Below are 88,567 nucleotides of genomic sequence, written 5' to 3'. Positions count from 1 at the left end.
AAAAGTGACATTTTATATTGGGAATGGGGGGTGACATTTTATTTCTGTTTTAATATTTAAAACAACTTTTTTGTATTTTTTTCTTAATTTTCCTTTACAATTTATTTGAAAATATTTAAATTAATAAGGAGACAAAAATGTTTGTAAAAGATGTTACAAAAGAAACATTAGCACAAAGTATTGAAAATGGAAAAGGAGTGCAACTATTAAATTTCCATGCTACTTGATGTGGTCCATGTAAAATGTTGGCACCTGTTTTAAAAGAAGTTGCAGAAAAAATGAACATTGAAGTTTATAAAGTAGATGTAGATCAAGATAGAAACTTCGCAAGAGAAATGGGAGTTTCAGGAACTCCAACAACTTTTATTTATAAAGATGGAAAATTAGTTTCTCACATTGTTGGTTATGGTGCATATGAACAATTTTCAGAAGCACTAAAACAAATTATTTAAATTTAAAAAACTTAGTTTAAAAACTAAGTTATTTTATTTTTTATTTTCAAAAAAAGGAAAATATGCTACAATATATTTTGTTAGTAGAGGTGTAGTTCAATGGTAGAACAACGGGCTTCAACCCCGTGTGTTATGGGTTCGAGTCCTGTCACCTCTGCCATTTTTTTATTCCTTTTTTCAAGTAATAGAGTTTTTAGTAACACTTAAAATATTTATATTTTCTTTTGAAATATCTTTATTAATAATACTATTTGCAATTAATGTTTCTATATTTCTTTTAATAAATAATTTAATAGGGCGAGCACCAAAGTTTAACACATCTGTATTATTAACAATGTAATTTAATAATTCATTTTCATAAACAATAGAAAATCCTGTATTTTCTCTAATTCTAGTTAATAATTTATCTAATTCAAGTTTAGCAATATTTTTAAGAACATCTTTTGATAAAGGATTAAATTTAATAATTTCATCAATTCTATTTAAGAATTCTGGCTTAAAATGCTCAAGTAATTTTTCTTTAATTGTTTCCATTGAAATTTTAGGATTATCTAGAATTTCAAGAGCTGCAATATTGCTTGTCATAATAATGATAGTATTTTTAAAATTAACCTTTCTTCCTTTAGAGTCTGTTAAAGTTCCATGGTCCAAAATTTGTAATAATATATTAATAACATCAGGATGTGCTTTTTCTATTTCATCAAATAAAATTATAGAATAAGGATTTTGTCTAATTTTTTCAGTTAGTTGTCCTCCTGTTTCATAACCAATATAACCTGGAGGAGAACCAATTAATTTAGATACAGAGTGTTTTTCCATATATTCAGACATATCTAATCTAATCATTTGTTTTTCTGAGTTAAATAAAAGAAGGGCTAAAGCTCTTGCAAGTTCTGTTTTTCCAACTCCAGTTGAACCTACGAAAATAAAGGAACCTATTGGTTTATCTGGATCATTTATATTTGCTTTTGATCTTAAAATAGCTGCATTAACTAATTCAATTGCTTCGTCTTGTCCTTTGATTATATTTTTTAAATCAGTTTTTAAATTTAATACTTTAACTTTATCTTCTTCAATTAATTTAGCAACAGGAATTTTAGTTCATTTTGAAACAATTTTTGCAACATCTTCAGCTGTTACTTCGTCTTTTATAAAGGAATTAGTGCTATTTTCTATTTTTGTTTCTATTTCTTTAATTTGATTTTCCACTGCTGGAATTTTATTATAGATAATTTCAGATGCTTCTTTAAATTTCCCTTCATTTTGAAAAATTTTAAAATTATTTTTTAAATCATCAAGATAATTTTTTAATTCAGCAATTTTAGAAGTTTGGTTTTTTTCTTCATTAAAGATTTTTTCTTTTGATTTTATTTCTAATTCTAAATCTTTTATTTTTTCGTCTAATTCCTGTATTTTTTCTTTGTTTTCGTCATTTTTTGAACCTTTTAAAGAAATTTTTTCCATATTCAATTTTGCAAATTCTTGTTTTAATTTTTCAATTATTTCAGGTTGATAATTAGTTTCTACTTTTAAAGTAGCACTAGCTTCATCTACTAAGTCAATTGCTTTATCTGGTAGAAATCTATCACTAATATATCTTGAAGAAAGATTTGCAGCAGCTACTAATGACTCATCGGAAATTTTAATTTGATGGAAATTTTCCATTCTATTTTTAATTCCTCTTAAAATTGTTATAGTGCTTTCAATTGAAGGTTCACTTACATCTATTTTTTGCATTCTTCTTTCAAGTGCTGCATCCTTTTCGATATAAATTTTATATTCTTCAAGAGTGGTTGCACCAATTAATTTTATTCCACCTCTTGCCATAATTGGTTTAATAATGTTAGCAGCATCCATAGCGTTATTACCATTTCTTCCTGTTCCAATTAAAAGATGAATTTCATCTATAAAAACAATAATTTCACCGTTAGAATCTTCAATTTCTTTAATTAGTTTTTTTAATCTATCTTCAAATTGACCTTGGTAAGAAGCACCAGCAATTATAGAAGCTAAATCTATTTCTCATACTTCCTTATTTTTTAAACTTTCAGGTACATTACCTTCAACAATTTGTCTTGCCAAACCTTCAACAATAGCTGTTTTCCCTACTCCTGGTTCTCCAACAAGAACGGGATTATTTTTTGTTTTTCTTGAAAGAATTGTTATTATTCTTCTGATTTCTTCATCTCTTCCAATTACTGGATCTAATTTATTTTTTAGTGCCAAATCAGTTAAGTTTTTCCCAAATTCTTTTAAAGGGCTTTTGTTTTCTTTATATTCAAAATTCATATTATCACTCCTTTTTATTTTTTTCTAAACAAATTATAGCACATTTTTTGGCAGTCTAATAAAAAGAGTGCCAAATTTTTTGAAATAAAAAAATGAAGTTATTAATAACTTCAAATTAATGTCTTTTCTTTCTAGAAATTTCTTTAATTGATTTTATAAGTTCTTTTGCAATAATTTTACCAATTTCTTTTCCTGCGGACTTAGCAGCAGTTTTTGCTAGTGTTTTAGCAAAAGATCTAACTTCTTTGGAACGAATGAATTTATATCATTTTAATTTTAATTCTTTAGTTTTATCTGAAGTTACATTAACAAATTCATTTGCTTTTCTTTGTGCTTCTGCTTCATTATCCCCTTGTGATTTATAGAAAAAGACAAGAACTTTTTTATAAATTTCTTTTTGTTTTGAAAGTTCATTAGCTTTTATATCTTTTACTTTAGAATAATCAAAATCATTTTCATTTCCTTCAAATTCGCTATCAGAAGGTTGTTCTTCTGTTTCTTCGTTTGAACTTGTTGTTTTTGAAGGATTTGCAGGAGCAGGGTTTTCTGGATTGTTATTTACAGGGGTTGTTTGAATGTTTGAACCTGGTTCACTTGGATTTTCATTTGAAGGGGTTGTAGGAGTTGTAGGGGTTGTAGGAACAGGTTGTTCTGGGGTTGCAGGTTGTTTGGTTTCTGAATTATTATCACTTTTAGCTTGTTGGCAAGAAACAATAAATAAAGCAGAAACTGGTAAAACAGTTAGTGTACTTAATGTTAAAATTTTTGCTTTTTTCATATATTTTCCTTTTTTAAGTTTATGATAATACCATTTTACAAAAAAAAAAAAAAAAAGCAAGTTTTTGGCAAAAAAAGAAAAATCCCTTTAGAATTTTCCTTATTTTTAATATTTTTAGTGTTTCTTTCTTTTTATAACTTCTTTAAGTGAATAGAAAATCTCTTTTGCTAAAAGTTTTCCAATTTGTCTAATGGAACGTTGTTTAATTGCTGTTTTAACAAAATTTCTAACTTGTTGAGAACGAATGAATTTGTATCATAAAACTTTTAATTCTTTTGGATTTGTACTTTTATTTATAAATTCAGTTGCCTTTTTATTTGCTTCTTCTTCTGAATTTCCTTGTCATTTATAAAAAGGAACGAGAATTTTTTTAAAAATTGCTTTCTTTTTAGATACTTCGTTTTCTTTGTATGCTTTTACTTTAGAGTAATCAGAATCATTTTCATTATTGTCAAAATGTTCATCACTAATTTGATTTTCATAATCTTTGTCATCTTCATCATCTTTAGGATTAGAATCAGAAGGAGTAGTTGATTTTGGTGTTACAGGATTTGGATCAGTATTTACAGGTGCTGGTGAAGCAGGAGCAGGATTAGTTGGTTGGTTAGTTTGATTTCCTGATTCAGTTTTAGTTTGTTGGCAAGAAACAATAAATAGAGCAGAAACTGGTAAAACAGTTAGTGTACTTAAAGATAAAAATTTAATTTTTTTCATATTTTCCTTTTCTTTTTATTTTTATTAGTTTCATTTTACAAAAAAAAAAAAAAAGCAAGTTTTTGATAAAAAAATAAGAAAACAGGCATTTTTATCCTGCTTTCTTAAACTTTTAATTTTATGAAATAACTTTAGCAATAATTTGAGAATACAAAACATAACCAAAATTTTTGCTATCTATGGATGAAAGAACATTTTTACCTAAAACAAAATATTGATTTTCTTTTAGGTGAATTTCTAAATTATGCATTTGTATTTTGTTTTTATTATCAAAATAGTTTCTTTTTAGAAAATATTTTATCTTAAAAGATTAATTGCCCTTTTTTTGTATGTTAAAAATGAGATTAATAAATAAAATAAATAATAACCAACACTTATTATTAATCAAACAAGTAAACTAATACTTAAAAAATATGAATAGTTTATCTCTAAAAGTTTAAATCCAGGACTTATATTTATAACAAGATAAAATGAAGCAAAAAATGAAGGAATTAAAAATATTAAAACCGATAAACTTAAAATAAGATAAGAAAAGGAATGGTATAAAAATATATTTAAAACTTTTGTTTTTAAAAGTTTTAGAATTCCAATTACTCTATTTTTAGAATCTGTTAAAAATTTAGAAAAAAGAATAATTGTAATAAAACTAATTGCAGAAACAACAATAACTAAAAGTAATAATAAGTAGGCAATGAAATTATTACCAACTGCTAATTGTTTATAAACTTGGGAATTATTTGTTGTTAATTTTAAATAAGGATTAATTTCTTTTAATTCTTCTTTTAAAAGATTAGTATCGTAGTTGGGTTTTGTAAAAATTGTAAAAGTTGGTTGATATTCTGATGCAAAATATTTAAAGTTACTATCTGTTGTTTTGAGTTCAGGATTAGTGCTTTCAAAAAAACCAACAACTTTAACTAAAAAATCATTATATCCTGTATTTAATTCTAAAAACGAATTAAGTTGCACGTCATATTTTTCTTTAATTTCTTTACTTAAATTAATTTCTTCATATGATTTAGCTTTTTGACCTTCAATTATTTGGTCAGTATCATTTATAACAGAATAGGACTTGATATTTATTTCATTTTCATTAGCAACATTATATTTAGTTATTTGATTAGTTTTTCTTAGTGAAAAACCTTTAAAAAAATAATTTTCATTTGTTTTAATAAAGGAAGAAAGGGTTTTTGAAGAAAAGAAATTTAAGTTTTTGTTTTCAAAATTTAAAGAATTATTAATTGCACTAATAGTTAATTCCTTTTGTAAATTGCCAAAATTTACGTTAACCTTATCATTGATTTTTAAATTATATTTTTTTGCAATTTCTTCTGAAATTATAAATTCATTTTCATTTTCTGGAAAATTTCCTTCTATATTTAAATACTTCAACCTATCTTTAAAAAAGTTGTCATTTTCAATAGTTTGAAATTTTAATATTTCTTTTTCGTTGTTAATTACAAGTTTTACTACATAATTATCATATGTATCTAAACTATAATTAATTGATTCTAGTTGCTTTATTTTTTCTTTTTCTCCAGGATTAAGTTCATAAGATTGATTAATTTGTTTTGTTATAAACGCTTTATCAAAATCTGAAAATCTTGTATTTTCATTTTTAAGAGCTAAATTATTGCTTGAAAATAGCATAAAAATAGGGACTATTAAAATCGCTATTAACATAATAATAAAAGAAATAAAGAAAGAGTATTTCTTTTTAGTTATGTCAATTAAACTTAAATAAGGAGCAGGTAATAATTTATAGAATTTATTTCTTTTTTTACTTATTTTGTGATTAAAAATTTCTTCTTTTGGAGTAGGTGTTTTCTCTTCATTCTTTTTAAATTCCTTTGCATTTAAGTCATAATAGCTATCAGCATATTTTTTAACTAGATCAATATCGTGAGAAACAACAATAACAAGTTTATTTTGTGATATTTTATTAAATATATCAAAAATTTTATGGGAATTTTCTTCATCTAAGTTGCTTGTTGGTTCATCTGCAAGCAAAATATCAAAATCTCTTACTAGAGACCGAAGAATAGTTACTCTTTGTCTTTCTCCTTCAGATAATAGTTTAACCTTTTTCTTTAAAAGTGTTTCATCTAACTCTAAATCTTTTGCTAGCTCAATAATTTCTTTTTCATCAATAGTTTCAGAATTAACATTTAAAGAAATTTTTATATTTTGAAAAGCGTTTAAATCTTCAATTAAGTTAAAATCTTGAAAAACAAATTCAATTTTTGGGTTTTCTTTCTCAAAGGTAATAGTTCCAAAATCAGGATTGATTAAGTTACTAATTATGTTTAAAAAAGTACTTTTACCACTTCCTGATTTACCTAAAATACAGAAAATTTGTTTATTTTCTATATTTAGTTCCTTTATATCTAAAACTCTTTTGTTTTTAAAAGACTTTTTTAAATTTGAAATTTTAATCATTTTCTCCTCCTAATAAAAATAATAAAATAAAAGATCTTTTTTCAAGACCTTTTTCTATTTATAAATATTATTATAAGGTTTAAAAAAATCTTGATTTATAGACAAAAATAGTGTTAAAAATTTTAACAATAATTTTTTTATTTTTAATAATGTATTTAAAATTGTTATTCATTATTTTTATCTCTTTCTTTTATTTTATTAGTTTAATTGTAGCATATTTTTAAATTTGATTAAAAAAAGAAGCAAAGTATTTTGCTTCTTAGGTCATTTTTGATTGGCTGCCCCAGTTAGATTCGAACTAACGCATCGCGGCACCAAAAACCGCTGCCTTACCGCTTGGCCATGGGGCATTATGGTGGGGGGGGAGGGATTCGAACCCCCGAATCGTTAGAAAGTGGGTTACAGCCACCCGCGTTTGGCCGCTTCGCTACCCCCCCATAAAACAATATTATTATACACTATTTTTACAAAATAGGAAGAAATTATTATTGTTTTTTGTTTATTTAAAATATTTTGCTTTGAAAATTATATAAATTGATAATTAATTTAAGCCAACAACTATATAATTATCTGCTCAGATTTCAGGGAATGTTCCTTTTTTCATAATAATTGTGAAAAAATCTATAATAAAACTAAGTAAAAGACATGTTCACAATAATTTAAATAAGAATAATCTTAACATTCTTCCAGAACCATAACTATAAGTTATCCCTGTTACTTTCATACCGAAAGTAGGTTTTCCAGAACAGAATTGAATAATTTGTATTACAAACATTACTCCAACTGTAATAACTGCTAAAAAAGTATCAATTCAACTAGCAAAAAATCTTCTTCAATATCCAGCAATCTTCATTTTTATCCTTTCCAATTAAAATAATATAAAATTGTATCATTTTTTTTAATATTTCAAATTAATAATTAAGACATTTTATTATAAAAAAACCAGAATTTGCTGGTTAAAGTATCTTAAATTTTTATTAATGATTCTACTTCATAAGGTTTTAGCATATCACGACCTTTTAGTTCTTCTAATTCCATAAGAAGAACAATTTTTTCAACAGTAGCTCCTTGTGATTCAACTAAATTAATAATAGCTCTTGTTGTTCCACCGGTTGCAAGAACATCATCTATAATTATAGCTTTTTGCCCTGGTTTAATCATTCCTTTTTGCACTTCTAAAGCATTTGAACCATATTCTAAATCATAATTCATAGATACTACTTCACCTGGTAATTTATTTGGTTTTCTAACCATAATAAAAGGTTTTTTTAGCATAGCAGCAACTGGAGTTCCAAAAAGAAAACCTCTAGCATCAGGTCCAATTATTATATCTGCATCTTTGCTTAATTCACTCATTTTATCTATCACATATCTTAAAACTTCCCCATTAGCAAGTAATGGAGAAATGTCTTTAAATAAGATTCCTTTTTTTGGAAAATCTTGAACATCTCTTATATATTTAATTAAATCCATAACTTTAAAATTATATTACATATTTTTTATTTTATTAAGAGAAATAAAAAAATGCTTTTATTTTAATAAAAAAACTAATTTTTAATAACTAAAAAGCTTTTTAATTTCTTCTTTTTCTTTAGTTGTTAATTGATTTTCTATTTCTGTTGTGATTATTCTTTTTTGTTTTACAAATTCAATAAAAACAATTTCTATTGATTCAATTTCTACTTTTAAACCCTCAAAGAAAAAGATTTTATCTTTTTTTAAAACAAAATCCCTTCAAAGAATAACTGGATATTTTTTTTCATTTCATATTAAATAACAAAGGTAAATTCCAGCTGGAAAAATAGTTTGATTTTTAAGGAAGAAAACTTCATTTTTAAAATTTATTTTAGCTTTTATGAAAAAATTTTCTACTAAATTTTTATTAATTGCTTCAAAATTTCCACTAACTAGCAATTCTTTTAAAAAAGAAGTAGATATTTTTCTTTCATTTTCTTTATAAAGTTCTACTATTTCAGTATCTGCAAAATAATCTTTTATTTTTTGTGCATTTAATAAACCATTTTTTCCTAATTTAAAGTCTGAACCTATTATAAATTTAGTTGCTCCTTTTTTAATTAAAAGATTAATAAAATCATAACCGTCAGTATTTTTGATGTTTTCATCAAATTTTAAAAGTAAAATGTAGTTAATTTTTAAATTGGCAATAACTTGAATTCTGGAAAATAAATCTGAAAAAAACTTTTGATTATTTTTAGGTAAAATTTCAGGATTTTCAAAAAGTAAAATTGTTATTTTTTTATTAAATTCTTTTGCTTTTTCTAATAGTTTTAAATGCCCTTTATGAAAAGATTCAAAAGATCCTAAAATAAAGCAAGAATCTTGCAATTCTTGGTTATTGTCATCATTGAAAAGTATAACTTTTGTCATTAATAAATAATTCCTAATTCTTTTAGTTTTAAATATGTTCCTTTTTCTTCAGAAGAAAGTGCTGTATCTTTAGCAACTTTTATAACAAAATCCGGAGCACCATCCATAGCAATTCCATAACCAACTTCTTTTATCATTTCATAGTCATTTGAACCATCACCAAAAGCAATCATTTCTTGAAGTGAAATGTTTATAATTTTTCCTAATTCTTTTAGTCCTTTAGCTTTATTACTGTTTAATGTACTAATAAAAAAACCTTTTGATCATGTGGAATTTATTTCAAGATTTAAATCATTTTTCTTTAAAAAATCGGCTGTTTTAGAAATTAAATTAGGATCAGAACTTTTTACAGTTATGATATGCAAGTTATTTTGATCAAACTCTAAATCAGTTAATTTTTTAAATTTTGCGGTGTGATCTTTTAAAAATCAATTATTAAAATCATGACCTTCTGAAAAATAACCGTATTTATCTGTCATTACACTATAATCACAATTTTCCTTATCTAAAAAATTACTTAATGTAATAAAATCATTGTAATTTATTTTATCTTCATAAATAATTTTTTTCTTTTTGCAATCAAAAATAAATGCTCCATTAGCTCCTAAAAAGTAATCTACTTCTACTTCATCAAGAAGATTACCGATTGTAATCATTTCTCTACCTGTACAAAAAATAACCACTATTCCTTGTTTTTTTAAATCAACAAACATTTTTTTGATTTCTGGAAAAAAATCTTTTTGTGTGTATGGTAAAAGTGTTCCATCTATATCAAAAGAAATTAATTTATATTTTTTCATTTTTACTCCATTTTTAAAACTTTATTTATTATATTTCCAAAAAGTTTATTAGAAAACATTTTTTGTTTATAAATTCTACCAAATCCAACAATTTTATTATTAAAAATTAATACAATTTCTTGTTTATCATCTTCTTCTATTTCAAAATTAAGTCCTTTTACTAAAGTTTTAAGTTGCATATCATTTAAAACAAATTTAGGCAAATTATTATCGATTATACTCAAAGGATCTATTTGTTCCAAATGAAGATCATCTAAAGTTAAATTACTTAACTTTGTTCTTTCTAAAGAGGTCATAATGGCAGAAGTATTTAATTTATTAGCTATATCTCTTATTAAACTTCTTATATAAGTTCCTCTAGAAACTGTTGTTTCAAAAGTTAATTCTTGTTTTTCATAATTGAACTCTATGATTTTAATTTTTTCAATGCAAACTTTTGATTTGGATAAAACTACATTTTTATTTTCTCTTGCTAAATCATAAGCTCTTTTTCCATTGATTTTTTTAGCAGAAAAAATAGGTGGAGTTTGCATATAGCAACCAATAAAAGAATTTATTTTTTCTTTAATTTCTGCTAATTCTATTTTTTTTGTATAACTGATTTCAGTAATTTTTCCTTCTATATCTAAGGTATTTGAATCTAAGTGAAATTTCATTGTGGTTATATAAGTTTTTGTGCTTTTGTCTAAATAATTAATTAATTTTGTATCTTCATCTGTTGCAACTAACAACAAACCAGTAGCCATTGGATCTAAAGTACCTGTATGACCGATTTTTTTAATATTATTTTCTTTTGCAAATTTTTTTATTTTTTGAAATGAACTTATATTTTTTTCTTTGTATAAAAGTTTAATCATATAATAAATATTACTTTAAAAAAACAAAATAAAAAGCAAAATTTAATAATTTTGCTTTAATGATAATTAAAAATTATATGGTGCGCAAGAAGGGACTTGAACCCTTACGCCGTAAAGCACTAGAGCCTAAATCTAGCGTGTCTGCCAATTTCACCACTCGCGCATTTTAAGGTCATGTTAAAAGGAATCGAACCTTTTTTAAACCAATAACATGATGGTGCCGTCTATAGGAATCGAACCTACGACCTACTGATTACAAGTCAGTTGCTCTGCCTGCTGAGCTAAGACGGCATGGTGGAAGATGAGGGGCTCGAACCCACGACCTCCGCCTTGTAAGGGCGATGCTCTCCCAACTGAGCTAATCTTCCTAAAAATGGTGACCCATACGGGACTCGAACCCGTGAATGCATGGATGAAAACCATGTGTGTTGACCGCTTCACCAATGGGCCATGGCGCCGATTGCGGGGATCGAACCTGCGACCAACTGGTTAACAGCCAGCTGCTCTACCGCTGAGCTAAATCGGCATTTAGCATTGCAAATAATAATGCTTTATTATTATACTACTTTTTTCAAAAAAACAAAATAATTTTTTATTTTTTTTCTTCTTATTAAAAAAGCAATTTTATTTTATCATAATTTTGAAATTTATGCATTTTTTAATAAATAATTTTTTTAATTGTTCTTTCTAATTCTTTTTCTTTTTCAGAAATCCTTTTATCTATTTTATTTTTACCTTTAACTAAAGCTAATTCAACTTTAACTTTATTTTTATCATTTCAATAAAACATTAAAGGAACAAGAGTAAATCCTTGTTGTTTTTGTTTTAGTTCAATTCTCTTTAATTGATTTTTATGTAAAAGCAATTTTCTTTCTCTCTCTTCATCTCCTTTTACGGTCATATATAAGGAAATATGTAAGTTAGTTAAATATAATTCACCTTTTTTAAAAGTAGCATAACAATTTTTTAAGTTAAAATTGTTAGCTCTTATGGATTTAATTTCTCAACCAAGCAAAGAAATTCCACATTCATATTTTTCATAAATTTCATAGTTGAAATTTGCTATTTTATTTTTTTGAATTATTTTCATAACTTTTCCTTTCTTATATAATATTATTATAGATTAAAAATGATTTTAAATATAAATTTACAAAAATAAAAAGATTAAAAAATAAAAAAATGTGAATTTTTTGATAAAATTTTTTTATCTTTTATTTATAAAAATACAATAAGGAGGAAAAATGCCAAGAGAAGGTGTTACTTTAAGATGCAATGAATGTAAAATGGAAAATTACATAACAACAAAAAACAAAAAAACACAGACAGAAAAATTAGAAATGTCTAAACACTGTCATAAATGCAACAAACATACATCACATAAAGAAAAAAAATAATTTCCTTGTGTTTCCTTTATGAAAGAATAAATACTATATTTAAATTTTAGTTTCTACTCTGCTTTATTATAAATGCAGAGTTTTTTATTAAAATCTAATTTTAAAAATATTTTCTTCTTTTTGTTAAAATTAAATTAATTAAATTATTATTTTATATCAGGAGGAAAAATGCCAAGAGAAGGTGTTACTTTAAGATGCAATGAATGTAAAATGGAAAATTACATAACAACAAAAAACAAAAAAACACAGACAGAAAAATTAGAAATGTCTAAGCACTGTCATAAATGCAACAAACATACATCACATAAAGAAAAAAAATAAGAAAAGAGATAAGTTAAAAATGAATAGAAAATATTTAGATATAACATTAACAGAGAAAAAATTAGATGCAATAATTTCATTTGCTCCACAAACAAGACTTTGATTATCAACAATTCAATCAACAGATGGAATTACTGTGATGGAAAAAAATAAATCATATGTTTTTGTTGATGGACGTTACTATGAATATGCAAAAAAACAAGTAAAAAATGCTGAATTAGTTTTATTTAACAAAGAAAATTGAGATAATTTTTCTAAAAGCAAAGAATACAAAAGAATTGGAGTTGAAGCTGATTATATAACTCTTGTTGAGTTAAATAGAATAAAAAAATCATTTCCAAACAGTGAAATAGTTGAAATTTCAGGTCAAAAACTTAGAATACTAAAAGATGAAGAAGAAGTAAAATTAATTAAAAAAGCTATTGATATTTCACTAGAGGCTTATGATGAATTACTAAAAGAAATTAAAGAAGGACAAAGCGAACAAGAACTTGATAGAAAATTAAACTTTTTAATGAAAGAAAAAGGTGCACAAAAAGAATGTTTTGATTCTATCATTGCTGCGGGAGCTAATTCTGCAGTTCCACATCACCACCCAACTTCTGCAGTAGTTAAGTCAGGAGACTTATTAAAAATTGATTTTGGTGCTATTTATAAAGGTTATGGAGCAGATATAACAAGAACATTTATTTTTAATCCTAATAACTCAAAAGTAGATCCTAAAAAAGAAGAAATTTTACAAATTGTTAAAGAAGCTGCACAACTTGGAAGACAATTTGTAAAACCAGGTATAAAAGCTTCTGAAGTTGATAAAGTATGTAGAGATTATATTGAATCCAAAGGATATGGTGAATATTTTGTTCACTCTACAGGGCATGGTCTTGGAATTGATGTTCATGAATTACCAAATGTTTCATCATTAAGTGATTTTGTATTAGAAGAAGGAATGGTTATTACAGTTGAACCTGGTATTTATATAGAAGGTTTTGGTGGAGCAAGAATTGAAGATGATTTACTTGTTACAAAAGAAGGATCAATAACTTTATCTAGAAAAAATGAAATAAATGGTATTGGAAAATAATCTTATTAAAACGAATATAAAGAAAAAATGCGGAAATCCGCATTTTTATATTTCAATCATTTCAAATTTTGATGGTTCTAATTCTATTGATTTTAATAATTTATTTTTAAAGGAATTAGGGTTGCTAGAAGTTTCAAAACCGAAATAGTCAAATTCCAAGGAAGAAAGAAAACCGAAACCATAACCATCATCTCCTGTATTTTGCATAAAGATAGCAACCATTTCTCCACTTTCATCATAAACTATACTTCCTGATGCTCCAGAAATTAAATCATATTTATCGTTATTATTGTTGTTATCATATTGAATAAAAGTTTTAAAATAACCATATTTTGCAAATTCTTGTGCTTGATCATTTATAGTTACTTTTTCTATTCTATTAATAATATGTTCTCTATATCTTCTACCAGAAAAGTTTAGATGAGGATCTTGTGGGAAACTGCTAACAAAGAATTTTACATAATTATTTTGGGAAATATAATTAGTTTTTTTGCTTAATTTAAGTGGTTTTAATTTTTGTCATTCATTTAAGTAATTGATAATTTTGGTATTTTTTTCTAATTTTGCTTGTTTTAAAATTGGTTCAATATCAATTATAGATATTGATATATCAGCATTATTTCTATTTGAATTTTGTTCTTTTGTTTCATCTCTTTTGGTTTGATTTATTGCTTGTCAAAAATTAAAATTGAATCATTTTTTTTCTACATTTATTGAAATTTCACTATTAGCACTATTTACCTTGGAATCGTTGAAATCTGGAATTAAAAATTTTTTTAAAACTCTAGAATCATATCATCTTGTTTCTAAAATGTCACTAACGTGTCTATTTGTTATGAAAAAATATCTATAATCATTTGGATCGTTGGGTTTAACTTTTGCAAGCATAGTTGAAGTTCCACCACCAACAACAAAAACTCTTTTTCTAATTTCTTGAAAATTTGTGTCGGTTTCTTGTTCTAAAATTCTTTTACCATTACTAAATTTAAGTGGATTATTAATTTTGTTTGAATAATATTGTCCATTAGAACTTAATTTAGCATGTAAATCTGATTGATAAGTTTCAGGAACAAGTGAGAAATTTTCATCTTCTTCATCTTTTGTTAAATATGAAACATCAACTAAAGTATTATATTTAGAAATAAAAATATTGTTTTCAATTTTAGTTTCATCTTGAGTGAAACTAAAATCAGGAATATAATCACTATATTCATCGTTTGGTTTAATTTTTATAATTAAATTAGAATCATTATCGATATTATAATTAAATTTTACAAAAGGTTCTTCAAAAAACTCAGTTACTCATTCGTTATTTAAAACATTTTTATTATTTAATAATTCTTCTAAATTTATTAGTATTCTTTGAGAAATTTTTGTTTCAAAAGAATCATCTTTTTTTCTAAAATCAAAGGTAATTCCTATTTTTTTATCAGTAAATGGTTTATTTAAAAAGTTTTTTAAATTAAGTTTTAATGTTGCTTCTTTTTTGTTTCCTGATAATTTAATTTCTTGATATTGAATAAAAATAGGCATAAGTTTATTAACGTATTTATAAATATTATTTTCTTCTTTGAATCTTGCTTGTAAATCTGGTATTTTAGATAAAAGTTTTTCAGCAGGAATAGGATTATTAAAATCACTAAAGTTTGTTCATTTTGGAAACTCATCACTAAATTTAAAAGTCCCTTGAATATATTTTAATATTTTTGTCATTTCAATATTAAAATAATTTTTTACTAGATTTAAATTATTATCAGTTTTTTCTAGAAGGACACTATTTGGGAAAATATTTTTATCAAAAATAATTTTAGGGTTATTGATATTACCACTTTGAGTTAAAGTTTTATTTTCTAAAATATCAGGTTTTGGGAAGGAAAATAATTTATCTTTAATTAAAATTGATAAAGGTGGGAATGAAATTTCTTTTGATTCATAAAGAATTTTTATTAAGTTGTATTCAACACCTTTTTTTATTTGATTTTTTATATTAAAAAATACAAAAGAGTTGTCACTTGAAATTTCTTCATTAGTTAATTCTATAAGATTATTTTCTTCACTTGTTGGTGATAAAAACACGGAAAATACAGCATTATTAGGAATATAAAATTGGTTTTTATCATAACTAAGTTTTATTGAATAAAGATTTTTTGATTCATCAAATATTAATTCTGAACTTGAAAAGTTTTTTATTGTAGTTTTTGCAGTAGTTACTTCTTTTACAAGTTTTTCTATAGTTAAATTTTTATTATTTAAAGAAAAAGAATCAATATAGTATTGAGTATTGCTTTTTAATTCATTTACATTTATTTCAATAAAAGGAGAATTAACTTCGTAATTACTTACTATTATCTCTTTTTCTTCTTCATCAGAATTTTTAGATTTTAATACTAATTTAAAAGTTTTTAGATTTTCATTAGATAAATTAAATTCTGAAAAATGGAATATTACTAAAAAACTGTTTTCTGTAATGTTTTTAAAATTTATAAAATCTATAACAAAATTATCTTCTTTATTTTCTATTTCATTGCTAATTTTTTTAGTTGTAAATTTAGTATTTAAAATTTCATTTGATATTATTATTTTGTTTTTTAAATCTTTAAAATTTATTTTTGAAACTTTTAATGTTTTTGAACTTGAAGATAAGATTTTATTTAAATTTATATTTAAAATATTGTTTTGTAAAATATCTTCAAATAAATATGTATTTTGTTCTTCATCAATTAATTCAACAATAGTAATTGGGTTAGATTCTTCTAGATATTCAGTATTGTTAAGAATAAAATTGATATTAGAAACTTCTTCTCTTTGATTTAAAACTGAAGAATTATTAATTTCAATATTTGCTATTTCTAGTTGAAATTTAGTACTAAAATTATTAAAATTTACTTCTTGATTATTTATTATTATTTTATAAATAAAGTATTCATAATTGGCTGTCAAGTTATTTATTTCAAATACTAATAAATTCTTTTCTAAAGGAATTTCCTTTATAAAAGAATTATTAACTAATATTTCTTGATTATCAGAATTTTTATAATATATTTGTATATTTTCTTTTGTTGTACTAATATTGGAATTTAATTTTAATTCTATTTCTACTGAAGAATTTTTTGAATTTTTATATTTTATATCATCTATAATATAAAAATTTTTGTCTTCATTTTTATTTATTTCTTTATTTTGACAAGAAATTAAAGTTGTTAAAAATAAAGGGGTGCTTGTTAAAATTCAGATTTTCTTTTTCATAAATTATTTAAAAATTTTCTTACCTAATGTTTTATATAATTTAATTTTATTATTTAGTAAGTCAAAAGCTTTTTGTAAAGTGTTATTATCGAGTAAATCAATATTAGAATCTTTTAAAATGTTTAAAGGTCAATCTTTGGAACCAGAACTTAAAAATTTATTAATGTAATTTTCTAATTCTTGAACACCATTTTCTTTATATTTTTGGAAGAAAATATTTGCTACTATATAACCAATAGCATATTTATAAACATAGAAATTATAATAAAAATGAGGTACAATTACTGAATAAATATTGCTTTTATTTCCTACTTTTTCTTTATTTTTGATATTTGTATATTTGTTTAAAACATCAACATAAATTTTTTCAAAACTTTCAAAAGTTTTCATAGGAACAGAATTATCAATATTTTTATAAAGTTCATATTCATAATTAGCTCATTGACATTGTCTTACTACTGTTGAAAGAAAATCTTGAATAGATTTTTCAAGCAAATGAAATTTTAATTTTTCATTTTTTGCATTAGTAAACATATAATCAAAAAGCATTAGTTCGTTGAAAATTGATGCAATTTCAGCAAGAAAAATAGGATAGTCTGCGTGTTCATAAGGCTGATTTTGATCTGAATATCAAGAGTGCATTGAATGACCCATTTCATGTGCTAAAGTAGCAACTGAATTTAATGTTCCATTAAAATTCATAAGGATATATTTTTTTTCAAGTGAATAATGACTTCCGATTGAATATGCTCCACTTCTTTTGTTAGGAACTGTTAAATAATCAACTCATCTTTGATTTATTGCTTCTTTCACTTTATTTAAATAAGTTTCTCCCAACGGTTTAACTGCTTCAAAAAGTAAAGATTGTGCATCTTCTACTGAGTATTTTTCTTTAATATTTACAAGTGGAAGCATTGAATCTCATGGTTTATAATCTTTATTATATTTTTGTTTAAAAAATTGTTTTTTAGTTTTGTAAAAAAGATCATATAAATTTGAGTTTGATTGAACAATAGAAAATAGTTTATTTAAAAGTTCTAAAGGAACTTTGTCATTGGATATTTCTTTTTCAACCAAAGAATTATAGTTTCTATTTAGAGCATCTGTAGATTTATTTCTTATATGTTGTTCAAGTAAGGAACTAAAAGTTTGCTTATGATTTAAAAAACCATTTAAATAGTTAGTATATGCTTGCTTTCTTATATTTTCATCTTTTCTTTTTAAATATGAAAAGTAAGTAGATTGATTTAAGGTAAACTTTTTATTTTTACTTATAATTTCATCGAATTTAGTTTCAGAATCTCTTAAAATTGCAAAAGTTTGGTATAAAGAAACCTCTCCTTTTGATGTTTGTGTTATATAATTTTCCACTTCGTCTACATACTTATGTTCTTTTTTAGATAAAATCTCTTCAACATCTTTATTATATAATTGAAATCTTGGATCTGATTTTCATTCATTTATTTTGTGTGAATTTTTAAAATACTCATTTTCTTCAGAACCAAGTTCTTTAATAAAATCTGAGTATTTATTTAACAGCAAACCAAAATGAGTTGAAACCACTGGTTCAACTAAATTAGTATTTTTTTTGTTAGATAAATAGTTATAAATTTGTGAAAAATATAAATCAAATTCTTTTTGTTTTTCTTTATATTCAATAAATTTATCTATATTTTCAAATTTAGTTTTACTTGTTTTTATTACTGGAATAGAATATTTTTCAAAATCATTTAATCATTCTTGAATTGATTTATTTTTTAAAATAAATTCTAAATCAAATTTATATTTTTCTGGTATTTCATTATAATTTTTATAATTTTTCATTTTTTCTCCTTAAATTTTAATCTTTTCTATAACCTTCTTTGGATAATATTTTTTGAATTGAATTTCAATATTTTTTTAGTCAAGAATTTTCAGAAGTTCTTGTATTTAAATAAAATAAAATTGGGTTAATTTCTTTATTTTCAGGGTTTATTTCACTAAATAATATTCTTTCTTTACTATTTTCATTATCAATGGTTCCTGGTTTTTTAGCATTTGTTGCAAAAAGGGATCCAACAAGAATTTTATTACTATCAAATACTGCTGAACCTGAACTCCCAGTTCAAAACGAATTTAATATTCCAACACCGTTTAAATATCAAATATTTTCAAAATTGGCATTATTATAGTAAAACTTTCCTTCGCTCTCTAATTGTGAATTTTTAAAATTGATATTTTCTTTTAATATGGATGTTTCTTTTGTTACAAACTCATTATATTTTGGATCAACAATAAATGTATTTGTTGAATTGTTAAAAGAAATTAAAGATTCATTAAAATATCGTTTAGCTGTTGTTTCTCCAATAAAAGAATTTTTTTCAAATGCATTTTGTTGAGAATCTACAACTGTAGAATAACCAAAAACATTTAGATTCAATTTGGAATTATTTCCATCTTCACTTTGAATATTTCCAATTAAAGTTGGATTTAAATCATATTCTTTAAAAGCTTCTGGTTTTTCTATGTTATTTTTCAGTTTAATTTTAATTATTGAAAAATCAGTTCCTGAATTTGGATAATTAGTTATTGTTGGTTGATGCTGAGCATCTAGATTTCAATAGTTTTTAAAGTTATGATCATAAAGTAATGGTTCCATAATTTCATATGATTCTATAAAAGAGAAAGGTGATTGGAAGTTTGTATTTATTACTTGAGAGTCATAATTGAAACCAAAATTATCTCCATTGTCTTTTTGTGGATTGTAATAAGAAAAATGTTTTTTCAAAATGTCAGAAACTAATTTTGTATTAACTGGATTTTTATTAGTATCATTTCATTCTTGACTGTCATTTGGTTTTAAAAGAAATAACTCATTTTGAAATAAATTTGTAAAGGTTTTTTCAGGTATGGAACCATCATAATTTAGTGAAGCTTGAGCTTGAAAAACATTATTAAGCATTGATAATTTTTCTTCAGTTATTTGTTTATAATTGTTATTTTGACTAATAAGTTGCGAAGAATTTGTATAAACTTGTGGAAATTTTAATACTTTAGTAACATGAATATTTGTTGCTAAATAATAAGTTAAATTTTCTGAATCAGAAGGATCTTTATCAATAACTCAAGCTGTTCCATTTATTGAAGAAAACGGAAATAATACTGATCTTTTACCAGCCTTATCGCTATAAACATTTCATAATTCATCAAAGTAAGTAATTCTCATAGAACGTTTTTCTAAAAATTCACCCATTACTCTTTTATCATTTTGTAAATTTGAATAAATTTCTTTTATTTCAACATCTTGCTTATTTAAAATCTCTTTTGGAGTTGATATAATAAAATTATTTTCTAGATTAGCGACAAAAAAATCACTATCTTTTTCATTATTGTAAATTAATGCATATTTAACTAAATATTTTGTATTTTCCTTTAATTTTGGAATACTTATTCATTTTTTGCTAATAATTTCTTTATCAGTTGTGATTTTAGAATCTTCTTTTATTATATTATCATTATTTAATTCATAAATAATTAATGAAATGTATTTATTTAAATCATTAGAAGATAAGTCATAATTTAAATTGAAAGTATTACCAAAATCACTTGTTTCAATTTCCTTATTTTTTTCATTCGTTGTAAAAGAAATGTTTGAATTAGAAAATACAATTTCTTTGTTTATTTCTTCTTTTATGGAAAATTCCAAATTATCATTTTGTTGATTGGTTTGTTTAATTGATTTTAATAAATATGGCTTATTTGGAATAATATTATTTTTAAAGGAAAAAGTTGCAATTTTACCATTTACATAATTTTCGTTTTTTATAATTGAAACACTACTTAACTCTTTTTCTTCATTTTCATTTTTTAGTTGTAGTTCAATTTCTAAATGTGAATTTACATTTTTATCAAATTCAATATTTAATTCTCATTGCTCAGAAGAATTATTAAATTTAACTAAATTGTTAAAATTAATAACATTTACTTTATTGTTTGTTTCACTTGGATTTTCTTTATTTTCGTTCTTTTGAACAGAACAAGATAGAGAAACAGCACTTAAGAAAGTAGGAACTGCTATAAGACCTATAGAATATAAGTTTTTAAATATTTTTTTCTTTTTCATATGTTATCTTTCATTTTAATAATATAAAATAATACCAAAAAAAATTCTTTTTTAAAGCATTAAAAGCATAAAAAAAGAAATCATTTTAAATGATCTCTTTTTTGTTTTTTATTTTACTTCAAAGACAATTTCATCTTTAGAAGAGTTTTTCAATTGTTTATTAATAACTTCTGTTTTTGTTGAATCTGAAGTAACAATATAAACAATATCAGTTTTTTCAACAGCTGTTTTTAAGAATTCCATATCAACTTCAGCAATTAATTGTCCTTCTTTTACTTCACTTCCTTGTTCAATAAATGAAGTGAAACCTTTTCCAGATAAATTAACTGTGTCAATTCCTATATGAATTAAAATATTAATTCCTTCTTTTGTGGTTAAACCATAAGCGTGTTTTGTTGGGAATACAGTAGTTGCTACACCATTAAATGGTGAATAAATTTTAACTATTTTTTTAGTTGCATCTGGAGAAACAATAACACCATCACCAAGCATTTTTTCTGAAAAAACACCATCGTTTATTTCAGAAATATCTTTAATAGTACCTGAAGTAATATTTTTAAATTTAACAACTTCTTTGTTATCTAAATTCATATTATTATTTGTATCTTGTTGAATTTCGTTTTCTTGTTTTTCTTCGTTGTCTAAAACAAGTTTTTCACCTTTGTGAGAACTAATTTTTGAATTTAATTGTTCAGCAACTGGTCCAAAAATAACTTGAACGTGTTTATCACCGATAAATTTAACACCTTTTGCACCTGCTGCTTTTAATCTTTCTTCATTTACTTTTGTTTTATCAAGAATATCATATCTTAATCTTGAAGCACAGTTATTAAAACTTTCAATATTTTCTCAACCACCAAAAGCAAGAACTATTTCAGTTTCTTGTGCATTTAAAGAAGATTTGGTTGTTTGTTTTGAACTTTTTTGATTTTTGAAATCTGCTTTTGTAAATAATTTAGTATTGCTTCCTCTACCAGGAGTTTCTAAATTCATTTTTTTGATTACAAAGTAGAAAACAAAGTAGTAAATTGGAGCATAAGCAATACCAATCACTGCTCATCATCAGAAGTTTGTTCCTTTAAATACAGGAATTGCACCATAAATGATTAAGTCAAGAATTCCACCAGAGAAAGTTTGACCTATATGAGCACCTAAAATGTTCATAAACATAAATGCAAATCCAGCCATTATTGCGTGGAATCCTCAGAACATATAAGGAGCTAAGAATAGGAATGTAAATTCAATTGGTTCTGTAACTCCTGTTACAAATGAAGTAAGTGCTGAAGGAACAACACTACTTAATGCTATTTTTCTGTTTTCTTTTGGAGCTGCCATTACCATTGCTGCAGCTGCAGCAGGTAAAGCAAATTGCATAAATGGATATTTACCTTGTAAGTATCTACCTACTTTAATTCCAAGTTGTTTTTCAAAGAAAGTAAATACAGGAGCAATTTCAGTTTTTCCATTTACATTATAAACAACATTGTTAAATTCTAATGATAAAGCACTATTTGAAATTAGAGAGTCTCCAGCTCATTTAGTTGGGTTTTTAGCCATTAATTTATAAAGTTCTGTTGCTGTAATGTAACTTTTTCAGTTTTCTTGTAATGCATAGTTTGTAGAAGATAAAGGACCACCTTCTTTAAGAGCATCTCCTAAAGAAGAGTACACATCTCCACCAACATTTGTGTATCATAATGGAGCATAAAATGCATGATGCAATCCAAATGGAATTAAAGATCTTTCAATAATTCCAAACACAAGTGATTCAAGACCTACTGGAGCTTTATTTAAAAGTTTACCAAATGCTGTTAGTCCAGCACCTATTCATGGTCAAAAGATCAAGAATAAAAAGGTTAATGGAATCATAGCAACGATTGAAACAATTGGTACAAAACGTTTTCCTCCAAAGAAGGAAATCATTTGTGGTAATTGGATTTTGTAGAATTTATTATATAAATAAGAAATTAACATACCTACAATTATAGATCCGAAAATGGAAGTTTGTAAAGATAGAATTCCAAAACTACTTTTTACAATTTGTAATGAAGATTCTAAACTTCTACCAGCACCACCAAAAAGAACTACATAACCTTTTAATTCTTTATAAACAATTTCTCCTTGTTTATTAACTTCTACTACAATATTATTAACATTTCCAGCAGTTACTTGACTGCTATTAGATAATGTTTCATAAACTGGTGATATAAAAGGAACTTGTAAAGCTAAAAATACAAAGTATCCTACAATAGCTGAAAAGACAGCTGTTCCTGCATCATTTGTAAAGGAAACTACAAATGCAGCAGCAAATAATAAAGGTAAAGCGTCAAAAATTGGTTGACCTAATTGTTTAATAAAAATCCCAAATACTTTTCCACCACCTGATGATAAATTTTCAATGGTAGCACCTATACCAAGAAATAATCCAGCTATCGCCATAACAGCAATAGGTAGTAAAAAAGCACCTGAAATTTTTGATAAAATCAACTTAGCTTTTGCACTAAAGTTTTTGTCATTAACTACTACTTTATCTTTGCTTTTTGTTTTAAAGAAAAATTTCATTTTATCCTTTCTAAAATTACCTACTATAATAAAGTATAGTTAGGTGATAAAATTATATGTTATATTCTGTAAAATAAATTAAAAAAGATTCAAAAAATAGTTAATTTTTGGAAAATTGTTGATATTTGTTAATCTTTTGGCGTTTTTCTGTGTGTTTTTTATATTTAAAACAAATGGTTCACTCACCTTTAATAACTTCAGGTAAAGAATTTAAAACACTTTCTACAGTACCAAAATAGTGTTTTTCATGCATTTTAGTTATTTCTTTTGATAAAAAAACTTCAATTTCTTGATTAAAAATTGTTTGCAAATCTTTTAATGTAGCAACTAATTTATAAGGTGAAACATAAGCAATATAGTTTCCTTCTGTTAAGGATTTAAACTCTTTTTGTCTTTGATTGCTTTTATCAGCTAAAAAACCAAGAAAAGTAAAATTTCCTTCAAAAGGCGATAAAACAAAAGAAGAAACAAAAGAAGTTGGTCCAGGAATAACTTCTAAAGAAATGTTTAATTCATAGCATTTTTTTATTAAAAAATAACCAGGATCACTTATTTTAGGCATTCCAGCATCGCTAATTAAAGCTATTTTTTTGTTTTCCAAAAAATAATCCATTATTTTATTAGTAATTTCTTTTTCATTAAATTTATGATAAGAAATTAATTTTTTATTTTTTATATTGTAATGATTTAAAAGTTTTAAACTCACTCTTGTATCTTCACATAAAATAATATCAACCATTTCTAAAGTTTCTAAAGCCCTTAGTGTAATATCTTTTAAATTTCCAATAGGAGTACCTACAATAAAAAGTTTATTTTGATTCATTTTTTAAAAACCTTTCTTTTAAACGAACTATAAAATTCATTTTTTGAAGTTCAAAATTAATATAATAATGTTTTTTTTCATTGAAATCATTAATTAACAACATTATGAATTCATAATCTTTGTAACTTAAATTTAAAATTTTTTGTAAATTAATAATAGTTTGTTTTTGAATAAAAGAATGCTTATTTAAAATTAAATTTTTAATAAGTGCAAAAAAAAGAAATCAAAAAACGGAATGATTTTCTTCTTGCCAATTTAAAATTAAAAAACTAAAAAAATCTTTTGTAGTTTTTATTTTATGTAGTTCTGATTCAAAAGAATTAATAAATTTTTCAATTTTATCTTTTGAATTATTTGTTAAACTTAATAATTCATTAATAACATCGTTTTTTGTTAATAATTCATGTTTTGGATTTTTTAAATTTAAAACAAAAGACCTAGATACTATAGTTTTTAAAACAGCTTTAATGTTTTTAGTTGTAAAAATAATAAAAGTATTTTTATTAGGTTCTTCAATAAACTTAAGTAATGAATTTAATGTAGCAATATGTAAATTTTCAACATTTTCAATAACTAAAATATTATTTTCGTTTTTTTCTGCAGAAGTAGTCATTTTTTTAATTACTTCTTTTAAAATATCTTTATCTAAAGGATTTTCCTTTGTAAAATGAAAAAAGTTTTTGTTTATTTTTTCAATGGTTGTGTTTTGTATTTTAGAAATTAAAAATAACAGAATATTTTCTGCTAATTGTTTATTTTGAGAATTTATAATTCATGAATGAAAGGTTTTACCTGTAGAAAAAGAATTTTCAATTATAGTTTTTGCAATATTATCCATTTTTTGATAACTCCAAAATTTTATCTATTTTATTTTTTACTTGCTCAAAAACTGTTTCTACGGATTTTGAAGCATCAATGATTATATAACGTTTTGAATCACTTTTTGCCATTTGATGATATGAATCATAAACTCTTTGAAAAAATTCAAGAGCATTTTTTTCTATTCTATCGTCACAATGATTATTTTGTGAAATCAATCTTTTTCTTGATTCTTCAGGTGATAAATCAAATAAAAAAGTATAGTTTGGATATGTACCATTAATAACTATATCGTTTAATTCTTTAATTTTGTTTGTTCCGATTAATTGTCCAGCACCTTGATATGCAATTGAAGAATCTACATACCGATCGCAAATAACAATTTTATTTTCTTTTAAACTTGGTCAAATTATTTTTTCTAAATGTAATCTTCTGGAAGCAGCAAATAAAACTGCTTCAGACATTGCATCGATGGAGTTGGTTGGATCAAGAATAATCTCTCTTATTTTTTCTGCTTCTTTTAAATTATTTCCACCGGGTTCTCTTGTATAAACAAAAGATAAATTAGAATAATTTTCTTTAAAATATTTTTTTAATTTTTCTAAAATTGTAGATTTTCCACTACCATCTAATCCTTCAAAAGTTATAAACATAATTTTACTCTTTTCTATTGTTTATTGATTCTTTGATTGTTATTATATCCATATAATCTAATGAAGCACCCATTGGGATTCCAAAAGCTATTTGAGAAATAATAATTTTTTTAGTTTTTTCTTTAAGGTTTTTATGAATTAAATTTGTTAATTTTAATCCATCAATTGTTGGAGAAAGAGCAATTATTATTTCTTGAAATTGAGAAGAAAAACTCAATATTTTTTCAATTTCAAGTTGATAATTTTCTTTGTTTTTAATATCGAAAATAAAGTATTTTCCTTTATAAAAATCACTTTGTTCTATTTTTAATAATTCATTGTCACTTTCGATTATTAATAATTTTTTCTCCCTTTTTTCATCTAAACAAATATCGCATTGTTTGTTTTTGGAAATAAAATTGCATGAAATGCATTTATTTAAATTTTGGTTGAGTTGCTTAAAAGAATTTAGTAATTTTTCTAACTCTTCATAATTAAGATTTAGAGTATAGAAAGCTATTTTTTCAGCCTGTTTTTTTGTTATTCCAGGAATTTTTTTTAAATTCTCAACTAACTCATTAAATTCACTTCCTATCATTACATCATTCCGTTTGCTGGTGCAATTTCATCATGTTTTTTATTTATTTTTTCAACAAGTTCATTTATTGCTAAAATAATAACATCTTCAAGTGTTTCTTTATCTTCAGGATCAATTAATGCTTCATGCACATTAATTGATTTTAATGTTCTGTCCCCATACATTTCTAATTTTATTCCTTGTTTTTCTAATTCAAAAACTGTAGAGTTTACTTCATTAAGTTTTTTTGTATAACTTTCTTGCATTTTTTTTGCTTGTTTTATCATTTCTTGTATATTCATTTTTACCTCTTTTTTATTTTTTAAATTTATCTCCGAATATGGAAATCATTTTTTCTTCTTCGATTTCTTTTTGAGTTTTATAAACTATTTCTGGTAATTCATTAAAAACATCAGGAAGAGTTTTTAATTCTTGCATTCTTTTTCATTTTTGAGACGCTAAGTCAAATAATTCTTTAGATATTGCAAAGAAATGAATTTCTTCTTCAAAAATTAGTTTATTTAACTCTCTAAAATTAATTTGAGACTTTACACTATTTAAAGCTCAAATTGAATTTTCATTTTCTGGACTAGCAGAAACTAAAATAAATTTATCAGTTGCAGTAATAATTTTAACATCTAATAAGTAATTAATGTATTCTTCATATTGTTTATTGCCAAGAGAAATTAGTTCCAAATTCTTTAGTTGCTCTTTTCTTTTTTGAAGAAAATCTTTTGAATTTGCTTTGGTTTTAAATAAACCAAACAAATTAATTACTTCATCTACAGTTAAAATATCTTCCTCGATAATTCCGATATCTATACTTTCTGTTTTGAGACCTGGTATTGGTTCATCTTCATCGTCTAAAAGGGAAAATGCAGATTTTTTTTCTTTTGTTTCTATTTTTATATTTTCAGTATTTTCTAAAGATAAATCATCATAAACTTTAATTTCATGCTTTTCAGTTTGTATATTTTCTTCATCTTTTTTGTTGTCTAAATTAATTTGATTAGTTTGATATATGTTTTCTTTAGTTTGTGTTAAATAATCTTGACTATTTATGATATTTTCTGTTTCTTGGTATTTTTCATCAATAGTTTCATTATCAAGTAAAATAACTTCTGTACTTTTTTTTAATAAAGTTGTATCGGTTAAGTCTTTATTTAAGTCTTGAGAAAAAATTGAAGTAATTTCTTGAGTTGCTTTATTGTTATTATCTTTAGAAGGATTGTTATTTATTTGAAATATGGAAGTATTTTTATTTTCTATTTCTTCATTTTGTTCTTCTGAAATTTCATCTTGTAAAAAACTTTCTTTAAAAATATTTGAATTTAAATTTTCATTCTTTATTTCTGTTTTTTCTTTTATTAAAGAAGTTCTATTAATAGGATTTTCCTTTATTTCTTTTCCTTCTAAGAATAAATTATCTATTTTGTGTAAATTATTTGTTGTATTTTCTTTATTTATAATATTGACAGAATTGTCAATTTCTAAATTTTTTATTGCCTTTGCAACTTCAGAAATACTTTCAACTTTTATTGTTTCTTTTTGCTCGTTTTTTAAATTTTCATCAGAAGAATTATTATTTAAAAACAGGAGTTTTAATAATAAAATTTCAATAAAAGTTTTGTTATTTTCAATTACATATAAATTTTTTAAAGAATTATTTAATTCAGTAATAATATTAAAAGCATATTTTATATTTATATTAATATTTTCAACTTCTTGCTGTGATAATGTTTCTAAAATATTAACTTTTTTTGTTTTAGAAAAAATTATATAATCTCTCAATACGATTAAAAAATTGTTGATAAATGATGCAAAATCTATACCCTTTTCAAAAAGCGAGTCAGCAATTTCTATAATTTTTTCTACAGAATTACTATTTAAATAATTTAATATTTGAACATAATCACCATTAGAAATAAGAGAGAAAATTTCTTCCACTTTTGTTAAAGTTAAATCATTATTAGAGAACAAAATTGCTTGTTCTAACAATGACAGTGCATCTCTTAAACCGCCATCAGAAAGTTTTGCTATTTTTTCTAAAGCCTTTATTTCAAAAGAAATTTTTTCTTTATTTAAAATTTCTTCTAACTGATTTGTGATTATGTTTTGATTAATTTTAGAAAAATTAAATTTTTGTAATCTTGACAAAACAGTTAAAGGTATTTTTTGTGGGTCTGTTGTAGCTAGAATAAAAATTATATGCTTTGGTGGTTCTTCTAGAGTTTTTAATAGAGCATTAAATGCTGATTTAGAAAGCATATGAACTTCATCGATAATATAAATTTTAAATTTAGAATTAGTTGGCAAATTTTGAATATTTTCTTTCAACTCTCTAATTTCATCAACTCCGTTATTTGATGCTGCATCCATTTCGATAATATCAAAATTTTTGTTTATGTTGCTAATGCAAAAATCACAAGCATCAATGTTTTCTCTATGAGCACAATTAACCACAGTTGCAAAAATTTTTGCAACTGTGGTTTTTCCAGTTCCTCTTGGACCTGAAAAAAGATAAGCATGAGAGATTTTATTACTTATGATAATGTTTTCTAATGTTTTAATTATAAAATCTTGACCTTTTACATCACTGAATTTAGTTGGTCTATAAGTTCTATAAAGTGCTTGATAATCTTGTTTTTCCATATAACTATTATTTTAATATAAAATGGTTTAAAACCATAAAATATTATTACTCCTTTTTATTTTTTTATAATCATTCTTTAATTATAAATTTTAATAGAATATTTTAAATAGATTATTATATAATTTAATATATGAAAAAAAGATTAGTAACAGGCGTTCAAGCAACTGGTAAAATAACACTGGGTAATTATATTGGAGCAATTAAAAATACAGTAAAACTTCAAGAAGAATATGAATCTTTTATTTTTATCGCTGATTTGCATAGTTTAACGTTGCCAATAGAAAGAAAAGATTTAAAACAATTTAGAGAAGATGTTTTTGCTTTATATTTAGCTTGTGGTTTAGATCCAGAAAAAAGCACAATTTTTTATCAATCTGATGTTGATGCTCATTCGGTTTTAAATTGATTTATTTTAGTAAACACCACTATGGGTGAACTATCAAGAATGACACAATTTAAAGATAAAAGTAGTAAAATAAAAAATCAAAATGGAACATATTTAATTCCAACAGGGCTCTTTATTTATCCTACTTTAATGGCTTCAGACATCCTTCTTTATAATGCTGATATTGTGCCAGTAGGAATTGATCAAATTCAGCATTTAGAATTAACAAGAAACATTGCCGAAAGATTAAATAAAAGTTATAAAATGAATTTTAAATTACCAGAAGCTTATGTGCAAAAAACGGGTTCAAAAATTATGGGTTTACAAGATCCAACTAAGAAAATGTCCAAGTCTAATACTAATCAAAATGACTCCATTTTTTTATTGGATGATCCAGAAATTGCTTATAAAAAAATAATGAAAGCTGTTACTGATTCTGAAAACAAAGTTTATATTTCAAAAGACAAACCTGGGATATTGAATTTATTAACGATTTATAGTTCTTTGAAAGATATCACTTTAGAAGAAACTGAAACATTATTTAAAGAAAAAAATTATAAAGAATTTAAAGAATCAGTTGCTACTGTAGTTAAAGAATTTTTAACTAATTTACAGGAAAAATACAGAGATTGTAAAAAAGATATAAAAGAATTATCATTAAAAGGAAAAGAAAAAGCTAATTTAGTAGCTTTAAAAACAATTGAAAAATTTAAAGAAAGAATAGGATTATAAAATGAAATTTAATAAAGAATTAAACCATACAACAAGTCACTTATTAGCTGCTGCAGTTATTGAATTATATCCAAATGTTCAATTAGGATTTGGTCCTTCAACTGAAGAAGGTTTTTATTATGATTTTAAATTTGAAAAGCCAATAAGTGATGAAGATTTAAATAAAATTGAAAAGAAAATGAAAAGTTTAGCTTCTGGTGGTTACAAAATGGTAAAGACAAGTGGAGAAAATTATTCTTTTACAGATAAACCATTTAAAAAAGAATTATATGATGAAATAATTGCTAAAAATCAAGAAGCAACCTTTTATTCTTTAATAAATCCTTCTAATAACAAGATTCTTTTTGAAGACCTTTGTTCAGGTGGTCATGAAGATTCAACATCAAAAATTAAACATTTTAAATTACTATCAATAGCTGGTGCATATTGAAGAGGAAAATCAGAAAATGAACAGTTAACAAGAATTTATGGTACTTCTTGAGAAACTAAAGAAGAATTAGATCAATTTTTAGAAATTTTAAAAGAAAGAAAAGAAAGAGATCATAGAAAAATTGGGAAAGAATTAAATATTTTTACTTTTTCACACCTTTCAGGCCAAGGACTTCCTATTTGATTAGAAGATGGAATGAAAATTAGAAATGCAATTAGAAATAGAATTTTATTTTTTGACAAAAAATATGGATTTAAAGAAGTTTTAACTCCACATTTTGGTTCAGAAGAACTTTACAAAACTTCTGGTCATTTAGAACATTATAAAGATGATATGTTTAAACCTATAGAGGTAGAAAATGAAAGATTAATTGCACGTCCTATGACTTGTCCACATCATATTATTTTATTTGATAGACAAAAAAGAAGTTATAAAGAACTACCTATACGTTATTCTGAGCAGTCAAGACTATATAGATATGAAAAATCAGGAGCTTTAACAGGACTTGAAAGAGTAAGAGGTATGGATTTAACTGAAGGTCATATTTTTGCTAGAAAAAGTCAAATTGTAGATGAATTTAAACATTTATATAAAATGATTATTGAAACATTAAATATGTTTAATATTAAATTAGATTATGTTTCTTTTTCTAAAAGAGATCCTGAAAATAAAGAAAAGTTTTTCAATAATGATGAAATGTGAAACCAAGCAGAAAGTGATTTGGAAAAAGTTTTAAAAGAATTGAATATTGATTATGAAGAAAAAATAGGAGAAGCAGCATTTTACGGACCAAAAATTGATTTTCAAGTAAAAACAGTTTTAAATCATGAAATTACTATGTCTACATTACAGTTAGATTTTCTGCTTCCTGAAAAATTTAAAATAAGTTTCATAAATGAAAATAATGAAAAGGAAACTCCAGTTTTAATCCATAGAGGTTTAATAGGGACATATGAAAGATTTATTTCTATTGTTCTTGAACAAACAAAGGGGAATTTACCATTTTGAGCAAGTCCAAGACAATTTGTTGTAATTCCAATTCAAAATGATAAACACTTAGAATTTGCAAAAAAAATAAAAGAAAAATTACAATTATTAAACTTTAATGTTGATTTAGATGATAGAGACGAAAGAATTAATAAAAAAATAAGAGAAGCGCAATTAATGAAGACAAAATACCAAATTATTATTGGTGATAATGAAATTAAAAATAATTTGGTTACTTATAGAAAATACGGTGAAGAAAACTCAACCAGTGAAAATATTGATAATTTTATAATAAAAATGCTTCATAAATTACATTATAAAAAATAATGAGAATTACAAAAGCTCCAAGTTGATTATTTACTATTTTAATAGTTATAATTCCTATTTTAGTTATTTATTTTCTATTTTCTCCTGAAATTCAAAAAAAGGAAATCATAGAATATAAATATTTATGTTTAATAGGACTTTCTTATGTTATTTTATCTTTTATAATAATAACAATTTTTGTATATCTTAAAGTTTTAAAAATAAATTTTTTTAATTTTAATTTCCCATTAATTTTATCTTTATTTGTCATTTTAATTACTTATCAATTTACTGAATATTGAATTATTTTAAGAATATTTTTAATTATTTTGTGTTCTTTTTCTATAATTCCAATAATGTTAGTAACAGCAATTTTAAATAAAAAAAATACCCAAAAGGCAAATTTTTCTAAAAAATAATAAGGGTATTTTTTTATATTTTAATTTTTGATAATTTAGGTCAAATACCTAATGAAGAACAACCTACTCCAGTATGTATCATAACGGTAGCAGAAGCTATTTCGATATTTCCAAGTTCTAATTTTTCTTTATTAAATAAGTTAATAATTTCGTTTTTCATTTCTGAATCATTGGCATACATAAATTTAAATTCAAAATTTTCTAAATTATGTTTACCACCTATAAAATCGATTAATTTTTCTAAAACTTTTTCATAAGAACCTTTTAATGTTCTTTTTAATCCACCAAAATTAATTCCTTCTTCATCTACTTTGAGTAAAGGGATTAATTTAAGAGAATTAAGTAAGAGTTTTTTTACTCCCTTTAATCTTCCACCACGAATTAAAGAAGTTAGATCTTTAACAATTAAAAAATTCATACTTTTTTTAGCAACTCATTTTGATATTTCTAAAAGTTTATTTAGTTCAACGCCTTCATTAGATTTTTGAACTAAAAATTTACCCAGTTCTAGTGCTTCATCTGTAAAAAAGTGATTATCTATAATGTGAAATTTGTCTCCATATTGTTTAGATTCTACTAAAACTGTTTGATAAGTAGATGAAAGTTTTGAAGAAGTTAAAAAAACGATAACATTTTCATATTCGCTATTCATTTTTTTAAGTTTTTCTTGTATGGTTGCTAATGCAGGTAAAGAAGTGGAAGCACTGCTAGATTTTTTGACTAATTCTCAAATTTGTAAATTTGTTAATTCTTCTCCATTATCTATATAATCTTTTCCATCTATTGTAAATTGCAATGGAACCATTTCAAAACCATTATTTTCTATAGTTTGTTTAGAAATACCACCAAATGAGTCTAATAAAATACCTAATTTTTTCATAAGTATAATTATATAACTTTTTCCTTGATTTAAAAATATTTAGTTTTATTCCGTTAATTTTTAGGAGATTTGTTATTTAAATAATTTTCAAGTTGTTCAGGAGTTCCAAGTGAAATATAAACGTTTTCTTTTAAAGGCATTCATCCTATTTTTTCTTTATTTTCTAGCATTAAATTAAAAATATTAGACATATAAAATTCTTCTTTTATTTTTTTATTATAAATATGCATTTTTATGCAATAATCAATAAATTTTTTTCCATTTTTAAAAAAATAAAGACCAGAAATTGCTTGATTAGAAATAACTTCTTTTTCTTTTGTTTCTAAAACTAAATTATTTTTGTATTTTATGAAAGAAAAACTATTAGATGTAGAATAAAAAGTTGAAACAGCAGCATCAAATTTGTTTTGTAGAGAAAATTCTAAAAATTTTTGTGCTTCTTTTTCTAAATAAAAATTATCAACATCAGCAAAAATAACAGGTTTTTTATTATCTATAATTTTTCAAATAGAAAGAGCAGTGGAAGCAGCTCCAGTAGTTGTTTGATCTACAGTAAAAATTTTAATTTTATATTTTTTTTGTAAAGAACTAATTTCTTTTTTATAAATTGAAGTAAATTCTTTTTTCATTGCTAGAATAAATGTATTTTGCTTGTCAAAAGATTCAATTGCTAGTTCTAAGAATGTTTTATTTTCTACTGTAATAAAAGGTTTATCAGTTGTATAACCTTTCTCTTTAAATCTTTTTCCGTTTCCAGCCATTAATATTACAATCTGTGCTTTTTGTGTTTTTTTATCTTTCTTTTGCATATTTTTTTAAAAAATCTTCATTAATTTTATCTCATCCTTCAAAGTGGATGGAACGATCGCATATTGTAATATCACCATTAGGTTTTCCAAAAAAAATTTCATCATATTGAATATTATGATTCTTTAATCATTCTAAAGTTACTAATCCTATATTTTTCATAACTTTTCCTATATTATGATCTTGAGTTTGCATATTTCTTGCTGTATTAATAATAATTGTGTGACCTTTTTGTTTCATTTCATCTATAAATTCTTTTGCTCCGGGCAAAGGTTTTACTTCTGAATAAGATTGATTTTCTTTTTTTATTTCACAAATAGTGCCATCTAAATCTATAACTATTCTCATTTACCCTCCGATTTTAATAAATCATTGAAAATTTCAATAGATTTTAAATAAAAGATTTTTTGATGAATTTTAGATTCTTTATGTAACGGAATCATAGTTAAAAATAATAAACCTTCAATTAATTTAATTTCATCAAAAGAAATTTGAAATATTTCAATAATTTTTTTATTAAAATAAAGCAAAATTTCTTTATTTTCTTTGTCAGAAAAAGGAAAATTTTCTTTTAGAATAAAATTATTAGAATTTTCTTGGAAAGAAAAATTATTGTGTACAATTCAGTCGTATTTTCCAGAAATACTATGACTTAATTTTGCTAAATCGTATCTCAAATCTCCTATAACATCTCTGTAATAATCAAATCTACCTCTTGGATCTACTAATTTAATTTCTTTTGTTTTTTCATCAAATAAAATGTTACTAAAGAAAAAATCTCCATGAACAATTGAAAGTAACTCTCTATTTATTAATTTTTCTTCAATTAAATTAAAAACTTTTTCTTTAATTTGATTGAAAGGTTTTAATTCTTTATTATTGAAAATTATTTTTTTATTAATATCTACAAATTCTGATTCATTTATTTGATTTATTCTATTATTTGTTTTTTCGATATAAATAAAACGAGATAAAGAATCATCTTTATTTTCATAAGGGTTTAAAAAAGAAGTATCTTTAAATTGTTTTAACACATAAAATAATTTGTCAATTAATTCGTAAAAATTATTTATATAAACTTCTTTTTGTAAATAGTTATAAATATTAGGAAAATCTACAAAATCCATAACTATTGTACTAAAATCATTTAGTTCTTGATATAAATAAATGTTTGGGATGAATTTTTTCAAGTTTTGAGGTAATTTTATAAATCAATAGTATTCATCTAATATTTTGTTTTTATCGGCAGAACTTTTGTATATCAAGTTATTTTTCTTTTCTATTGAGTTAAAATATCTTGATAAAAATTCTTTATTTATTTTTTCTGTCATTTATAACTTTCTTTTAATAATGTTATTTTGTAATTTTTCTTTCTTTAATTTTAAAATATTTTTCTTAGAAAAGATAAAAAATATTTTAATTAAATGTTGTTTGAATAATTCTTTGATGCAAAATTTTATTGCTAACTTAAAAAAAGTAAATTGAATTTTAGAGTTTTTTGTAGGTATTTTGTAAGGTATGCTAGGAAGTTGTTCTTTTCTTTCAAGCTTATATTTATTTGCTATTTTTCAATTAGGTTCATATGTATCTATATAATATTTTAAAAAAGAAATATATTTTTTGTTAAAAGGTTGTAAAGAAAATTTACTAATTGTTTTATACCTGGGTTTTAAATTATAAAAACCTATTTGTTTAGATTCTAAAGTTATAAAATTTTCATTTATATATTTATCAAATTCTTCTTTTTTACTTAAATCATCACCAAAAACATTGTCTAAATTTAAATCTGTATTTTCTTTAAAAACAAACTGAGGAAAATAGTTTTCTGGATGCATTTTTACAGGAAGAAAGTCATTTTGCTTATTAAAATAAGCAAATTCATTTAAGTCTTTTATTAACTTAACTGGTTCTCAAAATTTTTTCACATCTGTTGCTAATCCAAAATTTAATCAGTCAGATATATGTAAATAAGCATAATTAATTTTTCCATAACCCAAAACATTGTAATCACAACTAAAAAAAGTAGAAGAAATTAATCTTTTTTCAAATATTTTATATTTTTCATCTCTTTTGTGGAAAAAACTTGCAAAATCATTTAGAATATTATCGTTTTTGAAATATAAATCATTTCTAATTCTTAAAACATATTTGGTTTTAACTTCTTTTAAACCATTTTGAGTTGCAACAATAATTCTATTAATATTAATACCATATTTAAATTTAGTTATATAAAAACCACCAGGATCCTTGTTTAAAATAAATTTACTAACTTTAGGATTTTCATCAATTTCATCATTTTCTCAACATGATACTAAAATTGGTGATTTAGGAAAACGTTTTTTTAATGAATTAATGCTTTTTTTAGTATATTTATCATATTTTCCGTTAATTAAAATTGTTACATCTTCTTGATTGATTTTTTGCATTTTAAATATTGAAATAATAGTTATAACCTATTTTTTCAAGAATCCTTTCGTTTTTAATTATATTATTTTTGTTTTCATAAATTATTGTTATTTTGTTGGTAGAACAAATTTTATTTAATGTTTCTAAAGAAATTAAAAAGGAATCATCTTCTATGTTATTTAATATTTCATAAGAAATTACTAAAAATTTAGGTTTTATTTCTTTTAAGATAGAAAACAACGATAAATTTATTTTTTGAACATAAATTCCTCATCTGTCAAAAGCTAATTCTTTATGTTTGGATGCTTCTTTAAATTTTTTTAAAAACATAGAATAACTTTTAATTCTGATAATTAAATTAGAAGTATTTTTATCTAATTTATTTCAATAATTTAAAAATACATCTGTATATGTATAAATAAAATTATGATTTTTTTCTTCACTTTTTAACTCAATATCTTTTTTGAGAATTTTTTCAGCTATTTTTATTTTTTCTCTAACAAAAAGAAATTTTTTAATTTCGGGGCGAATGTTATCTATTTCTATTTCACCAATTTTTCTTTTGCCTCTTCTTAATTCTAATTTGTTTGTTGTTATTACATCTCTTTTAAGAATTTCTTTAAATTCTTCAATAGCCTTATCGTATTTTTCTAATTCTTCTGTATATTCTAAAAAATAAGGATGTTCAAGTTCAATAGTTTTATTAACATTTTTAGATTTTCATAGTGAGAAGTTAATCATTTTTTTTATTTTTCCTGAACTTGAATTTTGTTGAGTTTTATTATCAATAATAACAACAGATTGTTCCGAAAAGAAAAAATTATTTTTTAATTTTGAAAATAATTTATATAGTTTATATTTTATTTTGTTTATTTTTCTTTTATTATTTGAATTAAAAGCTAGAATTAATATTCCTTCTTCTAAAAACAGTTGTTTTATTTTAAAATAAAGTAAAAAATTATTATACACAAGTTCTTCTAAAATGTTTTTGGAAATAGATTCATTTATAAATCATGTACTTAAAGAAAAATTGAAAAATAAGGAAAATCTTTTATTAGTTTTAAAATTTTTGATTTTCATAATTTTAATTTTTTTTACAATTTTTTGTAAAAATTTAATATTTATTTTGCTATATCTATTTCTATAAATAAATATATATTTTCCACCTTCATTTGAAAAAATAAATTTATATTTTTTATTTGTTTCTTTTTTGTTTTCTTTATCAATTATATTTAAATCTAACTCTTTATTAGATCAAGTTTTCATATTTTCAATAAATTTGCTACGATCTTTTGCATCAATTAAAAGTATAAAATCATTTAATTTAACTCAATTTCCTGTATAAATATTTAATTTATTTTTAAAAACTTCTAAAACACTGTCTTTAAATTTAGAATCTATTACTCTTATTCTTTCGTTTTCTTCATCAAAACTTAAAGGAATGATAATAGAACTATTTTTTAAAATATGTTTTTCATTTTTGGAATAAACAAAAAATAAAATTCCTGATGCCGTTATACATAACAAAATAATAATAACTACTAAAATAATACCTAAATGATCTAATTGAAAATTATTTTTAGTCATAATCTTAGATAGGTGTTATCCTTTCTAAAGATTTGTGCTGTTTCATTATTTTTTTGGTCGCATCTTTTTCAGGTAAGTTTTTGAACTTAACAATTATTGTATCACCTTCTTCAGCAAGAACTATTCCTTCTCCAAAAACAATGTGATTTACTAAATCACCAGCAACTAAATTGATTGTTTTATCATTTCTTTTATAGTTTAATTGCCCATCATTAGTTCTTTTTGTGAAATTTTGTAAAATTTCAGATTTTATTCCCATTTCTGAAATAAATCTCGAAGTTTGAGAATATGCTTGATTTTCAAAGTAGTTTCCACCAGAATCAGAAATAAATAATCTTTCTTTAGCTCTTGTGATAGCTACATAAGCAAGTCTTCTTTCTTCTTCTATATTTTCTTCATCTTTTAAAGTTCTTTTATTTGGACAAATACCCTCAGCCATTCCTACTAAAAATACATTTTGGAACTCCAAACCTTTGGAACTGTGTATTGTCATTAAAGTTACAGTATTTGGTTCATAGTTCGAGTCATCACTATCTGTTAATAAAGAAATTTCGTGTAAATAATCATTTAATGTTAAATTAGGATTTTTAGATTCTCAAGATTTAATCCCTTGCATTAAACTATGTAAATTATTTAGAGCATCTTGTTTATCTAAAATGTTTTTAATTGAACTTATGTATTTAATTTTTTCAATAAATTTTTCAAGAACAAAAGAGATGCTTTTTTCACTTTTTAGCAGTTTTCTTGCAAAGTTAATAGAATTTAAAAAATCAACCAGTTCTTTTTGGAGAGAATGATTTAAAGGTAATTCTTCAAATCCTTCTTCTTTCATATAAGTTTTTCTATTAGTGAAATAATCAATTAAACAATCAAAAAGTGGAATGTTTCTTTTGTTTGCATACTCAGTTAATTTTTGAATTGCTGAAGGACCAATTTTTCTAGAAGGGATGTTTATAATTCTTAGTAAACCAACAGTTGAACCGTCATTCATAACCTTTAGATAAGCAATTAAATCTTTTATAACTTTTTTTTCAAAAAATTTAGTTCCACCTAAAAGTTGATAAGGAATATTTTCTTTAATTAAAGCTTCTTCAAAAGCTCTTGAATAAAAACCGGAACGATATAAAATTGCTATATTTTTAAGTTGAACTTTTTTTCTTTTTAAATCATTTATTTCTTCTGCAACTCATCTGGCTTCAACTTCTACGTTGAAAGAATGGTGAAATACAATTTCTTCATTTGAAATATTATCGGTGAATAAGTTTTTTTCTAAACGATTTTTATTATTTTTAATCAAAGAGTTTGCTGCATTTAGTATTTGATTGGTAGAACGGTAATTTTGATCCAGGGTAATTGTTAAGGCACCTGGGAAAAATTTATCAAAATTTAAAATTAATTCTACATCAGCACCTCTTCAAGTATAAATTGTTTGATCAGGATCTCCAACAACTGTTAAAATATTTTTTTCTCCAGTTAAATGTTTAATAATTTCGAATTGCAATTCTGATGTATCTTGAAATTCATCAACAAGAATATGAGAAAATTTATTTCTTCATTTTTCCTTTATTTCTGGAAATTGTTGAAAGATTTTAACGGTAAAAATCATTAAATCATCAAAGTCTAATGCTTTTAATAATTTTAATTCTTTTGAGTATTCAGTATAAAGATCAACTATTATTTCATCATCTTCTTCTAATTTATCTATATCTATTTCTTCTGGCAAAATTTCTAAATTTTTTCATTTAGAAATTTTTTCTAAAACAGTTGAATAATTAATGTCTCTATTTGTTATTTTTAATTTTCTATATATGTTTTCTAAAATATTTTTTTGATCTGAAGAATCAAGAATATCGAAATTCGAATTATAATCTTTGAGATTGGTGATTTCTCTTCTTAAAATATAGTTACATAAAGAGTGGAAAGTACTTATAAAAACTTCATTTCCTTTTTCTTCAACTAAATTTATAACCCTTTCTTTCATTTCGTTTGAGGCTTTATTAGTAAAAGTAACTGCTAAAATTTTTTTAGCATCAGTAATTTTATTTTCAATTAAGTAAGCTATTTTTCTTGTCAATACTCCTGTTTTACCACTACCAGCTCCAGCAATTATTCGAAGATGACCTTGATTATAAACAACAGCACTTTTTTGTTTATCATTTAAATTTGAGAGAATTTTTACATTATTATCATTCTTCATAATAATCTCCTTTCGTGTCTCACTGCACTTTGGTTCAATTTAGGTTTTTGATTTCTAAAGGTTTTTGAGTTTCGATGAATTTATTTTTGTATACTAATTTGCTTTTGGAAAAAATATTTATGATGTTCTTTTTTGGATTAAATATGTTGAAAAAAAATAAAATTAAAAGCAAAATAAAGTTAAAGTTAGAAAAGGCGATAAAAATATTTATTAAAATTTTTTCTAATGAATTCAAATTACTAAATTGCTTATTTTTGTCTTTTAGTAAACTATTGCTAGAAACAATTTTCTGTGATAATTGAGGATTAATTAAAAGAATAAAAAGAAAAATTAATATAACTCAATTCAAAGAAAAAAATAAATTTCTTTTTAATAAGCAAGAAAGCAATTCTTTTTTGTTTACTTTTTTTTCTGTTTGTAATTCTAATTTACAAATTATTTTTCCAATACTCTTGCCTTGATTTAACAAAGGAATAAGTAATTGGAAAGCTAAAATAAATATAATTTGAAAAAAAAGTCAAAAATAATAAGCTAAGTTATAATCGTTTTTAAATATTAAAAAGAATAAAAAACCTAAAGAAGAAAAAGCAAAAGAGAAATATAATAAAATATCAATTAAAGAAGAGAGAAACTTTATTGAAAGACTCGCTTCTGCTTTAGTTAAATTTTTTTGGAAATTGAATGTCATTTTGATGGGGCTGTATTTTCTGTAATAAGTTTACTTTCGTTACTGTTTAATAGGATGTATTTATTTACTGATAAAAGTAAATTAAATTCATTTTTTCTTAATAATTTTAATTTTTCATAATATTTTAAAACAGTTATTGGAAATTCTTCTTGTCTTGTTAACAGTCTAGTCAATAGAGATTTTTTAGTTACTCCTAAAATTACAGGAATAAAAATTTGTAAAAAGTAAAGTTTGGCATATAAAATCTCTTCCATAAATTCAATTTTATTTTCTCTTGTGAAATTTTCAATATTTTTTCAGTCCCTAATAACTTGTGAAGGGTTAAAAATGCTTATTTCATTATTTCATTCATTAACGATGATTTCATCGATATAGACATAACTTTCTAAAAAGGGTAGTGTTTTGTATAGTATTTCAATCAAATATTTAGAACTAGCATCTTTGAAATTTGTGTTTGCTGTTATTTCTAAAAATTTATTTGTGTTAAAAAATTTGTTAAAAATAATTGGAAAAGTGTATGCAACTACCTTTTTGTCTTCTTGAATTTTAAAAATTTTATTGTCTTGAATTCTTTTTTTAGGTTCTAATTGAAAAAAACCTTTAAATTTAGGCTTAAATTCAATAATGTCAACCTTGTATTTTTTTTCAATTTCAATAAATCTTTTGACAAAAAAGTTTTTTAAATTAGTTTCAGGAAAAACAACAATAAAATATTCTCCAACTGCTTTTGTAAGCATATCAAAAATATCACGAATAACACCTTGTCTTTTTGTATTAATTAAAATTTTTAATTTATCTTTGAAAAGTTCTTTATATTCATAAACTAAATTCAATTCATCATTTGTAGGTTTGTTAATTGTTACAATCACTTCAAAATCTTCGTTTTTTTGTTGAACATAACAAGAGTCTAAAAGAGATTTAAGTTCATTTTTTTGTTTATATGATGGAATTAATATTGATAATTTCATTTTTACTCCTTTATTTACATTTTTAAGTTATTAACTGTTCTTGGGAAAGGAATAGTATCTCTAATATTGTCGATTCCTGTAACATACATAACAAGTCTTTCAAAACCAAGTCCAAATCCTGATGAACCAGCATCACCAAATCTTCTTAAATCTAAATATCATTTTAAATCGTCTTCTGGGATTGATAATTCACGAACTCTTTCTAGTAATTTTTCATAACGAACTTCTCTTTGGGAACCACCGATTAATTCACCAATACCTGGAACTAATAAATCAAAAGCAGCAACTGTTTTATTATCATCATTTTGATACATATAGAAAGCTTTGAATTCTTTTGGATAATTTATAACAGCAACAGGCCCGTTAAATAATTTTTCTGCTAAGTATTTTTCGTGTTCTGTAGCTAAATCTAAACCAAAATAAATATTTTTTTCTTCAAAAATATCTTTTACTTTTATTAATTCTGCTATAGCGTCTTTATAATCGATAATAGAAAGTGTTTTGTTTAAAAATAAATTTAGTTTTTCTCTCAAGTTTTTATCAACAACTTCTTCTAAAAAATCAAATTCTAATTTATGTTTTTCTAAAGTGTTTTTAATAACAGTTTTTAGCATATGGTCAGATAATTTAATCACATCTTGCAATTCGTAAAAAGCGATTTCAGGTTCAACCATTCAAAATTCTGCTGCATGCTTTTTAGTGTGAGAATTTTCAGCTCTAAATGTTGGAGCAAAAGTATAAACCTTTTTCATTCCAATTGCATAAGATTCAGCGTGTAATTGACCAGTAACACCTAAAGTTGCTTTTTTTCCAAAAAACATTTTTTCATTTTCTGAATCCACAACAAAAGTTTCTCCTGCTCCTTCTCCGTCGTTAGAAGTTATGATAGGTGCTGAAACATAAAGGAAATCATGATTAGAGAAAAATTTATGAATTTCTATCGCCAAAGTAGAACGAATTAGCATTATAGCTTTTATTAATTTTGTTCTGTGTCTTAAATGAGGTATTTCTCTTAAAAATTCCATTGAAATTTCTTTTTTCTGAATTGGAAAATCTTCATCTGTATTTTTTAATAACTTAAATTCATCAGCTTGAAGTTCGATAGGTTGTTTTGAATTTGGAGTGTAATTTAAAACACCTTTAACATAAATAGCTGCTCCATCCCTTGCCTTATCGACTTCTTGTAAATTGATTTTTTCGTTTTTTAAAACTACCTGCAAATTAACTATTGTAGAACCATCATTTATTTCTAAAAATTTAATTTTTGTATTTCCTCTTAAGTTTGTTAGTCATCCTTGAATACTAAAAATTTTTTTATCATTTTCTTTAGCATTTAATATTACATTTTTTATACTTTTCATTGTTGCCTGCTTTCTAACATTTATTATTATATTAATATTATTTAAATTTTACTATAAACTGAAGATTTTGTTATTGAAATTTATAATAAAATAATTAATTTTTTTATTAATTCAAGAGTTTTAGTATAATTTGAATAATGATTATTTTTTAAGGAGAAAAATGAAAAAATTAACAATTATTGGTAATTGAAAAATGAATAAAAATGCTCAAGAAACAAAAGCATTTTTAGATGAATTTAGTAGATTATACAGTGAAAACAAAACAAAAATTTCAGATGAAGTTACTTTCGGAATTGCTGCACCTTTTACTAATTTATTTTTATTTGAAAAATCAAATTTAAAAATAGTAGCACAAAACTTTTCAAATTTTGATTCTGGTGCATATACAGGGGAAATTTCTGCATCTATGTTAAAGGATTTATCTGTATCTTTTGTAATTTTAGGACACTCTGAAAGAAGACAATATTTTGGTGAAACAGATGAATTAGTTAACTTAAAAGTTCATCAAGCATTAAAAGAAGGATTAACTCCTGTTGTTTGTGTTGGAGAAACATTAGAAGAATACGAAAATAATAAAACAAAAGATGTTATTTTACATCAATTAAAAAATTCTTTAAAAAATGTAGAAGATTTTTCTAAAATTGTAATTGCTTATGAACCTGTTTGAGCAATTGGTACAGGAAAAACAGCAACTGCACAAATAGCACAAGAAGTTTGTGAATTTATAAGAGAAAACACACATAAAGATGTTGTTATTCAATATGGAGGTTCAGTAAGTCCAACAAATATTGAAGAATTAATGAATCAAAAAGATATTGATGGAGCACTTGTAGGTGGAGCTTCATTAAAAGCAGATTCTTTCATAAAATTATTAACATTAAACAAATAATGTGATAAAATTTAAATATTAATAAAATTAATATAAAATATTTTTTCTCGGTTTTAACATTCGTTCAAGTTTTTGCTGGGATTAAATCAAAGGAGAAAATATGGTTTCAAAAGAACGTAAAAGAGAATTAACAATTGAATTCGGTGGAAACGAAAAAAACACAGGTATGATTGAAGTTCAAGTTGCAATTTTAACTGAAGATATTGAATCATTAAAAAAACATTTTGAAGTTAATAAAAAAGATAAACATTCAAAACGTGGATTTATGGCAAAGGTTAATAAACGTAAAAAACTTTTATTATATTTAAAAGAAAACAATTTTGATTCTTACAAAAAAACTATTGAAAAACTTAATATTAGAAAATAGTTTTTTCAATTTATTTACAAAATACACAAGATTAAATTATTTAAGTTTAATTTTGTGTATTTTTTGTTAAAATTTAATTTATGAAAATAATTGTAAAAAATGTAAAAAATGGTGTTTTGGAAACTCAATTTGGTAATTCTAATTTAAAAGACAATTCTGTAAGTTTCCCAATAAAATGGTCAAAAGTAAAAAATGCTAAATCATATGCTATAACATTAATTGATAAGGAAGCTTCTAAATCTTTAGGAGTACCTTTTATTCATTGAATTGCTGCAAATATAAAGAAAAATAGGGTAGATTGGGATTTTTCATTTCAAAATAAAGATAAAATTATTCAATTTGAAAACTCTATGTCAGCCTTCGCTAAAAAACATTTACTGGAACAAATTGTTTCAATCGAAAATAATGGCGTTTATGTAGGACCATTCCCTGTAGAAAGTGACCATAATTATGAATTAAGAATTTATGCTTTAAATACAGAAGACATTTTAAAAAATTCAAATTTTAATAAAGAAGATAAATTATTTTTTGACGATTTTCAAAATTTGATAAAAGGAAAAGTTATCGATTCAGGATTTTATACTTTTTTATATAGAACAAAATATGTTTTTATCAATGATAGATTTGTAGAAAATAACAAAGAAAGTCAGGAATTAAACAAAGGACTTGAAAAAGATAAAATTTTCTTTTATAAAGGTAATAAAAAGACAAATATTGAAATTAAATCTAGTGCTTTTTATAGAGAAAACAATGAAATATTTTTAAATAAATTTTATGTAGCACAAAAACATAATAATTTGTTTCATTCAATATCTCTACCTTTAGAATTTTCCAAAATAAATGAAGCTAAAAGTTATGTTGTGACACTTTTAGGAAACGCTGAAGTAAAAAACTATGCTACACCTTTAATATTTTGAATTAGAACTGAGCTAGAAAATGAAAATGTGAATTTAGAAACTGATAACTTTATAAAAATTCCTTCAAGAATAATTAATCAATTTAACATTAATAAAGAACAAAAATATCATTATATTAATACTTTTGGTACTCACCTTGCACAAAGAATAGCTAGTGATTTTGGAGAAAGTGATGAGATATTTAGGTATATAGCAAACGATTATGGATTGGTAAAAATACCAAATATTTCAGATTCAAACGGAATTTATACATTAACAATTTATGCATTAGATGAAAAAATCAATTTTGTAAAAAGAGAAAATTTTGATGTTATTTCATTGGGAGATGTTTTAGAAAGTATAAAATCCCATGTTGTAGGAGAAGGAAATATTCAATTTAAAATAAAATAATGAATAACTTATTTGAAATTAAAAAATCTAAATTTTACTCCTTTTTATATGAAATTAAAGACAAAAACGAAGTAAAAACAATAATTGAAAATCTAAAAAAAGAACATAAAAAAGCTAGACACATTTGTTATGCTTTTTTATTCACTGATATTAATGGAATAACACATTATGGAATGAGCGATGATGGGGAACCGCAAGGAACTGCAGGAAAACCACTTTTAAATTTGCTTCAAATAAAAAAAATAGAAAATAGCCTCATTGTTGTTGTTAGATATTTTGGTGGAATCAAACTCGGAGCAGGAGGTTTGATTAGATCTTATATAAATTCTGCTAATTTATTATTAAATAATAATAAAAAAAGCAATAAATAGTATAATTAAAAATTATGATAAAACTTAAAAACGTATCTTTTAGTTACAGCGATGAAGAAAATGCAAAATTAGCATTAGATGATATAAATTTAGAATTCAAAGCAGGAAAATATATTGCCATTTTAGGGCACAATGGTTCGGGAAAATCAACTTTATCTAAAATTTTAACAGGAATTATAAAACCTAAAAAAGGTGAAGTGTGAATAAATGATATTTTATTATCCAAAAGCACTTTAAATGAAGCAAGAAAATATATTGGAATTATTTTTCAAAATCCAGATAATCAATTTGTTGGTGCAACAGTTGAAGATGATATTGCCTTTGGTTTGGAAAATAGATGTGTTAATCCAAAGGAAATGAAGGAAATAATTTTCAATTTAGCTCAAAAAGTTGATATGCTAGATCATCTTGAAAGAGAACCACAAAATTTATCTGGTGGTCAAAAACAAAGAGTTGCAATTGCTTCCATTTTAGCTTTAAGTCCTAAAATTATAATCTTTGATGAGGTTACATCAATGCTAGATCCTAAAGGAAAACACGATGTTTTAAACATAATTAGGGAAATTCAATCTACAAGAACAAAAACTTTAATTTCTATAACTCACGATATGGATGAAGCTGTTTTAGCAGATGAAGTGATAGTTTTAGCAAAAGGTAAGGTAATAGCACAAGGATCTCCAAAAAACATTTTAAATGATAAAAAAGTATTAGAAGAAGCAAAATTAGATTCACCATTTATTTATAAAATTTCTTCTTTAATAAATAAAATAAAACCAACATATGATGAAAATGAATTAATAGAGGAAATATGCAAATTAAAATAAAAAATATATTTAAAATTTATGATAAAGATTTACCTTCAAGATTTAATGCCTTAGATGATGTTTCAACTGAAATAAATAAAGGTGAATTCATTTCAATTATAGGACAAACAGGTAGTGGAAAAACCACATTTATCGAACATATGAATGGTTTAATTTATCCAGACGATGGTGAAGTGGAATTTATTTATGTTAATGAAAACAAAAATAAAGAAAATATACAGAAAAATGTTATTTTAAAAAAGAAAAAACTTTTTGCAAAAAGAGTTAAAGGTAAAGAGTTAAAACAAATAAGAAAAAGGGTTGGTGTTGTGTTTCAATTTGCAGAATACCAACTATTTGAGCAAACTATTGAAAAAGATATTATATTTGGTGCTGTTTCAATGGGAGAAGAAAAGAAAAAAGCTATTGAAAAAGCTAAAAATATAATTAAACTTGTTGGTTTAGATGAATCTTATTTACAAAAATCACCTTTTGATTTATCAGGTGGACAAAAAAGAAGGGTGGCAATTGCAGGAATTTTAGCAATGGATCCTGATATCATTTTTTTTGATGAACCAACAGCAGGTTTAGATCCGGTAGGGATTCAAGAAACTTTGGAAATTTTTGATAATTTACACAAAGCAGGAAAAACTATAGTAATTGTAACTCATGATTTAGATAATGCTTTAACTTGAACAAATAGAACAATTGTATTCAAGGAAGGTAAAATAATTAAAGATGGAGACACTTACGAAATACTTAGTGATACAGAGTTTTTAGAAGATAATAAAATGCAACCAACTAAATTGTTAAGTTTTGTTAATAAACTAAAACAAAAAGGAATAAATATTCCAAAAGTTAAAAATATTAATGAGTTAATTTCAGAAATAAATAAGTTAATAAAGGAGTAATATGAATATAGTAATTGGAAAATATGTACCTAAAAATACGTTTTTGCATAAGTTAGATCCAAGAATAAAGTTAATATTTAATATTATTTTTATTACTTTGTTTTTTGTAACAACACATCTATTAACTCTTTCTTTTTTAATAATTCCTATGATGATTTTGTTTGCTGTTACCACTAAAAAACCTTTTCACTTAATAAAAGTAGCTAAATTACCTATTTTTATATTTTTATTTATGTCTATAATTTATTCTTTTATATTAAATGATTTAAGTAATTTTAATAAACCAGAATTCATTATAAAAGGTTTAGATCACGATCAATCTTATAAATTTATAAGTCAAGAATGATTTTCATTGAACTTAAAATTTACAACTTTAAAATATACTAATTTATCTTTTATAAGGGCTTTTGTTCTTGGTTTAAGAATTTATTGTATGATTTTAATCACTACTCTTTTGATTTATACTACTAAACCTGTATTATTAACAAGAGCTATTGAAGATTTGATTTTCCCATTAAAACTTGTAAAAATTAACACCAATGTAATAGCGATGATTATTTCAATTGCAATTAGATTCATTCCTACTTTATTACTTGAAGCAAATAGAATTATTAAAGCACAAGCTTCAAGAGGAGTTGATTTTAAACACGGAAAAATTAATGATAAAGTTAAGGCAATGATTACCTTAACAATTCCACTATTTGTTTTATCATTTTCTAGAGCAGAAGATTTATCAAACGCAATGGAAGTAAGAGGTTATGATCCTTATGAAAAAAGAACAAAATATCGTCGTCTTTATTTAAAATGATTTGACTACTTATTTTTATTATTTTTAATTAGTTTTATAGTTTTTGTTATATTAGTAGAACAAAATGTAATAGGACCATTACCGCTATTTTGAATTTATACAGCTCAACAATTTTAATAAGGATGATTTATGAGAAAAAAAACAAAAGATAAAATAAAAGGAAAAACCGATTTAGAAATTAAAAAAATTATTGAAGATTTAAGACAAGAAATTTCATATCATGATAAATTGTATTTTGAAGAAAATACACAAGAAATTAGCGACTTAGAATATGAAGACAAAATGAAAGAGTTGAAAGAATTAGAAAATGTGTATTTTTCTTTATTTTCTTGAGAAGAAAATTTAAATTCACCAACTCAAAAAATTCATTCTATAAGTTCTACTCAATTTGAAAAAGTTAAGCACTCTTTTGCGATGTTATCTTTAAATAAAGCTTATTCATATGAAGAAATTCAAAAATTTTTGAATGATTCTCAAGAAGTTATAAAGGAAATTAAAGATTTTTATATTGAACCTAAAATCGATGGACTTTCTATTGCTCTTCATTATAAAAATGGTAAATTAATAAAAGCATTAACTCGTGGTAATGGTATTGAAGGTGAAAATATCATTAACAATATATTAAAAACAAGAGATGAATTTTTCCCTAAAACAATAAAATATGATAAACCCATTGAAATTAGAGGAGAAATATATATTGATAAAGATGATTTTATTGATTTAAATTCACAAATTCAAGCAAAAATTGATGAATATAACCAACAAAAAGTTGATGAAGAATACTCAAACTCTAAAATTAAATCTTTAGAAAGAAAAAATTTGTTTTTAAATCCAAGAAATGCAGCTGCAGGAATAGTAAGAAAATTGAAAAACGTTTCCACTGATGAAATGCATAAAATTAAAGCATTTTTTTATCAAGTTGTAGAACCTATTAACCATAATATTAATTCTGTTTCGCAAACTATCAACTTTTTAAAAACAAATCATTTTCCTGTAAATATAATAGGAAAAACTGTGCATAATTTATCTGAAATACAGGAAATTATAGAATATGTGGATAAAAATAGAGATGATTTGAAATATGAAATAGACGGAATGGTAATTAAGGTAAATGATGTTATTTTCTCCGAAGAATTAGGTTATACTTCTAAATTTCCTAAAGGAGCTATTGCATATAAATTTTATGATGAAATTGTAAAAACTAAATTACTTTCAGTTGATTACCAAATAGGAAGAACAGGAAAAATTGCTTATGTTGCTAATTTAGAACCAGTTTTTTTAAATGGAACTAAAGTTGAAAAAGCTTATTTACATAATTTTCAAAACATTTTAAATCTTAAAATTAGAATTGGAGAAGATGTTTATATTAAAAAATCTGGAGAAATTATTCCACAAGTAATTTCATCTGTAAAAAAATTCGAAAACACCAATATTGATATTTTAACTCACTGTCCAAGTTGTAATTTTCCTTTACATAATACAGAAAAAGAACAATTTTGTGAAAATGAAAATTGTTCAGACAAAATTGTTAGAAAAATTATCCACTTCTTTTCGAAAAATGCTTTCGATGTTTCAACACTTTCTAAAAAAACTATTAAACAATTTTATGACTTTGGTGTAATAAAAAATGTTATAGATGTATTTGAATTAGAAAAAAATATTGCTTTAATTAGTGCTAATAATAAAAAATGAACTAAGAATTTTAAGATGCGTTCCACAACTGTATTATTAAAAGCAATAAATGATTCTAAAACTATAGAATTTAGTAAATTTATTTACGCACTAGGAATTAAAAATATAGGTGTTGAAGCATCTATTGAAATTAGCAAAAAAATTAACAATATTGACGAACTTTTAAATTATGATTATGAAAAATTTTTAGAAGTAAATAAATTTGGTGAAACCATTGTTAAAGAATTAAAAAATTATTTTAGTATTCAAGCAAATAAAGAATTTTTATTAAAATTAAAAGAGCAAAATTTGAATTTTATAAAGGAAAACAACAAGATTGAAAGCAAAAATTTAGAAAATATTTCTTTTGTTGTTACTGGAACTTTATCCATAACAAGAAATGAATTTAAAAAATTAGTAGTATCTAATTCCGGGGTACTTTCTAATACAATTACTTCTAAAACGAACTATTTAGTTATTGGTGATTTACCAGGTGAATCTAAATTAAAATTGGCTGAAAAACACAAAACTCCAATAATTAATGAAAAGGAATTTTATAAACTTATTGAAAAATAAAAAAATTACTTATTAATTTAAGCAAATTATTATATAATTATATAGTAAAAACTTGGGGGGCAATACTCAAGAGGCTGAAGAGGACGCATTGCTAACGCGTTAGGGGCTTAACCGCCCGCGCAGGTTCAAATCCTGTTTGCCCCGCCATTTTTTTATTACTTTTATTACATTATAGGTATTTTAAAATGGGTTTTATTTGATTAACAATAACAGTTTTTTATATAATTGCTTTTTTATACGTTATTTTAAGTGAAAAAGAAAAAAATAAAATTTTTAAAGTAAAAAAATTTATTGAATTTTCAGATTTATCAGAAATAATAAAAATGAAAATAAAAAATAAATTTTTAAATCCTACCATTTATATAGAAATAGCAGTTCTAATATTAACTACTATTTTTTCATTCGTTAATGTTTTTCATTTAATATCTAACAATTTAATTGAGCAATTTCAAAATATTTTACAAGAAAAAAAACCAGATATTTTTATAAAAAACTGATTTTGAAATATTAAATTTTTTGAATTTATATCTTCATTAATAATTAATACTTTATTTAAATCAACTTTAATTTTCATCTATTATATAATTTGAAAAAAATTAAATGAATGATTATTCGATAGGAAAAAACCTATTGAATATAAAAAAAATAGACAAAAATTCAATAGTTTCTTTTACCATAAAGATATTATTATTTATATTGTAAAAAAAATAATAATAATTTTATTTTATGTATTAATTTTATTTTTATTTTCTTTATTTATTTTACTTTTTTCTTCCGGTTTAGAGTGGTTACTTATACTATTTTTAATGCTTTTAATTTTTATTCCTACTATTATAGGAATAATTATAATTTTCTATTCTAAATTTAATAGACACAAACATACTAAACATGAATATTTTAATTTTTTACAGGAAAATAAATCATTTTTAGAAGAAGAGTATCAATTTATCTTTGTATATAAATATGTTGAATCGATTAATGATTTTTTAATTTTTAAAAATGAAAATAAAAACCAGTGAAAAAAATTTAAACTTGAATATAAAAAAAGAAAAATTGATAAGAAAGACTTTTGAAAATTAAAATGAAGTTTAAAAATTTTTAATGAGTTTAATAAAAATGTAAATAGAATTATTGCAAAAAAAGAAATAATAAATGAATGAAAATATATTTTACCAAGTGAATTGCAATTGTGTCCAGAACATGGAAATACTATTATTTTTCATTCTAAATATAATTTATATTATTGTTCTTATGGTGAGTACTTTTCTTTAATTTATTTAGAAAATATGGGAAAATGTAAATATTTTATTTTAAAAGAGTAAATGTAAAAATAAAATTTGAAATTTTACTGTTTAAATGTAAAATTAATATAATATTATTTATATATGGAAAGGTAAAAAATGGGAAATAAAATAAAAGTAAGAATTATAGAACATGAACCAAGAATAAAATTTGAAATCTTGGAAGATGCAAAAAAAGGAGATTTTTTCTTTATAGATGAATATAAGGATGAAGGAGTAGAAAGTTATTTAAATGAAGTTCGTTCAAAGATTGACGAGGATTTATTTAATACAGCTAAAAATCAAGCACTTTTAGAGTATAAAACTAGTGAAGAATTCATTAATTTAAAAAATGATTTAAATGAAAAAAATAATATAATTAAAAATCATAAACAAACACTAGAAAATGCAATTTTAAAGGCTATTGAAGATTTTAAAACAAAAGACGAATTTACAGAAAAAATAAAGAGAATCGATGATTTAATTTCTGAAAAAGAAAATTTAATTAAAGAAAAAACAGAATTAGAAACTAAATTAAAAACATCTAAAAATGATATTATAAATGAGTATAAAACTAGTGAAGAATTTACTGATTTACAAAAAAAATTAACTGAAAAAGATAATATAATAAAAAATCATAAACAAGAATTAGAAAACGCTTCTTTAAAAGCTATAAAAGATTTTAGAAATAATGAAGAATTTACAGAAAAAATAAAGAGAATCGATAATTTAACTTCTGAAAAAGAAAACTTAATTAAAGAAAAAATGCAATTAGAAAATACATTAGCTAATGCTGAAATTAACATTATAAATGAATATAAAAAATCTCCAGAATATCTTGAATTATCTGATTCATTAAAAAATATAAGAAAAGAAAACGCAACTTTAGTAGAAAGAATGAATAATATTAAAGTTAATATGCAAAATGAATCACAAGTAGAAATGACTAAACAAGAAATTCAACATTCAAATGAAATACAAAAATGAATTAAGGAAAATACCGAGTTAAAAACTACTATAAATGATTTACAAAGGAAAAAAAATGTAAATATAAAACTTATTGGTGAAGATTTAGAAAACTGAATAATTTCTCAAGCTTCTGAAAATCTTTCATTTGATAACAACTGTTCTTTTTATAAAGATAATGAAGTTAAAGATCATACTAAAGCAGATTTTTTATATGATATTTATAGTAGAAATAATAATAAAAAATTATTAGGAAAAATAATAATAGAAGCAAAAAGTCAAGGTGAAACAGGTAATAAAAAGAATTCTGATTATTATGATAAATTAAAAAGAGACCAAACTAAAAAACAAGCTGATTTTGCTATTTTAGTTAGTGAATTAGAACCAGAAAAGGATTTTTTAATTTCTAAGGTATTTGATTATGAAAATATGTATGTTATAAGACCTGCCTATTTAATTCCTTTTTTATCACTACTTAAACACTTTATAATGGAAAGGGAAAAAATAGCAGATGCAGAAATAACTTTCCAAGAAAAAAAGGATATTTTAGAACAATTTGATAAAATGAAAAATGAAATTTTAGATAATTCTCTTAAACACATAAGAACACAAACTGAAAAAATATTAAAAAACGCAGAAACAATAGAAAAAAATGCAAAAGAAATAAAAGAATCTATTAGTTTAGTGGTTGATATTCACCTAAACACAGTAAAAAATAAAATAGAAAATTTTGCTATTCAAAAAATAACAAAAAAAATAGATAAAATTTATGAATAAGAAATTAGATTTCAAAAAATTTAAACCAGAAACACTGGATGAAATTATAGGTCAAGAGCATATTAAATTTCTTTTAAATAGAGTAATTGAATTAAAAAACAGAACATCTTTTATTTTTTATGGAGAAAGCGGAATTGGAAAAACATCAGTTGCAAATGTTTTAGCTTTAAATCTTAATTTAAAATACACTACATTTAATGCAACTATAGAAAATAAAGATTCGCTTTTAGAGAAAATTAAAAATAATGACATTTTGATTATTGATGAAATTCATCGTTTAAATAAAGATAAACAAGATTTACTTTTAAGTTATTTGGAAAAAGATGAAATTATAATTTATGCAACAACGACAGAAAATCCATATTTTAAAATTAATCCAGCAATTAGAAGTAGAATGCAAATTTTAAAATTCAACAAACCTTCTTTGGAAGAAATAATAAATTTTTTTCATTTAAAAAACTTAATTTTACCTAAAGAGATTATAGAAAAAATAATATTTTTATCAAATTTTGATATAAGAACTATTTTTAGAAATTTAGATTTTGTGTTAACTTTAAGCAAAAATGACCTTTTAAGCGAAGAAATTGTCGAAAAATTATTGCCAAATGTTAATTTTTACAGCGATAAAAATGCTGACTCACATTATAATAATTTAAGTGCTTTTCACAAATCATTAAGAGGGAGTGATCCTGATGCAGCTTTATATTATGGTATGTTAATTATTAAAAGCGGAGATTTTGATGGTTTATATAGAAGAATGCTTTGTGTTGCATATGAAGATATAGGTCTTGCTCATCCTAACATCTCTTTGAAAGTTATGGCAGCAATTAATTCAGCAGAAAGACTTGGAATGCCTGAAGCTAGATTGCCACTTTCTACTATCATTATTGAATTGGCATTAAGTCCAAAAAGCAACTCAACTTATCAAGCAATGCAAAAAGTTTCTAAATTAATTGATAATGGTAAAATATATGAAATTCCAGATCATTTAAAAGATTCTCATTATAAAAGTGCTAAAAAATTTAATCACGGGGTAAATTATTTATATCCACATGATTTTTTAAATAATTATGTTGATCAACAATATTTACCTTCAGAAATAAAAAACAATAAATTTTTTGAATTTGGTAATAATAAAAACGAACAAAAATTAAAAGAATATTTGAATAAAATAAAGGAAAAATAAAGAAAAATGACAATATTAGGTATAGAAACTTCGCACGACGACACATCTGTAGCTATTTTAAAAGACGGTAAAATACTTTCTAATATTACATTTAGTCAAATCAAAATTCATGCTAAATATGGAGGTACAATTCCGGAAATCGCTTCAAGAGAACATGTTAATAATATAGCTATTATTTTAGAAGAAATAAAAAAGATAATAGACTTAAATGAAATAGATTATATAGCATTTACAAAAGAACCTGGCTTAATTGGTTCTTTGCAAATAGGGAAATTATTTGCAGAAGCAATTTCATTAATTTTAAATAAACCTTTATTTCCGATAAATCATTTAAATGGTCATTTTTTTTCTGGTGCAATAGATAATAAAATAATTTATCCAGCTATTTCCCTTTTAGTCTCTGGGGGACATACTCAAATTTTATATGCTAAAAATCCTAAGCAAATAGAAATAATTGGCGAAACTTTAGATGATGCAGTCGGTGAGGCGTATGATAAAATAGCTAGAAAATTAAATTTATCCTTTCCTGGTGGACCAATTATTGATAAAATATATTTCGATAATATAGACAAACAAAGTCAATTTATTAATAATATAAAAATTTCAAAACCAAAAACAGAAGGAAAATACGATTTTTCTTTAAGTGGTATAAAAACACAAGTTATAAATATTATAAATAACTTTGAAAATAGAAAATTAAATATTCCTGTTGAAGAAATAGCTTATTCTTTTCAAAAAACTATTGTTGATTATTTAATAGAAAAGATAAAAATGGCAATTGAAGAATTTCAACCTAATTCTATAGTTCTTGCAGGTGGAGTTTCTGCTAATAAACATTTAAGAAATGAATTTGTTAAACTACATTCAAATTCTATAATTCCTAAATTGGAATATTGCACTGATAATGCTGCTATGATCTGTAAGGCAGCAGAAATTTTGATAAAAGAAAACTAGGGTAAAACCTAGTTATTTTTATTTTCTTTATCTAGCAGAAAAGCAATTTCTTTATCATAAATTGGTCCTTCTTCTTTTCAAGGAGTCTCTAATATAATAGGTATATTATCAAATAAAGGATCGTGTACAATTTTTTTAAGAATTTCTTTAGGAATAAAACCTTCTCCAATGTTTGCGTGTCTATCTTTGTGCGAATTTAAAGGATTTTTCGAATCATTGAGATGAATAACTTTTAAATGTTTTAAAATATTTTTTTGTTTTAATTCATTTATAAATTCGTCATAATTTTCCAAATTATAACCTGCATCTCAAATATGACAGGTATCAATGCAAATTCCTGTTCTGGGATTATTCACTTCATTCAAAACAAAAAGTAATTCTTCAAAGTTAATTCCTACTTCAGAACCTTTTCCAGACATAGTTTCAAGTATAATTTCTACATTTTTTGTATTATTTAAAATAAAAGTTAGGGATTTAATTAACTGTTTAAGTGATTCTTCTCTAGAAAATGTAGTATGGGAACCAGGGTGTAAAACTAAATATTTAGCACCTATATAATTCATTCTTTCTATTTCTTCTATTAAAAATTTATTAGCAAAATCAGCTTTTTCAGGATTTGCTGGATTAGTTATATATGGTGCATGTACCACTATGTCTTCTGGTTTTATTATTTCTTTATAGTCTTTTAAATATTCAAATAGTTTGTAGTTAGAAACATTTGTTCTTAAAGTTGTTTGTGGTGCTCCTAAATAAATCATTGTGCAATTTGCACCATTTTTTATAGATTCTTCAATTGCTCCATATAAGTAATTGGGTTTTTTGAATGAAACGTGTGATCCTAATTTAATCATATTTTTCCTTTTAATTTTTAAATTATTATATATTTATTATAAATTCATTTTCCAAATATTTTTCTACTTTTAAATTGGTTAAAGATTTTTTTATTATTTTATACATAAAATCAATATTTGCTTTTTCAATTGAGTGCGGAACTACCAATAAATCAATTTTTAGATTATTGATTGTTAACAATTCATTTCATTTTAAGTCTGAAGTGATGTAAAGAGCTTTATTTTTAATTACTTTATAAGTTTCTAATATATTTTCAATACCAGCAGCTCCTGGCAAAATTACAATTTTTTTAATTTTTTTATTTTTTTGCAAATTTGTTTGCAAATTATTTAAATTTAGCATATTTTTAATTTTGTTTATCAATTCAAAAAAAGAGATTTCGCTTTTTAAATTAACAATAGAATTAAATTTATTTACAGGAGTTAAATCACCTTCTAAATTGATTTTTTCAAGTATAGATTTAACACCGCTATTTGGTAAAAAATCCAAATTGGTATGAATTGAAAAAACATTAATTTTATATTTCTTTATTAATTTATGCATTGATTTTTTGTAAGGTTCTTTTTCAAAAGTGTTTTTTAAATATCCTTTATAAAAAAGAAAAGTGTGATAAGTTAAAATAAAATTAAAATTGTTTTTTATCGCATAATCTAATGCTTTTTTAGTTAAATCTAAACAAATGAGAACTTTAGAAATTTCATTATCAAAAAAGTATGAAAACCCTACCTTATCTCAATCTTCTTTAGAATTTTGAGGGAAAATTGAATCAAGAAATAAAGAAAATTCTTTTGAATTATTCACCTTGGTAATAATCTTTTAATTTTCTTTTTTTCTGAGTTATTTTTAATTTTCTTAAAATTTTTGATTCAATTTGTCTTATTCTTTCTTTTGAAACACCTTTTTCATTAGCTAATTCTTCTAAACTATGTATTCTATATCTTTCTCCGTGTTCGTTTTCACCAACACCAAATCTTTTCATTATTAAGATTCTTTCATCTTCATCTAGATTTTTATGAAGCATTTCTTTTAAAATTTGTTCCAATTCTTTTCCTGAAGCAAAATCAACAGGAGAAATTACAGTTTCATCTTTTATGAAGTCAGAAAAGAATGAATCATCTTCCTTACCAATTGGTTTATCTAATGAAATTGGATCAATATTAATTTTTCTAATATATTGAACTTTTTCAGCTGTAAAATCATCTTCCATTTTTTCAGCAATCTCTTCATCTGTTGGTATTCTTCCTAAATTTTGATGTAATTCTCTTTCAATTTTAGTCAATTTATTAATTGTTTCTACCATATGAACAGGAACTCTTATGATTCTTGCTTGATCAGCAACTGCCCTTGTTATTGCTTGTCTAATTCATCAAGTTGCATAGGTTGAGAATTTATATCCTTTTTCAAATTCATATTTTTGAACGGCTTTTAAAATCCCTGAATTACCTTCAGAAATTAAATCTATAAAGGATAAACCCCTATTTTTGTATTTTTTGGCATTATTTATAACCAGTCTTAAATTTCTATTAATTAATGTGTGACGAGCTTTTCTACCTTTTCTACCACCTTCTTTAATTTGCTTAGCAAGAGCAATTTCTTCATCTTGGCTTAATAATTTTCCATATTTACCAATTCAACGCATATATCATTTTATAATATCATTAGTTTCGGTTAGTTTATTTCTGTATTGAGAATCGTTTAAGTTAAAATCTTCTTCAAAAATTTCATCATCTTCCATAGATAAAACATCATCAGAATCATAATCTTTTAATTCTAAATCATCAATTTCATCGATATCATCAAAATCAACATCTTCATCAGATATCTTTTTATTTTTAGTTCTTTTTTTAGATTTAGATATTTCTTTTTCTATCTCTTTTTCATTTATTTCGTCAAAATCACCTTTATCACTTTCGTCATTTAAGATTTTTTCAGAAATTAAAACTGGAAGCAAGTCCATTGCTTCATCTTCATCTATAGAAAGTTTTTTTGCATATAAAAATTTAAAAACTTCATCTTGAGTAAGAAAAGTTTTATCTTTTTTCTTCTTTTTTTGTCTTGCTAACTCTTTTTGTAATGCATTTATAATTGTTGTGTATGAATTTGATAAGTTTTTATCTTTAGCCATTTGTCACCTTAAGTTTTTTAGATTTTAATTAAATTTATCAATTAAAAAGTATAAAAAATTATACCATAAAAATGATTTTATTTATTCAATAATGAAATAAATGATAAAATTTTTTCATCAATTTTTTCTTTTTCATCTATATCGGAACAATTTTCTTTTTCTTTTTCTAATTCTTTTATTATATTCTGTATCTTGAATACTTTTATTTTTTCATTGATTTTTTTGTAATTGTTAATTAAAACATTTAAATCATTAAGATCTTTTGCATAAGTTTCTATAAATAATTGACTTTCATTTAGAGCTTGTGTTTTTTCTTGAACTGTTTTATATTTAAGAATTTTATTAATATTTTTTTTATCAGAAACAAGAAGATTGAATTTTTCAGAATTTTGCATAAAATTTTTTTCAATCTCTTCTATAAGACAAATGGAAGTTATTATTTGTTTTCTTATTTTTTCTACATTACTCTCTAAATTTAATACTTTTTTTTGTTTATTTGGGTTTTGATTATAATTTGAAAAACTTTTGTATTTTATTTCATTGTTTTGGAGATTAAAAATTTTAGGATTTATGTTTAATTCTCTTTCAATTTTTTCTAAAATAAAGGATTTTTCTTTATAATCAGCTAAAACTAAAAAATCTTTAAAGTCTTTTATAAAATTATCAACTGATATAAAATCATTTTTATCTACATTAATAATCATTTCTTTATATAAAAAAGAAAGGGGTGATATTCTATTATTAAGCATTTCCTTGAGTTTTTCTTGTCCAAAAATGTTTAAATATTCATCTGGATCATAGTTTGTATCATTTTTAATGATTTCTACTTTTATATTATTTTTTAATAAAATTTTTAGAGATTTTTTAGTAGCTTCTACACCAGCTTTATCGCCGTCTAAAAGTAGAATTACATGTTTGTTTAGCAACAATTTAATATGTTCTTCAGTTAAAGCAGTACCCATTAATGCAACGGCATTTTTTATGTTTGCTTTATAAAGAGCGATAACATCCATGAATCCTTCACAAATTATTAATTCATTTTTTGTTCCTAAAAAATCAATCGCATTTTTATAATTAAAGAGTATTTTTGATTTTGAAAAAATTTTATTTTGAGCTGAATTTAAATATTTAACTTGATTACTTTTATCAGAAATAACTCTTCCTGAAAATCCTACAATGTTTCCAAATTGATTTTTTATAGGAAACATAATTCTGTTTTTAAAAAAAGAGTTTTCGTTTTCAGTTATAAGTGATGCATTAATTAATATGTCTTTTTGGTTATTTTTTAAAGATAAAAGTTCAATAATTTTATTATCATTTGGAGCGAAACCTAATTCAAAAACCTTTATTATTTCGTCATTTATAAAGCGATTTTGAATAAAACTGGAAATTTCAAAATTACTTTTTTGTTGATTTAATAAGAACAATTTAAATAACATATTGGCATCTTCATTTGCTTTAATTAATTTTTGTTCAAACTCATTATATAGGGGTTTATTTTCAAAAGAAGACATTTCATCCAAATTCAAATTTAAGTTAAAATTTTCGTTTAAGTATTTTAGTGCGTTGGTAAAAGAAAAATTATTAAATTTTATTACAAAATCTAGAACATTTCCTGATTCTTGACAACTAAAACATTTAAAAATTTTTTTAGAAGGAGAAATAGTTAATGATGGTTTGCTATCTTGGTGAAATGGACATATGGCCAAATAGTTATTTCCTCTTTTTTCTAAAGGTAAAAAACTGGAAATAACTGAAATTATATCCAATTCAGTTATTATTTTATTTACTAATTCTTTATTCATTTACCTTCCTAATTTATTTAATATATTTTTTAATATCTGCAATGAAAATTCTCTCTTGCTGCATTGTATCTCTGTTTCTAATAGTTACTTTATTATCGTTTAAAGAATCATAGTCAAAAGTTATACAATAAAAAGTTCCTATTGAATCTTGACGACGATATCTTTTACCAATAGTTCCACTTTCATCGAATGAAGCACTTATATTATCTTCTATTAATGAATTAAAAATTTCCATTGCTTCTTTTGATAATTTTTTAACAAGAGGAAGAACTGCTACTTTATATGGGGCGATATCTTTATTTAATTTTAAAACTATTCTTGTATCATTATTTTCTATATTTTCTTCTTCATAGGCATCTACAATTAAAGCTAAAAGTAATCTATCCATCCCAATAGAAGGTTCGATAATATGCGGAATGTATTTTTTATTAGTTACTGGATCTAAATATTCTAATTTTTCTCCTGAAAAATTACTGTGTGATGTTAAATCAAAATCACCTCTATGTGCAACTCCGAGTAATTCACCTCAACCAAAAGGGAATAAAAATTCTACATCACTTGTTGCTTGAGAATAATGAGCTAACTCTTCTTTAGAGTGTTCCCTAAATTTAATAGATTCTTTCTTAATTCCTATATTTAAAAGGAAAGCTCACACTTTTTCTAAATAATTTTTGTATATTGCTAGTGAATCTTCTGGAGAACTAAAAATTTCAAGTTCCATTTGCTCAAATTCCCTAGTTCTAAAAATAAAATTTCCTGGAGTTACTTCATTTCTAAAGGATTTACCAATTTGTCCTACTCCAAAAGGAATTTTCGCTCTCATTGTTCTTTGTATATTTTTAAAATTAACAAAAATTCCTTGTGCTGTTTCAGGTCTTAAATAAATTTTATCTTTTTTATCTACTACAACTCCTTGATGAGTTTCAAACATAAGGTGAAATTGTTTAATTTCTCCTCAATCTGTTTCACTATTATCATAGTTTTTAACGTTATTTCTTAAGTGTTTTGTAATTTCTTCATTTGATAATTTATTGACATTTATTTCTGGAAAAAGTTCTTCCATAATGTGATCAGCTCTATATCTTTTGTTATTTTTTTTATTTTCTATTAATGGATCGGAAAAATTTGAAACATGACCTGATGCTTCTCAAACTTTTGGATTCATTAAAATTTTAGAATCTAATCCATAATTTTCTGGTATTTTAGTTATAAATTCTCTTCATCAAAAGTCCTTAATATTTTTAGAAAGTAGAACACCTAAAGGACCATAATCTCAAGTATTTGCTAAACCTCCATAAATTTCAGAACCTTGAAAAACAAAACCTGAATTTTTTAAATGATTTATTATATTTTGAATATTCTTTTCTTTATTACTCATAGTTATTAAATTATAATAAAAAAAGTGTTATTTTTATTTTTTATTTATAATTTTAATATGTTGAATCAAGAAGAAGTTTTTAATTTTTTAAAAAAAGAAAAAAGTAAAAAATATTTTTTGAATATTTGTGAAAAAATTGAAAAAGAATATGAAAAAGCAACTATTTTTCCTGATTATAAAGATATTTTCAAAGCTTTTGAAATTACAAATTTTAATGACTTAAAAGTTATAATTTTAGGACAAGATCCTTATCATACAGAAGGTTTTGCGGATGGTTTGGCTTTTTCAAGCAAATCTAAAAGAATTCCCTCATCGTTAAATAATTTATATAAAGAAATAAAAAATAGTTATCCTGATTTTCAAAGTGAAAATGGAAATTTAGAAAGATGATCTAAACAAGGTGTTTTATTACTAAATACTATTTTAACAGTAGAAAAAGGAAAACCTCTTTCTCATAAACATATTGGTTGAGAAACTTTTACTTTTAATTTTTTAAACTTTATTTCAAATAAACAAAAAAATCTAATTTTTTTATTTATGGGTAAAAAGGCTGAAGAAGTTATCCCATTAATTAATTTAGAAGATCAAATAATTTTAATAACATCCCATCCTTCGCCATTTAGTTACTCAAAAAGTTTAAAAAATTCACAAATTTTCAAAAAAATTAATGATATGTTAATAAATCTTCATAAAAATTCAATAAAATGATAAAATTTAATTATGGTAGTAAAACATAAAGTTGAAGTTAGATTATCAAAAACTGAGCATGAAATGGAAGATTGAATTGAAAATAACACTGAGTTATTTTGTAAATTAACTCAAATGGAATTTGCTGAACAATTTTTCATGAATACAGCATGTACGATAAGTCATTATGTAAAGAAAATCGGTTATGAAAATTATAAAGAATTTAGAAAAACAGTAACTGAAAACTATATAAAACAAAAGGAAAAAGATAAAAATCCTTTTGGAGATGCTTTATTTAAGACTGTAATTGGGTATGATTTAGATTTTTTAATTGAAGGATTAATGACTAATTATAAAAATTTACAAAAAATATTTTTAGTTTTAGAAAAATATTCAAGATTTCACCTTTTTAAATTAGGAGAAGATAACTATAATGTAAATGAATTTATAAAATTTTATTCTGAAATTAAAAGAAAAGAAATTATATTGAATTCTAATACAAATGTAATAATTGAAAATAATGTTATAAATGATGATATTTATATCATTTTTGATAATTTTTATGATGATTTTGCACTAAAGGGTTTTGTATCCAATTTACTTGAAAGAGATAAAAATATAATACTCTTTTCTTATAAAAAAGCATTTGTGAATAATGAAACATTAATTTTAGTAGATTTACAAGAAATATATGGAATAAGAAAAATAAGTCCTTATTTATTAAAAAATTCTTTTAATTTTATAAGCGACTTATTAGTGAATATTCAAAAAGAAAAACCAGTTAAATAAAAACTGGTTTTTTTGCATCTATAAGCCGCGTTCTGTACTTTATAAAAGTGTCAATTATTTATCTAGATTTAAAACCTCTTTATTTTTTTTCATTTCAAAAAATAAAGTTCCCCTACCTTAATTTGGGTTTCTAGCTCATGGAGTTTACCGCGTTTCACCTTAATTTAATAAGCTCGTCTCTGTGGCACTTGTCGTCTAAGCTTGGATTTATTAGATCCAACATGAACACTACTATCATCTCAGATAGTGCTAGCGCGGACTTTCCTCTACAATATATTTGCAGCAATTGACCAATGCTATATTATTTTAGCAAAATAAAAGCATTTTTCCTATTTTTTTCCTTTTTTTGACTTTTATCTCAAAAAAAGAAATATTTAATATGGTTAAGAAAAGAAAAAAATTTTTTATATCTTCCTTGTTGCTTTTTTCCTTGGTTTTGGTTGGTGGAGTTTCTTTCTTTATTTATAAGCAACAAAACAAGAAAAATTTCTTAAAAAAAGAAAAAGTTCTTTTAGAAATTTCAGGAGCTGTTTCATATCAAGGCGGATTATTTTTCGATAAAGGGGTTAAGTTAAGAGATGTTTTATTTAAATTTAATTTAAAACCTAATGCAGATATTAAAAAAATAAATCTTGAAGAAAAAATTATTGAAAATAAAAAAATTTTTATTCCTTTTATTGATTATAAAACAAAGAAAAAAATTAATAAAGTTACAGAAGAAGAGTTTAAAAAAGTTGGTATAAGAATGAATATAATAAAAAAAATAATACTTTTTTTAAAAGATAAAGATACAGAAAAACTAAAATGGGAAGATTTTTTAAAAATAAATGGATTAGGTGAAAAAACTCTAAAAATTCTGCAAGAAGAGTTTGAGATTTAATTTTATTAATTATATTTATTATTTTTCTTCAAATAAGTTTCACTTTTTTAAATTATTTATTTTTATTTTTTAATTTAATCATTTTTATATATTTTTTAAACATAAAATCAAAACTTTACATAACCTTTTTAATTTTATTTACCATTTACTTTTTTATTTTATTTTTTAGTCAAAATAGTGAAAAAAAGACTTTTGTAATTGAAAAAAATAATATTCAATTTTATAAACTATCGAAAAAAAGTTTCTTTTTTGATTTTGAATCTAGAAAAGTGCTTATTAATTATCCTGATATACAGGAAAATGCTTTATATAATGCAAAATTAGAAATAGCAAAAATTGAAAATAATAACGAAAAATTAAGTTGAAATTTATTCTTAAAATCTAAAAACATTTTATACAAAGTTCAAAAAGTGTTGTATTTAAATTTTCAAGAAAAACATTTTTCTTTTTTAGATAATATAAAACAATATATACTAAGTGGTAAAGAAAATTATGCAAAAATTGTTCCAATGCTTTTGATTGGAGAAAAAACAAATGAATCTAATGAAATAGTTAAAATTATTAAAGATTTATCTATTTATCATCTATTTGTTATTTCGGGATTTCATATTGGTTTAATAAATCTTTTCATTAAGAAAATTTTTAATTTTTTGAAAATTAAAGAAATCTGATTTTTTATTTTTTTCTTTTTCTTTTGTTTTGTCTATTTAATGATTTTAGATTTTTCAATTTCAAGTGTACGTGCTTTTGTTTTTATAATTTTTAATTATATAAATTTAAAATTATTGAAAAATAAATTTAATAGAATTGAAATTTTAATATTCATAGCTTTAATTTTTATAATTATAAATATTAATGTTATTTTTTCTGTCTCATTTATATTAACTTTTTTAATAACTTTAAATATTCTTTTTATTTTAGAGTTTAAAATAAAAAATAAATTTCTTAATATTTTATTAATTTCAATTAGCAGCAACATTATTGGTTTTTTAATTATAAACATCGTAGATTTAACACATTACAATATTTTATCTATATTAAATTCAGTAGTTTTCAGTCCTATTATTTCAATTCTTTATATTTTTTCCTTTATATTTATTTGAAATAAGGAGATATTGGACTTTATTTCGTTGGTATTTATTTATATAATTAAATGATTTTATCCTTATCAATATTATATAAATTTGAATTTTTCTTTTATAATATCATTAATTGTTATTTGTAATTATTTTTTAATTTTAAATATTATCAATTTTAAAAAAAATAAAGAAAAGGGGTAAAAATGTATTTTTTTTATGGTAATGAACAGTTTTTAATAAATAGAGAAATAAAAAAAATTATTTCCAAATTACCAAACCACAAAATCACAATTTGTTCTGGAATTTCTTTTGATCAATTGCTTGAAAAAATAGATTCTAAAGACATTTTTATTAATGAAGAAGTTTTAGTAATAAAAGATACTGATTTATTTTTAAATCCAGAAGTAAATAAATTAATAGATTTATTAAATTCCATAAAAATAAATAAAGAAAAAGTAATTATTTTTAGTTGTTTTTTTGAAAAAAAAGAGAGAAAAATAATAAATTCATCACTCTTTAAATTTTTATTGTCAAATTCTTTCCATAAAGAATTAAATAAAATAGATATTAAAGAAAAAAATGAATATATCAAAAAAATAATAAAAGCTAAAAAGGGAGAAATTTCAGAATTAGATTTAATATATTTAGCATCACTTTTACCAAATGACTTAATGTTTATTTCAAAAGAAATTGATAAATTGCTAATTTATAATACAGTAATTACTAAAACAAGTATTCAAAAATTGGTTTTTTTAACTGATCTAGACAATGATTTTGCATTAATAAATTCCTTATCAAATTTAAATATAGAGGAAATTTGAAAGGTTTATAAAGAAAAAACACTTGAAGGTTTTTCAATAAATAATTTAATTGGTCAAATATTTTCTTTTTTTAATGTTTTATTTCAAGTTATTCATTTTGACAATAAAAAAATTAGTGAAAAAGAACTTGCTGAGAAAATAAAAATTCATCCTTTTAGAATTAAAAAAGCAAAAGAATTTTTAAAAAATAATAGAAAAGATGAAAAGTATGTTTTTAACATAATTAAAAAATTATCTGAATTAGATTTTTTAATAAAATCAGGAAAAATGCAAGAAAAGGAAGGTTTTGAAACATTTTTAATTTATTTATAATTTTTAAACAAATTAAAATATAATTATTATTATAATGAGAAGCGAAATAAGAAAAAATTATTATGAAATATTAAATACAAAATTTTATGATTCAACATCTTCAGGTGTTGGGGATTATAAAGGGATATCTTCTAAAGTATCCTATTTTTCAGAATTAGGAATCGATGAAATAATCATTCCTTCTATTTTAGATAACTATGAAGAAATTAAAGATCCAAAATTTATTAAAATCCATTATGGAGATATTTTAGATTTTAAAGAAATGATAAGCATTTTTAAATCTAGAGATATAAAAGTAAATATGGTTTTTGATTTTAAAAAATCTGATAAATATTTTGAAAATTTTAGCAATTATAAAACAATTTATAGTAGCAAAAATAAAGAAGATTTACAGGAAATTAGTAAAACTTCTGAGTTTATAATGAAAAAAGATGTAACTAAAGTTATTGACTTAGAATGATTAAGAACTGAAAAAAAAGAAAAATTTAAAGAAATTATTAATTTTTATAATCAATTAGGAATTGATGGCATAGTTTTTAAAAATATTTTATATATAAATAAACCAGAAATTAATTATAATGAAAATTCTCATATTATAATTAACGACTTAATTGAAAATATAAAACTAATTAATAATAAAATTAAAATTTTTGCTTCTTTAGATTTTTCCTTTTATAAACATAATTTAGAGACGAATATATTATCAAATTTTAAATTTGATGAATTATTTTTAGATTATTATTCAGAATACTGACTTCACAAAAAATATCCAAATGATTATTTAACTAAGTATAATTGATTAAAAAACTTTCTTTTTTTTAGAAAAATATTGAAAACTAATATAAAAACTTCTTTTGTAATGAATAATGAATTTTATGGGAGAATAGCATCTAGACTTTGTGCTTGCAAAGACAAAGAAGAAATGCTTGCTTTTAAGAAAATGATTTTTTCTGTTTTTATTTTAAATAATCATAATAATTATTTTTTTCAAGGAGATGAAATCGGTCAGGAAAATATTATCTTCAAAAGCGAAGATGAACTAAATGAAAAAGATTTTAGTTATAGAAAAAGATTTTTAGAATACAAAGGAGTTACACCGGAATCTTATTTTAATGTTAGATCAAAGTTAAGTGCTAAAAATAATAATACATCTTTTGCTTGATTTGGAAATAAAGGGCTTGGATTTAATAAAAATGAAATAAATTATTTCAAAAAACCTGAAAATTATAAAAGCAATAATTTATATGATAATTTTACTAATGAAGAGTCTTTATGAAATTGAATTATTAAATTACTAAAATTTAAAAAATTATTTTTTAGCGATTTTGATAGTTCTAAAAATTTAAAAATTTCTTTAAATTTTCCAAGCATTTCAATTTTAAAATATAAAATTAATTTTATTAGAACTGAAATATTAATTCTTATTAATTTAACAAATAAAAACAAGTGATCAATCTTAAATTTAGAAAAATATAAATTAAAATATTCAAGTTCAAACTTGAAAGTAAATAATAAAAATAATATTAAGTTATCAAAATATCAAGTTTTAATTTTTGAAAGGGAAAAATATTAAAAATATAAAAATTTAAGCAAAATAGGCTTAAATTTAATATTTTTTATTATAATAGTGTTTATTATGGCAAGAGTTATTGTAGGATTATCTGGTGGAGTAGATTCATCGGTAGCAGCTCACTTATTAAAGGAGCAAGGTCATGAAGTTATTGGTGTATTTATGAGAAATTGAGATTCATTAATAAATAATGATATTTTAGGCAATGATTATAATCAAGAACAATGTCCACAAGAAAATGATTGAGCTGATGCTCAAGAAGTTGCAAAAAAATTGAATATACCAATATATAGAAAAGACTTTATTGAAGAATATTGAGAATATGTTTTTCAAGACTTTATTGAACAATATAAAAAAGGGAGAACTCCAAATCCTGATATTTTATGCAATAAATATATAAAATTTGACAAATTTTTAAATTTTGTTTTACAAGAATTTGAAGGCGATTTTATTGCTACAGGTCATTATGCAAAATCAGAAAATGGTTTTTTATTTAGATCAAAGGATAAAGAAAAAGATCAAACTTATTTTTTAGCTCAATTAAATAATTTTCAAATTTCTAAAACATTATTTCCACTTGCAAATTTAGAGAAAAAAGAAGTTAGAAATATTGCAGAAAAATTAGGTCTAATTACAGCCAAAAAGAAAGATTCTACAGGAATTTGCTTTATCGGAGAAAGGAATTTTCAAGATTTCTTGCAAAATTACATCCCTTCTCAACCGGGACAAATTGTTGATATAAGAAATAATAAGGTTGTTGGTGAACACATAGGTGCTATGTATTATACTTTAGGACAAAGAAAAGGGTTGCATCTTGGTGGTATGAAAGAACCTTTCTTTGTTGTCGGTCATAATATAGAAAAAAAGATTATTTATGTGGCTCCAGCATCAGAAAAAGAATGATTAATATCAGATAAATTAAAAGCAACTAATTTAAATTTAAATAATTGAGATTTTAATATGAATAACATCACAGCTAAATTCAGATATAGACAAGAAGACATTCCGGTTACAATAGAAATATCTGAAAATAAAGAAAATATAACTGTTTTTTATCCGCAAGGTTCTGAAGCTGTAACTCCTGGGCAACAAGTAGTATTTTACGATGGCGAAAAATGTCTTGGAGGAGCAATTATAGACAAAATATACAGAAAAAACAAGGAAATTAATTATTTATAATAAAGGAGATAAAATGTTAACATCAAAAGAAATAAGAGAAAAATGATTAAGATTTTTTGAATCAAAAGATCATTTAATTGTAGAAACAAAATCATTAGTTCCAGTTAATGATCCTTCTTTGTTGTGAATAAATTCAGGTGTAGCAACTTTAAAAGATTATTTTTCAGGAAAGAAAATACCACCAAAAAATCGTTTAACTAACTCTCAAAAATCACTAAGAACTAATGATATAGAAAATGTGGGTTATACTACAAGACATCATACAATGTTTGAAATGTTGGGTAATTTTTCAATCGGTGATTATTTTAAAGAAGAAGCAATCGAATATGCTTATGAATTTTTAACTAAATGCTTAAATTTTGATTTAAAAAAATTATATTTTACATACTTTGAAGAGGATGAAATTACTAAAAATAAATGAATATCTTTAGGAATTGATGAATCTCATATTATCAAAGGAACAAGAAAGACTAATTTTTGAGATATTGGTTCTGGTCCTTGTGGTCCATGTACTGAGATTTTTTTCGATAGAGGTGAAAAATTTGATTCAAGAGGAATTGAATTATTAAAAGAAGATATCGAAAATGATAGATATATAGAAATTTGAAATATCGTTTTTTCTCAATTTAATAATGATGGTGAAAATAACTATACAGAGTTAGCACAAAAAAATATTGATACAGGAGCTGGTTTTGAAAGATTGGTATCAATTTTACAAGATGCTCCAACTAATTTTGATACAGACTTATTTTTACCAATTATTAAAGAAGTTGAAAAAATGACTTCTTATAAATATGATCCAAATAACTATTTTATTAAAAATAAAGAAGTAGAATTTTTTAATATTAAATTTAAAATTATTGCAGATCATATAAGAGCTATTGTTAATGCTATAAATGATGGAGTAAAACCATCAAACGTTTCTCGTGGTTATATAATTAGAAGGTTAATTAGAAGATCTTATAGAGCTGGTTTACAACTTGGAATCAAAGAAAAAACCTTTTTATATAAATTAACTCAAATTGTTAAAGATACTTTACCATATGAAATTGATGTTAAAAAAGTAGAAACAATTATAAAAAATGAAGAAATGTTATTCTCTCAAACCATCGAACAAGGACAAAAACTTTTAGATCAAGAATTAGAAAAAAATAAAGGAAATTTTGATTTTTCAGTAGCTTTTAAATTATTTGAAACATATGGATTTCCGATTGAATTAACTCAAGAAATCCTTCAAGAAAAAGGCGTATCACTTGATATTTCTCAATTTGATAAATATAAAAAGGAACATGCTGATATTTCTCGTGGAGAGAAAAAACAAGGGATGAAAAAAGTTATAAATTCTTTAAATTTAATTAAAGGCAAAATATCTGAATTTGTCGGTTATGAAAATAGTAAATTAAAAGCAAAAATTAAGTTTTTAGCTTCTTCTGAAAAAGAAATTGATTTTACTTCTGATGAAGATTTAAGTTATGTTATTTTTGATAAAACTGTTTTCTATGCAACTGGCGGTGGTCAAAAACATGATCAAGGATTTATAAAACAAGATAACAACATAGTTAAAGTAATAGAAGTTTTTAAAGATAAGTTTCAAAATAATGTCCATGTTATAAAAGGAAAATTGAACAAAAAATCAGAGGTAGAATTATTTATTGATAAAGATAATAGAGTAAATTTAGAAAGAAATCATTCAAGTACTCACTTATTATTCAAGTCATTAAGAGAACAATATGGAATGTTTATTAAGCAGTTAGGTTCAGATAATAATGAAAATAGATTAACATTTGATTTCCCATTAGATAAAAAACCATCAGAAAAAGAAATTGATGAAATCGAGAATAGAGTTATTTCTTACATTAAAAGTTCAGTTGATAGAAGATATTTAGAAACTTCTATAAAAGAAGCAGAAAAAATGAATGCTATAATGACGCTTGAAGAAGCTGAATATATGGATAAAAATAATGTTAGACTTGTTGAATTCAAAAACATTACTACCGATTTATGTGGTGGAACCCATATTTGTAATACAAGTTTAATAGAAGATTTTAAAATTGTATCAGTAGAAAATAAAGGAACTGGGATTTTTAGAATTAAAGCTATAACATCAAATAAAATGATTTCTAAATATTTTGAGCAAGAAATTGATAAGAATCAAGAAATTTATAATAATTTATGTCATAAAATTCAAAAAATAGAACCAAATTATAAAATAACTGATTTTGAAAATAACGGAGATAGAGAAACACTTAAAAAAGTAAATGAATTAATTGAAAAAGCAAGAGAAGATTTTAAAAATATATCTAAAACTTCACAAAATATTGACATAAATTTAGATATAAACCCAATAGAAATTAATAATAAAAAATATTATATAAATTTAAATTTAGAAGCAAGCACAATAAAAAATTTAGCAGCTAGTTTAAGAGAAAACAATCCAGAAATAACATTTATTTTAGGTTCTGCAAAAAATGAAAAATTACTATTAACTATAAGTTCAAAAATAGAAGATTGTAAAGAATTATTTAATAAAATTTTAAAATTTGTAAAAGGTTCTGGTGGTGGAAGTTCAATTTTAGCTCAAGGAAATATAGAAAATAATTTAGATTCAGAGAAAAATATAATTTCTATATTGAAAAATTAAATGAACAAGAGAAAATTAGCATTAGACTTAGGAACTAAAACATGTGGTTTTGCAATAAGTGATCCATTTAACATTTTAGCAACTGGACTTGAAAATTTTAGGTTTGAAGAAAATGATTTTGATAAAGTAGTTAAAAGAATAAGTGAATATTTAAATGAATATGAAATTGATACATTTGTATTAGGTTATCCACTCAAAATGACAGGAAACAAAAGTGAAAGAACTATTATGGTTGAGAATTTTAAAGTCATATTAGAAAAAACTTTTCTTTTACCTGTGATTTTAATTGACGAAAGAGAAACAACAAAAAAAGCTGAAGAAATAATGATTTCAGCAGGCATATCAAGAAAAAAAAGAAAAAAAAGTAAAGATAAATTAGCAGCACAACTAATTTTAGAAGATTATTTGATAAGGTTATAATATGAAAATAGATTTAAATGATAAAAGTAGAAAAACAGAATTAATGTTTACTGATGAAACAGGGAAAGAAATTTCCCAAAAAATAACAATGTTGTTTTCTAATGATGTTGTTGGGGAAAATTTAATATTTTTCTTAGATGAAGAAAACTCTATAAATGTTTTGAAATTTGACGAAGATAAAGGAATTTATAGCAATTTAGAAGAAGATGAATATGATATTGCTAATTATATTTTTGATGATTTCATTGAAGAAAATAAAGAAAATTTCTATTTAAATGATACTAAAATAGACATATTTAAATTTCTTTCATATGAACTAGAAGAGGAATAATATGGAAATTTGAAAAATTATTCTAATTACTTCTATGTTTGTTGTTTTATTTATAGGATTTTTAATTTATTTTATTTTAAAAATTTATACAAATAAAGAAATTCAAAAATATAAAGAAGAAAATAAAAAGTTCGAAGTAGAAAATAAACATTTTCTTAAAGAAGAAATTCAAGAAGAAATAAAAGATGCTACAGAGTGAATGGTAGAAGAATTTGAATTTTTTATGAATACTATTGATGCAAATAATTACAAAAATTTACTTTTTGTTGAAGAAAAAGGTTTTTTATTTTATGTAGTTAATAAACAACTTCAAAATTTAAATTCCTTTTTAAGCAGTTCCAAAATAAATGACTTGCAAAAGAGATTTAATATGAATATTAATAATTTTAATATTGATTCTTTAGATTCTTGCTCATTAGATTTTGTTTTCATAGATACAGCAAATATTAATGATAAAATTGAATGAGATAAAATGCTTTCTTTATTAAAAGAAAACAGAATGCTTGTTTTGAAAACAAATAAAAAAAGTTTCACAAAAGAAATCAAAGAATTTGTTAAAAATAAAAATTTAAAACATAACTATATAAAAATTTCTAATACTTTTTTATTAATAGTTATTTAATTTGGTAAAATTGAATATAAATTGGAGGCAAAATGAAGAAAAAAAATGATAATGAAATTCTACTAACACAAGAGCGTTTAAACCAATTTAAAGAAGAATTGCACAATCTTATTAATGTTGAAAGACCTAAAGTAATTGAAGATATTAAAGATGCTAGAAATCAAGGTGACCTTTCTGAAAACGCTGAATATGATGCAGCAAGAGAAAAGCAAGGATTACTTGAAGCAAGAATAACAGAATTAGAACATATTATTTCAAAAGCTAAAGTAATTGTTGAAGTTGAAAAAAATAATGTAGTTTCTGTTGGTTCAAAAGTTAAATTAAGAATTTTTGAAGCAAAAAATAAAGAAAATGAAGGAAATATTATTGAAGTACAAATCGTAGGTTCTTTGGATGCTAATCCTGAAGAATTAAAAATTTCCAATATAACACCATTAGCTTTAGCTGTTTTAAATCATTCAGTTGGTGAAAAAGTTGATGTGGATGCTCCTGATAAATATTCAGTTGAAATTTTAGAAATTTCAAAATAAAAGTTAGTTAGAAATAAAAGAGAAATTTTACTCTAACTAACTTTTTTATTCAAAAAGGCGTTTTAAAAACAAATGGTGGCTCATATCGGACTTGAACCGATATGCAATCTCTTGCGGGAGGTTTTGAATCTCCTGTGTCTACCATTTCACCAATGAGCCAATAATAAAAATTATACATAAAAAGAGTGAAAAATGGAAAAAAATAAAAAGAAAAATAAAAAAGGACTTTTTTGGTTGGGAATATCTTCTATAATAGCAATCCCGGTTATTTCAATAGTTGTTGGTTCCTATTTCATTATAAAAAATAGTTATGATGACTTCATAAACAACAACGATGGAAACAACACTAAAATTCAAAATAATGGTGTTGATAATTTTATAGCCATTGAAGCAAAAAGTGGTTTAGATGAAATATTACCAAGTGAAATTTCAAAACCAGATAATATTTCATATTTAAGAAGTTATTTAAGTTATAGAATAAAACCGAATATAGAAACCACAGATATTTTAGAAAAATTTGATATTGATTTAGAAGAAGTACCAAATAGTGCAGATGACTTTAATGGAACAATTAAAGTTAAAATGACAAGCAAGTATAAAAGAACAGAAACTATCGCAGGAGAAAAAGAATTTATAGTTTCTGGTTTTAAATCTACAAAAGTAGGAGACATCAGATTTAAAACAAGAATTAATAATGCTTTACAAAATTTATCTTTAACAAGATTACAAGAGTTATCTTCAATAAATCATAATTCCCTTACATCTGAAAACTTTTTAGATTATTTTACTTTAGATGATGCCAAATTTAATATTCAAACAAACTCATCAACAAAAACTAAAGAAATAATTTTAAAAGAAAATGAAAATTATAAAGCAAAAATAGAGGTTCTCAATAACACTTATAATCCTATTACAAAGAAAATTAGCATAATTTTCACTCTTACTCACTCTTCATTTCCTGATTATTCCTACGGAAAAGTTATAACTATTAATAATGTTTCTTTTAAAGATGAACAAGAAATATTGAATAAAAAAACGATTTTATTTAATGAAAATGTAACTGATTATTTTAAATTAAATAAAAATGCTAATGATATTTTTCCATCTGTAATTTCTGCTGCAAAAATTTCTAATTTTAACCAAATTTTTAATTTGAATAACAATGTAAATTTTAACGAATTTGATTTTAAAATATTAACTCAAACACTCGATGATCAAGATGGTAATATAGATATCCTGATAACTGAAAAAAATTCAAAAATCCAAAAAGTATTTAATTTTAAAGTATTTAATTTTAATACAATAAGTTCCAAAATTTTTGAATTTACAAAAATTAATAAAAATTATATAAATAAATCATACAATATAGAAACTAAACAAGATTTAGTAGTAAGTAGTTTAAATTCTAGTGATAAAACCTTAAGATATGAAACCATAGGTGACAAAATTCAGAATTTTTTTGAAAGCAATGAATTTAAAAACAGATTTTCTCCTTTTGGAGTAGATTATGCTAAATTCTTTTATTCAACTTCTTCAAAATTTGAAATTTTTAATAAAAGCTTAAATTTTGTAATTAAAAATTGAAATGGTGATGAAAATAGGTTATATATTCCTTTTGAAGGAAACCCTTCTGACAAAAATAATATTGCTGTTGACTTTCCAGAAAATGGACAAATTAAAAGCAAAGAAGAAATTTTAGATGATTTAAAATCTAGAACATTATCCATTCATTATATTGTTAATGACAATGCTAAAACTTCAAGAGTTATAAGTGGGACAGCTTGAATTTTTGATAAAGAAAAAAATACCAATACATATTATTTAGCTACTAATATACATGTGGTTTCTGATTTATTAAAATATAAAGATAAAGTTTCTTCATTTGCTTATAGTTATAATTCAAAATATAGAAGTTTACCTCATATAAACACCCCTATTACACCTAGTGGAGTTTCATATTCACAAGTATTTAGAAGATTTGATCGTAAAATAAATGAACCTTATGCTTACAACATTAATAAATCACCTTACATAACAAAAGAAGCAGAAGAATTTTGAAAACATTTAGAAATCATTCCATTAGGAGAAAATTCTCCAGAAAAAGGCAAATATACAGATTTTGCCCTTATAAAAGTAACTTTTCCAGAAGATAAGGTTGTAAGAAATATATTTAATAAACCTACTTATGTAGAACAATTTAAACCAGATCAAGCTAAATATTATGATGAACACAAATTAAATTTTTTAATAACAGACAGAATTGACTTTCCTAAATCAGCTAATAGTGAAAATAACTTATTACCTTTACCAATGGAACTAACATTTGCTGGTTATTTAGGTGGTGATGAATATGTAGAAGTTAGTCAATCACCATATTTAAAATATGATAATGATAGTTACAGAATTCAAGAAATTGATAATAAACAATATACTTCTCTTAAAGAAAATATCCATTTACCTGGTATATATAGTGGTCACGGAATGAGTGGTTCTCTTGTATTAAATCAATTTGGACAAGTTGTAGGAATTTTCTGAGGTGGATATTTTGGAGATGAAAATGAAAAAGGACTATCCTTTGGAACAGGAATTATAGATACAATTTCTATAAAAAGAAATAATCAAAAAACAGTTTTAAGAAAATGATTAGATCAAACCAAAAATATAGTAACAGATTTAGATGATATAGATGCAAAGGTAAAATATTAAAATATGGAAGAATTAGTATTAGAAGTTAAATATAAAGAAAGAATCGATAAATATATTAGTGATAATTCTGATATTTCTAGAAATGATGCAAAAGAATTAATTTTAGGCAAAAACGTTTATATAAATGATGAAATATTAGTTTTAAAACCTAATTTTATCGTTTTTGAAAATCAAAAAATTTATATAAAGGAAATTCCTGTAAAAGAAATTAATGTTGAACCAGAAAAAATGGACTTAAATATTATTTATGAAGACGATGATTTAATTGTTATTAATAAACCAACGGGTATGGTTGTTCATCCTGCTCCTGGGAATTTAAAAGGAACTTTAGTAAATGGACTATTATATTATTTTAATAATAATTTATCAAATATTAATGGACAAATGCGACCAGGAATTTTACACAGAATAGATAAAGACACATCAGGTTTATTGATTGTTGCTAAAAATAACAAAAGTCATTCCTTTTTAGCAGAACAGTTAAAAAATCACTTAATCAAAAGGAAATATAAAGCTATTGTTGAAGGTTTTATTTCCAATGAAATAATGCACATAAATTTACCAATTGGTAGAGACCCACTTCATCGCCAAAAAATGACTGTAATTAAACAAAATTCGAAAGAAGCAATTACACATGTGTTTTTAGAAAAACTTTTTACTTATAATCAAAAAAACTTTTCTTTAATAAGATGTGAACTAGAAACAGGAAGAACTCACCAAATTAGAGTACATATGGCATATATTAAAAACCCAGTATATGGAGACCCACTATATGGAAAGAAAGTCGATGAATTTAACCAAAGATTACATGCTTATGAAATAGAATTTACCCATCCTAATGGCAAAAAAATGATTTTTAATGCACCACTGCCAAAAGAATTTGAAATTAGCAATTAAAGATAATGATTGCCAAATTTTAAATAAAATGGTATAATATTCACAAAAGGAGACTAAATGATTTTAAAACCAGAAAAAACACTTCAAGAACTATGAGATGAAAAAGATAAATATAAAAATAGCTTATGATTTTTTAGTAGTATATTAATCTTAATGATTATTCTTTCATCTGCTTTATTTGTAGTGACAGCTATTTTTTATAGTAATTATTCACAAGAAGAAAATACAACTTTCGCTAGTTTTCTACAAACAATTTTAATTTTTTCAGTAACTTCTACTTTTTTAATTTCTATAGTTACTTTTTTATTTTTCAATTCATTTACAAAAATAAACAAGAATAAAAACTTTTCTTTTCTTGGTGGATTAAACCTTTTATCTTTTTATTTAATTTGAATTTTAATTTGATTTGTAAGTTTATTGATAAGAGAACCAATAATAAGAAATGCAGCAAATACTAAAAGTTTTATTTTTATAACACCAATAATTTTATTTACAATATTAGCAGTATTTTCATTGATTATGTGATATCCATGAAAACTTTTAAGATCAATTCAAAGATCTTTTGTTTTAGCTTATCAATATGAACAATTTCAAAAATTTACACAAAATTTTGATTTAAATGCAATTTTAAAAGATTTTCAAAAACAAAATATTTATCCTAATAAAAATATAAAAGAACCTTTAAATAAAGAAGGACAAACTGTTGAAGTTACAAAAGAAGAACAAGATCCAAAAAAAGAAGAATTAAAACAAAAATTATCCAAATTAGATAAAGCACAATTGGTAAAAATAGCAGAAAAATTGCAAATTTCAGGTGTTGATTCTTTAAGTAAAGAAGAACTAATTAAGATAATAGTTAGATTAAGTTAAACAGAAAAAAATTCCATCAAAGTGGAATTTTTTTACATAATTTATTACTAATAAGAAAAAAATAGTATAATTTTTATGATGCACAGGGGTGCTTTTTAGCTGAGATTATACCCTTTTAACTTGATTCGGTTAATGCCGGCGTAAGGAGTTGCTATTTTCTTGCATCAGAAAGGAAAGATGTCTAGAACAAAAGAAATCATTTTTTCTGCATTTGTTTTGGCTTTAATTGTTATTTCTAAATTTATTGAAAAAATTATTCCAGATTTACCAAATGGATTGGGAAATATAGCAAAAATTCATGAAATAGTTATTTTAATAAGTTCAATTACTTTTGGAGTTTTAATAACTATTATTCCTGTTATTATTTATCTTGTTATTATTTCACCTATTTTTAGTGCTTTTTTTATATCGGGAATTTTTTATGTTGAAAATATACAAGATAAAATAGGAGTTTATTTTTTAGATTATTTTTTACCTTTAATTTTAATTGCTTTAATAGGGATGTTTAAAAAAATAAAAAATTTAAAATTAATTTTGTTTAGCTATGCAATAACAATATTAATTTTATTATCGCACTCGATTAGTGGTTATATATATTTTAAAGAGTATTTAAAACCTATAAAAGAATTAGAAATACTTTATTTTCTTTTTTCTTTTGGTTTAAATCTGCTTTCTTATGTTTTATTTTTTGTTTCCTTACCACTTTTAGTTATAAGTTCTAAAATATTAAGAAAACACTTTATCAAGCACTAGAAATAGTCAAAAAGTTAAATATAAGTTCGCTAATTTTCAATTTAAAAAAAATTTTATTTTTATTTTTTGATGTAAAAATAATATAATTTATAAAAATAAATTAACAATAATGAGGCAAAATGAATAAAAAAAATAAAAAAACAATATTATTTTCATCATCGATGTTGTTACCTTTTTCTTATGCTGCTTTTGTAGCTTGTTCACAAACAAAAATTGAAAAAGAAGGTAACACAACTGAAAAAGAACCAACAAACCCTGGAAATACAAATGCAGGAAATGTAAATAAAGAACCAGGTTCAACTACTGGAATTCAAGAAAGTGCAATGGGGAAAATTGCTGTCACAAGTTCAGGGATTACAAATGGTTTTTTAAACGAAGAATATGCAGCAAAACAGGATCCAAACTATTATTCAACAACTTCATATGGTAAAAGTTTACCTTTAAGTTGAAACAAAGTAGAGAATGCTAAATCTTATGCTGTTGTTTTAGTTGATAAAACAGCAACAGAAGTAATGGGAAGAATTTTTACACATTGAGGTGTTTTTGATATACCATCAACCACTACTTCTTTAGAAGAAAATTATTCAGTAACACAACAAAATAACAGTGAAATCAAACAAATCATAAATTCAAATGACCAAATGATGGATCACAATGCAAGTATATATTTTGGTCCACTTCCTCCAACAGAACACATTTATGAAGTTAGAGTTTTTGCTTTAAGTGAAGCAAAATTAAATGTAAAATCAAATCACGATAAATATTATTTAGGTGATTTCTATGATGCTATTAAAGACAAAACTATTGCTGAAGGCGTTTTAACATTTGCATATGAACAACATCCTTCTGTAAAATCAAATGGAAATTTATATGCTTCAAATGAAGTTAAAAAACTTGAAATAAAATCAAACGCAATCCAAAATAATATATTAAATACTGGTTATTTTTCAACAAGCACTTCAAATGATTTAAGTCAATTAAAAACTTTTGGATTAAGTTGAAATAAAATAGAAGAAGCACAGTCATATATGTACTGAATTGAAGATTATAGTCCAGTAAAAAACGAAAATGAAGCAGAATATAGAAATAAAGTTAAAATTTTAGGTGGCAAAATCAATATTGAAAATCCTGCAGTTGTTAATAAAATGTTTGTTTCTGTTGGTGAAGAGTACTACAACGATCAAGAAACTTCAAAAAACATTTTAAACTCAACTTTTGAACTTAATTTTAATGTTCATAATGAAAATGCAAATAGAGATGCTCAAAAAATATTATTACCTAAAAAAGATGGTGATGGATCTCAAAATCTTTACATCATTAGAGTAGTTGCTTTAAACAAAAAATTAATTAAATATAATAAAGCTAATAATAATGATCCTCATCCAACTCATATGGATGAAAACTTAATAAAAGATTTTTTAGGTTCATATTTACTTCAAGCTAAAGGTTCAATAATTGCTGAAGGATCATTAATATTTAAATTAGTATAAATTATCAATCCTTTTAAGGATTGTTTTTTTCTTAATTTTTAATGCATTTTTTGAATTTTGGTATAATTGCAATATGAAATTTTTAAACTTAGGAAATTTGAGAATAAAACTTTATAAATTTATCAGTTTAGTTTATTCTGATTTAAAGTTTTTACCTACAGAAACTTCTCAAAATATTTTTGATAATTATCCCATTTTTCTTCATTAGAGAAGGATTTTTTTCCTTTAGATAATGAGGTTTTTGATATTTTATAAAAAAATTTTAATTATTAAAGAAGGGTTTATTTATTTATGATTCAAAAAGAAAAACAAAAGACTCTCATTGAATTAAAAAATGTTGATAAAGAATTTGGTGAGAAAAAAGTTTTAAATAATGTAAATTTAAAAATTGAAAAAGGTGATTTTGTTACCTTACTTGGACCTTCAGGTTCAGGAAAAACTACAATTCTTAGACTAATTGGTGGTTTTGAGTGAACCACTCGTGGTGAAATTAAATTTGATGGGGTAGATATTAAAGACTTACCAGCTAATAAAAGAGATGTATCTACTATTTTCCAAGACTATGCTTTATTTTCTCACTTGACAGTTTCTGGAAATATTAAATACGGACTTAAATTAAAACGTTATCCAAAAACAAATATAAATGAAAATATACTTAAAAAATTAGAAGAAAATAAAGAAAAATGAACAAAACACGCAAATGAAAAAATGGCTGAAATTGATAAGCAACAAGCCATTTATAAAGAAGAATTAAACGATTCTAAACTTTCTAAACTTAAAAAAGCAAAAATCCAAAGATGATTGGATGATTCTGATTTTAAATATTCTTATTGAGAAAATTATGTTAATACAAAAACAGAACATTTTCAAAAAAGATATTTAACTAGAAAAATTACTAAACAAGAAATGGAACAAGAAGTTTCAGATATTATTAAAATAGTTGGTCTTGAAGGAAACGAAAATAAAAATATTAGTGAACTTTCAGGTGGTATGAAACAAAGGGTAGCATTAGCTCGTTCATTAGTTATTGAACCAGAAATCCTTTTATTAGACGAACCATTATCAGCACTTGATGCAAAAATTAGACAAAAAATGCAACAATTATTAAGATCAGTTCAACAAAAATTAGGAATTACCTTTATTTTTGTTACTCACGATCAAGATGAAGCTTTAGAACTTTCAGATAAAATTGCAGTAATTAGAGATGGTGAGATTGAACAATATGATTCACCAAAAAACATTTATGATTATCCTGTAAATAAATGAGTAGCAAACTTTATTGGTGATGCTAACTTCTTTGATGCACAATTTGTGGAACCAGGAAAAGTAATGATTTTAAATCACTTAGTTGAAACAATCCACACAAATTTTGCAAAAGATGAAAAACTAGATGGTTTAATTAGACCTGAAGACATAGTTTTATCAAGAAAAGTGAGAAGTCACTATTTTGGTGTTGTGGAAAAAAGTACTTATAAAGGGTCATATTACTTTATAAATGTAAAAGTAGGAAACAAAATAATTCAAGCTGAAACAATTGAAAATTTTGAAATAGGTGAAAATGTTTATGTTCATTGAACTAAAGAAGCATTACACTTAATGAAAAAAGATCGTAAAGGCTTTTTAGCAAATGATAACTAATATTTTGAAAAAAATAAAGTCAGGATTTAATCCAAGACTTTCTTTATCAATTCCTTATATTTTATTTTCAATTATTTTCATATTGTTGCCGTTACTTTTACTTTTTATTAAAGCAGTAGCACCTATTTCCACCGATGATGGTGAAACTTTTAATAATCATTTATTAATTCAACAAAAAGAAACATGAGTAATTATAGGAAGATCTGTATTTGTAGGTATTGCAACAGCGATTATTTGTTTAATAATTGCTTTACCTTACGCTTTTTATGTTTCAACAGCAAAATCAAAGGTGTTTAAAATTTATTCAATTTCTCTTATTGTTTCGCCTTTGATTATATTCACAATAGCAAAAACATTCTCTTTAAGAGCTCTTTTTGTAACAATGTTTGATGAAGCAGATTTAAATACTATTTGATTTATGATTTTAGGTTTAGTATTTTTAAATCTTCCATTTATGATTATTCCTTTATATACAGTTTTTAGAGATATGCCTAAAAATATTTTAGAAGCTTCTGCAGATTTAGGATACAATAAAACTCAAACACTTTTTAAAATAGTTTTACCTTATGGATTAAAAGCTATTTTTTCAGGTATTGGATTAGTATTTTTACTTGCAGCAACTTCAATCATTATTTCTGATAAATTGCTACCAAACGGTGGTCAAAATCAACTAATTGGAAACTTAATTAATATTAACGCTAATCCATCTAACCCATTTGATCTTGCAAGATCATCATCTTTAGTTTTAATTACTATTGTAGTTATGATGGGAATTTATGCAATAATTTATTTCTTTCCAATTGTATTATTAAAATTGAAAGGAATTAAAAATGACTAGATTATTAGATTTTTTTAAAAAGTATGAAATTTTAAGAAAAAGTTACATTTGAATAATTTTAATTCTTTTTTATACACCAATATTTTTTGGTTTAATCTTTTCTTTTAACAAACCATCTGATAAAGAACTTATTTCTACTACTTGAAATACATTTAGTTGAAAAGGTTATGAAGACTTAGCATCTCAAGAAAAATTACTTGCACTTGCAAACTCATTTATCATAGCTATTGCAACAGCTATAATTGTTATATTTATTTCGTTAATTACCGTTTTTGCTTTATGAAAGCAAAAAAATAAAAGTGTAAAAACTTATATTAATACAAGTTCTAACATCCCTTTAATTAACCCAGATATTATTACAGCTATTTCACTAGCAATCTTGCTTTCACTTGTTTTAGGAGTTTTAAAAGCTACTGAAGAAGGAATGATAAGAGCAATTGTTAGTCATGTAACTATGACTCTTCCTTACGGGATTATGCTTTTATATCCAAGAAGTGAAAAATTTTCTAAAAACCTTTTTGAAGCTTCTTTAGACTTGGGATACGGAAGAATAAAAACTTGATTTAAAATTTATTTAACATATATGCTTCCTGCTATTTCTTTTGTGTTCATTATTGTAGCTTTTCTTTCTTTTGATGATTTTATTATCACAAGAATTACATCTAATGTTTCCACAATAGGGGTCGAATTATATCAAGGAACTTTTAAAACCTGAGCACTTGCTTTAGGTGCAATTATGTTACTTTTTACCGTTGTGGGAAATGTTGTTTATATAGTTTATAAAACTAAAAATTCCAAAAAAGGAGTAAAAAATGGCATTATCAAATAAAGCAAAATGAACAATCGCAGCTTCTTCATTAGTTTTAGTTCCAACAGTTATTGGAGTAACTTATATTAAAACAACTGCTAATTTTAAACCAATTATTATGAACTATCAAAACTATCTTTCTAAAAGCACAGTTGATGGTTTAAATAAACATTTTAATTATAAAGAATTTGGTGATGTTTCTGAATTTTCTAAAGCTATAGAAGATAATAGGGTTATTGGTGGAGTTGGTTCAGATTTCCAAATTGTTAGAATGATTCAAAAACAATTAATTAGAAAAATTGATTTTGAAAGATTATTTAGAAAAAATAAAGCACTTGCAAATAAACTAAAACATAATCCTAATTTAAGTGCACAAGAAAACATTAATAATAAAAGGAAAGTTATAGAATCACTTTTAAGAAAAGAAACTTTAGAACATTTAGATAATTATAATCAATTTCTTTATGTTGAAGGTGATAAAAGCAAAGGGATTATCGACATTGATGGTGATGGAATTCAAGATCAATTATGAGAATTTTTAATCCCTTATTATATTCAAGATAAAGTTTTCACTTATACAGTTGGTGATTACGATAAAGATGGTAAAAAAGTACAATTAAAAGAAGCAGTAGCTTCTTGAGACGATGCTAAAAAACAAGAAATTAGAGAAAAAGGTATTCGTTTTGATAAACAAGATTCTATATCCATTGCTCAAACTTTAATTCAAAATGGTTACAAATATTTTGAATGAACTGAAGCAATGAGAGATAATCTACTTTTAGGTAGTGAGCTAGTAAATGATCCAAAACTTAAAAATAATGGTTATACAGGAGTTGTTGATAAAGAAAACTATCAAGAGCAAATTAATAAATTTCTTGAAATTGTTCAAAAATCAACAAATCATCCTTTATCTGATACAAAAATTAACAGTGTTAAAAGTTCAGGTTTAGAATTATTAACAGCTTTAATTGACTCTGGAGTAAAACAAGAAGTAGGTTTTATTTATAATGGTGATGCTTTAGATGCACTCAACGGTAATGATAATTTTAGCAACGTTGAAGATGGAACTACAGTAAGAGCAATAAGACCAAAAAACAATATGACATTATTAGATGCCTGAATTATTACAAAAGATATCGATGATAACTTGGCAAATCAATTATTAGATGACCTTTATGATAATCTTTATAAAGGTGATGATTATTCAGTTGATGAGTTAATTTTTGAATCAGCTGAAAATGTTAGATATAATTATGTGCAAAAAGACGATAACTTTGTGGAAGAGTCAGGACGTGGTTATAAATTAAACTTTGAAGCACTTCCAAATTTAAGAAACTTTGACTATGTTAACTATACACCTGCTTTTAAATCTACTTATGAATATTTTGAAAAATTCTATTTTAATGATGCAACTACAACAGTAAAAGAAACAAATGATGAAGATGCTGAAGAAATTTCCATCTTACAAAGTTTAGATGGAGAAATTCTTAAAAATGATCCAAAACTTTCGTCTATTAAAGTAGAAACTACTGAAAACAGTTCTAAATTAGCAAAAAACCTTTATAAATCACAACAAAAAACACAAACCGTTTATGGTTTAGAACCTGATGAAAATACACCTCCAGAAGACATTTATAATGTAGAATATAAATTCCTTGCTCCTGTAGGTGAAAGTTTAAATTCAGAAATAAAAACAGCATACATTATTGCAACTAAAAAATAACTTAATAAGCTTAGAGAATTTTCTCTAAGTTTTTCTTTATAAGATTATTGAAAGTATAAGAAAGTAGATAATTATTTTAAAAGTTGGAAGTTTAAGTTAAAATGTTAAATTATTCATAAAAATTCACATTTTTAATAAAAACTATTCTAAAAAATTAAATTTTTTTCAGTTTTTGCAAATAAAGTTATATAATAATATTGCAATCAAATAAAGGAGAATAATATGAAAAAATTTAAAAAAAGAAAATTGTTATTCCTATCTTCTTCATTAATTTTGCCATTTTCTTTTATTGCTGTTTCTTGTGCTCAAGAATCTAAAGAAGAAAAAGAGCAATTAGAACAATCTAAATTACAGGAAAAATACAGAAATTTAGTAGTGAATTCAGCTTATAAAGTTAAAAATGATTTTATAAAAGAAGAATTTCTTTATGATGAAAAAAAAGTTTCACTGAAATTTCCAAGAAGATTTGACAAAGTAGATAGTTATAATCATCTGATTACAGAAGAAGAAAGAGAAGCATTTAATAAATTTTTAAAAGATAATTACGATAATACTTCTAAAGACAAATTCTTTAAAGAAAATTATCTTTATGTTTTTCACACAAATAAAATTTCAAGAAATTTATTATATGATGACAGAACTTTATATTATAAAAATAATGAAAATAAGTTTTATATTATAGATAAACCTAATTTTCACTTAGATGAAAATTCTGATCCTAATCATAATTATTCAATTTCATTTTTAGCAAGAAATAAATTAAAAGGAAAAACAAGTTGGACTATAATAAATACAGATGAAGATTTCAAGAAATTTCAACCTAACGATAGTGATGAAACAACAGAATTATTTAATCAAAAAGTTGTAAGAGAAGATTTACTTAACAATGATGATGTTAAATCTAAATATAAAGAATTTATAAATACAAAAGATTTAAAGAATGATTTTTATTTTGATAAATTAACATTAGAAGATTCATCTGCTAAAAAATCTCTTTTAGAAGATTTATTCGATTCTCAAAAACAACAAGATTCAGACCATTTATCAATAAAAATAACTCAAGAAAACTATAGAAGTTATTCTCATTGATTAGATCCTTTTATTTCAGAATATGTTAGAAATAATTTTGAGCAATACAGAAGAGAATATTGAACATATTTTAATGATAAAGATTTAATTGCAAATATTTATATTCCTAAAACTCAATTTTCTGTAAGTCAAGTTTATATAAATGAAAAAGATAAAAAGGTCTATATTCTTCCTTTTTATAATGAATTTCAGCTTTATTCTCAACCAAGAGAATCTAATTTAATTAAAGTTGATTTTTACTCAATTGATAAGTCAGACAACTTAGAACTTATGGATGTAAATACTGTAAATGATATACTTTCTATAAATACAAAATAATTATTTTCATTCAAACTTTAAATGAGATTTAAAGTTATTAAAATAATGATGAAAAAAACTTAAAGTTTATTTAATTGACTTTAAGTTTTTTATTTACAAATAGTTTAATTAATTTGATAAATTCAATAAAAAATGTTGGTACTAACCCAAAAATAAATGGTAATGCAAATATTCAATTATTAAATGAATTTACATATACATTCATATTAAACACTTTGGAAAATTCTGGTATGTAAGTAACTGGTAAAAGAACAACAAAACTAATTACAAAAGCTAAAAGAACAAATTTTAAATCATTAAATTTTTGTTTAAATAGACTTTCATTACTTCTTAATATAATAGAATTTAAAGATAAAATTATTCCCATAGTCCCGAGTTTCCCAGTTAATAGCAAAAAAGACAAAATCAACCATTTTTTTGGTTGATTTTATTGTTTTTGTTTTTTCTTTATACCATTTTTGATAAAACTCTTTTTATGTCGTATCAATATTTGATATTATCGTTGCTTTCGTCGGTTTTATAATTTAAGGTTTCTACTTTAATTATTTCACCTTTAAATTCAGTTACAACACTTGTTTGAGAGTTAAATGCTTCAATGAATTTATCATTTGTAATTTTATCTACAACACCATTATCTTTATAAAATTTATTTATTAAGAAAATGGAATATTTTAATACAACTAACGCTAAAAAATTAAGTATAAAATGTCCTAAAATATGAGAATCTTTTCATACATAAATTGGTCTAACTTTTAGTGTGTTTTTTAGTGTTCTAAAATTCTCTTCAATTTGTCATTGTTTGTGATATATTTCAATAATTTGCTCTGGACTTAAATCTAGTCTAGAAGTTTCATAAACATAGAGTCCATCGAATTTTTCATCTTCTATGATTTTTTCATAATCGAGTTCGAATTCCATTTTCCCTACTCTTTTAAAAAATTTATATTTTTTAATTCCTATAATTTCTTCTGCACTAACTCTTCCAATTTTGTTTTGTCTTTTTTGGAAATTTTTAATTAATATTTGTCTATCTTCATAATCTTTTTTTGCTTTTGATTTACTAAAAGCAACGATTCTTCTTCTAATTTTCTCATTTACTCTTTTTCCGTTTCAATGGGAATTATAGTGATATTCTTTGTATTTCAAGCTTTTGTTTATATCAATATAACCTTCTTGTTCAAGTGCAAATTCTTTAAATTCTTTGCTTGATGATTTTAACCTATAAGAAATTATAAAATCAATGTTTTTTTGCTCTAAATAACGGAGATTTTTGTTTATTGACATTCCTTTATCTGCGATAATAGTAACTTTTTTGAGATTGTAATTTTTCTTCATTTCTTCAATAAAAGGAATCATTGTGCTTGAATCTGCTGTGTTTCCTTTAAAAACTTTTATAAAAATCGGAATACCATTATTATCTGTTGCCATTCCTATAACAACTTGATCTTCTTTGAATTTTCCATCTTTAGA

At 23.4% G+C, this 88,567-nt stretch carries 79 protein-coding genes, 10 tRNA genes, 1 other RNA gene and 1 riboswitch; of the genes, 43 read left to right on the top strand and 47 right to left on the bottom strand.

From position 1 onward, the window contains the following. The first annotated feature begins 137 nt into the window (after window positions 1-137). Complete coding sequence (locus ACXX84_RS00450) at window positions 138-452, top strand: thioredoxin family protein (RefSeq protein ID WP_436358983.1); 315 nt, start codon at window positions 138-140, stop codon at window positions 450-452. Between the two features lie 85 nt (window positions 453-537). After that, a tRNA-Trp gene (locus ACXX84_RS00445) sits at window positions 538-612 on the top strand. A 5-nt stretch (window positions 613-617) separates the two neighbouring features. Here ACXX84_RS00445 and ACXX84_RS00440 read toward each other — a convergent pair. From ACXX84_RS00440 to smpB, 18 genes are all read right to left on the bottom strand, one after another. Beyond that, window positions 618-2,741 (bottom strand): ATP-dependent Clp protease ATP-binding subunit, encoded by a 2,124-nt coding sequence (locus ACXX84_RS00440; RefSeq protein ID WP_458559642.1) that lies wholly within the window; start codon window positions 2,739-2,741, stop codon window positions 618-620. A gap of 115 nt (window positions 2,742-2,856) precedes the next feature. Further along, entirely contained in the window at window positions 2,857-3,519 is a 663-nt protein-coding gene (locus ACXX84_RS00435) for a hypothetical protein (RefSeq protein ID WP_436358987.1), read from the bottom strand. A 114-nt stretch (window positions 3,520-3,633) separates the two neighbouring features. Beyond that, a complete protein-coding gene (locus ACXX84_RS00430; RefSeq protein WP_436358989.1) occupies window positions 3,634-4,233 on the bottom strand; it encodes a hypothetical protein in 600 nt (199 codons plus the stop codon). Window positions 4,234-4,351: 118 nt separating this feature from the next. Continuing rightward, on the bottom strand, window positions 4,352-4,483 hold the full coding sequence (locus ACXX84_RS00425) for a S26 family signal peptidase (RefSeq protein ID WP_436358991.1): 132 nt from the start codon (window positions 4,481-4,483) through the stop codon (window positions 4,352-4,354). Between the two features lie 47 nt (window positions 4,484-4,530). After that, window positions 4,531-6,672 carry an ATP-binding cassette domain-containing protein gene (locus tag ACXX84_RS00420; RefSeq protein ID WP_436358992.1) on the bottom strand — a complete coding sequence of 714 codons (2,142 nt, stop codon included), beginning with the start codon at window positions 6,670-6,672 and terminating at the stop codon, window positions 4,531-4,533. Between the two features lie 275 nt (window positions 6,673-6,947). Continuing rightward, window positions 6,948-7,022 (bottom strand) — tRNA-Gln (locus ACXX84_RS00415). Between the two features lie 3 nt (window positions 7,023-7,025). Continuing rightward, window positions 7,026-7,109 (bottom strand) — tRNA-Tyr (locus ACXX84_RS00410). 104 nt (window positions 7,110-7,213) lie between these two features. After that, entirely contained in the window at window positions 7,214-7,525 is a 312-nt protein-coding gene (locus ACXX84_RS00405; protein ID WP_436358993.1) for a hypothetical protein, read from the bottom strand. Window positions 7,526-7,638: 113 nt separating this feature from the next. Beyond that, window positions 7,639-8,145 (bottom strand): adenine phosphoribosyltransferase, encoded by a 507-nt coding sequence (locus tag ACXX84_RS00400; protein ID WP_436358995.1) that lies wholly within the window; start codon window positions 8,143-8,145, stop codon window positions 7,639-7,641. A gap of 81 nt (window positions 8,146-8,226) precedes the next feature. Continuing rightward, entirely contained in the window at window positions 8,227-9,060 is an 834-nt protein-coding gene (locus tag ACXX84_RS00395; RefSeq protein ID WP_436358997.1) for an FAD synthase, read from the bottom strand. Continuing rightward, window positions 9,060-9,860: a YcsE-related riboflavin metabolism phosphatase gene (locus tag ACXX84_RS00390; RefSeq protein ID WP_436358998.1), complete on the bottom strand. Its 801-nt coding sequence runs from the start codon at window positions 9,858-9,860 to the stop codon at window positions 9,060-9,062. Before ACXX84_RS00390 ends, ACXX84_RS00395 begins: the two co-directional genes overlap by 1 nt. Before the next feature lie 2 nt (window positions 9,861-9,862). Then, window positions 9,863-10,717 (bottom strand): tRNA pseudouridine(55) synthase TruB, encoded by an 855-nt coding sequence (gene truB / locus ACXX84_RS00385; RefSeq protein ID WP_458572711.1) that lies wholly within the window; start codon window positions 10,715-10,717, stop codon window positions 9,863-9,865. Between the two features lie 78 nt (window positions 10,718-10,795). Next, window positions 10,796-10,880, bottom strand: a tRNA-Leu gene (locus ACXX84_RS00380). 52 nt (window positions 10,881-10,932) lie between these two features. Continuing rightward, window positions 10,933-11,008, bottom strand: a tRNA-Thr gene (locus ACXX84_RS00375). Window position 11,009: 1 nt separating this feature from the next. After that, window positions 11,010-11,085, bottom strand: a tRNA-Val gene (locus ACXX84_RS00370). A gap of 6 nt (window positions 11,086-11,091) precedes the next feature. Beyond that, window positions 11,092-11,167 (bottom strand) — tRNA-Glu (locus tag ACXX84_RS00365). Between the two features lies 1 nt (window position 11,168). Continuing rightward, window positions 11,169-11,243: transfer RNA gene (locus ACXX84_RS00360), tRNA-Asn, on the bottom strand. A gap of 132 nt (window positions 11,244-11,375) precedes the next feature. After that, window positions 11,376-11,807, bottom strand: a complete 432-nt coding sequence (gene smpB / locus ACXX84_RS00355; protein ID WP_458572710.1) for an SsrA-binding protein — start codon at window positions 11,805-11,807, stop codon at window positions 11,376-11,378. Window positions 11,808-11,958: 151 nt separating this feature from the next. Between smpB and rpmG (ACXX84_RS00350) the strand changes: the two genes are divergently transcribed. The 3 genes from rpmG (ACXX84_RS00350) to ACXX84_RS00340 all read left to right on the top strand — a co-directional run bounded on the left by rpmG (ACXX84_RS00350) (window position 11,959) and on the right by ACXX84_RS00340 (window position 13,513). Beyond that, the gene (gene rpmG, locus ACXX84_RS00350) at window positions 11,959-12,111 is read left to right on the top strand and encodes a 50S ribosomal protein L33 (protein WP_436359001.1); all 153 of its coding nucleotides are present in this window, start codon (window positions 11,959-11,961) and stop codon (window positions 12,109-12,111) included. A gap of 168 nt (window positions 12,112-12,279) precedes the next feature. Next, window positions 12,280-12,432, top strand: a complete 153-nt coding sequence (rpmG, locus tag ACXX84_RS00345) for a 50S ribosomal protein L33 (RefSeq protein WP_436359001.1) — start codon at window positions 12,280-12,282, stop codon at window positions 12,430-12,432. Between the two features lie 19 nt (window positions 12,433-12,451). Then, window positions 12,452-13,513 (top strand): aminopeptidase P family protein, encoded by a 1,062-nt coding sequence (locus ACXX84_RS00340; protein ID WP_436359003.1) that lies wholly within the window; start codon window positions 12,452-12,454, stop codon window positions 13,511-13,513. A 45-nt stretch (window positions 13,514-13,558) separates the two neighbouring features. Here ACXX84_RS00340 and ACXX84_RS00335 read toward each other — a convergent pair whose 3' ends face one another. The 10 genes from ACXX84_RS00335 to dnaX all read right to left on the bottom strand — a co-directional run bounded on the left by ACXX84_RS00335 (window position 13,559) and on the right by dnaX (window position 28,926). Next, complete coding sequence (locus ACXX84_RS00335; protein WP_458572709.1) at window positions 13,559-16,759, bottom strand: hypothetical protein; 3,201 nt, start codon at window positions 16,757-16,759, stop codon at window positions 13,559-13,561. A gap of 3 nt (window positions 16,760-16,762) precedes the next feature. Further along, on the bottom strand, window positions 16,763-18,583 hold the full coding sequence (pepF, locus tag ACXX84_RS00330; protein WP_458572708.1) for an oligoendopeptidase F: 1,821 nt from the start codon (window positions 18,581-18,583) through the stop codon (window positions 16,763-16,765). A gap of 16 nt (window positions 18,584-18,599) precedes the next feature. Further along, window positions 18,600-20,861 (bottom strand): DUF31 family putative serine protease, encoded by a 2,262-nt coding sequence (locus ACXX84_RS00325; protein ID WP_458572707.1) that lies wholly within the window; start codon window positions 20,859-20,861, stop codon window positions 18,600-18,602. A 108-nt stretch (window positions 20,862-20,969) separates the two neighbouring features. Next, a complete protein-coding gene (locus tag ACXX84_RS00320) occupies window positions 20,970-23,423 on the bottom strand; it encodes a glucose PTS transporter subunit IIA (RefSeq protein ID WP_458572706.1) in 2,454 nt (817 codons plus the stop codon). 100 nt (window positions 23,424-23,523) lie between these two features. Continuing rightward, window positions 23,524-24,246: a 16S rRNA (cytidine(1402)-2'-O)-methyltransferase gene (rsmI, locus tag ACXX84_RS00315; RefSeq protein WP_458559551.1), complete on the bottom strand. Its 723-nt coding sequence runs from the start codon at window positions 24,244-24,246 to the stop codon at window positions 23,524-23,526. Continuing rightward, on the bottom strand, window positions 24,233-25,084 hold the full coding sequence (locus ACXX84_RS00310; RefSeq protein ID WP_458560562.1) for a hypothetical protein: 852 nt from the start codon (window positions 25,082-25,084) through the stop codon (window positions 24,233-24,235). Before ACXX84_RS00310 ends, rsmI begins: the two co-directional genes overlap by 14 nt. Continuing rightward, window positions 25,077-25,718 (bottom strand): dTMP kinase, encoded by a 642-nt coding sequence (tmk, locus tag ACXX84_RS00305; RefSeq protein WP_436359012.1) that lies wholly within the window; start codon window positions 25,716-25,718, stop codon window positions 25,077-25,079. The genes ACXX84_RS00310 and tmk overlap by 8 nt, the downstream gene beginning before the upstream one ends. Before the next feature lie 4 nt (window positions 25,719-25,722). Beyond that, window positions 25,723-26,295 carry a toprim domain-containing protein gene (locus ACXX84_RS00300; RefSeq protein ID WP_436359014.1) on the bottom strand — a complete coding sequence of 191 codons (573 nt, stop codon included), beginning with the start codon at window positions 26,293-26,295 and terminating at the stop codon, window positions 25,723-25,725. Beyond that, complete coding sequence (locus ACXX84_RS00295; protein WP_458559553.1) at window positions 26,295-26,576, bottom strand: YbaB/EbfC family nucleoid-associated protein; 282 nt, start codon at window positions 26,574-26,576, stop codon at window positions 26,295-26,297. Before ACXX84_RS00295 ends, ACXX84_RS00300 begins: the two co-directional genes overlap by 1 nt. A 13-nt stretch (window positions 26,577-26,589) precedes the next feature. After that, window positions 26,590-28,926, bottom strand: a complete 2,337-nt coding sequence (gene dnaX, locus ACXX84_RS00290) for a DNA polymerase III subunit gamma/tau (protein WP_458560908.1) — start codon at window positions 28,924-28,926, stop codon at window positions 26,590-26,592. Window positions 28,927-29,057: 131 nt separating this feature from the next. Here dnaX and trpS point away from each other — a divergent pair, with 131 nt between their 5' ends. From trpS to ACXX84_RS00275, 3 genes are read left to right on the top strand one after another with little or no spacing between them, the layout of a single operon-like run. Further along, window positions 29,058-30,044: a tryptophan--tRNA ligase gene (gene trpS, locus ACXX84_RS00285; RefSeq protein WP_436359017.1), complete on the top strand. Its 987-nt coding sequence runs from the start codon at window positions 29,058-29,060 to the stop codon at window positions 30,042-30,044. 1 nt (window position 30,045) lies between these two features. Next, window positions 30,046-31,788: a threonine--tRNA ligase gene (thrS, locus tag ACXX84_RS00280; RefSeq protein ID WP_458560909.1), complete on the top strand. Its 1,743-nt coding sequence runs from the start codon at window positions 30,046-30,048 to the stop codon at window positions 31,786-31,788. Beyond that, complete coding sequence (locus tag ACXX84_RS00275; RefSeq protein WP_436359020.1) at window positions 31,788-32,186, top strand: MAG3450 family membrane protein; 399 nt, start codon at window positions 31,788-31,790, stop codon at window positions 32,184-32,186. The genes thrS and ACXX84_RS00275 overlap by 1 nt, the downstream gene beginning before the upstream one ends. A gap of 13 nt (window positions 32,187-32,199) precedes the next feature. Here ACXX84_RS00275 and ACXX84_RS00270 read toward each other — a convergent pair whose 3' ends face one another. The 10 genes from ACXX84_RS00270 to asnS are packed head-to-tail and all read right to left on the bottom strand — an operon-like array spanning window position 32,200 to window position 43,080. Then, window positions 32,200-33,066 carry a DegV family protein gene (locus ACXX84_RS00270; protein ID WP_436359021.1) on the bottom strand — a complete coding sequence of 289 codons (867 nt, stop codon included), beginning with the start codon at window positions 33,064-33,066 and terminating at the stop codon, window positions 32,200-32,202. A 53-nt stretch (window positions 33,067-33,119) separates the two neighbouring features. Further along, window positions 33,120-33,875, bottom strand: a complete 756-nt coding sequence (locus tag ACXX84_RS00265; RefSeq protein WP_436359022.1) for a sugar phosphate nucleotidyltransferase — start codon at window positions 33,873-33,875, stop codon at window positions 33,120-33,122. After that, a complete protein-coding gene (locus ACXX84_RS00260; protein WP_436359023.1) occupies window positions 33,859-34,221 on the bottom strand; it encodes an HAD hydrolase family protein in 363 nt (120 codons plus the stop codon). Before ACXX84_RS00260 ends, ACXX84_RS00265 begins: the two co-directional genes overlap by 17 nt. Continuing rightward, window positions 34,212-35,204, bottom strand: coding sequence for a hypothetical protein (locus tag ACXX84_RS00255; RefSeq protein ID WP_458560910.1), 993 nt, complete (start codon window positions 35,202-35,204; stop codon window positions 34,212-34,214). The genes ACXX84_RS00260 and ACXX84_RS00255 overlap by 10 nt, the downstream gene beginning before the upstream one ends. Then, window positions 35,205-36,299 carry a WavE lipopolysaccharide synthesis family protein gene (locus ACXX84_RS00250; protein WP_458560911.1) on the bottom strand — a complete coding sequence of 365 codons (1,095 nt, stop codon included), beginning with the start codon at window positions 36,297-36,299 and terminating at the stop codon, window positions 35,205-35,207. A 1-nt stretch (window position 36,300) separates the two neighbouring features. Then, the gene (locus ACXX84_RS00245; RefSeq protein ID WP_458557307.1) at window positions 36,301-37,866 is read right to left on the bottom strand and encodes an MHO_4530 family protein; all 1,566 of its coding nucleotides are present in this window, start codon (window positions 37,864-37,866) and stop codon (window positions 36,301-36,303) included. Window positions 37,867-37,870: 4 nt separating this feature from the next. Then, window positions 37,871-40,063, bottom strand: a complete 2,193-nt coding sequence (locus ACXX84_RS00240; RefSeq protein WP_458560912.1) for an ATP-dependent helicase — start codon at window positions 40,061-40,063, stop codon at window positions 37,871-37,873. After that, window positions 40,050-40,751 carry a hypothetical protein gene (locus tag ACXX84_RS00235; protein ID WP_458560567.1) on the bottom strand — a complete coding sequence of 234 codons (702 nt, stop codon included), beginning with the start codon at window positions 40,749-40,751 and terminating at the stop codon, window positions 40,050-40,052. Before ACXX84_RS00235 ends, ACXX84_RS00240 begins: the two co-directional genes overlap by 14 nt. After that, the gene (locus ACXX84_RS00230) at window positions 40,724-41,719 is read right to left on the bottom strand and encodes a glycosyltransferase family 2 protein (RefSeq protein WP_458560568.1); all 996 of its coding nucleotides are present in this window, start codon (window positions 41,717-41,719) and stop codon (window positions 40,724-40,726) included. Before ACXX84_RS00230 ends, ACXX84_RS00235 begins: the two co-directional genes overlap by 28 nt. Window positions 41,720-41,733: 14 nt before the next feature. Further along, on the bottom strand, window positions 41,734-43,080 hold the full coding sequence (gene asnS / locus ACXX84_RS00225) for an asparagine--tRNA ligase (protein ID WP_458560569.1): 1,347 nt from the start codon (window positions 43,078-43,080) through the stop codon (window positions 41,734-41,736). A gap of 160 nt (window positions 43,081-43,240) precedes the next feature. Between asnS and tpiA the strand changes: the two genes are divergently transcribed. The 13 genes from tpiA (at window position 43,241) to tsaD (ending at window position 55,946) form a co-directional block, all read left to right on the top strand. Next, on the top strand, window positions 43,241-43,969 hold the full coding sequence (gene tpiA / locus ACXX84_RS00220) for a triose-phosphate isomerase (protein ID WP_436359032.1): 729 nt from the start codon (window positions 43,241-43,243) through the stop codon (window positions 43,967-43,969). A 100-nt stretch (window positions 43,970-44,069) separates the two neighbouring features. Beyond that, window positions 44,070-44,336 carry a 30S ribosomal protein S15 gene (gene rpsO, locus ACXX84_RS00215; RefSeq protein ID WP_436359033.1) on the top strand — a complete coding sequence of 89 codons (267 nt, stop codon included), beginning with the start codon at window positions 44,070-44,072 and terminating at the stop codon, window positions 44,334-44,336. Between the two features lie 80 nt (window positions 44,337-44,416). Further along, entirely contained in the window at window positions 44,417-45,643 is a 1,227-nt protein-coding gene (locus tag ACXX84_RS00210; RefSeq protein WP_458560570.1) for a YbhB/YbcL family Raf kinase inhibitor-like protein, read from the top strand. After that, entirely contained in the window at window positions 45,643-46,014 is a 372-nt protein-coding gene (locus tag ACXX84_RS00205) for an IMPACT family protein (RefSeq protein ID WP_458557300.1), read from the top strand. The genes ACXX84_RS00210 and ACXX84_RS00205 overlap by 1 nt, the downstream gene beginning before the upstream one ends. Window positions 46,015-46,028: 14 nt before the next feature. Next, window positions 46,029-46,838: an energy-coupling factor transporter ATPase gene (locus ACXX84_RS00200; protein WP_436359038.1), complete on the top strand. Its 810-nt coding sequence runs from the start codon at window positions 46,029-46,031 to the stop codon at window positions 46,836-46,838. Beyond that, window positions 46,823-47,728, top strand: coding sequence for an energy-coupling factor transporter ATPase (locus ACXX84_RS00195; RefSeq protein WP_458557299.1), 906 nt, complete (start codon window positions 46,823-46,825; stop codon window positions 47,726-47,728). Before ACXX84_RS00200 ends, ACXX84_RS00195 begins: the two co-directional genes overlap by 16 nt. 1 nt (window position 47,729) lies before the next feature. Continuing rightward, complete coding sequence (locus ACXX84_RS00190) at window positions 47,730-48,653, top strand: energy-coupling factor transporter transmembrane component T family protein (RefSeq protein ID WP_458557298.1); 924 nt, start codon at window positions 47,730-47,732, stop codon at window positions 48,651-48,653. Between the two features lie 12 nt (window positions 48,654-48,665). Further along, window positions 48,666-50,783, top strand: coding sequence for an NAD-dependent DNA ligase LigA (gene ligA, locus ACXX84_RS00185; RefSeq protein WP_458572705.1), 2,118 nt, complete (start codon window positions 48,666-48,668; stop codon window positions 50,781-50,783). Between the two features lie 56 nt (window positions 50,784-50,839). Next, window positions 50,840-50,930: transfer RNA gene (locus ACXX84_RS00180), tRNA-Ser, on the top strand. Between the two features lie 38 nt (window positions 50,931-50,968). Further along, window positions 50,969-52,105, top strand: coding sequence for a hypothetical protein (locus ACXX84_RS00175; RefSeq protein ID WP_458572704.1), 1,137 nt, complete (start codon window positions 50,969-50,971; stop codon window positions 52,103-52,105). Window positions 52,106-52,183: 78 nt separating this feature from the next. Beyond that, window positions 52,184-53,806, top strand: coding sequence for a DUF2130 domain-containing protein (locus ACXX84_RS00170; RefSeq protein ID WP_458572703.1), 1,623 nt, complete (start codon window positions 52,184-52,186; stop codon window positions 53,804-53,806). After that, window positions 53,799-54,992, top strand: coding sequence for a replication-associated recombination protein A (locus ACXX84_RS00165; RefSeq protein WP_458572702.1), 1,194 nt, complete (start codon window positions 53,799-53,801; stop codon window positions 54,990-54,992). Before ACXX84_RS00170 ends, ACXX84_RS00165 begins: the two co-directional genes overlap by 8 nt. Before the next feature lie 6 nt (window positions 54,993-54,998). Then, complete coding sequence (gene tsaD / locus ACXX84_RS00160; protein WP_458572701.1) at window positions 54,999-55,946, top strand: tRNA (adenosine(37)-N6)-threonylcarbamoyltransferase complex transferase subunit TsaD; 948 nt, start codon at window positions 54,999-55,001, stop codon at window positions 55,944-55,946. A gap of 8 nt (window positions 55,947-55,954) precedes the next feature. On the opposite strand, the gene ACXX84_RS00155 is transcribed toward tsaD, so the two are convergent. The 5 genes from ACXX84_RS00155 to ACXX84_RS00135 form a co-directional block, all read right to left on the bottom strand. Next, window positions 55,955-56,797 carry a deoxyribonuclease IV gene (locus tag ACXX84_RS00155; protein WP_458559492.1) on the bottom strand — a complete coding sequence of 281 codons (843 nt, stop codon included), beginning with the start codon at window positions 56,795-56,797 and terminating at the stop codon, window positions 55,955-55,957. A gap of 25 nt (window positions 56,798-56,822) precedes the next feature. After that, window positions 56,823-57,599: a Nif3-like dinuclear metal center hexameric protein gene (locus ACXX84_RS00150; RefSeq protein ID WP_458559491.1), complete on the bottom strand. Its 777-nt coding sequence runs from the start codon at window positions 57,597-57,599 to the stop codon at window positions 56,823-56,825. Continuing rightward, window positions 57,592-58,923 carry an RNA polymerase sigma factor gene (locus ACXX84_RS00145; RefSeq protein ID WP_436359056.1) on the bottom strand — a complete coding sequence of 444 codons (1,332 nt, stop codon included), beginning with the start codon at window positions 58,921-58,923 and terminating at the stop codon, window positions 57,592-57,594. The genes ACXX84_RS00150 and ACXX84_RS00145 overlap by 8 nt, the downstream gene beginning before the upstream one ends. Window positions 58,924-59,000: 77 nt before the next feature. Next, window positions 59,001-60,728, bottom strand: coding sequence for a DNA primase (gene dnaG, locus ACXX84_RS00140; protein ID WP_436359057.1), 1,728 nt, complete (start codon window positions 60,726-60,728; stop codon window positions 59,001-59,003). Window positions 60,729-60,741: 13 nt separating this feature from the next. Next, window positions 60,742-62,106 carry a glycine--tRNA ligase gene (locus ACXX84_RS00135; protein WP_436359059.1) on the bottom strand — a complete coding sequence of 455 codons (1,365 nt, stop codon included), beginning with the start codon at window positions 62,104-62,106 and terminating at the stop codon, window positions 60,742-60,744. Window positions 62,107-62,163: 57 nt separating this feature from the next. Between ACXX84_RS00135 and ACXX84_RS00130 the strand changes: the two genes are divergently transcribed. Both ACXX84_RS00130 and ACXX84_RS00125 read left to right on the top strand, forming a co-directional pair. Then, window positions 62,164-62,817 carry a uracil-DNA glycosylase gene (locus ACXX84_RS00130; protein WP_436359061.1) on the top strand — a complete coding sequence of 218 codons (654 nt, stop codon included), beginning with the start codon at window positions 62,164-62,166 and terminating at the stop codon, window positions 62,815-62,817. A 9-nt stretch (window positions 62,818-62,826) separates the two neighbouring features. Continuing rightward, window positions 62,827-63,582 (top strand): hypothetical protein, encoded by a 756-nt coding sequence (locus ACXX84_RS00125; RefSeq protein ID WP_436359063.1) that lies wholly within the window; start codon window positions 62,827-62,829, stop codon window positions 63,580-63,582. A 16-nt stretch (window positions 63,583-63,598) separates the two neighbouring features. Here ACXX84_RS00125 and rnpB read toward each other — a convergent pair. Beyond that, window positions 63,599-63,880: RNase P RNA component class B (rnpB, locus tag ACXX84_RS00120), an RNA gene on the bottom strand. 81 nt (window positions 63,881-63,961) lie between these two features. On the opposite strand from rnpB, the gene ACXX84_RS00115 reads away from it, so the two are divergent. From ACXX84_RS00115 to greA, 10 genes are read left to right on the top strand one after another with little or no spacing between them, the layout of a single operon-like run. Continuing rightward, on the top strand, window positions 63,962-64,462 hold the full coding sequence (locus ACXX84_RS00115) for an MAG0490 family ComEA-like DNA-binding protein (protein ID WP_458557657.1): 501 nt from the start codon (window positions 63,962-63,964) through the stop codon (window positions 64,460-64,462). Then, window positions 64,387-65,742, top strand: a complete 1,356-nt coding sequence (locus ACXX84_RS00110; protein WP_458559558.1) for an MAG0480 family ComEC-like protein — start codon at window positions 64,387-64,389, stop codon at window positions 65,740-65,742. Before ACXX84_RS00115 ends, ACXX84_RS00110 begins: the two co-directional genes overlap by 76 nt. A 2-nt stretch (window positions 65,743-65,744) precedes the next feature. After that, window positions 65,745-66,674, top strand: coding sequence for a DNA polymerase III subunit delta (holA, locus tag ACXX84_RS00105; RefSeq protein ID WP_436359067.1), 930 nt, complete (start codon window positions 65,745-65,747; stop codon window positions 66,672-66,674). Window positions 66,675-66,708: 34 nt separating this feature from the next. Then, window positions 66,709-68,247, top strand: a complete 1,539-nt coding sequence (locus tag ACXX84_RS00100) for an alpha-amylase family glycosyl hydrolase (protein ID WP_436359068.1) — start codon at window positions 66,709-66,711, stop codon at window positions 68,245-68,247. 60 nt (window positions 68,248-68,307) lie between these two features. Next, window positions 68,308-69,423 (top strand): tRNA 2-thiouridine(34) synthase MnmA, encoded by a 1,116-nt coding sequence (gene mnmA / locus ACXX84_RS00095; protein ID WP_458572712.1) that lies wholly within the window; start codon window positions 68,308-68,310, stop codon window positions 69,421-69,423. Between the two features lie 13 nt (window positions 69,424-69,436). Then, complete coding sequence (alaS, locus tag ACXX84_RS00090; RefSeq protein ID WP_458572700.1) at window positions 69,437-72,064, top strand: alanine--tRNA ligase; 2,628 nt, start codon at window positions 69,437-69,439, stop codon at window positions 72,062-72,064. Then, on the top strand, window positions 72,065-72,484 hold the full coding sequence (ruvX, locus tag ACXX84_RS00085) for a Holliday junction resolvase RuvX (RefSeq protein ID WP_436359070.1): 420 nt from the start codon (window positions 72,065-72,067) through the stop codon (window positions 72,482-72,484). It abuts the gene before it with no gap. 1 nt (window position 72,485) lies between these two features. Then, entirely contained in the window at window positions 72,486-72,815 is a 330-nt protein-coding gene (locus tag ACXX84_RS00080; RefSeq protein WP_436359071.1) for a hypothetical protein, read from the top strand. 1 nt (window position 72,816) lies between these two features. After that, a complete protein-coding gene (locus tag ACXX84_RS00075) occupies window positions 72,817-73,437 on the top strand; it encodes a BC85_0335 family putative methyltransferase (RefSeq protein ID WP_436359072.1) in 621 nt (206 codons plus the stop codon). A gap of 32 nt (window positions 73,438-73,469) precedes the next feature. Next, a complete protein-coding gene (gene greA / locus ACXX84_RS00070) occupies window positions 73,470-73,967 on the top strand; it encodes a transcription elongation factor GreA (RefSeq protein ID WP_436359073.1) in 498 nt (165 codons plus the stop codon). A 73-nt stretch (window positions 73,968-74,040) separates the two neighbouring features. On the opposite strand, the gene ACXX84_RS00065 is transcribed toward greA, so the two are convergent. After that, window positions 74,041-74,126 (bottom strand) — tRNA-Leu (locus tag ACXX84_RS00065). Between the two features lie 33 nt (window positions 74,127-74,159). Here ACXX84_RS00065 and ACXX84_RS00060 point away from each other — a divergent pair. From ACXX84_RS00060 to ACXX84_RS00015, 10 genes are all read left to right on the top strand, one after another. Beyond that, window positions 74,160-76,673 (top strand): DUF31 family putative serine protease, encoded by a 2,514-nt coding sequence (locus ACXX84_RS00060; protein ID WP_458572699.1) that lies wholly within the window; start codon window positions 74,160-74,162, stop codon window positions 76,671-76,673. 3 nt (window positions 76,674-76,676) lie between these two features. After that, window positions 76,677-77,570 carry an RluA family pseudouridine synthase gene (locus ACXX84_RS00055; protein WP_436359075.1) on the top strand — a complete coding sequence of 298 codons (894 nt, stop codon included), beginning with the start codon at window positions 76,677-76,679 and terminating at the stop codon, window positions 77,568-77,570. A 57-nt stretch (window positions 77,571-77,627) separates the two neighbouring features. Continuing rightward, complete coding sequence (locus ACXX84_RS00050; protein WP_458572698.1) at window positions 77,628-78,440, top strand: hypothetical protein; 813 nt, start codon at window positions 77,628-77,630, stop codon at window positions 78,438-78,440. A 74-nt stretch (window positions 78,441-78,514) separates the two neighbouring features. Next, window positions 78,515-78,605: riboswitch (TPP riboswitch) on the top strand. 12 nt (window positions 78,606-78,617) lie between these two features. Then, complete coding sequence (locus tag ACXX84_RS00045; RefSeq protein WP_458572697.1) at window positions 78,618-79,193, top strand: hypothetical protein; 576 nt, start codon at window positions 78,618-78,620, stop codon at window positions 79,191-79,193. Between the two features lie 119 nt (window positions 79,194-79,312). Further along, window positions 79,313-80,683 carry a YbhB/YbcL family Raf kinase inhibitor-like protein gene (locus ACXX84_RS00040; RefSeq protein ID WP_458572696.1) on the top strand — a complete coding sequence of 457 codons (1,371 nt, stop codon included), beginning with the start codon at window positions 79,313-79,315 and terminating at the stop codon, window positions 80,681-80,683. A 291-nt stretch (window positions 80,684-80,974) separates the two neighbouring features. Then, window positions 80,975-82,321: an ABC transporter ATP-binding protein gene (locus ACXX84_RS00035; protein ID WP_458572695.1), complete on the top strand. Its 1,347-nt coding sequence runs from the start codon at window positions 80,975-80,977 to the stop codon at window positions 82,319-82,321. A gap of 4 nt (window positions 82,322-82,325) precedes the next feature. Beyond that, a complete protein-coding gene (locus ACXX84_RS00030) occupies window positions 82,326-83,159 on the top strand; it encodes an ABC transporter permease (RefSeq protein WP_436359081.1) in 834 nt (277 codons plus the stop codon). Further along, the gene (locus ACXX84_RS00025) at window positions 83,152-83,988 is read left to right on the top strand and encodes an ABC transporter permease (protein ID WP_458572694.1); all 837 of its coding nucleotides are present in this window, start codon (window positions 83,152-83,154) and stop codon (window positions 83,986-83,988) included. Before ACXX84_RS00030 ends, ACXX84_RS00025 begins: the two co-directional genes overlap by 8 nt. Then, window positions 83,972-85,690: a hypothetical protein gene (locus ACXX84_RS00020; RefSeq protein ID WP_458560487.1), complete on the top strand. Its 1,719-nt coding sequence runs from the start codon at window positions 83,972-83,974 to the stop codon at window positions 85,688-85,690. The genes ACXX84_RS00025 and ACXX84_RS00020 overlap by 17 nt, the downstream gene beginning before the upstream one ends. Before the next feature lie 222 nt (window positions 85,691-85,912). Continuing rightward, a complete protein-coding gene (locus tag ACXX84_RS00015; protein WP_458557478.1) occupies window positions 85,913-87,097 on the top strand; it encodes a hypothetical protein in 1,185 nt (394 codons plus the stop codon). A 70-nt stretch (window positions 87,098-87,167) separates the two neighbouring features. Here ACXX84_RS00015 and ACXX84_RS00010 read toward each other — a convergent pair whose 3' ends face one another. Beyond that, the gene (locus tag ACXX84_RS00010) at window positions 87,168-87,464 is read right to left on the bottom strand and encodes a cation transporting ATPase C-terminal domain-containing protein (RefSeq protein WP_458572693.1); all 297 of its coding nucleotides are present in this window, start codon (window positions 87,462-87,464) and stop codon (window positions 87,168-87,170) included. Window positions 87,465-87,544: 80 nt separating this feature from the next. Next, window positions 87,545-88,567: IS1634 family transposase (locus ACXX84_RS00005; RefSeq protein WP_458572692.1), on the bottom strand; the 1,023-nt coding region annotated here is incomplete at its 5' end.

The sequence above is a fragment of the Mycoplasma sp. AC157 genome, from assembly GCF_054343415.1.
The sequence above is the reverse complement of the archived record's forward strand: the minus strand, read 5'-3'. Positions and strand labels throughout refer to the sequence as shown.